The following is a 112,855-nucleotide window of genomic DNA, read 5'->3' on the forward strand; positions in this document are numbered from 1 at the left end:
GGGTGCACCGCCTTTCGGGGCCAGGTCAGAAATGAAGGCCTATCGAGCGACCATGATGTCTAGGCGCAGGCACCCCCCGCAGGCATCGACCCTCGCCGCAGGGCGCATTGAAAAAGTCGCCGCCGCTCGCTGAAAGGAATTTGCGGCAGCGGCGGTTTGGCCCTTAAATTTCGAAACGAATGCCTTGCGCCAGCGGCAGGCTGGCCCCGTAGTTGACCGTGTTGGTGGCGCGGCGCATGTAGGCCTTCCAGGCGTCCGAACCCGACTCGCGGCCGCCACCGGTTTCCTTTTCACCGCCGAAAGCACCGCCGATTTCCGCGCCGCTGGTGCCGATGTTGACATTGGCGATGCCGCAGTCGGAGCCGCGCGCCGAGGTAAAGCGTTCGGCCTCGCGCAAGTCCTGGGTGAAGACAGCGGAAGACAAGCCATGCACCACCGCATTGTTCATGGCGATGGCATCGTCGAAGTCGTCATAAGGCACGACGTAGAGGATGGGTGCGAAGGTTTCATGCAGCATGGGCCCGGCTTGCTCGGCCAGCTCCACGATGGCGGGCCGCACATAGTGGGCCGAGCCGGCGCCTTGCTCGCGCTGGCCAAAATGCACCTTGGCACCCAGGCCCTTCGCACCTGTCAGCGCGCCTTGCATGGCCTCAAACGCGCGGCCATCAATCAGCGGGCCGACCAGCGTTCCTTCGGTCAGCGGATTGCCCACCGGCAGGCGCGCGAATACTGCCACCAGGCGTTCCACCAGCGCCGGGTAGATGGAGCGGTGCACGATCAGGCGGCGCAGACTGGTGCAGCGCTGGCCGGCCGTGCCGGCGGCGGCAAAGGCCGCGCCGCGCACCACCAGCTCCAGGTTGGCCGAGGGGCAGACGATGGCGGCATTGTTGCCGCCCAGCTCCAGCAGCGAGCGCTTGAACTGCGCTGCGCAGGCCATCGCCACATTCTTGCCCATGGCGGTGGAGCCGGTCGCGCTGACCAGCTTCACATGGGGGTGGTTCACCAGTGCCTCGCCGATGGCGCGCTCGCCGATCAACAGTTCGCTCAGGCCGTCAGCATCCAGCCCCAGTTCCTTGGCGCTGCGCAGCAGCAGGCCGTTCAGTGCGATGGCCGACAGCGGTGTCTTCTCGGAAGGCTTCCAGGCCAGGGTGTTGCCGCAGACCAGGGCCAGCGCGGCGTTCCAGGCGAACACTGCCATCGGGAAATTGAAGGCCGAGATGATGCCGACCACGCCCACCGGATGCCAGGTCTCCAGCAGCTTGTGATCGGGCCGCTCGCTGGCAATCGTCAGGCCGTAGAGCTGGCGCGACAGGCCGACCGCGAATTCGCAAATGTCTATCACCTCCTGCACCTCGCCCAGGCCCTCCTGCAGGATCTTGCCGGTTTCCAGCGAGATCAGCCGCCCGAGCTCGGGCTTGTGGCGCCGCACGGTTTCACCGAAGGCGCGCACCAGCTCGCCGCGCTTGGGGGCGGGCACATCGCGCCAGCTCAGAAAGCGCTGGTGCGACCGGTTGAGAGCCGCATCGAGTTCGGTAGGGCTTGTCGCCGCGATGCGCGCGAGGCGGCTGCCGTCAATGGGGGTGTGAACATCGATGGCCGCGGTCGCCTTGCTGTCGGTGTCGGCGTTGATGCCCAGTGCCTGGAAAATGGACGAAACGTCGTTGGCATGACTCATGATGAAGTCCTTTCGTAGGGAGCGTGAAATGAATTGTTGGCGGGATAAAGAGCAGTTTATGCCTGCAGGCTGCGCAATCCCCGGCCCAGGCGCAGCGCGCCCTCCCGGAGATCTTCCACAGAGGGATTGGCGAAACTCAGCCGCAGCCGGGCTTGCGCCCTGTTGTGCAGGCTGAATGCCGCGCCCGGCACGGCCAGCACGCGGTGCTTCAGCCCGAAGTCCGTCCAGGCCTGCGTTGACATGAGCGGAAGTTCGCTGCCGAGTTGGGCCCAGACGAACATGCCGCCCCGGGGTTCGCTGAATTCGATCAGCCCATCGCAGTGGCTGTGCAGGGCACCGGCCAGCGCGCTGGCTTTCAAGGCGTAGGCCTGGCGCAGCATGCCCAGGTGGGCAGCAAGGCGGCCCGAGGCCAGCATGGCCGTCAGGGTCAGTTGTTCCAGCGAGCCGCTGTGTACATCGGCCGCCTGCTTGGCCAGCACGATGGCGCGGGCGATGTCGGGCGGTGCGAGCAGCATGCCCAGGCGCAGGGCCGGGGCCACCACCTTGGAATAACTCGTCGTGTAGGCGACCTGCGCCGGCGATCCGGCCTGCTGGTTGAGCTGCGCCAGCGAGGGCGGCGGCGGCTCGCCAAACCAGAGCTCGCCATAAGGGTCGTCTTCGACCAGCGTGACGCCGTGCCGCACGGCAAGTTCCAGCAGCCGCAGGCGCCGCGCCAGCGGCATCACCGCGCCGGTGGGGTTGGCAAAATTGGGCACGATATAAAGGACCTTGGGGCGGGCGGCTGTCAGCACGGCCTCCAGCCGGTCCACATTCATCCCCTGGGCGTCGGCAGGCACTTGCACCAGCTGTGCACCCGCAAAGCGAAAGGCCTGCAGGGCGGCCGGGTAGTTGAAGGGCTCGACGGCGATGCCGGCGCCGGGCTCCATCAGGACGCGCGCCAGTAAATCGATGGCCTGCTGCGAGCCGGTGGTGATCAGCACTTCTTCCATCTGGGCCTGCAGGCCGCGCTGCCGCAGCAGTTCCGCGCTGGCCGCTCGCAGCGCGGGCAGGCCTTCGGTCGCACCGTATTGAAGGCTGCGCCCCTGCACGCCGGAGGCCACTTCCAGCAGGCATTCGCGCAGCCAGTCGGCCGGCAACAGCGCGGGATCGGGGTGCCCGCCGGCCAGCGAAATCATGCCTTCCTGCCCGGCCAGCGCCAGCATGGCGCGAATCGGCGAGCCGCTGGCTTGGGCGTAGAGCGGGCGGATTGGTCCGCTTGCGGCCGTCATGCGGCCATCCCATAGCGCGCGCGGCTGAAGCCGCCGCGTGGCGCCAGTACGTCGACCAGGCGCTGCGCCAGCGCGGCCTGCGAGGGCGGCGTGTAGCGGTCATAAAGGGCCTGCACATGCGGCCCCACGCCATGCTCGGCGGAAAAGCAGCCACCATGTTCTTCGACCGCCAGGCGGTACATCGCGGCACGCGCCTCGTCAAAAGCGCGCGGGTTGAACGCGCAGCCGTGCGGCCACACCAGGTTGAAATGCACGCCGCCGTCGCCCAGGTGGCCAAAATCGGCGATCTCGACCTGCGGCAGGTGCTGCGCCAGCCAGGTGCGCGCACTCGCCACAAAAGGCCAGTACTGTGCGCGGGCAAATGAAAGGTCCAGCCCCAGCACATGGCCGTGCGCACGCAGGCCTTCGCCAATGCCATGGCGGATGCGCCACAGCGCTTCATCGCGGCCGACCACCGCGTCGGCGACCAGGCCGGCTTCCATCTGCGCCTGCAGGAAATTCTCCAGCACCTGCGGCAGGTCCAGCTCGCTGGCGGCCAGCGGGCTCGACAGCTCCAGCAGCACCGCATAGTCGGGTGCGTCGCTGCCAAAAGGCAGCGGGCCCGCAGCGCCATGGGCCACGGCCAGCTGCAGTGCGCGGCGCGAGATGCCTTCGAATGCGGAGACGGTATCGCCCAGCCGCGCACCGGCCGCCGCATAGAGCGGCCACACGGCTTCCTGCGATGCGGGCGCCACCAGGGCGGCCACCCGCTGCGCCGGCAGCGGGTGCAGCTTGATCACGGCCTCGGTGACCACGCCCAAGGCGCCGTTGCTGCCGATGAACAGGTGCTTGAAATCCAGGCCCGCATTGTTCTTCATCCAGGCCGGCTCCAGCTGCAGCACTTCTCCGGCCGGCTCGCCCAGCACCACCGTGAGGCCGAGCGTGTTGGCACGCACGTCGCCATAACGCAGCATGCGCGTGCCGCCCGTGTTGGCGGCCAGCATGCCGCCCATGCTCGGGTCGGCCGAGAGGTCGATGGGAAAGCTCAGGCCTGCATCGTGCAGGCGTTCATTGATTTCCGACAGGCGAAAGCCGGCGCTCACGCGCAGCACCCGGTCCAGCGGGTCCAGCTCAAAGCGCTGGCGCAGCCGGTCGGTGCTCAGCACCACATGGCGCGCGGCATCGCAGGGCGTGGCGCCCAGCACCAGGCCGGTGTGGGCGCCCTGGGTGATCAGGTCAATGCCGCACGCTTGCGCCAGTGCGGCCAGGGCAGACACTTCTTCGGTCGTCGCGGGCTTGACCACCGCCAGCGCCTGCCCCGCGCCATAGCGTGCAGGCTGCAGGTAACGCGGCTCAATGGCGGCGCCGGTGCTGACATATTGGGTGCCTATCAGTGCTGCGGCCTGAGCGGTGAAGCCAGGCGCGTGCGATGCTCCAGTCCCGCTCATTTCGCGGCGGCGGTCATGCCAAAAATGCCGGTGGCGTTGCCGGCATCAAAAGCCAGGTCAAGGCGCGGACCTTGTACCGGGTCGTTGGCTGCGGTGCCCACCGCCAGTTCGGCGCGGGTGATGAATTCATAAAACGAGCCCGGCACCGCACGCGTGACCCGGCCTGCAGGCGTGAGGAATTCGCGCTGCACGGTCGCCGCGCGAAACGCGGTCTGGCGCACGCGGCCGCTGGCCGACACCTCCACTTTGTCCTTGATGGGACGGCCCAGTTCGCGCTGGCGCTCGGCGACCGCATCGACGTCGCTGACGCGGTCGGTGGCGTGGTTGAAGGCATTGCCTTCGGTGGCGATCCAGGCCATTTCAGCGGATTCGGCCAGCAGCAGCTCGTAGTCTTCCAGCGCAAACACGCCATGCTGGCGGGCAAAGCATTGGAGCATCGTCGGCAGCAGCCGCAAGGCCTGTTGCAGTGGCAACTTACCGTCGCGCGCCAGTTGCTCCAGGTCGGCCACGTCCTGTGGGCCCAGCGGGTCGCGCGATGTGGACAGCACCCGCGTGACGGCGCTCTGGAAGGGGGCCGAGAACTGCTCCGGATGCAGTTCCGACACAAAGAATTGCGCAATCTCCTGTGGAAAATCCTCGTGGCAGTAGGCGCGGCCGGTCATCTTCAGGCGTGGCAGGGGGTAGGTGCCTTCCAGCGTGAAACCCAGCGGGCGCAGCAATCGGGTGAACGCCGCTTCGCCGGCCGGCAGCGCGCCGCCGGGCCAGCGCACCGTGCGCAGCGCGCCATGATCGAAGACCACTTGCCGTTGCTGCCCGACCACATCGCTGGCCATGTAGTCCTGCGCCGCGGGTACCCGCTGCAACAAGCCATGGAACAAGGCCATGTTCAGGGCCTGGGCCAGCTCGGCGCGCGTCACCGTGCCGGGCACACCGGACTGCAGAGCGGGATGGACGTACATCTGCTCATGGATTTGTTGTACCGCTTCGGGGGGCAGGCAGCTTTCAAGGAGAGTCTGAAGGTTGGTCATTTGTCAGGGGAGTTTTGGCTTGCAGAAGTGGAATTCTCGGGAAATTCAGGGGCCTGCGCAAAGGATGTATTTCGATGAATGCATGAGATACATTCATGTGATGCGGAGAAAAATTCCTTCCACCCAAGCCTTGTTGGCCTTTGAAGCGGCGGCACATCGCGGCAGTTTCACCTTGGCGGCGCAAGACTTGTCGGTGAGTCAGAGCGCTATCAGTCACCAGATCCTGGGCCTGGAGCAGGACCTCGATGTGAGCCTCTTTCTGCGCCTGCCGCGCCAGCTGGTGTTGACCGACGCCGGGCGCTCGCTGCTGTCGCGCGTCAGTCCCGCGCTGGATGCATTGGAAGCGGCGATTCTGGACCTGGCCTCGTCCAAGGGCGAGGGCGGCACGCTGGAGCTCGGCGTGGTGCCCACCTTTGCGACCAAGTGGCTGATTCCCCGCATGCCCTCCTTCCTCAAGGCGCATCCGCATGTGACGCTGAACCTGTCCACCCGCCTGCTGCCTTTTGACTTTTCGCTGACTGGCCTGGATGCGGCGATTCACTACGGCCGGCCCGACTGGCCCGGCACCGAGTCGGAGTACCTGATGGGCGAGGACAGCGTGGTGGTGTGCAGCCCGTCGCTGATGAAAAAGCGCCAGCTGCGGCGGCCGGCCGACGTGCTGAAGTTCACGCTGATCCACCAGAGCACGCGCCCGCACGCCTGGCGCGACTGGCTGCGCCTGGCCGGCATCGATGACGCGCAAGGTGCCAGTGTTGGCCCGAAGTACGAGTTGTTTTCCATGATCGCCCAGGCCGTCAAGGCGGGGCTGGGGCTGGCCGTGTTGCCGCGCTTTCTGGTGGCCGACGAGATTGCCGACGGTACCCTGGCCGTGCCGTTTGAGCTGTCATTGACGTCCGACTTTGCCTATTACCTGGTCTGGCCCACACAAAAGGCCAATTGGCGCCCCCTGCTGAAACTGCGCCACTGGCTGCGCGAGCAGGCGGCCGCACCGGCGTAAGTGCAGCCGTGCGCAGTCTCAGTCGCTGTCCTGCGGCGCCAGGCTTTGCGCCGGCCGGCGCAGGGTGGTGTCAAAAGGATTGAGCTGCGCGCCAATGGCCGTGGCCTCGCGCTTGAGCAGTTCCACCACCGTCGGCAGGCGGTCGGGGCTGAGCCGTGAGGAAATCGTGCCGACACTGAGCGCGGCCACGGCGCGGCCTTCGCGGTCCAGCACCGGCACGCCGACGCCGGCCATGCCGTCGAGCAGATTGGTGTTGCGCCCGGCATAACCCAGCTCGCGCACGCGTTCGATTTCCGTGCGCAGGTAGACCTCGTCATAGACGCCGTATTCGCGCACCCGCGGCAGGTTGTAGCGGATCACCTCCTCGCGTTCGCGCTCCGGCAGGAATGCCAGGATGGCCAGGCTGCCCTGGCCCATGCCCAGCGCCACCCGGCCGCCGATGTCGCCGGTGAATGAGCGGATCGGAAACGGCCCTTCGCTGCGGTCCAGGCATACCGCATCGAAGCCGCTGCGCACCAGCAGGAAGATGGTGTCGCCCAGGCTGGCGCACAGCCGCAGCATGGACGGGCGGCACAGCGCGCGCAAGTCCATGGAATTGCCGGCCTGCGCGGCCAGCGCAAAAAAATCAATGCTCAGGCGGTAGAGCTTGGAGGGGGCGTCCTGCTCCACGACATGCTCGGCCACCAGGCTTTGCAGCAGGCGGTGGGTGGTGGCCTGCGTCAGGCCGGTGGCCTTTGCAATATGGGTGATGCGCCCGCCCTTGGCCTGGGTGCTGGCCAGCGCCCGGAGGATGGCAAAAGCCCGCTGCACGCTGCTGGAGGCGCTGTCTTCGTCTTTCATGGCATTTCTTTCATCGGAATGAAGTTTGAAGTAATTTTATAGAAATTCCGTTGGTCAGAATAAATTAAAAAAATATCTCTATATACGGAATAACCTGTTGACGATTTTTTCTATCATGCCCTAGCATAAGCGTCATCAAAGTGTCATCGCGTTGCATGTCGCGGCGCTGATCGCACCCTGTTTTCGGAGCTTGCCGATGTCTTTCCTGACCCTGACGAATGTGAACAAGGCCTATGGCGCCACGCGCGCCGTGATCGACATGAACCTGTCGGTGGAAAAAGGCGAATTTGTCTCGCTGCTCGGGCCCTCGGGCTGCGGCAAGACCACAACGCTGCAAATGATTGCGGGTTTTGCCGACGTCACCGCCGGCCGCATCACGCTGGATGGCCGCAACATCACCCATGCCAAACCGAATACCCGCGGCCTGGGCATCGTGTTCCAGAGCTACGCGCTGTTTCCGCACATGAGCGTGCACGACAACGTGAGCTTTGGCCTGGAAATGCTGCGCGTGCCCAAAAGCGAGCGCGCTGAACGTGTGAAGGCCGCGCTGGCGCTGGTGCACCTGGAGGCGCATGCCACGCGCTACCCGCGCGAGCTCTCCGGCGGCCAGCGCCAGCGGGTTGCCCTGGCCCGGGCCCTGGTGATCGAGCCGCCGGTGCTGCTGCTTGACGAGCCGTTGTCCAACCTGGACGCCAAGCTGCGCGAGGAAATGCAGTTCGAGCTGCGGCAGATCCAGCGCAAGGTGGGCACCACCACGGTGATGGTGACGCACGACCAGACCGAGGCCATGTCCATCAGCGACCGCGTGGTGGTGATGGAAGCCGGCCGTGTCACGCAAATCGACCAGCCGCACCGCCTCTACGAGCATCCGCAAACGCGCTTCATCTCCAGCTTTGTCGGCAAGGCCAACCTGCTGGAAGGCCGGGTCACGGCCATCGGCGCGTGGGCCACGGTGAACCTGGGCACGGTGTCGCTGGAGGTCGAGGCGCCGGGGGCCGCCGCGGGCGACGCCGTGGTGCTGAGCCTGCGGCCCGAAAAAATCCGGCTTGTGCCCCAGGGCCAGGGATGTCTTGCCGGTACGGTGCGCGAGCGCTTTTTCCTGGGCAGCCAGTGGCTTTACCAGGTGGCAACGGCCGCCGGTGAGCTGGTGGTGGTCTGCCCCAATGACGGCGCAGTGCCTGCCGAAGAGGGCCAGGGCATAGGCCTGGACTGGCCGGTGCAGCAGGTGCGCCTGTTGCCCGGAGCCAGGCATTTGGCGCATGAGCCGCAGCGTGCGCTGGAGGCGGTGGCATGAGCGCTGCATCCATAGCCGCGCCGCTACCTGCCGTTTCGATGTCCGGGACCTCGCGCGCACCGTGGCTGTTGTCGGCGCCGGCCTTCGTGCTGTTTGCCTGCCTGCTGCTGGTGCCGCTGGCGCTCACGGCCGTGCTGTCCTTTCAGATGTTCGACCATGCCACCGGCGTCAAGAACAGTTTCACGCTGGCGCATTACGCCGCGGTGCTGACGGACGATTACTACCATGCCATCTTCTGGCGCACCTTGTGGATATCGGCGCTCACCACGCTGATCTGCGTGCTGGTCGGCGCGCCAGAGGCCTATGTGCTGAGCCGCATGCGCAGCCCGTGGCGCTCCATCTTGTTGCTGGTGGTGCTGGCGCCGCTGCTGGTCTCGGTGGTGGTGCGCGCCTTCGGCTGGAGCATGCTGCTGGGCCCCGAGGGCCTGGTGAACCAGGTGGTGCGCGCCGTGGGCCTGCCGCCCATGCGCATTCTCTACACCGAAGCCGCGGTCGTCATCGCGCTGGTGCATGTGATGCTGCCCTTCATGGTGATCCCGGTGTGGACCTCGCTGCAAAAGCTCGATCCCGGCGTGGAAGACGCCGCGCTGTCGCTCAGGGCTTCGCATTTCACCACGGTGCGGCGCGTGATTTTTCCGCAGGTGTTGCCCGGTGTGCTGTCCGGCAGCCTGATCGTGTTCGGCCTCTCCGCCAGCGCCTTTGCCATTCCCGGCCTGCTGGGCGGGCGGCGCCTGAAGATGGTGGCCACGGTGGTGTACGACGAATACCTGCACGAACTCAACTGGCCTTTGGGCGCGGCGATTGCGCTGACGCTGCTGCTGGCCAACCTGGCCTTGATGCTCAGCTACAACCGCGTGCTTGAGCGCTCCTACAAAAAGGCGATGGGGTAATCATGTCAAAAAACGGTCCCATCGCGCTGCTCTTCAACGCCCTCGTCATCGCCTTCATGATGGCGCCCCTCGTCATCGTCTGCGTGGTGGCCTTCACGCCCGGCAACACGCTCAGCATTCCCACGACGCAGTTTTCGCTGCGCTGGTTCAAGGCGGTGTTTGCCCATTCCGACTTTGTGCAGTCCTTCAAGAACAGCCTGTGGCTCGCCTTCCTGTCGGCCACGCTGGCCACCGCTATTGCCGTTCCTGCCGGGCTGGCCATCGCGCGCCACAGCTTCCCGGGCCGCAATTTCCTTAACGGCCTGTTTCTGTCGCCGCTGATCATTCCGCACCTGGTGCTGGGCGTGGCGCTGCTGCGCACCTTTTCGCTGATAGGCGCGACCGGCAGCTTCTTCTGGCTGGCCCTGGCGCATGTGGTCATCATCACGCCCTATGCGCTGCGGCTGGTGCTGGCTTCCGTGGAAGGGAGCGACCGCAGCGCTGAGCAGGCCGCCCTGTCGCTGGGCGCCAGCCAGGCCACGGTGTTCCGGCGCATCACCTTGCCGATGATTTTGCCCGGCGTGACCGGCGGCTGGCTGCTCGCCTTCATCAACAGCTTTGACGAAGTGACCATGTCCATCTTTGTCACGGCGCCGTCCACCGTGACGCTGCCGGTACGCATGTACATGTATGCCACCGAATCGATTGACCCGCTGATGGCGGCCGTCTCGGCGCTCATGGTGGCGCTCACCGCCGTCGCCATGCTGGTGCTGGACCGCGTCTACGGCCTCGACAAGATTCTGGTGGGGCACAAATGACCCCGTTCACCAAGGAAAGACCCGTGGCACTTCTTCAACGCGTGGCCGAAACCGACCGCAGGCCGGTGGGCTTTGTGCTCAACGGCCAGGCGCTCACCGCGCTGGTCGGTGACACCGTGCTGACCGCGGTACTGACGCACAGCGCGCAGTTGCGCCGCAGCGAGTTCAGCGGCGAGCCGCGCGCCGGTTTTTGCATGATGGGCGCCTGCCAGGACTGCTGGATCAGCACCGAATCGGGCCAGCGCCTGCGCGCTTGCGCCACCTTTATTGAAGAGGGCATGCGTCTGGTCACGGGCGTGGAGGGGCTCGAATGACGAAAACCCTGCAAGCCGTCATTGTGGGTGCCGGGCCGGCGGGTGTGCGCGCGGCCCAGACGCTGGTGGCGCACGGCGTGCGGCCGGTGGTGGTGGATGAAGCGCCACGCTGGGGTGGGCAGATTTATCGCCAGCCGCCCGTCGGTTTCAACCGGTCCAAGCAAACGCTGTACGGTTTTGAGGCCAAGCGTGCCGACGCGCTGCACGGCGCCATGGCCGGCATCCTGGGCCGTATTGACTACCGGCCCGACACCCTGGTCTGGAGCGCCGAAGGCGGCCGGCTTGATCTGCTCAGCCGCGGGCGCATGGGCACGCTGCCCTACAGCCAGCTCATTGTGGCCACCGGCGCAACCGATCGCGTCTTGCCGTTTCCGGGCTGGACGCTGCCCGGCGTCTATACGCTGGGCGCTGCGCAGGTGGCGCTGAAGTACCAGGGCTGCGCCATCGGCTCGCGCGTGGTTATCGCCGGCACCGGGCCTCTGCTCTACCTGGTCGCCTACCAGTATGCGAAAGCCGGCGCGAAGGTGGTCGCGGTGCTGGACACCGCCGGTTTCAAGGACAAGGCGGCAGCCGTGCCCGCCATGCTGCGCCAGCCGGCGGTGTTCGCCAAAGGCCTGTATTACCTGGGCTGGCTGCTGGCGCACGGCGTGCCGGTGCACCAGGGCGTGCGGCTGCTGCGCGCCACGGGTGACATGCAGGTTGCGGCCATGCGCTGGCGAGACGGGGCCAACGAGCGCGAAGTGGCCTGCGATGCCGTGGCCTTCGGCTATGCGCTGCGCTCCGAAACCCAGCTGGCCGACCTGCTGGGCTGCCGTTTCAGCTACAACGCCTTGCAGCGCGCCGCGCTGCCCGAGCGCGATGCGGCAGGGCGATCCAGCGTGCCGGGCGTGTACCTGGCGGGCGATGGGGCCGGCATCATGGGCGCCGACGCCGCCGAGTGGGCGGGCGAGCGCGCGGCGCTGGCGCTGCTGGCGGATGCCGGCAAGGCCGTGGATGCTGTGCGGGCCTCTGAACTGGAAGCCCGGCTGGCGCGCACGGCAGCCTTTCGCATCGGGCTGGAGCGCGCCTTTCCCTTCCCGCAGGACTGGGCCGCCAGCGCACCCGACGAGCTGGTGATTTGCCGCTGCGAGGAAATCACGGCGGGCCAATTGCGGCAATGCGCGAGTGACACCGGTGCGCGCGAAATGAACCGGCTCAAGGCGTTGACGCGCGTGGGCATGGGCCGCTGCCAGGGCCGCACCTGTGGCGTGGCTGCGGCAGAAATCCTGGCGCAGGCCTGTGCGGTGGCGCCCGATGCCGTGGGCCGGCTGCGCGGCCAGGCACCCATCAAGCCCTTGCCCTTTGCGGTGATGGCGCGGGTGGACGGGGAGACCGCATGATGGAACGCATTTCTGCCGACGTGGCCATTATTGGCGGCGGCATCATGGGCTCGTCGGCCGCCTTGTTCCTGCGCCGCATGGGCCTGTCGGTGGTCTTGCTGGAGCGCGACCTTTGCGGCTCGCGTTCCAGCGGCGTGAACTATGGCGGCGTGCGGCGCCAGGGCCGGCCGCTCAGCCAATTGCCGCTGTCGCAGCGCGCCCAGGGCATCTGGTCCCAGCTGCCGGAACTCATAGGCATTGACGGCGAATACCTGCGCTCCGGTCACCTGAAAATTGCGCGCAGCGAGGCCGATCTGGCCGCGCTGGAAAGCTACCGGGAGCACACGCGGGACTTCGGCATGGCGCTCGAAATGCTGTCCGCGCGCGCCTTGCGCGAGCGCTGCCCCTGGCTGGGAAAAGCCGCCGTGGGTGCGTCCCTGTGCCCGGAGGACGGACAGGCCAATCCGCGTCTGGTGTCGCCGGCCTTTGCCTTGGCCGCGCGGCGGCTGGGCGCGGATGTGCGCGAGCAGACGCGCATCGACGAAGCGGCGCACGACGGTTCGGCGTTTGTAATGCGCTCGGGCGATGCGCTGGAAGTCCGCGCCAGGCATTTACTCAACTGTGCGGGCGCTTGGGCCGGCACCATTGCGGCGCAGTTTGGTGATGCCGTGCCCATGGAGTCCGGCCATCCCGAAATGGCGGTGACCGAACCCCTGCCGGTGTTCCTGAATTTCAGCCTGGGCGTGGAAGGCGGCGGCGTTTACGCGCGGCAGGTGGCGCGCGGCAATTGCGTCATCGGTGGCGGCCGGGGCTATGCGCTGGACGACCAGCGCGCCCGGGTGCAGCGCAGCGGCCTGGCCACGCTGATGCAGCAGACTGTTGAACTGCTGCCGACGCTGCGCAATGCCCACATCATCCGCACCTGGAGCGGCACCGAAGGCTATTTACCGGACCGCCAGCCGGTGCTGGGCCCCAGCGCCACCACACCGGGCCTGATTCATGCATTCGGTTTTGCCGGCGGCGGTTTCCAGCTTGGTCCCGCCGTCGGTGCGGTGCTGGCCGACCTGGTGCGTGATGGTCAAACCGCCACACCGCTGGCCGCATTTTCTGTTTCACGTTTTACTTCAAACCCGCGTGTGGCAACCACCGGACTTGTCCCGTCAGCTGTTGTCTAGCCCTCGATGTTTAACCTTGTTTCCAGGAGAAGCTCATGAACCTGTCCTCACGTTTCTTGTCCGCCCGCATCACTGCGGTGTCTTTCGCCGTTGCCGTGGCCGGCATGTCCGCCAGCGTGGCCATGGCCCAAACCAAAACCCTGTATATCGGCATGAATGGCGGGGTGATGGAAAAAACCTGGACCGAACATGTTTTCCCGGCATTCGAAAAAGCCAACAACGTGAAAGTGGTGGTGGTGCCCGGCACCTCATCCGACATTCTGGCCAAGGCCCAGGCTAACAAGGACAAGCCGCAAATGCACGTCATGTTTCTGGACGACGGCATCATGGTGCGCGCCATTGGCATGGGCTTGTGCGAAAAGATGAAGCCCAGCGCGGCGCTCAATGAAGTGTATCCCGCCGCCCGCTTCAAGGGCGACATGGCGACCGGCGTGACCATGGGCATGACGGGCCTGGTCTACAACAAGAAAATGTTTGCCGAAAAAGGCTGGCCCGCGCCCACCTCGTGGATGGACCTGGCCGACCCGAAATTCAAGGGCAAGGTCGTGTTCCAGTCGCTGTCGTCTTCGACCTTTGGCCTGCATGGCTTCCTGATGTTCAACCGCATCAAGGGCGGCACCGACAAAAACGTCGAGCCCGGATTCAACGCCTGGAAGACCAGCATAGGCAGCAATGTGCTCGAATACATCCCCAGTTCGGCCAAGTTGTCAGAAATGATGCAGACCGGCGAAGCCGCCATTGCGCCACTGACCCCCACCGCCGTAGCCGGCCTTCAGGAAAAAGGCATCGCGGTCGAATACGCACAGCCCAAGGAGGGCTCGGTGGTGCTGATGTCGGCCGAGTGCGTTCTTGCCAACAACAGCGAACCGGTGCTGGCGCAAAAGCTGGCCGAATACCTGCTCACTGCCGAGGCACAGGCTGCCGGCTTGCAGCACGGCAACCAGATTCCGTCCAACCCCAAATCGCAGGCCGTGGGCGACGATGCCAAGCGCAAACTCAAACAGTTTGGCGACTACATGAAGACGGCCGTCACCGTCGACTGGGACGTGATCAACGAAAACCGCCCGGCCTGGAATGCGCGCTGGAACAAGACGGTCGAGCGCTGATTCGCTGACCGCGTGGCTGGCTGGCAGATGAGGGCGGGAGCCCGCCCCTGCCAGCCAGGCGCGTTAGGTGTGCTTTGGGCATGAACTGGTGCTACGCCCTTTTATGATGGGCTTGGTGTGCTATAAAAAGCAGAGCAGAGAAACCATCACATTCCCCACGCTTTAGCAGGAGAGCTTCAGCGGAAAGTAGCGTCAATATGTACTTATCGATAGTCAGCATTGACCTATGGTTCGATAAAGTTGTTACCCTGCCGCACATCCCTCCAAAAGTAAATCAAAGAAGCAGTTACTTTGTTGAAGTCACAAAACCCGGGTTAAAAGCGCACGCTCTAGACACAACACATTTGTTGTGTAAAATACCTTGGTGTCCTCCATTCCACTTGTCTCCACTGACCGTCAGGCTCGCGATCTCGAAGCCGAGATCGATAAGATTTCTTTGGCTTTATCGTCTGATCAAACGCTTAAGTCCATCATCGAAGGCTTACCCGAACTAGCTATCGAAGGCATTCGCCGTTCGCTGACCACCGAAAAACGCGAACTGACCGAGAAGCTCGAAGCCTTCCGTCTTGCTCAAGAAGGCAATACGGCGCTAATGCAAGAACAGGTAGGCAACGATTTGGGCGACCTCCTGATCGTTGCTCGGCTTGCTCAAAACTGGAAGCAGAAGGATCTAGCAAGGAAGCTAGGCAGGCAGGAGCAGTCAATACAGCGTTGGGAATCCGAGCGGTATCGCAGTATTAGTCTTGGAAACTTTATGAAAGTGGCCCGCGCTCTTTCTGTCGAGTTCTCTGCTCAGTTCCAGCCGTCCCACATGGCGAAGTGGCTGCCACCTCCGGATTTAAGCCAGGCTGAGGTCCAAAAAGTGCTGAAGCATGCCCGAACTCATAACTGGTTCGAGGACCAAGATTCGGATCAAGAGGATCGCAGCAAGCGACTAATTCGTTATGTGTCGGAGCACGTCACAAGATATGGAACACCCTCGTTACTGAGAACTGGCATTAACGTCAAGGATCATTCTGAAGATTGGGTACTACTTTCCTGGAAAGCGCAGGTTACTCGTTGTGCAGAGCGCATCATTGACAGTGAGCAACTCTCATATCGGCCATTGGATGTGTCTTGGCTGAGGCAGTTGGCCAAGCTTAGTGCGAACGCGGAAGGGCCGTTGCAAGCACAGACACTGCTAAAAAAGCATGGGATCGTGCTCATCATCGAGAGAAACATTCCAGGCATGGAAGTCGATGGTGCAGCTTTTCTGGTCGAAAGCATTCCGGTCATCGGATTGACTCTACGGCGCGATGCACTAGACAACTTCTGGTTCACGTTAATGCATGAGGTCGCTCACGTCATCCTGCACTACAAGACTGGCCTAGCATCCGGATTTTTTGACGATGTCGAGCACGCGGAAGTAGATGAGTTCGAGCAGGAGGCCAACAAGTTCGCATCGGACCTGCTGGTGCCCGAGGAACTATGGTCGCGCACGCCCGCGCGAATTGCCAAGACGTCCGCGCCGATTGAAAATCTGGCTAAGCAACTGAATATTGCGCCCGCCATCATTTTTGGCCGAATTCGCTTCGAGCGTAAAAACTACACGATCTTTTCGGACAAGATCGGTCGGGGTACAGTCCGCAAACTTTTCCTACCTGAGGTTAAAGATGAATAGTCGCAAGCGGTTTATCTACATGTCAACACTTCGCATGAAGATGGGAGAGATGGAAGGACTGTCCTGGTTGCGCAGCGATGTCGCCGATTGCGTCATCCCCAATTTGATCGTGCCGCCTGCCAAAGAGCGCAGCAGCTCAAGCCAGGAATCGCTCTTTGCCGGAGGCAAGTCCATTCCCGATGTGGGCGGTGTGTTGGCAAAGTACTGGGTTCATCGGCCCGCCTTCGTTGACCCTCGGGTGCTTTTCAAGGAGTACGGCACGGAGAATGCGGTGAGCTGGCTCCCTGCACTTTTCAGCCGCGCACGCAACTTGAGCGTGATCGCCATCCCCGTCGCCAGCTTGGTCACACTGGAGACGATGGGCGTCGCCGCCTTCAAGGCTGCGATTTCACGCGGCGATGGCATGAAGTTCGGCTTGTCTATCCTGTCGGGCGACATGACTGATCCCAATGTGGGAACTCGCGTCCAGGCGGTACTGGCGGGTTTGAGCTTAAGACCCTCGGAGTGCGCCGTGATTGCCGACTTCACGGATGCGGACCTTTCTGAGCCCTCATTTGTTGCTCCCATCATTCGCGGCGCACTGGAGCAACTGCAAAGTCTCGGCCAGTGGCAAATGATCGTCTTCCGGGGCACGCACTATCCAGAAAAGAATCCGGCCAAGCCTGGGCAAACTTTTATTCAACCCCGCAACGAGTGGCACGCCTGGACGGAAGCCGTCAAGTTCGACCCGTCAACGGCACACCAGATGGTGTTCGGGGATTTTGCGGCGGACAATGCCAAGATCGACTTCAAGGCGGGTCGTGCGCAGGCGATCCGACATTGCCGTTACACCACCGCATCGGACTGGCTCGTGACGCGAGGAAATGGCGAGGGCTCTGACTACGAGGTCATGAAGGATGTCTTTGAGCGGATCGTGGACAGCGGGGAGTTCTCCGGCCCGACCTTTTCCAATGCAGATGCGTACATCTACGATGTGGCCCGCAACAACTCATCGAAGGCCGGCAATGCAACGACTTGGCGCCAGGTGAACACGACGCACCACATTACCCGAGTGGTTGCGGATATAGCTACAGTTCGCAAGATTCCTATCTCGACGTTGCCCAACGCTCCAGCCGGAGCGCAGCAATCTTTGGAACTAACTCGATAGTCACCGTTCAGCCGGTAGGGGTTTAGCCGAGTGTGAGGCACCAGAGCCATGGATCATGACTTAGACGCCATCATCGGCGTGCATCGTCGAGGGGTGCTCATACTGGCACGCTGTTACTGCACTGAGTGCTGCTAGCTATCGATAACTGCCTATGGTCGATGCCTGGGCGACTTGACGATTCTTTGCAGAAGCAGGATATGCAACATTTTCACAAAGCAATTGATTGCTAAAAATATCGTCTTTTGCTAAGGTCTGTCCCCATGGACAAACCCGCTGCGCGCGCCCGCCCTGCCGCTCGCGTTCCCACTGAGCCTCAGAGCGCGCCCGCTGCTTCAGGAAAGCGGCCGCGCGGCCGCCCCCGCAAAACCCTGGACGAACGAGACGACGGTAACCGGCGGGTGGAACTGGTCAATGCCGCGGCCCGGCTGTTTCACAAGAAGGGTTTTGACGCCACCAGCACGCGCGACATCGCCGCGGCGGTGGGCATGCACAGCGGCTCGCCCTTTTATCACTTCAAAAGCAAGGGCGCGCTGCTCTACGCCGTGGTGGACGAGGGCATGCGCTCCGCCATTGCGCGGCAGACGGCGGTCCTGCAAGCCGCCGCGCAGGCAGCGCCCGACCCGTCCGCCCTGCTTCGCGTGCTGGTCCACAATCATTTCGATGTATTGCTGGGTCCGGGCAGTGATTTCATTCCCGTCATGCTTTACGAATCGCGGGCGCTCACGGCGAGGCAACGGGCATCGCTGGCCAAACTGCGCAGCGACTACGAGGCCGTCTGGGTGCCCGTATTGGAGGCCCTGACCCGCACGGGCCGACTCAAGGCCCCCCTCAAGCTGGCGCGCCTGCTGATCTTTGGCGCACTCAACTGGTCGGTGCAATGGTTTGATGCCCGCAAGGATGCTTCCCTGGATGACCTGGCGGACGCGGCCATGGCGCTTTTTTTGCAGGCCCCCTGCTCGTCATGAAGCGCTTGATCGCCGTGAGGCAGGGGCGGTGGGCTGCGCCGCGCACGGGCTGCTCGGGCTGGCATGTTGAAAAATTTTGAAGGACTGCGCCGAATGACAACCAGAACGATGAGCAAAGCACTGACCGCCCCCGCTGTTCCCGACATTGAATTTGAAGAAGAGTTCGTCACGGGCCTCAAAAACATCTTTGAAGAAAAGATAGTTTTCAACAAATTGCTGGGCCTGAAGATCAGCTCGCTCAGGGCCGACCGGGTGATGGCCCGCATCGACATGCGCAACGAGCTGATAGGCCACTATGCCCACAACCGCATTCACGGCGGCGTGATCAGCGCCGGGCTGGACGCCATGGGCGGGCTGGCGGTGATGGCGGCCATTGGTGCGCGCCACATGGACGAAACGCCCCTGCAGCGGCTGCACCGTTTTGCCAAGCTCGGCACGATTGACCTGCGGGTGGACTATTTGCGTCCCGGCATAGGCGATCACTTTGAGCTGCGCGCCGAGGTGCTGCGCCTGGGCTCGCGGGTGGCGAGCACGCGCATGGAGTTTCTGGGGGCCGACGGCAAGCTTTTTTCCACGGCGGCTGCGGCTTATATCGTCTCGTAGTTTTCCGCGCCTAAGGCCGGCACCGGATTTTCTGGAAGCCGCCGCAAGCTATCCGTTGCAGGCGTTCCCGAGCATGTCCAGAAAGCGCTGGCGCCACCAGTGCACATCCTGCTCCCGGATATTTTTAAGCAGCCTCTGGTGCCGCGCCTGCCGCTCTTGCAACGGCATCTGAAGCGCCCGCTGCATGGTGTCCGCCGTGCCGTCTGTGTCGTAGGGGTTGACCAGCAAGGCCTCTTTCAGCTGCTCCGCAGCCCCCGCAAAGCGGGACAGCACCAGCACCCCGGGATCTGCCGGGTCCTGCGCGGCAATGAATTCCTTGGCCACCAGATTCATGCCGTCGCGCAGCGGCGTGACCAGCGCCACCCGTGCCGCGCGGTAAAGCCCGGGCAGGCGCTTGCGCGCCACATTGCGGTGGATGAAGCGGACGGGCATCCAGTCCAGCTCGCCAAAGTTGCCATTGGTGGCGCCGCACAGACTCTCCAGTTCCTGGAGCAGGTCGGTGTAGGTCCCCATGTCTTCCCGGCTTGGCGAGGCAATCTGGATCAGCGTGGCGCTGCGAATGTTTTCCGGGTATTTTTTTAGCAGGGCCTCAAACGCGCGCAAGCGTTGCGGCAGGCCTTTGGAATAGTCCAGACGCTCCACGCCCAGCAGCAGTTTGCGGCGCGAATACTCCTCTTTCATGCGGTCATACATGTCGCTCGCTTCCTTGCCATGCGTGAGCGCTGCGAATTCATCCACGTCAATGCCAATCGGGAAGGCTCCTGCCTGCACGGTGCGGTGAAAGGCCCGAAAACGATGCTCACCCAGGTCCACGGCACCGGCCTCGGCCTGCACATAGCGCGAAAAGTTTTGCAGGTCGGCCTCGCTCTGAAAGCCCAACAGGTCGTAGTCAAACATGGCACGCATCAGCCATTCGTGCTGGGGGATGGCCGCCAGCACCTGCTGCGGCGGCAGCGGAATGTGCAGGAAAAACCCGATGCGTTGGGTAGCGCCCAAGGCGCGCAATTCGGCGGCCAGCGGAATCAGGTGGTAGTCGTGCACCCAGAGGATGTCGTCGGGTTTGAGTTGCGTCATCAGCTTGCGTGCAAACAGCTGGTTCACGCGGCGGTAGGCGCCGATGAAACCCGCGTCAAAACGCGCCAGATCCAGCCGGTAATGAAACACCGGCCAGAGCACGCCGTTGCTGTAGCCCAGGTAATAGCCGGCGTGGTCTTCGGCGGACAGGTCCACGGTGGCCAGTGTGACGTTGCCGGCTTGCTGCACATGCAGCTCGCCTTCGCCGGGGGCCCCGCCCTCAACCACGGTGCCGCTCCAGCCGAACCAGAGTCCACCGGTGGCGTTGAGCGCATCGCCCAGCGCCACGGCCAGGCCGCCAGCCGCCGCCGCCTTGCGCGGATCGGCCACGCGGTTGGAGACAACAACCAAGCGACTCATCCCGTGCGACCGAATATGGAGAGTTGGCTGCTGACACCAGCAGGGGCCGCGGAACCGGCTTTGCCGGGCCGCAGGCGCCAGCCCCCTGCAAGGGGGGGAGGTGCTACACGAAGTGAGCATCCGGCGGGGGTGTTCATACCTGACTATCCCAGGGCGCGGAAAGGCGGACCGCCGCGTTGATGATGCCCACCATGGAATAGGTCTGCGGGAAGTTGCCCCACATCTCGCCGGTGACCGGGTGCGTGTCTTCCGACAGCAGGCCCAGATGGTTGCGTGCGGCCAGCATGGTTTCAAAAATTTCACGCGCCTGCGCCTTGCGGCCAATGCGCGCCAGGGCATCGATGCGCCAGAACGTGCAGATATTGAAGGCGGTTTCCGGCTTGCCGAAATCGTCGGAGGCCTCGTAGCGGCGCATGTAGGGGCCGTCGCACAAATGGGTCTCCAGCGCGTCCACGGTGGTGATGAAGCGCGGATCTTTCGGGTCGATAAAGCCCACCTCAATCATCAGCAGCACGCTGGCATCCAGGTCCCGCCCGCCAAAACTTTCGGCAAAGGCCTGGCGCTCTTCGCACCAGGACTCATGCAAAATGCGCGCCTGCATTTGCTGGGCATGGCCTTGCCAGTAGGCGGCACGCTCGGGCAGTTGGAGCACCCGCGCAATTTTGGCCAGGCGGTCGCACGCCGCCCAGCACATCAGGGCCGAGGAAGTGTGCACGCGGGCACGCGTGCGCAACTCCCACATGCCGGCGTCGGGTTGGTCGTAATTTTTTGCCGCCTGCTCGCCGACGGCTTCGAGCCGCTTGAACTCGGCCGGCCCTGCGCGGTGCAGCAGCCGGAGGTCATGAAAAGCCTGCGCCGCACCCAGCACCACATTGCCATAGACGTCATGCTGAAAATGCTCTTGTGCCTGGTTGCCCACGCGCACCGGCCCCATGCCACGGTAGCCGCCCAGATGCGCCACGACGGATTCGGGCAGTTCGCGCTCCAGGCCAATGCCGTACAGCGGCTGGATGTGGCCGCCGTTGGCCTGCACCACCACGTTGCTCAGCCAGCGCAGGTAGTCTTCCATGGTGCCCACTTCCGAGAGGCTGTTGAGTGCACGCACGACAAAAAAGGCATCGCGCAGCCAGCAGTAGCGGTAATCCCAGTTGCGCTGGCTGCCCGGCGCCTCCGGGATGCTGGTGGTCATGGCGGCGACGATGGCGCCGGTGTCTTCAAACAGGGACAGCTTGAGCGTGATGGCCGCGCGGATCACCGCTTCCTGCCACTCCTGCGGAATGGCCAGGCGCTGGCTCCACCGGCGCCAGTAAGTCACGGTTTCCTGTTCAAACAGCCGCGCCGTATCGGCAATGCCGTCGGCCAGCGACTCGTCGGCGCCCAGCAGAAAATTGTGCTCGCGCGTCAGCACGAAAGGCTGTTTGGACAGCAGGTGAGACAGCGGGGCGTCGGTGGTCAGCCGCAGCGTCAGTGCATCACCTACATAGCGCAGGTGGTTGCTGCCTCGTGTAATCAGGGGTTTGCGCCGGCCCCAGTCAAAACGGACGTCCAGCGACACGCGGATGCGCGGCGCGCCATGGAGGGGACGCACGCGCCGCACCAGCGTCATGGGGCGAAAGAAGCGCGAGCGGCTGAAAAAACGCGGCGCAAAGTCGGTGATTTCTATGCCCTGGCCGTTTTTGTCAAACAGCTGGGTGCGCAGCACGGCGGTATTGGGCTCGTACCACTGCCGCGACTCGGCGAAGTCCTCAATCTCGATGGAAAAAGCGCTGGGCTGGACGTTGCCATCGTCTGTTTGGGCTGTGCCCGGTTGCAGCAGCGCGTTGAACACCGGGTCGCCATCAAAGCGCGGCAGGCAGCACCAGACGATACGCCCGCGTGCATCAATCAGCGCACTGAACGCGCAGTTGCCGACCACTCCCAGTGAGAGCGAAGGTGCCGCGGGTGGTGCAAAGCGCACGGAGTCTTCGGCAACGGTCATGGGCGGATACTCCCCGTGGTGTTTTCATCGCAGGCTGCCCGCAGCCACTGGCGCAGTGCCTTCGGCGTTGCGCAGCGGTAGCGGGCCAGCGTTGCGCCTTCGCCGACCTTGATGCCCTGGCCGCCCAAACCCTGAACGGCCGAAAACCCGGCCTCATCGGTGGTGTCGTCGCCAGCGAACAGGGGCAGGCGGCCGGCGAAGGGCGATTCCCTCATGAAGGCTTCGATGGCGCTGCCCTTGCTGATGCCCGCCGGCTTGACTTCAAAGACAGATTTGCCGTGCAGCAATTCGACGCCTGAGGTATGGTCGGCTGCCTCCGCCATAAATTGCCGGCAAAGCGCTTCCAGCTCGGGGGCCTGGCGGTAGTGCAACGCCAGGCTTGCGGGCTTGATTTCCACGTGCAGGCCGGGGTGGCTTTCCGCCAGCGCCGTGGTCTGCCGAATGAGCTCCCGCAGGTCGGGCGATGCCAGGCGAAGAAGCTTTCCGCCGGGCCAGCGCTGGTGCGCACCATGCTCGGCGGCCGTGGTGAGCTGCAAAGGCCCCAGAAAGCCATCCAGGTCCGCGAGCTGGCGTCCTGACACGACGGCCAGCGCGCCTTTCAGCCGTCGTTCAAGCTGCCTCAGGAGCGGCACCAGGTCGGCGGGCACCTGCACGGCCTCGGGCTGCGGCGCGATGTCGACCAGCGTGCCGTCAAAGTCCAGGAAAAGTGCGGTCTGCGGGCCAATGCCAGGCAGGGGCATTGAAGAAGGGGCGGGTGAAAGCTGCATCGCTGCCAACCTTAGCAAAACCGGCCTTCAATGGCTGTAGGCCGGTTTCGCTTTTGCAGCACTTTCCCCTGTGACTCAGGGGCTCTTTCCCGCCAGGAAGCCGCAGCGCTGGTCTACCGCGGCCACCCGCGCCTGGTGAATCAGCTCGCCTACCTGCTTGCCGTTCTGGCCGGCCGCCTGCGCCTCGGCGGCCACCAGGTGGGTTGCCACGGATTGGGCCGCAGCCAGTGCCTCCAGCAGCCGTGGGCGCTGAGGGTAGGGGGCCTGTTCAAATCCGAGGCGCCCGCGGGCGTCGCATTCGCAGGCCAGCAGGACGTCGGCAAAGCGCCTGGGCTTGCGAAAGGCGTCGCAGCGCTCCAGCAGCCGCACCACGGCGGCGGCGCCGAATTCGGCACTGCGGTGGATGTTGCCGTGCTCGCGCGCCACCACGTCGGCCAGTTCGCGGCAGTCGGTCGGTACCCGCAGGCGCTCGCAGACGCCCAGGAGCTGCTGCGCGCTGCGCTCTTCGTGGCCGGTATGCCGGGGCAGAATATCGGCCGGCGTCGTGCCCTTGCCCAGGTCGTGGCACAGGCAGGCAAAGCGCACCGGCAAGGAGGCGTCCAGCTGCGCCGCCATGTCCAGCACCATCATCAGGTGGATGCCGGTGTCCACCTCGGGGTGGTAGTCGGCGCGCTGCGGCACGCCCCAGAGCCTGGCAACTTCAGGCAGCAGCTTTTGCAGCGCCCCGCATTCGCGCAGCACCTCAAACAGACGTGACGGCTTGTCCTCCATCAGGCCGCGGGCCAGTTCCTGCCACACCCGTTCGGGCACCAGCGCATCGACTTCGCCGTCTGCCACCATGTCCTGCATCAGCGCCAGGGTTTCGGACGCCACGGAAAAGTCCGGAAACCGGGCGGAAAAACGGGCCAGCCGCAGGATGCGCACCGGGTCTTCGCGGAAGGCTTCGGTCACGTGGCGCAAGACCTTGTCCCGCAGATCCCGTTGCCCGCCGTAAGGATCGATCAGGGCCTCGAAGTCGGCATCAAATACGGCTCCAGCCCCCGAAGATCGGGCGGGAGCAGCTATTGAATTGATAGTGAGGTCGCGCCGCGCCAGATCCTGCTCCAGCGTCACGTCGGGCTTGGCGTGGACCACAAAACCGCGGTAGCCGCGTGCTGTCTTGCGCTCGGTGCGCGCCAGCGCGTATTCCTCCCGGGTTTGCGGATGCAGGAACACCGGAAAGTCCTTGCCCACCGGCAGGTAGCCCTGGGCCACCAGTTCTTCGGGCGTGGCCCCCACCACCACCCAGTCGTGGTCCTGTACGGCCAGACCGAGCAAGGTATCGCGCACCGCGCCACCAACCATGTAAATCTGCATGGCGGCAGTTTAGCGGCTCAAGAGATTGAATTACAGCCGGGGCCGGCATGACGCCGCCCGGGTGCTGGTCAGGAAAACACGGGGCGGAAAAAACTGCGCTCGTAGCTGATGATGCAGCGGGTGTCTTCCGCGTACTTAAAGGCGGCCTGGCAGTCCGAATCTTCGAAGGAACGCTGGCGGTAGCTTTCGTAGGCCGCCAGGCTGCCAAAGGTGAACAGCGCCAGCGCAATGTTATTCGCCCCTTCGCCGGGCATGAAGTAGCCGTGGTGCTTGCCACCGAATTTTTCGACCAGCGGAATCCACAGTTTGCCGTAATGCTCAAATTCCTTGAGCTTGCTGGCATCAAGTACGTAGCGCAGGTAAATGGTGACCATGAGGCGGCTTGCTTTCTGCGGTTCAGCGCTTGATGCGGTAGGGCTCTTCAAAATCGCGGAAATCGTTTTCGGCCAGCGCGTCGTCCACCCAGGCTTTGACGCCGGGCAGGGCATTCAGGCGCTGGATGTAGGCGGTGATCTCGGCCGGCACCGGCAGGGCATAGCTTTTCAGGCGCATGCAGACCGGCGCAAAAAATGCATCGGCAATGCTGAAGTCGCCGAACAGGAAGCGAGCCCCCCCGGTCGACTTCGTCTCCCTGTCCCCCGAGGGGGCGTCCGCGGCGGTGCGGGGTCCCTGGTGTTCGGCCAGCAGCTCGCTCCACATGGCGACCAGGCGCTGCACATCGGCACGCACCGCGGGCTTGTCGCGCCAGATCAGCTGACCGGCCTCCTGCAGGTCGGCTTCAATATTCATCGGGCAGGCCGAGCGCAGGGCGCCAAAGCCGCTGTGCATTTCGGCGCAAACGCTGCGCGCCCGGGCGCGTGCCGGCACGCTTTGGGGCCAGAGGTTTTTACCGGGGAAGCGCTCGGCCAGGTACTCGGCAATGGCCAGCGAGTCCCACACCACAAAGCCGCCGTCGTCCAGCGCCGGCACCTTGCCTGCCGGGCTCACGCGGCCGATTTTTTCCTTGAAGCTGGAGTTGGCGTCAAACGAATCAAAACGCAGCTTGACCTCCTCGAAGGGAATGCCGGCCTGCTTGAGCAGCACCCAGGGCCGCATGGACCAGGAGGAGTAGTTTTTATTGCCGATGTAGAGCTTGAGCATGGGATTCCTGTCTGCTGAGAATGGAGGCTGAAATGCAATGACTTGCGATCCTACCGCCGCGCCAGCGCGCCATTGATGCAAAAAAACCGCGAAATTGATGCTACACCGCCCCGAACGAACAGGAGGGCCGAGGCTTCCTCTCTACGCCAGCCGGGGCCGCGGGACTGGCTTTGCCAGACCGCAGGCGCAGCGGCCCCCTCGGGGGGCAGCGCATTACACGAAGTGAAAAGCGTGGGGGCTAAATCCTTCCGGCCGCTTTGCGCTTCGCCGTGAGGCCGCCGCGCAGTCCCTGCAGGCCCAAATAAGTGGGCGCGATGGCCTCCAGTGCCGCCGGCGCAATGCCCAGTGCCTGCAGGCCAGGCAGCTTGCCGCTGGCGACGTTGTCGGTTTCCATGGCGTCGAGATTGTCCTGGCTCAGCAGCGGCTCGCCCGGCGCCAGCGCCATCAGCCGGGCCTGCAAACGCGCCAGCGGCGCAGGCAGCCCGATCACGGGACGGCCCTTGCCGCCCTTGATGCCGGCGTAATGGCCTGCCAGCTTCACCAATTGCCGTAGCGTGAAGACTTCGGGCCCGCAAACTTCATAGATCTGGTCTATCGTGCCCCTGTCCTGCAGGCAGTGCAGCACCGCGCTGGCAACGTCCTCGACCCACACGGGCTGAAAGCGTGCCTCGCTGGCGGCCAGCGGCACCACTGGAGCCAGTCGCTGCAGCCGGGCAAAGGTGTTGAGGAATTTGTCTTCCGGGCCAAAAATCACGCTGGGGCGCAGCACCGTCACATCCAGCCCGCTGCTGAGCAGCACCGTTTCGCCGCGCGCCTTGCTGCGCTGGTATTTTGATGCCGCGCTGAGCGAAGCGCCCAGCGCGCTGACATGCACGATGCGCCGCAGGCCGCTGGCCTCGCAGGCACGCGCCAGCTCCAGCGGCAACTGGACATGCGCCTTTTCAAAGTCGGCTTCCGAGCCGTGCAAAATGCCCACCAGGTTGACCACCGCCTCGTGCCCGGCCAGCAAGGGCGCGAGCGAGGCACTGTCATGCACATCGACCTCGACCACGTCGACCAACGGCAGCACCTGCAGGTGCCGGGCCTTGTCGCTGCGACGCGTGGCCACGGTCACGCGGCATTGCTGGCGGACCAGTTTTTCGCACACATGACCGCCGATAAAACCGGTACCACCCAGGAGAAGAACTTTTTCCATAAACCCTAATTTAGCGTGTTTGTGGGGGTCTTACGTGAAAAGTTGACATCTCTTCCGCCCTCGGCCCTGCGGCTGCCGCTGGCGGTCAATCCCGGACGATTTTGCGCGGTCTGCCGGAGTCGTCAATCGCCACATAGGTCAGGCTGGCTTCCGTGACCTTGATGTAGCGGCCCTGGGACCTAAAGCGCTCGGCATACACCTCGACCTGCACCGTGACGGAGGTCGTGCCGATGCGGCTGACGCTGGAAAAGAACGACAGGATGTCGCCCACCCGGACCGGCTGCTTGAAGACGAACTGGTTGACGGCCACGGTGGCCATGCGGCCGTTGGCGTAGCGGGCAGGCAGGACCGAGCCCGCCAGGTCGACCTGGGCCATGACCCAGCCGCCAAAGATGTCGCCGTTGGCATTGCAGTCGCCGGGCATGGGGATCACCTTGAGCACCAGCTCCTTGTCGGTGGGCAGGTGGACGTTGAGGGGGTGTGCGTCGGCGTGAGCGCCGGCTTCGGCGGTAATGCCCGTGGGCGCGCTGGATTCGGAAGACATAGGCACAATCTGAATAGAAATTAATACAAACCAGAAACGATTGTCCCTCATGCGTTCCCGAGCTTCTACGGCCGATTCTTCCCTTCCTGTGCCTTCCGTGACGGCGGCAGGCTCCCGCACGGCGGCTACCCCTGCGCGCTCGGATCTCGGCACGCTGAAGCGGCTGTTTCCCTATTTGTGGGAGTACAAATGGCGTGTTTTTGCCGCGCTGAGCTTCATGGTGGGCGCCAAACTGGCCAATGTGGGCGTGCCGCTGCTGCTGAAAAACCTGGTCGACGCCATGAGTTTCAAGCCGGGCGACGTGCAGGCGGTGCTGGTGGTGCCGGCGGCCTTGCTGCTGGCCTACGGCCTGCTGCGCCTGTCGACCACGCTCTTTACCGAACTGCGCGAGCTGGTGTTTGCCAAGGCTACCGAAGGCGCGGCGCGGCGCATTTCGCTGGAGGTGTTCCGCCATCTGCATGCGCTCAGCCTGCGCTTTCACCTGGAGCGGCAAACCGGCGGCATGACGCGCGACATCGAGCGCGGCACGCGCGGCGTGCATTCGCTGATCTCCTATTCGCTGTACAGCATCATCCCGACCCTGATCGAGGTCAGCCTGGTGCTGAGCCTGCTGGCCGTCAAGTTCGACGTCTGGTTTGCCGGCATCACCGGCATCGCGCTGGTGTTCTACATCTTTTTCACGGTCACCGTGACCGAATGGCGCACGAAATTCCGCAAGACCATGAACGAGCTGGATTCGTCGGCCCACAGCCGCGCCATCGACTCGCTGCTGAACTACGAGACCGTCAAATACTTCAACAATGAGGAATTCGAGGCCGCCCGCTACGACGAAAGCCTCAAGCGCTACCGCAAGGCCGCCATCAAGAGCCAGAACACGCTGAGCCTGCTCAACACCGGGCAGCAGCTGATCATCGCGCTCGGGCTGGTGGCCATGCTGTGGCGCGCCACGCAGGGCGTGGTCGATGGCCGCATGACGCTGGGCGACCTGGTCATGGTCAACGCCTTCATGATCCAGCTCTACATTCCGCTGGGCTTCCTGGGGGTGATTTACCGGGAAATCAAGCAGAGCCTGACCGACCTGGAAAAGATGTTCGCGCTGATGGAGCGGGAGCGCGAAATCGCCGACGAGCCGGGTGCGCAGCCGATCCGCATTGAGGCCTCGCCTGCCGTGCGCTTTGAAAACGTCGGCTTTGCCTACGACCCGGCGCGCCCCATCCTGCACAACGTCAGCTTTGACATACCGCCGGGCAAGACGGTGGCGGTGGTGGGTTCGTCGGGGGCCGGCAAGTCCACCCTGGCGCGCCTCTTGTACCGCTTCTACGACGTGCAGCAGGGCCGCATCACCATTGCCGGGCAGGACATCAAGCATGTCACGCAGGCCAGTGTGCGCCAGGCCATTGGCATCGTGCCGCAGGACACCGTGCTGTTCAATGACACGGTGGAATACAACATTGCTTATGGCAAGCCCGGCGCCAGCCACTCCGAAGTCGAAGAAGCCGCCCGTGCGGCGCACATCCACGGCTTTATTGCCTCGACGCCGCTGGGGTATCAGACCATGGTGGGCGAGCGTGGCCTGAAATTGTCGGGCGGTGAAAAGCAGCGCGTGGCGATTGCCCGCACCCTGCTGAAAAACCCGCCGGTGGTGATTTTTGACGAAGCCACCTCGGCGCTGGATTCGGCCAACGAGCGCGCCATCCAGGGCGAACTGCGCGCCGCCGCGCAAAACAAGACGACGCTGGTGATTGCGCACCGCCTCTCCACCGTGGTCGATGCGCACGAAATCCTGGTGATGGACGCCGGGCAAATAGTGGAGCGCGGCACGCACGCGCAACTGCTGGACAGGCAAGGCGCTTATGCGCGGATGTGGGCGCTGCAGCAGAGTTCCGGCGAAATTTAAGAGGTAAATAGTGCTCCAGCCCTTGTTGTGAGGGCGCGGTAAGCTACTTATTTGATAGCGATTGGGGCTGTGAGGCGGCCGCAGCATTCCTTCGGCGTTTGCCGGCCATGGGTGTTCCCCCAAGGTCAGGCGCCCGCCAAGCTCGCATAATCCCCTCCATGGAAACCAAATGGCTGGAAGATTTCGTCAGTCTGGCTGAAACGCGCAGTTTCAGCCGCTCTGCCCAACTGCGTCACGTCACACAGCCCGCGTTTTCGCGGCGCATCCAGGCGCTGGAAGCCTGGGCCGGCACCGACCTGGTGGACCGCAGTTCCTACCCGACGCGCCTGACGCCGGCCGGCCAGACGCTGTACAGCCAGTCGCTGGAAATGCTGCAGGGCCTGCAGTCCACGCGCGCCATGCTGCGCGGCCACACCGCGGCCGGCCAGGACGTCATCGAGTTTGCGGTGCCGCACACGCTGGCCTTCACGTTCTTCCCGGCCTGGGTCAGCAGCCTGCGCGAGAAGTTCGGCCCCATCAAAAGCCGCCTGATCGCGCTCAACGTGCACGACGCCGTGTTGCGCCTGGTCGAAGGCAGCTGCGACCTGCTGATCGCCTACCATCATGATTCCCAGCCCTTCCAGCTGGACCCCGACCGCTATGAAATGGTCTCGCTGGGCAAGGAGGTGCTGGCGCCCTTTTCGCGGGCCAACGCCGCGGGCGAGCCCGAGTTCAGCCTGCCGGGCCGGGCCGGGCAACCGCTGCCCTACCTGGGCTACGCGCCCGGCGCCTACCTGGGCCGGGTGGTGGACCTGATCCTCAAGCAGTCCAGCACCGCCATCCACCTGGACCGGGTCTATGAAACCGACATGGCCGAGGGCCTGAAAGCCATGGCGCTGGAGGGGCACGGCATTGCCTTTTTGCCGCTGAGCGCCGTCAAGAAAGAGCTCAAGGCCAAAAAGCTGGTCAGTGCCGGCCCTGATCTGGAGATGACCATGGACGTGCGCGTTTACCGCGAGCGGCCTACGTCGCAGGAGGCTGCCAAAACCCATGCCCAGGCGCTGTGGAACTATTTGCAGTCCCAGGCCAGCCAGGCCGGCGGCAAGGACAAGGCGGCAGGCCGGGGCGGCGCTCAGGCGGCGACTAGGTAGCAACCCTTAGTCCTTATAAATAAAACGCATAGCTGGGCGCGCAAACAGCATTGGTGTTTTCAAGGCCGCAAACTTACAGTGCCACACGTTCAAGGCAGGCCGCAACCGGCGGTCCATCCGGCTGACAGGCATGGATTGAAAGGCCGGGACGAAAACTGGCACAAAGACTGCTTACATTAACGTTATAGTTCCGGGTTTTTATGCGCGCACCATTTTGGAAGCTCCAGCACCGTGTTTTTTTACTGCGTTCCATGCCTGTCCGTTTGACCGCTCGTTTTCGGGCGCGTGCTTTGCTGGCAGCCCAGGCTGTGCCGCTCTGAAGAGCCCGGGTAAACCTGGGCTTGGCCTGGTGGCCAGCTCTCTAAAATAGTTCGATAACCGTTTCATTTCTATAGGAGACTCCATGAAACTCAAGCTAATCGCTTTGTCCGTCGCCCTGCTCGCTGGCGGCGGCGCATTTGCGCAAGGCGCCGACACGCTTGCCAAAGTCAAGGCCTCGGGCGTTGTGACCATGGGTGTTCGCGACTCCTCTGGCGCACTGTCCTATACGCTGGGCGACGGCAAGTACACCGGTTACCACGTTGAAATCTGTGAGCGCATCGTCGCCAACCTGGAAAAAGCGGCCGGCCGCAAGCTCGAAGTGAAATACCAGCCGGTGACCTCGCAAAACCGCATTCCGCTCGTGCAAAACGGCACGGTGGACATTGAGTGCGGCTCCACCACCAACAACCTGGCGCGTCAGAAGGACGTGGCTTTTGTGGACACCACTTTCGTGGAAGAAGTCCGCATCGCCGTGAAGGCCAGCTCCGGCATCACCTCGGTCTCCCAGCTCAACGGCAAGACCGTGGCCACCACCACCGGAACGACGTCGGTGCAGACGCTGCGCAGGAACAAGCGCGCCGCCGGCGTTGACTTCAAGGAAGTTTTCGGCAAGGACCACTCCGACAGCTTCCTGCTGCTCGAGTCGGGTCGCGCCGATGCGTTTGTCATGGACGGCTCCATCCTGGCCGGCAACATCGCGACGGCCAAGAAGCCATCCGACTTCAAGATCGTCGGTGAGGTGCTGAGCGTTGAGCCCATCGCCATCATGATCCGCAAGGACGATCCCTGGTTCAAGCGCATGGCTGACGACACGGTCAAGAGCATGATCAAGTCGGGCGAGATGAACAAGCTGTGGACCAAATGGTTCCTGCAGCCGATTCCGCCGAAGAACACCAAGGTCGGCCTGGCGCTGAGCGTCAGCACCAAGGCCGCCTGGGACAACCCGAATGACAAGCCCATGGAAGAATACGTCCAGAAGTAAACCGGGCTGCCGACGTGAAAACCCCGCCGGTCGTCTTGCCCGGGCGGGGTTTCTCGTTTACTGTCGCTAAAAATTACACAACAACCATTTGCGGGAGCCGTGATGACTTGGGATTGGCAGGTATTCTTAAACGACGACGGTAGCGGTCGTACCTATCTGCGGTGGATGTTCGACGCCTGGGGCTGGACACTGTCTGTCGCAGGCTGTGCATGGGTGGTGTCCATGGTGCTGGGGGCCTTGATGGGGACCTTTCGGACTCTGCCCAACAGCCCCTGGCTGGTGCGGCTGAGCAATGCGTGGGTGGAGCTGTTCCGCAACATCCCGCTGCTGGTCCAGATCTTTGTCTGGTATTTCGTCGTGCCAAAGGTGATCCCGCCCATGAGGGACGTCCCCGGCTTCGTTCTGGTGGTCCTGGCGCTGGGATTTTTTACCTCGGCCCGTATTGCCGAGCAGGTGCGCGCCGGGGTGCAGGCCTTGCCGCGCGGCCAGCGTTATGCCGGCATGGCGCTGGGCTTTACCACCTTTCAGACCTATCGCTATGTGATATTGCCCATGGCTTTTCGCATCATCATTCCACCGCTCACCAGCGAGTCGATGAACCTGCTGAAGAACTCTTCGGTGGCGTTTGCCGTGTCGATTGCCGAACTCACCATGTTTGCCATGCAGGCGCAGGAAGAGACCTCGCGCGGTATCGAGATTTATATCGCCGTGACGGGGCTGTACGCCATTTCAGCGTTTGCAGTGAACCGCGTCATGGCCCTGGTCGAGAAAAAAATGCGGATTCCCGGCTACATCGTGGCCGGCACTGCGGGCGGAGGGCACTGACATGCTGGGACTCGACCTGAGCTTTCTGAACTGGGAGATCATCTCCAAGTTCGTCATGAACGGATTCATCTTCAGCATTCAGCTGACGGTGATTGCCACCCTGGGCGGCATTGTGCTGGGGACCCTGCTGGCCCTGATGCGCCTGTCGGGCCGGCAGGTGCTGATGGTTCCCGCGACCATTTACGTCAACGGCATGCGCTCCATTCCGCTGGTGATGGTGATCCTGTGGTTCTTCCTGCTGGTGCCCACCATCATAGGCAAGCCGATTGGCGCCGAACTCTCGGCCACGATCACCTTTGTGGCCTTTGAAGCGGCTTATTTCAGCGAAATCATGCGGGCCGGCATCCAGTCGATTTCGCGCGGGCAGGTCAATGCCGGGCGCGCCCTGGGCATGACTTACGGCCAGAACATGCGGCTGGTCATCCTGCCGCAGGCATTTCGCAACATGGTGCCGGTGCTGCTCACGCAGACCATCATCCTGTTTCAGGACACCTCGCTGGTGTATGCCATTGGTGCTTACGACCTGCTCAAGGGCTTTACCACCGCGGGCAAGATCTATGGCCGGCCCGAGGAGGCCTATCTGCTGGCCGCCGTGGTTTATTTTGTGATGTGCTACAGCTTGTCCTATATGGTCAAGCAGCTGAACCGCAGAATCGCCATCATTCGCTGAGAAGCAGTGTCAAGACATAGCTCTCAAAGAGCACTCTGGAGAATAAGATGATTGAGTTAAAAGAAGTTTCCAAATGGTACGGTGACGTGCAGGTTCTCAACAACTGCACCACCAGCATCAAAAAAGGCGAAGTGGTTGTGGTCTGCGGACCCTCCGGTTCGGGCAAGTCGACGCTGATCAAGGCCATCAATGCGCTGGAACCCTTCCAGAAGGGCCAGATCTTTGTTGACGGCCAGGCCGTGCACGACCCGAAAACCGACTTGCCCAAGCTGCGCAGCCGCGTGGGCATGGTGTTCCAGAATTTCGAGTTGTTTCCCCACCTGAGCGTCACTGAAAACCTGACGCTGGCTCAGGTCAAGGTGCTGGGCCGCAAGGCGGATGAGGCCAAAACCCATGGCCTGAAATACCTGGACCGCGTCGGCCTGATGGCCCACAAGGACAAATTTCCCGGCCAGCTTTCCGGTGGCCAGCAGCAGCGCGTGGCGATTGCCCGGGCGCTCAGCATGGACCCGATTGCCATGCTGTTTGACGAGCCGACCTCCGCGCTCGACCCCGAGATGGTGGGCGAGGTGCTGGACTGCATGATGGGCCTGGCCCTGGAGGGCATGACCATGATGGTGGTCACGCACGAAATGGGCTTTGCCAAAAAAGTCGGCAGCCGCGTGATCTTCATGGACGTGGGCGGCCGCATTCTGGAAGACTGCTCCAAAGATGAGTTTTTCAGCCACCCGGAAAACCGCCAGGCGCGCACCAAGGACTTCCTGAACAAGATCCTTCAGCACTGAGCGGTAAGGCTGACCGGTAAAGGCCAGGCCGAAACCGGGTCAGCACTGCCGATGCCAGTATTGAAACCTCATGCGAACCACTTTGACTGCCACCCCGTATGCCCAGGCGTACCCGCTTGCTGCCTGCGCGGCAGCGATGGGCTGCGCCTGCGCAGGGTGCCGCGTCCAGTGGCCGCATCAGCCGGTTGCACATTCCTGAGCCCGGCGATCCACTCCCCATCCTTTATTCTTTAGCGCTACTTCTGGATCACCGGGCCCCCGCCTTCAGCGCGGCTTGCCCGTCAGCCTTTCCGGGCATTTTGATTCAGGAGTTCCCCATGTCCATTTCAACCCCGTCGGCACGTTTGCTGACCGAGCTCGACCACATCCGCATCAGCAAGCTGCTGCAGCGCCCCGCCTTGGCTTCAACAGAACTGGCTGCGGCGATTGAGGAGGTCATCGACGGCGCCGAGCTGATTTCTTCCTACGACGCACCGCCCACTCTGGTGACCATGTACTCGCAGGTTCTGATTGCCGATACGCAAACCGGCGAGCAGCGAAAGTTGACGCTGTGCTACCCTGATGATGCCGAACCGGCGACGGGATTTGTTTCCGTACTGTCCCCGGTGGGCAGCAGTTTGCTGGGCCTGTCGGCGGGCCAGCTGGCCACCTGGCGCATGCCCCATGGCAGCACGGCATCGGCGCAAATACTGGAGATTCTTTTTCAGCCCGAAGAAAGCGGCGACTATCTTCTGTAGCCACCGGGGCCCGCGAGGCAGGCCTGCTCGGCGCCGGCAATGCGACAATTCAAGGCATGACTTCCGCCACTCCGACCCCTGCCGCTACCCTGACCATCACCCGCCCGGACGACTGGCACTTGCACGTGCGTGACGGCGAGGCCCTGCAAACCGTGGTCCCGCACACGGCCGCGCAATTTGGCCGCGCCATCATCATGCCCAACCTGCGCCCGCCCGTGACCACCGCCGCGCAGGCCCTCGCCTACCGCGAACGCATACAGGCCGCGGTGCCGGCAGGCGTGGCCTTCGAGCCCTTGATGACGCTGTACCTCACCGACAACCTGCCGCCCGATGAAATCAAGCGCGCCCGGGACGCCGGCGTGGTGGCGACCAAGCTCTACCCGGCCGGCGCCACCACCAACAGCGATGCCGGCGTGACCGACTTGCGCAAGACCTACAAGACGCTGGAAGCCATGCAGCGCGAAGGCCTGCTGCTGCTGGTGCACGGCGAAGTGACCTCGCCCGACATCGACCTGTTTGACCGCGAGGCCGTCTTCATCGACACCCAGCTGATTCCGCTGCGCCGTGATTTCCCCGAACTCAAGATCGTGTTCGAGCACATCACCACGAAAGAGGCCGCGCATTACGTGCGCGACGCCGACCAGTTCACCGGGGCCACCATCACCGCCCATCACCTGCTGTACAACCGCAACGCGATCTTTACCGGCGGCATTCGCCCGCATTACTACTGCCTGCCGGTGCTCAAACGCGAAACGCACCGCGTCGCGCTGGTTGAGGCCGCCACCAGCGGCAATGCCAGGTTTTTCCTCGGTACCGACAGCGCACCGCATCCGGCCCACCTCAAGGAGCATGCCTCGGGCTGCGCCGGCTGCTACACCGCGCATGCGGCGATCGAGATGTATGCCGAAGCCTTTGATGCGGCTGGCGCACTCGACAAGCTCGAAGGCTTTGCCAGCTTCAACGGCGCCGACTTTTACGGCCTGCCGCGCAACCAGGGCAGCATCACCCTGCGGCGCGAATCCTGGTTGCCGCCGGAAAGCTTTGCCTTCGGTGCGGGGGAACTCAAGCCGCTGCGCAGCGGTGAGGCGCTGCCCTGGAAACTGGTCGGCTCACACTAAAGAGGCTCCCCATGGACCGCAAGCCCCGCGTTGCCCTGCTGATCGATGCCGACAATTCGCCGGCCGCCAAGATAGACCTGATTCTCAATGAGCTGTCCACGTTTGGCGAGACCAACATCCGCCGCGCCTACGGCAACTGGAAAAAGAACGAACTCAAGGGCTGGGAGGAGGTCTTGCACGAGCACGCCATCCGCCCCATGCAGCAGTTTGACTACACCAAGGGCAAGAACGCCAGCGACATGGCCATGGTGATTGACGCGCTGGAGCTGCTCTACACCGACCGGCCCGACGCCTTCGGCATTGTCTCGTCGGACGCCGACTTCACCCCGCTGGTGATGCACCTGCGCGCCAAGGGTGCCGCCGTGTACGGCTTTGGCGCGCAGAAAACGCCCGAGCCCTTTGTCAACGCCTGCTCGCGCTTTTTGTTTCTCGACAAGCTGCGGCCCATCGCCGCCAGCGATGCGACTGCGGGCAGCCGGGACGATGCCAATGAGGCCGACGAGGCGGGCGCGGTGGCCGCAGCGCCCTTGCGTGCCACGCCGGCGCAGCTCAAACAGGATGCCAGGCTGGTCCAGCTGCTGCGCAACGCGGTGCAGGCGGCGGCCGATGACGAGGGCTGGGCGCGGGTGGGCGCCGTGGGCACCCAGATCGCCAACCAAGCCTCGTTTGACCACCGTAACTACGGTTACGCCACCTTGACCAAGCTGCTGGTGGCGACCCAGCTCTTCGACATTGCGGACGAAGGCAAATCCACCGTGATGGTGCGCGACAAGCGGCAGGCCAGGCCCGCGCGCAATTGATGAGGCCGGCCATGCCCAGCGGCCCCGAGGTGCTGCAGGCCATCGATTGGCGCCAGCCCTGGCTGGCTGGCTGGCGCGAGTGGGGCGAGCCGGTCGCCCAGGCGGTGGCCGATGGCCTGCCTCTGCACGAGGCACTCAATCACCGCTCGGCGGCACCCGTGCGCTTTGTGCCGCAAGCAGCGCTGCCGCCGGGCGAAGCCTACGAACGCTATATCTTCAATAGCGGACTGTGCCCGACCCGTGAGGGCTTGCACGACTTTTTCAATGGATTGTGCTGGATGCGCTTCCCGCGCATCAAAACCCGGCTCAACCAGCTGCAGGCGGCCGAAATTGCCGCTGCCGGCGTGGCGCCGCTGCGCGGGCCGGTGCGCGATGCCTTGACGGTGTTTGATGAAAATGCCGCTTTTTTGCTGGCGCCACCGCCCCTGTGGGAGGCCCTGATGGGCAAGGACTGGCAGGCGCTGTTTGTGGCGCTGCGCCCGCTCTGGCCGCAAGCCCGGCTGGTGCTGTTTGGCCATGCCCTGCTGGAAAAGCTGGTTTACCCAAGAAAACCGATCACGGCCCACGTCTACCTTGCGCCACCAGCTATTGATACGATAGCGAATCTGGACGCCTGGCTGGCGGCCGACCTGGGCGCGGACAAGCTGGCTGGCAAGCCTTTTGTGCCCTTGCCGGTGCTGGGCGTGCCCGGCTGGTGGCCGGAAAACGAGAACTTTTCCTTTTATGATGACTCCCTTGTCTTCCGCCCGCGCAGATAAAGAATAACCAGCAAAATCCTGCGCCGGTGGCCGATACGAACGGCTTGATTTGGGCTGAATCCCCCTCATTTGTCCGGAAAGCAACTCTCACGGCAGCATTCACTGCCGCCTTTGGTCCCCGACCTCCACGGAGAATTCATGAAACGTATTTTTTTGTTCCTGCTCACCAACATTGCCGTCGTGGCCGTGCTGGGCATTGTGGCCAGCCTGCTGGGCGTCAACCGCTTTCTCACGGCCAATGGCCTGAACCTGTCGGCGCTGCTGGGCTTCGCCCTGATCATGGGCTTTGGCGGCGCCATCATCTCGCTGCTGATCAGCAAGCCCGTGGCCAAGTGGAGCGCCGGCGTGCGCGTGATCAACAACCCCCAGAACGCGGACGAAGCCTGGATTGTCGAGACGGTGCGCCAGCTGGCCGACAGGGCGCAGATCGGCATGCCCGAGGTCGGCATTTTCGAAGGCGAGCCCAATGCCTTTGCCACCGGCGCGTTCAGGAATTCGGCGCTGGTGGCCGTGTCCACCGGACTGCTGCAAGGCATGACCAAGGAAGAAATCGAGGCCGTGATTGGCCACGAAATTGCGCACGTCGCCAATGGCGACATGGTCACCATGACGCTGATCCAGGGCGTGATGAACACCTTTGTGGTGTTCCTGTCGCGGGTGATTGGCTATGCGGTGGATAGCTTTTTGCGCCGCGGCAGCGACAACAACTCCGGCCCCGGCATTGGTTACTACGTCAGCACCGTCGTGCTCGACATCGTGCTGGGTTTTGCGGCCGCCATCGTGGTGGCGTGGTTCTCGCGCCATCGCGAGTTTCGGGCCGACGCCGGCTCGGCCCAGCTGCTGGGGCGCAAGCAGCCGATGATGAATGCGCTGGCCCGCCTGGGCGGCATGCAGCCCGGCGAGCTGCCCAAGAGCGTGCAGGCCATGGGCATCACCGGCGGCATAGGCCAGCTGTTTGCCACCCACCCACCGATTGAAGAGCGCATCGCCGCCTTGCAAAACGCGCCGCGTTGAAGCTTGCCGTGAGGGCATCAAAAAAGCCGGCGCATGCGCCGGCTTTTTTGCTGGTGGGAAGGGATTTAAACGGCCGCCTGGGGGCCGGCCTGATCCAGCATCCTGGCGACTTCCGCGGGGTCCATGCCGTACATGTCGGCGAACTCGGCCGCCGTCTTGCCGCTGGCCCGAAAGGCCCTGAGCAGCGCCTCGCGCTTGGCGGCCTTTTCCGCAAGTTCGGAAAAGGCCGTGTCCAGCAACTCGTTGGAGGTCTCGCCCTGGGTCCTGATTTGCAGCAGGTAGTCTTCCCGGCTCAGGCCGGAGGCTTCAATGGCCGCCATCAGTTGCGCCACCACATAGGGCCGCAGGTCTTGGTTCGAGCGGGCTTGGCGGCGGCGGAACACCTCCATGATGGCGTAGTGCACATGCTCGGGCGCGACCGGCTCCACGGGCTGACCCTGCAGGTCGTGACGCGGCAGGCCGGCGGCCACGCTGTCGAGGTAGCGCGTGGAGCGGGCATGCAGACCCAGCGCAATCTTCAGTTCGTCGCGCTTGAACAGCTCGGGGTGCAGGGCCAGCAGGTCCTGAAAGACACCCAGCTTGAGCGGCCGGAACTGGGCGCCAAACATGTTGGGGTAGAGCGTGAAAAGCTGCTCCAGGACCGGGTGAACCTGGTTTTTGGCGCGCGGTGCATTTTGCGGCTTCTTGCGGCGGCGCGGCGCCGCGCCTTCTTGTGCATCGGCGGGGGTTGGGGAGGCGGTGTCAGTCATCAATCAGTGGTGTCAGTTTGAGGTTCGGGGCGGGCAGGGCGCACCCGCAAGCGTTTTTTAGCCGAGGGCGAAGTATCCACTATCCATGGCTCGCGTGGGTTGATGGAGGCGTTGCTGGCGGCCTGATGGCAGCGGCGTTGCGGCGAGTGAACGGCATCAGGCGGCTGGCGTCCGCAGGTGTTCGGCATCCTGCAGCAGGCTGCGCGCCACCGCCTCGGCCACCTTGATGCCATCGACGCCGGCCGACAAAATGCCGCCCGCATAGCTGGCGCCTTCACCCGCGGGGTACAGGCCACGTACATTGAGGCTTTGCAGGTCCTCGCCACGGCTGATCTTGATGGGGGACGAGGTACGCGTTTCCACGCCCGTCAGCACCGCATCGTGGGTGTCAAAACCCTTGATCTTGCGGCCAAAGGCCGGGAAGGCCTCCCGCATGGCGGCAATGGCGTAATCGGGCAGGGCGGACGACAAATCACCGATCACCACCCCCGGTTTGTACGAGGGCAGGATGCTGCCCAGCGCCCTGGAGGGGCGCCCGGCCACAAAGTCGCCCACCAGCTGGCCGGGGGCCTCGTAGTTGCCGCCGCCCAGCACAAAGGCATGGGATTCGAGCCGGCGCTGCAGGTCTATGCCCGCCAGGGCATGGCCCGGGTAGTCGCGCGGGTCTATGCCGACCACGATGCCGGCATTGGCATTGCGTTCGTTGCGCGAGTACTGGCTCATGCCGTTGGTCACCACGCGGCCGGGCTCCGACGTGGCGGCAACCACCGTGCCGCCCGGGCACATGCAGAAGCTGTAGACCGAGCGGCCGTTGCTGGCGTGGTGCACCAGCTTGTATTCGGCCGCGCCCAGCGACGGGTGCCCGGCATGGCGGCCCCAGCGTGCGCGGTCGATGATGCCTTGCGGGTGTTCGACGCGAAAGCCGATGGAAAAAGGCTTGGCCTCGATGTAGACGCCGCGTTCATGCAGCATGGCAAAGGTGTCGCGCGAGCTGTGGCCCAGCGCCATGATCACCTGGTCGGCGCGAAGTTCGTGGCTTTGGCCCGTGGCCTGGTCCAGCACCGTCAGGCCGCGCAGGTGTTTGCCGTCCGGGCCGTTTTCAATCAGCACGTCCGTCACGCGCTGCTCAAAGCGGATCTCGCCGCCCAGCGCAATGATTTGCTCACGCATGTTTTCCACCACCTTCACCAGCTTGAAGGTGCCGATGTGGGGATGCGCTTCGTAAAGGATATCGGCCGGTGCGCCGGCCTTGACAAACTCGTTCATCACCTTGCGGCCCAGGTGGCGCGGGTCCTTGATCTGGCTGTAGAGCTTGCCGTCGGAAAACGTGCCGGCGCCGCCCTCGCCAAACTGCACGTTGGACTCGGGGTTGAGCACATTCTTGCGCCACAGGCCCCAGGTGTCCTTGGTGCGCTGGCGCACGGTCTTGCCGCGCTCCAGCACGATGGGCTTGAAGCCCATTTGCGCCAGCAGCAGGGCGGCAAAGATGCCACAGGGGCCGAAACCGACCACTACGGGGCGCAGCGGCAGGCCGGCCGGTGCCTGGCCCACCGGGTGGTAGCTCATGTCGGGCGTGGGCAGGATGTGCGGGTTGCCGGCGTGGCGCGCCAGGAGTGGGGCTTCCTGGCTGGCATCGGCCAGCCTGACATCGACGATGTAGACCTGCAGCAGCTCGGCCTTGCGGGCATCGAAGCTGCGCTTGTGCACATCAAGGGTTTGCAGGCCGGTGGCCGCGATGCCCAGGGTTTTGGCCACGAGGGCGGGCAGGGCATCTTCCGCGTGGTCCAGCGGAAGTTTGAGTTCAGTCAGTCGAATCATGAGGGGCTCGTGTTGATCAAGCAGCCCTGTATTTTAAGTGGCCCAGGCCTGGGGGTTGAGTCTCGGGGGATAATAGCCCCCGTGAAGCCTGCCAGACCGCCGCTGGTGCAATTGTGGAAACACAGCACTGGAGGAACGTCCGGACTGCACAGGACAGCGTAGGAGGTAACACCTCTCCACCGTGAGGTGAGGATCAGAGCAACAGAGACGAGCCGATTCAGTTCGGGTGAAACGGGCAATCTCTACGCGCAGCAATACCAAGTAGGCCAGCGTTGATGTAGCTCCGCAGAGCTGGCGGGTAGGTAGCACCGAGCCGGGTGGGCGACCCCCGGCCCAGATTAATGGCGGTCACGCCGGGCCAACTTGCTTTAGGGCAAGTTGGCCGGGTGCACAGAATCCGGCTTATCGGCAGGCTTCACACTTTATTTTGACGCGGCGGCGGCGGGCGCTGCGGCAACCGGCGCGGCGCCGAAATACTTGGTGTAAATCTGCTTGTAAGTGCCGTCTGCCCTGACGTCGGCCAGGCCCTTGTTGATTTTTTGCAGCAATTCGGCATTGCCTTTCTTGACGGCGATGCCGTACTGTTCGGTGGCAAAGCTGCTGTCGCTGACGGTCTTGAATTTCGACTCGCTGTTGTTGTTCACATAGTTCACCACCACGCCGTTGTCGGCCACCACGGCGTCGACGCCGCCGGCCTCCAGCTCCTTGAGGGCGAGCGGGGTGGACTCAAAGCGCTTGATGTTGGCGCTTTCCTTGCCTTGCAGCTTGGCAACGACCTCGTCGCCCGTGGTGCCGTTCTGCACGCCGACCTTGAGCTTTTTCAGGTCGTTGAAGGTGCTTATCTTTGAATCCTTCTTCACGGCAATCAGTTGCTGGGCGTCGAAGTAGGGCTCCGAAAAGTCCAGCGTCTGCTTGCGCTCGCTCGTGATCGTGATGGCGGACACCAGCAGGTCGCGGTCACCCTGCGCAACCGAATTGAAGATGCCTTCCCAGGGCGTGTTGAGAAACTTCACTTCCATGCCGGCCTTTTGCGCGACGGCTTTGACCACCTCAATGTCAAACCCGACGATGTCGCCTTTTTCATTTTGCGACTCGAAGGGGGCATAGGCGGCGTCGGTGCCGACCACATACACCTTGGCGGCCGGCGCCGGGGCAGCGGCTGGTGCAGGCGCGCTGGCGGCTGGCGCCGGGGGTTCCTGCTTGCTGCAGGCTGCCAGCATCAGGCCGATCATCAGCGTAGCGGCTGACTGTAGAAAGTGTCGTGTTGTCATCGATGGCATTGAGAACTCCGCAAAAAAGTTGAAGTGAAGGTGTCAGGCCAGGCCCACACAGCCAGGCCCTGAACGGGTAAGAAAAGTATAAGCCTCGGTGCATGCAAATGACCGGAAGCGGCCAAGGGCAGCCATTAGCACGCTTTGATTGAATTTCAGTAGAGCGCGTGCATAAACTGTCATTCAAATATTGCCCAAATACCACGCAAAGTGCAGGCATCCGCCAGCCACTCGGTTGCCCCATGTGGATGGCTCTGCCCGGGGACTACACGGCCATCTGGCATGCCAGTGGTGGTGTCTATGAAAACGTCACCGATGAGCCGGCAGTAGTCCCCCATGCGATTTCGCTTTGGCAATCAGCTGGCTGGCTTTTTGGGCAACTTTTTTTCCAATACAGGGACGATGTATTGGTTAACTTGAGCAAACATTTGCTCGTATACCTCCATGGGCTTTCCCCAGGCGTCAGCGATATCCTTGGATTCTCCGGTGACGTATTCGGACATGGTGAAGGTCTTGGTCTTGGCCTCCGGAAAGAGCTCAACCAGTTTGTTCTTGTGTTTGCCGGTCATCGTCAGGATGACGTCGGCATGGTGAACGTCGTTGCTTGTCAGCTGGACGGCACGATGCGCGGAGACGTCCAGGCCGTGCTTTTTCAGCAGCGTGGCTGCATTGGTTTCCGGCATGACGTCAAACGGGTCCATGTCGACGGCACGGGAAATGACGGCAATATGCAGCTTCTTTTCTCCGATGACCGAGTTCGCCAGTGCCTCGGCGGTAACACTTCGTCCCGTATTGCCGGTATCAACAAACGCTATTTTTGTGGGTTCGTCCGCACTTGCAGAGACGCTGAGCGCCAGCAGCACGCCAGAAGCTACAAAAGAAAACCAATTTTTTTTCATGTCTCCACTTTCAAGGTCAATTTAAAAAGTTGATAAGCGAGCCCCTGCTCAAGGCAGTGATGCCACCACCAGATTCCCGGTGGAGGCGATCAATTTCCTGCTTCCGCAAGTGTTTTTTTTGTGCCCCATGCCAGACGTTTGTGGTACCCATCCAGCGAAGCCATGCTAACTGAGGAGCGCCGAAATTTGCTTTCGTAGTTCAATCAGGTGCGGCGCTTTCGTGAAACTAAATTATGAAAACATTGGAAAAATTGATCAAAGTTTCAATACAAGCTGGATTCATGGAAATATTTTTGATTTTTCCAGCCGCAAGGCCCGAATGGGCCGTATGCATCTCACAGGGCAAGTCCCCGGCTGGCAGCACAACACCTGTGTCGCAGGGGGCGGAGCCAGGGTCCGCGCAGCCTTGGCTCCGTACAGGCCTTCAGGTCGCGTGCCGTGAGGCCAGAATCCGCTCGACGTGGGCCTGCAGCGACCGCAGCGCGATGGGCCACAAGCGCGGGTCGGTGTCGTCATAGGCTAGCGCGACCCAGTCTTGCGGGGTGCCATCGGGCCTGGCCTGCATGGCCGCCAGCACCTTGGCTTCACGCTTGAGGCGGTGTGCCTTGAGTTGGGCAATGGCCTGCTTTGCCGCGCCGAGTACGTAACCATGGGCGGGCAGGATGAACTCGATCTGGTGCTCGTCGCAGGCCGTACTTAGCAAGTCCAGAGAGTCGAGGTAGGCCGTCATCTCGCCGTCGGGCGGGTTGATGATGGTGGTGCTGCCGTTGAGGATGTGGTCGCCCGAAAACAGCAGGCCGTCTTCAAGCAGCACCAGGCACACATGGTTGGCCGCATGGCCGGGCGTGAAAATCACCTTCAAGGTATGCGTCAGCCCTTGGTGGAAAAGCACCAGCAGCTCTCCATTTGATAGCGCCCGGTCGGGTGTGAATTGCGAATCGGCGCGCGCGGTGGATGCCGAAGGCAGGCCCAGAATCGGGGGCGCGCCGGTACACAGCGCCTGCAGCGGCCTGGCCGCGGGTGAATGGTCGGGGTGGGAGTGTGTGCAGACAATGGCCTGAATGCGGCCAAGCGTGGCTTCATGGAGGCGCTGGATATGCCCGGCATCGTTGGGGCCCGGATCGATCACGATGTAGCCGCTGTCCGCATCCCCCACGATATAGCTGTTGGTGCCCGGCCCGGTCATCATGCCGGGGTTGGGCGCGGTCAGGCGCCTGACGTTCTTCAGCAGCGCCACCGGCCGCCCGGTCTGCCAGTCCAGCGGGTGCACGATCTGCCCGTCGGGGCAGGTCAGCGCCAGCTCGCCGTAGGGCGCGTCAGACTCCATGTAGCGGGCTTCCTTGCCGTTCAGCAGGCCGGCACGCGGGCAGGAGGTCCACAGCGGCTCTTCGGAAGAGCAAGCCTTCAGCACGGCCTCCACATCGGGATAGTGCTGCAGGCGCTCCAGCGTGCGAATCGTCGGAAAAATCATGAAGAAGCCACCGGCCTGGTGCCGTGCCAGCGCCTCGGCCGGCCGCACCCAGACCGGCTCGAACTGCTCGGCCTCATCCGCCACCGGACTCTGGCCCTCCGGCATGCGGGCGATCAGAAAGGGCACGTCAAAGCGGCGCGGCAAGTCGCGGTCGGTGACCCAGTGCGCCAGCACAAACACCTCGCTACCGGCCAGCGTGAGGCCGCGTGCCCGACACTGCGCGGCGAACGGTGCCTTGCGGTCCAGCGCCGCGATGTCGGCGGTCGTGGCGTAGCTGCCGTCGGCATGGCGCGCCAGCAGCACGCCCAATTCTTCAAAGCTTTCGCGAATGGCCGCAATCGCCTGCGTCAGGTGCAGGTCGCTCTGCGTCGTGCGCCGGCTGGACTGGTCATGCGCCGCCGCATCCGCAGCATCAATGCCGCCGCCCGGGAACACATAGGCCCCGGGGGCGAAGCTGGCCGTCATGGAGCGCCGCGTCATCAGCACTTCAATGCCTTGCGGCGTGTCGCGCAGCAGCAGCACGGTGGCTGCGGAGCGTAGGGGCGCGGGTTCGCGTTGGGGGTAGAGGAGCTGGGAAGGTCTGGCCATGAACGATTATGGCCCCCACGCTTGTGGCTACGCCGCTCTTCGAGAACACTGCGTGTACTGCGCTGCCCCCCGAGGGTGCTGATTTTCCTTGGGGCGGCCCGGCGGGAAATTGCACTGTCTCGCGGAACTTTGCCAGAGCTATGCAACGAGGATAATCATCACATGCGAATCCGATTTACAAAAATGCAGGGCGCGGGCAACGACTTCGTGATGCTCGACGAGACCCGCGCGCCGCTGGGCCTGACAACGGCGCAGTACCGCTTTCTGGCCGACCGGCACTTTGGCGTGGGCGCCGACCAGATTCTCTCGGTGCGGCCTTCGCCGGGGGAAGGCATCGACTTTGAATACGTGATCCATAACGCCGACGGCGGCGAGGTCGAGCAGTGCGGCAATGGGGCGCGCTGCTTTGTGCGTTTTGTGCGCGAACAGGGGCTCACCACCAAGGACGTGGTAAAGGTCAAAACCCTGAGCGGCGTGATAGAGCCGCGCATGCAGGCCGACGGCCGGGTCACGGTGGACATGGGGGCACCGGTGTTTGAGCCGGCGCGCATTCCCTTTGATGCGTCGGGTTTGACGCCGGAACCCCATGGTTCATGGCAGAAATGGCCTCTGGCCCTTGATGGATGGTCGTCATCAGCTCCACTTTTCATAGCGGCTCTGTCAATGGGCAACCCCCATGCGGTGCAGTTGGTGGATGACGTGGACACCGCGCCGGTGCTGGAAACCGGCCCGCTGATTGAAAACCACCCGCGTTTTCCCAAGCGCGTGAATGCCGGCTTCATGCAACTCGTCTCGCGCGGCCAGATCCGCCTGCGGGTCTACGAGCGCGGCGCCGGCGAAACGCTGGCCTGCGGCACGGGCGCCTGTGCGGCGGTGGTGGCCGGCATACGCTGGGGCCTGCTCGACACGCGGGTCGATGTGCTCACGCGCGGCGGCCAACTCACGATCGAGTGGGCTGGCCAGCTGGATGCGCCGGTCATGATGACCGGCCCGGCGACCACGGTGTTTGCGTCCGAGATCGACATTCCCGATGCGCCTTGACGCATCACCCTGCAACAGCCGATGACGTGCAGCCCGTGGCGCGGGCCCTTGCGACGCCTTTAAAACTGGTGACAATGCCGACATGAATCCAACTGAACACCCCATCACCGAAGACGACATCGCGAACTTTCTGGCCAACACGCCCGACTTCTTCGAGCGTCATGCCGAGTTGCTGGCCTCGGTGCAGCTCTCCAGCGGCCATGGCGGTCGCGCCGTCAGCCTGCAGGAGCGCCAGGCCGGCATGCTGCGCGAAAAGATCAAGGGCCTGGAGACGCGGGTGGTCGACATGATCCGCCACGGTCAGGAAAATGTGGCCATTGCCGACAAGATGCAGCGCTGGACGCGCAAGCTGCTGCAGGCCGCGCAGGCGCGCGACCTGCCCGGCCTCATCGTTGACGGGCTGAGCACCGAGTTCGAGATACCGCAGTCCGCCATCAAGGTCTGGAACGTCAACGGCATTTTTTCCGATGAACGTTTTGCCACGGGGGTGAGCGAGGATGCGCGAACCTTTGCCGCCTCGCTGAGCACGCCGTACTGCGGCGTCAACTCCGGCTTCGAGGCCGTCGACTGGCTGCCGGATCCCGGCGTGGCGATGTCGCTGGCCCTGATCCCCCTGCGCGCCGCCGCTGACGCGCCGGTCGCGGGCCTGCTGGTGCTGGCCTCCCCCGATCCCGAGCGCTTTCACAGCGGCATGGGCACCGATTTCCTGGAGCGCCTGGGCGAGCTGGCGGGCGCGGCACTGTCGCGTCTGCGGGCGCAGACCAGCCGCTGATCCAGCGCCTCATGACGCGGTCTTCGCCCCACGCGCCCGCGCCTTCCGGGGCGGTGGCCGAGCCTGCCGCCGAGCCGCATCCGCTGATAGGGCGCTACCTGGCGCATGTGCGCGTGGAAAAGCGCCTGGCGCAACGCACCGTGGAGCTCTACACGCTGGACTTGCAAAAGCTGCAGGCCAACGCCCGCCAGGCCGGCGTGGCGCTGACGGCGGTGCAGAACAGCCACATCCGTCGCTGGGTGGCGCAGATGCATGGCGCCGGGCGCAGTGGCCGCGGGATCGCGCTGATCCTGTCGGGCTGGCGCGGTTTTTACACCTGGCTGGGCCGCGAAGGCCTGGTGAGCGGCAACCCGGTGCAGGATGTGCGTGCGCCCAAGGCCGCCAAGCCGCTGCCCAAGGCCCTGAGCGTGGACGAGGCGGTGCAGCTGGCCAGCTACCAGGCGGAAACCGCCGCGGGCGACCCCGGTCTGGAGGCCAGGGACCGGTGCATCACGGAACTGCTGTACGGCTGCGGGCTGCGCATTGGCGAGCTGGTGGGGCTGGATGTGCGGGCCAGCGGGCAGGCCCGCGGCTGGATCGACATGGCGGCCGCCGAGGCCCATGTGCTTGGCAAGGGCGAGAAGCGGCGCAGCGTGCCGGTGGGCCGCGCGGCCCTGCAATCCCTGCGGCAGTGGCTGGAGGTCCGCGGCCGCTGGGCCGGTGACGGCGTGCCGCCAGGCGCTGCGGATGCCCCCGGGCAGGCCCTTTTCATCAACCAGCGCGGCGCGCGGCTCACCCCCCAGCATATCCGCGTGCGGCTGAAGCAGCGTTCGCAGCAGGCCGGCCTGGCGACGCCGGTGCACCCGCACATGCTGCGCCATTCGTTTGCCAGCCATGTGCTGCAGTCCAGCGGGGACTTGCGCGCGGTGCAGGAGTTGCTGGGCCACGCCAACATCACCACCACCCAAGTCTATACACGGCTTGATTTCCAGCACCTGGCCAAGGTGTATGACGCGGCCCATCCGCGGGCCATGTCGCCCAACCCCGGTTCGGGTGCTGTCCGGCCGCCCGGCAAGGTCACCGGCAAGGTGAAAGCCTGAAAGGCTGCCCCCGGGTTCAGGCTCTTTTGCGGAGGTAAGAGCGCAGCAAGGCCTCCGGTGGCGGTGCTTCGCCGAGCATGAACACCGCGCGCCGGCTGTCCCCGGGCACCATGGCCAGACGTTCTTCGAGCTGCATCAGCAGGCCCTGCGCGTTGGAGCCCTGGCGAGGCACCAGCGCATACGCCACGTGCACCTGCGCCACGCAGTCCACGTGCAGGCCCTTGTACGGCATGAGGCAGCGCGCCACGATGCGCGGCCCGAGGGTGCCGGCATCTTCCGCACTGAAGGGGCCCTCCACCAGCATGCCGAAACGGCGCTCCGACAGCCTGGCAGCGCTGTCGATTTCGCGCGCGGTGGACAGCAGCCGCTCCGCCACGCGCAGCGGTAGTTCGTCGGCCGCCTTGCGCCCGAAGTCGCGCTGGACCTGCTCGGCATTGACCAGGTCGACGAGCATCACGGCGCTCTGGTGGCGCAGCCGCTGGGAGCGCGCAATCATGCGCGTCAGGCGTTCGGTGAACACATGGCCGTTGATCAGGCCGGTGCTTGGATCGACCCGGTCCAGCCCCTGGATGCGCCTGGTGTTTTCGCGCCGGTGCTGGCTGCGCAGCATCAGCACCACCATGACGATGGGCAGATGCAGCGCCACGCCCAGCTGCATCCCATGCTGGGTCAGAAAGCCCGCGGGCACCAGCCGGGCGCTGTTGGCCAGCATCCAGCCGGCGCTGGCGAGCACCGGCAGGTAGGCGAGCATCAGCCAGGGCGCAAACCGGTCGCCGCGGCGCCAGGCCCAGCCCATCACCAGCATGCCGCTGAACTCCAGCAGCAGGACAATCGGCACGAAAACGTCCATGCGCGATGCGGCGGGCACCAGCGCCATGGCGGCGGCGGCCAGAATGCCCAGCCCCGCCTGTCCGGCCGTCAGCCGTTGCAGGCGCAGGGAACGCTCGGGCAGGGCCACGGCGGCCGAGATGAACAGCAGCGTGGCGGACGCCGTCAGCAGGGGCAGCACGGAGGTGGAAATATCGTTCCACCAGGGCCAGTCCGGCCACAGGTGCAGGCCGGCGATGCCGGTCACGGTGGCCTGGGTCAGTCCCATCAGCGTCACGCAAAGGGCGTAAAAACCATAGGCGCTGTCCCGCAGCGAGAGGGCGCCCAGCGCGGAAACCACGGCCGCCAGCCCGGTCAGCCCGAAGAAGATGCCCAGGATCAGCGACACCCGCTGCTCCCGATAGCTCAGGCGTCCTTCGCTGATGAATTGCAGCTGGCTGCTGAAGGCCTGGCCGTTCTCCAGGCGCAGCAGGTATTTGGTCGGCACCTCGGCGGACAGGGCAATCGGCAGCAGGGGATGGCGGTGTGGCACCGGCCATTTACTCACGGCGATCAGGTCGCCCGCCCGCTGCTCGTTCCACTGGCCGGCGCTGTCCAGCGTGTAAAGCGAGGCGCGGTTGATGGCCGGGTTGGGCACTTCCAGGTACCAGCGCTCGCCATCGGGGGCCGGCGGCACGCTGAAGCGCACCCACATGGAATGGCCGCTCGTCACCGGGTAGATCGCATCGGGGCGCGTGGGCTTCCAGGCAAGGGTGCTGGTGCGGCTGACCTGGTCTGGCGTGAACTGGCCTGTCGTGTCTATCCAGTAGTCGCCCCAGTCCTGCAGGGCCACCGGCTGGGTGTGGGTGTCCAGGTCCAGCACCGTGCGCGAGCGCGCGGGCGGGCTGTTCAGCCCCAGCAGCGTGACCAGCAGCAGGCTCATGGCCAGCGTCCGCAGCCGGCGCAGCGCCGGGGCAAAGCGTTTGCCCGCGATGCCGGCCGCCGGCTGGCGGCGTCCCCACGGCGCAAAAAAGTTCTTGAAAATCATCTGCCAGCGATTGTGGCAGCGTTTACAAAAATTGATGTCAAGAGTTCTTGCCGCGCTGCGCGGGATTCGAGCCACGACAATAGGCTCATGAAAATAATTCGACTGAAAGAAGGCAAGGAGCGCTCCTTGCTGCGCCGCCATCCCTGGATTTTTGACGGGGCCATTGCCAAGGGCGGTGGCGATGCCGGTGAAACCGTGCGGGTGGAAAGCCACGGCGGCCAGTTTCTGGGCTGGGCCGCTTTCAGCCCCAGTTCCAAGATCCGCGCCCGGGTCTGGAGCTTTGACGAAGCGCAGCGCATTGATGCTTCATTTTTTGTAGCGCGTATCGCCCAGGCCATAAGCGCCAGACGCCTTTTTGATGTGAAAAGTGACGGCATGCGCCTGGTCCACGGGGAATCCGACGGCCTGCCCGGCCTGGTGGTAGACCGTTATGCCGACACCCTGGTGGCGCAGTTTTCAAGCTGCGGCGCCGAGCGCTGGAAAAGCGTGATTGTCGACGCCCTGCTGGCGCAAACCGGCTTGACGCGGCTTTATGAGCGCTCCGACGCCAGCGTGCGCTCGCTGGAAGGCCTGCCGGAAGCCACCGGCTGGCTGGCCGGCTCGGGCGATACCGGCATCACCATCACCGAGCACGACTGGAAACTGAGCCTGGACGTGGCCGAGGGCCACAAAACCGGCTTTTACCTGGACCAGCGCGACAGCCGCCAGAAGTTTGCCGCCTACGCGCGCCGCCTGAAGTTTGAGCGCGTGCTCAACTGCTACTGCTACACCGGCGGCTTTACCGTGGCCGCGCTGGCGGGCGGTGCGGCGCATGTCACCTCGATTGACTCCTCGGGCCCGGCCATTGAGCGCGCCAGGGCCAATGTGGCGCTGAATGGCTTTGCTGCCGGCCGCACCACCATGCTGGATGCCGACGTCAACGCCATGCTGCGCCAGTACCAGAAAGAGGGCGCCAGCTTTGACGCCATCGTGCTCGATCCGCCCAAGTTTGCACCCACCGTCACGCACGCCGAGCGGGCCGCCCGCGCCTACAAGGACATCAACCGGCTGGCCCTGTCCATACTGGCGCCGGGCGGGGTGCTGTTTACCTACTCCTGCTCCGGCGGCATCAGCGCCGACCTGTTCCACAAGATCGTGGCCTCGGCAGGCACCGATGCCGGGGTGGATGCCTTTATTTCCGAACGCATGGGCGGCGCGCCCGACCACCCCATGACGGTGGCCTTCCCGGAGGGCGAGTACCTCAAGGGGCTGGTTCTGGTCAAACGCCCGGCGGGCTAGCCCTTTATCGATGAAATTGGCATCCAGCCCAGCTGAGTCGGGCGTAAGATGCTATTGAAAGGGGAGCGAGCGGCGGCCGGTCGGCACTGAGGGCGGGATGCGGACCCGCCACATCCTTGCCAAGACGCCTTTGGCCGTGGTGGTATTGCGCAAAGCCGTCATGGACTTGAAGGGCTCGCTAAACTCCCCAGCTTGGTTCCTTGCCCGCCTGCGTATTTTTTGCGTATTTCTTTGTATTTCCCCTGTTTTTTAGGTAGACACCATGAGTTTGATCCCCGTCACCATCCTCACCGGCTTTCTCGGCTCGGGCAAGACCACGCTGCTCAAGCGCGTGCTGACCGAGGCCCATGGCCAGAAGATTGCCGTCATCGAGAACGAATTTGGCGAGGAAAACATCGACAACGAAATCCTCGTCAACGACACCACGGAAAACATCATCCAGATGAATAACGGCTGTATTTGCTGCTCGATCCGCGAGGATTTGCGCGAAACGCTGCAATTGCTGGCCGCCAAGAAGCGCAAGGGCCTGCTCGACTTCGAGCGCGTGGTAATTGAGACCACCGGCCTGGCCGATCCCGGGCCGGTGGCGCAGACCTTTTTCATGGACGAGGAAATTGCCGAGCAATACCTGCTGGATTCCATCCTGACCCTGGTGGATGCCAAGCATGCGCCGCAGCAGCTCAACGATCGCCAGGAAGCGCGCCGCCAGGTCGGTTTTGCCGACCAGATCTTCATCAGCAAGGCCGACCTGGTGGCCGAGGACGAGGTCGAGGCGCTGATGCACCGGCTCAAGCACATGAATCCGCGCGCGCCCCAGCAGGCGGTGCATTTCGGTGAGGTGGCGATTGCCGATGTGTTTGACCTGCGCGGCTTCAACCTCAATGCCAAGCTCGACATCGACCCCGATTTCCTCCAGGCCGATGAACACGACCATGACCACGCGCACGGCGAGCACTGCGACCACCCGTCCCACGCGCACGACCGTGATGACGGCAACCACCATCACCATGATGACGACGTGAAAAGCTTTGTGTTCCGCTCGGACAAGCCCTTCAGCCCGGCCAAGCTCGAGGACTTTCTGGGCGCGGTGGTGAATATCTATGGCCCGCGCATGCTGCGCTACAAGGGGGTGCTGAATATGGAGGGCACCGACCGCAAGGTGATCTTCCAGGGCGTGCACCAGCTCATGGGCAGCGACCTGGGCCCCGCCTGGGCCGAGAGCGAGAAAAAAACGAGCAAGATGGTTTTCATAGGCATCGATTTGCCCAAAGATATTTTTGTGCAGGGCCTGGAGCAATGTCTGGTTTAAGGTAGGCTGTCCGCCTAAAGCCATTAAAGGCGGGGAGGGCTTCATGTTTGTCTCGATTCTCCAACGGTTTGTTTTTTGCCTGTTACGCTGCGCTGGCCAGCCGCTACAATCGCGCGCCGACCAAAATACCCGGAAAGCCGAATCGGGAGGCCAGCCTGGCGGAAATCTGCCTGAACGCCGCGTCAAAGTGGCCGAGGCTGGCAGGCGGCATACAAACCAGGAAATCTGGCAACAGCTGAAGCCGGGCTGCCTGACCGCAGTTTGGCCAGGAGTCGGCTTGGGGGCCATCCCCAGGCTGCTTCCCCGAGGAGAGACATTGTGAAAGCCCAAGCGAAGAAGACCCTAACGTCCGCCAAGGCCGCTGCCAAGTCAGCCGGCAAGGTGGCCGTGAAGGGCAAGCCAGCGCCCAAAGCCGCAGCCAGGACCGCGGTCCCGGTCACGAAAAAAGCAGTCAAGCCCGTTCAGCCCGTTGCCAAAGCCAGGTCGGCGCCCAAACCCGTCGCCTCCAAGGCCGTCGCCAAAAAAGCCGCCAAGCCGTCAAGCCAGGCGGCTTCCCAGAAAAAGCCGATTCCGGCCCCCAGCAAGAAAGCAGTGGCCACACCAGCCAAACCCGTGACTAAACCATTGCCGAAACCTGCCGCGAAAGCGCCTGCCAAGCCCGCCAAAGACAGCCATGCCGCCGGCAGCGCCAAAGTGGCGCCGCCGGCGCCTGTCCCGGCCCCGGTGCTCATGGCGCCCAAGCCCTTGAAGCCGGGACGACGCAGTTCAGCCCGAACCGCAGTCCAATCCCCTCCGCCCGCACCCATGGTGCCAACCCATGCGCCTGACGCAGCCAAAGCCAGTTACTCCACCATGACCGAACGCGTGATTGCGCCGCCCTTCCAGGCGGCCGCCCCCAAAGACCCCAAGCTTGCCAACAACTGGAAGACCAAGCCTGCCGACCAGCTGACCGACGAGGAAGTCAAGGCCATGCCCGACTCCGAGTACATGAACGAAAAGCAGCTGGCCTTCTTTCGCCACAAGCTGTCGGTGCTCAAGCAGGAGATTCACAACAGCGCCGGCGAAACCACCGAACACCTGCGCGAAGACACCGTCGTGGTGCCCGATCCGGCCGATCGCGCCACCATTGAAGAAGAGCATGCGCTCGAATTGCGCACCCGCGACCGCGAACGCAAGCTGCTCAAGAAGATCGAGCAGTCGATTGCCCGCATTGATTCCGGTGACTACGGCTACTGCGACGAGACTGGCGAACCCATTGGCGTCGGCCGCCTGATTGCCCGTCCCACGGCCAATTTGTCGCTGGAAGCACAGCAACGCCGTGAGCTCAAGCAAAAAATGTTTGGCGATTAACCGCCGCAGGCCGGCAGAACGCTCTTAATCGCATCCCATGTCCAAAGAAGATACCGCACCAGGCTTGCTTTCCAAGATGGTGAAGTTCGTCCGGAATCCGGCCACGAACTGGTCGGAGCTGGACACATTGCAAGCCGATCGCGACGACGCCATCAGCAAGCAGTTGCTCAAGGAGATGATTGAGCGCAAGCGGCAGAACGACTTTGTACGCAAGCGCGAATTCGACATGTTGCGCAAGATGCGCAAGCGTGAGGCCATGGTGGGTCTGGGGCCGGATGGGGGCGGCAAGCCCTCGTTCTTTCAAAGCAGCATCCCTTCCAGGCCGGATGACCGGGCGTCCACGATCAAGAAGATCGATGAGATCGAAGCCCAGATGGCCATGCAGTGGTGGAAGACCAAGAGCGCCAATGCGCCGGACAACTCGGTTCATGTGCCACTGATGTCTCAAGACAAGGGGCCTGTCACGCAGGGGCCTTTAGACAGCGCGCTGCCCACCGCCTACCGGGCGACGGCGCCGGCAGGGCTGCCGCCCAGGGCCGCGGACGCTGCAACGGCGCAAGATGCGCCGCCAACCCGGCCGGACGCGCTGCCCAATATGCCTGCGTCTGCAAGCGCCGCCGGTCGCCCCGGTAATACGATAGGCACGATAGGCGCTTTGTCGGGCATGGGCGCTGGCAACGACCAGGCATCGGGTTTTACGCCTTCCAAATTCACGGCGGTGGAGGTGGAAGAAGCCATGGCGCACGATGCGGAACTTGAAGAGGCGGCGATCCGTTTTGCCAATGGCGATGATGCCGGGGCCGAGGCGGGGCTGCTGGAAATTCTCGGGCCGGGCGGCTTGCGCGCGGGGCATGCCGAAACCTGGTTGACGCTGTTTGACCTGTACCGCGCCACGGCCCAGCAGGGCAAATTCGAGTCGGCGGCGATCGGCTTTGCCGAGCGTTTTGACCGTTCGGCACCGCAGTGGTTTTCAATGCCGGACATGGTGAAAAAGCTCAAACCAGCGGGCAAGACCAGCAACGGGCCTGCCGCCGACTGGGTCTGCCCCTCGGTGGTGGGCATCCAGACGGTCGCGGCGCTGAAAGCGGCCATGGCCAAGGCGCCCATGCCGTGGCGCCTCGACTGGCACAACCTCAAAACCCTTGAAGCGGCCGCCGTCGAGCCCTTGCACCAGGTGTTCCGCACCTGGGCGGCGCAGCCGGTGCAACTGCGCTTCATTGGCGACGCCCAGCTGAGGAAGGTGCTGAAAGACGCCACGCCTTCGGGTGGCCGCGATGTCGCTCAAAGCTGGTGGCAGCTCCGCATGGAAGCGCTGCGTGTGACGCGCCAGCCCGATGACTTTGAACTCGCCGCGCTCGATTTCTGTGTCACCTACGAGGTCTCTCCGCCATCATGGGAGCGTGCGCGCGGTGATTACAAATCGCTGGATGCGCAAGGGGGCGTCATGGGCGGGAACGCCTTCATCGGCGAGGTTTACCGTGACTCGGTACCCTCGGGCCTCAGCGCGATGGACGCCGACAGCCAGCTCGATGGCCAGAGTTCCGAAATGAGCAATCTTATGTCGGTGGAACTCTCGGGGCAAATCCAGGGTGACGCGATTGCCGTATTGGACAAGCTGGAAGCCAAGCTCATGGGGGCTGACATGATGCTGATTTCCTGTGCCAAGCTGATACGTGTCGATTTTTCCGCCGCGGGGACGCTGCTGAACTGGGTGTCTGCCCGCGCAGCCGAAAACCGCGCTATTCAGTTTTCAGACGTCAATCGCCTGGTCGCCGCTTTTTTCAATGTGATCGGGATCTCGGAGCAGGCCAGCGTGGTGGTTCGGATCGACTGAACTCGAGCAATGGCCGGCCTGTTGAGGCTGGCCCATTTTGCGCGCTGGGCTTTTCGCTGCGGCAGCCTCGGCAGGGGTAAACTCACAAGCACTTCTCCAGATCAGGGCCGTGATGCGCCGCAGGCCGCACGGGGCTTCCAATCCTCGATGGCTGCTATCTTTTTGGTAGCTTTCGTCACCCGTTCCTGCTGGGTCTTGGGTGTTTTCCATATAAAAACCGCTCAAGCTGCGCGGTTTCCCCGCCTTCTCTGGCGGCGTGATACTTTCCAGTAAACGGAAGTTGCTGCAAGCCTTTGCGGTTCTTGTGGCCTGCGCCACGGCGCTTAAGGAAACACCTTCATTGCTTGTGCTAAGTGCTTAATCTAGAACATTTTTTTATTCAAAATACATTTCGGAAACGACTCCCTAAGTGCTTGATTTCATTGAAAAAAATTGTTGCGAATCCCTTGCTTCCAGAAGGTTTCCTGATAAAGTGGGAAAAAGTGCAGTTTAGTGGTGAAAAGTGTTGTTTAAGGGTTTTTAACGGTGTTTCAAGGCGCGTCATCTCTAGCTCTCGATGCCAAAGGTCGGCTGTCCGTGCCGACCCGGTATCGCGACGTGCTGAGCGCGACGGCTTCGGGCCAGCTCACCATGACCAAACACCCGCACGGCTGTCTCATGATTTTCCCACGCAACGAATGGGAAAAATTCCGCGAGCGTATCGCGTCGCTGCCCATGGATGCGCAGTGGTGGAAACGGATTTTTTTGGGTAACGCCATGGATGTGGACATGGATGCGACCGGTCGCATCCTGGTCTCGCCGGAGTTGCGCGCAGGCGCCGGCATCAGCAAAGACACGGTGCTGCTGGGCATGGGCAGCCACTTCGAGCTCTGGGATGCTGCGACCTACGCCGCCCAGGAGGCGGAGCAGATGAAGGCCCAAATGCCCGATGTCTTCAGAGATTTTTCTTTTTGAAAGAAGACGGTGCAAGCTACATGGACACATCGCACCGTCTTGTTGAACGAAGCCATAGCGGCGCTTCAAGTCAACCCGGACGGCCACTACATCGATGCGACTTTCGGCCGCGGCGGACACTCGCGCCTGCTGCTGTCAAAGCTCTCCGCGCTCGGGCGCCTGACAGCCTTCGACAAGGACCTGGATGCCATTGCGGAGGCGAAAACCATTGTCGATCCGCGTTTTTCCATCCGTCACGAAGGCTTCATGCACCTGGGCCAGCTGCCTGCGGCGAGTGCGGCGGGGGTGCTGATGGACCTGGGCGTGAGCTCGCCCCAGATCGACAACCCGGTGCGGGGCTTTTCTTTTCGGCAGGAAGGGCCCCTGGACATGCGCATGGACACCACGCGTGGTCAAAGCGTCGCGGAGTGGCTGGCCGATGCATCCATAGAAAGCATGGCGGAGGTGATTCGTGACTATGGCGAAGAACGGTTTGCTGGGCAGATCGCAAAGGCGATTGATCGTCGCCGACAGGAACGGGGGCCTCTTGGAACCACCGCTGAACTGGCCGAAGTCGTGGCTGGCGCGGTCAAAACCCGCGAGCCGGGCAAGGACCCTGCAACGCGCACATTTCAGGCTCTTCGGATTTTCATCAATGCCGAGCTTGAAGAGCTGCAACAGGCGCTAGAAGCGTCACTGAAAGTGCTCCAACCGGGAGGCCGTCTGGTGGTGATCAGTTTTCATTCGCTCGAGGACCGCATCGTCAAGCAGTTTATCGCCACGCATTCGCGCGAGGTGTTCGACCGGCGCGCCCCGTTTGCGGCACCCAAAGCCATGAAGCTCAATGCGCTGGGTCGCACCAAGCCCAGTGAAGAGGAAGTGGCCAGCAATCCGCGTTCGCGCAGCGCCGTGATGCGGGTGGCCGAGCGTACCGGGGTGCTTGAGTGATGACCCGGCGCTCATTGGCAAGCAGTGTGCGGGGCAGGCCATGGCCCGTCTGAACCTCGTGCTCCTGCTGGCCGTGCTGGTCAGTGCGCTGTACCTGGTGCACACGCAGTACGAGTCACGCCGGCTCTATGTCGAGCTGGAAAAGGCTGCCGCCCAGAGCCGGAAAATTGAAACGGACAGCGAGCGCCTGCAGGTGGAAAAGCGTGCCCAGGCCACGCCCCTGAAGGTGGAAAAACTCGCCAGGGATCGCCTGCTGATGCGCACGACAACGCCTGCCATCACGCAGTACGTGAGCTACAAGGATGCCGTGACGGCAGAGGCAGGGGCGCATGAGTAAGAGCGTGCGCTACACCTCCAGTCCTTTGCTGGCGAGCAAGACGCCGGTCTGGCGCAGCAAGTTCATTGTGGCCGGCATTGCGCTGGCCTTCGCCGGGCTGGCCGGCAGGGCGGCCTACATCCAGATTTTTGGCAATGACTTTTTCCAGCGCCAGGGCGAGGTTCGCTTTGCACGGACCCTGGAGCTGCCTGCCAACCGGGGCCGCATTCTGGACCGCAATGGCCTGATTCTGGCCTCCAGCGTGCCGGCGCCCAGTATCTGGGCCATTCCGGAAGACGTGGATGCGAGCAAGGCCCAGCTGGCAGAACTGGCCGGGCTGCTGGAAATGCCGCTGGCTGAACTGAATAAAAAACTCGCCGATGAGGACAAGACCTTTGTCTGGGTCAAGCGCCAGGTGGACGAGCCGGTGGCCCAGAAAATCCAGGCCCTGGGCATCAAGGGCATTTATCAGCGCAAGGAGTACAAGCGCAAATACCCCGAGGGCGAAACCCTTGCGCATGTGGTCGGGTTTACCAATGTGGAAGACCGCGGGCAGGAAGGCGTTGAGCTGACCTTCAACAAGGAACTCGCCGGCAAGGCGGGTTCCCGGCGCGTGATCAAGGACCGCCTGGGCCGTGTGGTCGAGGGTGTGGGCGAGCAGGTGCCGCCGGCCGAAGGCAAGGACATCCAGCTGAGCGTCGACAGCAAGGTGCAGTTTTTCGCTTACCAGAAGCTGCGCGACGCTGTGGTCGCGCACAAGGCCAAGGCCGGCAGTGTGGTCGTGCTCGACGCGATCACCGGCGAGGTGCTGGCGCTCGCCAACTACCCAAGCTATGTGCCCGACAAGCGCCAGAACCTCACGGGCGAACAGCTGCGCAACCGCGCCCTGACCGACACTTTCGAGCCCGGCTCGACGATGAAGCCGATCACGGTGGCGATGGCGCTCGAGGCGGGCAGAGTGACGCCGCAGACCATCATAGAAACCGGGCCCGGCCGCTTCAGCATCGGCGGCTTCACCATCAGTGACACCCACAACTACGGCACGCTGACCGTCGAAGGCGTGATCCAGAAGTCCAGCAACGTCGGTGCTCTGAAGATTGCGCAAAGGATGAGTCCCCACGAGATGTGGGATACCTATGTCGCCCTCGGCTACGGCCAGAAGCCGCAGATCCAGTTTCCCGGTGCAGTGACGGGCAGGCTCCGGCCCTGGAAAACCTGGCGTCCCGTCGAGCAGGCGACCATGTCCTATGGCTACGGGCTCTCCGCTTCGCTGTTCCAGATGGCGCACTCCTACACCGCTTTCGCGCACGACGGGCAAATCATTCCGGTCACCATGCTCAAGAGCCGCGAACCCGCCGTCGGCGTCAAGGTGTTTTCTGCCGAGAACGCGTACGCGGTGCGCCGGATGCTCCAGATGGCAGCCGCCCCGGGCGGCACCGGCCAACTGGCGCAGACGGTGGGCTATTCGGTCGGCGGCAAGTCGGGCACAGCGCACAAGCAGGTCGGCAAGGGCTATGCCAGCAATAAATACCGTGCCTGGTTTACCGGCATGGCGCCCATAGAGTCGCCGCGCATCATCGTCGCGGTGATGATCGATGAGCCGAGCGACGGCAAGTATTTTGGCGGTGTCGTGGCCGCGCCGGTTTTCAGCGAGGTGGTGCAGCAGACGCTGCGCATGATGGGGGTGCAGCCCGACGTGAATGTCAAGCCGCAGATCGTGACGCAGGCCGTCGAGGAGTCGTTTTGACTACGCAACTCCACAGCCCTGAGCAGGCCGCATGCTGGTTGCGCGAACGCGTGACCGCCAGCCTCTGCACGGACAGCCGCCAGGTCGGTAGCGGCGATGGATTCATTGCCTGGCCCGGCGCGGCAACTGATGGCCGAAAGTATGTGGGCGACGCACTCGCTGCGGGTGCACAGGCTTGCCTGGTCGAGCAGGAGGGCGCTGCGGCATACGCTTTCAAGGATGAACGCGTTGCGACTTATGCGGGACTCAAGGCGGCGACCGGGCCGATAGCCGCGGCTTATTTTGAGGCGCCCAGCCAGCAGTTGCAGGTCGTGGCGGTCACTGGCACCAATGGCAAGACCTCGACCACATGGTGGCTGGCGCAGGCGCTGGGCCGCCTGGGCCGCAAATGCGGTGTGGTCGGAACCCTGGGTATAGGTGAGCCTGGGGCCCTGGTTTCCACTGGCCTCACCACCCCTGATCCGGTGCTGCTGCAGCGGCAGTTGCGGCGTTTTGTGGATGAAGGCTTTGCGGCCTGCGCGCTGGAGGCCTCATCGATCGGCATCGTGGAGCGGCGCCTGGATGCGACGGCCATACAGGTCGCGATCTTCACCAACTTCACGCAGGACCATCTCGATTACCACGCCTCCATGCCGGCCTATTGGGAGGCCAAGGCGTTGCTGTTCGACTGGCCCGGGCTGAAGGCGGCCGTCATCAATGTTGACGATCCCCAAGGGGTTGAGTTGAACGCCTCTCTGGCCGATTCAACGACGGGGCGGGACCTGGATATCTGGACATTTTCATGCGACGGGCCCGCACGGCTGCAAGCGCTCGATATTCATCACGGGACCCAGGCTTTGCGCTTTGACGTCGTTGAAGGCGCCGAACGCCACAGGATTTCAACCCGCCTGGTGGGGCAGTACAACGTGTCCAACCTGCTGGGCGTGATGGCGGCCCTGCGTGCGATGGGCCTGCCGCTGGCCGATGCGGTGGGCGCCTGCGCTGATTTGCTGCCGGTGCCTGGCCGCACGGAGACCCTGGCCATGGAGGGCCTGCCGCTGGCCGTCATTGATTACGCGCATACGCCGGACGCGCTGGAGAAGGTGCTCAGGGCGCTCAGGCCGGTCGCGGCAAGCCGCGGCGGCCAGCTCTGGTGTGTCTTTGGCTGTGGGGGCGACCGTGACAGCAGCAAGCGCCCGCTGATGGCGGCGGTGGCGGAAAAGGAAGCCGATCAGGTGGTGGTGACCAGTGACAATCCGCGCAGTGAAAATCCGCTGGCCATTATTTGCCAGATATTGCTGGGCTTGAGCCATAGCGATGTCGTGCATGTGCAGGCAGACCGGGGCGCCGCGATTGCCTATGCGCTGAGCCTGGCGCAGCCTCAGGATGTGGTGCTGCTGGCCGGCAAGGGCCATGAGGAGTTTCAGGAGACTGATGGCGTCAAGCGGCCTTTCTCCGACCGGGCGCATGCCCAGGCCGCCCTGAACGCCGTGCTGGCTGGACGCCGGGCGGGGGGAGACGTCGCATGATGAGCTTGCAGCAAGCCTTGGGCTGGTTGCCGGCGGCGCGTCTGGTCGGCGATGGCCGTGTAGCGCCGCTGCGCGTGCACACCGATACGCGCAGCTTGCAGGCGGGGGACCTGTTCGTGGCACTCAAGGGCGAGCGTTTTGATGCCCATGAGTTTCTGGCGCAAGCCAAAGCGCAGGGTGCTGTTGCGGCGATTGCCCACCAGGGCCTGGCCGAGGCGGGGATGCCCGGCCTTGAAGTGGCCGACACCAAGCGGGCGCTGGGCCAGCTGGCTGCCGGCTGGCGTTCGCAATTCAGCCTGCCCCTGATTGCGGTGACGGGCAGCAACGGGAAAACCACGGTCACGCAGATGATCGCGTCGATTCTTCGCGCCTGGAAGCCGGCCGGGGCTTTTGCGACGGAAGGCAATCTCAACAATGACATCGGCGTGCCGCTGACATTGCTGCGTCTTCGTGCTTCGCACCAGGTGGGCGTGGTGGAGCTGGGCATGAACCACCCGGGAGAAATCGCCTGTCTGGCCGAAATGGCCCGGCCCACCGTGGCGCTGGTCAACAATGCCCAGCGCGAGCACCTGGAATTCATGGCCACGGTGGACGCGGTGGCGCAGGAAAATGGCTCGGTGCTGTCCTCTTTGGGCGCGGGTGGCACCGCGGTTTTCCCCGCCGACGATGACTACAGCGCCGTCTGGCGCGACTTGGCGGGCGCATGCAAGGTGTTGACCTTTGCACTGTCTGGCGCCGCCGACGTCACGGGCCAGGCGCGCTGGAGCGGCGAGCGCTGGTGGGTGACGGCGCACACACCAGCAGGGCCGCTGGATTTTTCCCTGCAGGTCGCCGGCCGGCACAACATCAAGAACGCCCTGGCGGCCACCGCCTGTGCACTGGCGGCGGGCGTGCCCTTGCCCTTCATTGCGGCGGGGCTGTCCGCGTTTGCGCCAGTCAAGGGGCGTTCGCGCGCCATTCCTGTCCCCGTGCAGGGACGCGTGCTCACCCTGATTGACGACAGCTACAACGCCAATCCGGACTCCATGCGTGCCGCCATCGACGTTTTGGCCGAGTTGCCCGGGCCGCGCTTGCTGGTCATGGGCGACATGGGGGAGGTCGGCGATCAGGGGCCGCAGTTCCACCGCGAAGCCGGTCAGTACGCACTGGGCCGGGGTATCGAAAAGCTCTACACGCTGGGCGTGCAGTCTGAACAGGCGGCTATCGCCTTTGGGCAGGGGCGCCACTTCGATGACATGGCGGGGCTGGTCACCGCCGTGGTGGCCGAGCTGACTGGTTCCGGCAGCGTGCTGGTGAAGGGCTCACGGTTCATGAAGATGGAGCGGGTGGTGCAGGCCATAGCGGCAGCCACCGCCGATCACACACAACAATCCAAGGAAGAGCCTCATGCTGCTTAGTCTGGCCCAGTGGCTCCAGTCAATTTCCCCTGAATTTGGTTATTTCAGGGTGGTTCAGTACCTGACGTTTCGCGCGGTCATGGCCGCACTCACGGCCTTGCTGATAGGCCTGCTGGCCGGCCCCTTCGTGATTCGCCGGCTGATAGCGCTCAAGATTGGCCAGCCGATTCGCGAATACGCCATGCAGACGCATCTGAGCAAAAGCGGCACGCCCACCATGGGCGGCGTGCTTATCTTGTTGTCGATTGGCATTTCGACCCTGCTGTGGTTCGACCTGTCGAATCGCTTTGTCTGGATTGTGCTGATCGTCACCCTGGGTTTTGGCGCCATCGGCTGGGCGGATGACTGGCGCAAGGTCGTGCTCAAGGACCCGGAAGGCATGCGCTCGCGCGAGAAATACCTCTGGCAATCATTGATAGGGCTGATCGCTGCGCTGTACCTGGTGTTCAGCATCTCGGAGAGTTCCAACCTGCGGGTGCTCGAACTGTTCTTCAGCTGGGTGCAGTCGGGCTTTGATGTGAACCTGCCGCCCAAGGCCGGCCTGCTGGTGCCTTTCGCCAAGGAAGTGAGCTACCCGCTGGGCGTCTTCGGGTTTGTGATCCTGACTTACCTGGTGATTGTGGGCTCCAGCAACGCCGTCAACCTGACCGACGGCCTGGATGGACTGGCCATCATGCCGGTGGTCATGGTGGGCTCTGCGCTGGGCGTGTTCGCCTATGTGACCGGCAGCTCCGTGTATTCCAAATACCTTCTCTTTCCGCACATTCCCGGCTCGGGCGAGCTGCTGATCTTTTGCTCGGCCATGGCCGGTGCCGGGCTGGCCTTTCTGTGGTTCAACACGCATCCGGCCCAGGTTTTCATGGGCGACGTTGGTGCCTTGGCACTGGGCGCCGCGCTGGGCACCATTGCCGTGATCGTGCGCCAGGAAATTGTGCTGGCCATCATGGGCGGCATCTTTGTCGTCGAAGCCCTTTCCGTGATGCTGCAGGTGACCTGGTTCAAGTACACCAAAAAGCGCTACGGCGAGGGGCGGCGCCTGCTCAAGATGGCGCCGCTGCACCACCACTTCGAGAAAAGTGGCTGGAAGGAAACGCAGGTGGTCGTTCGTTTCTGGATCATCACCATGCTGTTGTGTCTCGTTGGTCTTTCAACCTTGAAGCTCAGGTAAGGCATGAGGCATTTACAAGACCAAACCGTGTTGATCCTGGGCCTGGGTGCGTCCGGCCTGGCCATGGCGCGCTGGTGCGCCCGCCATGGGGCATTGGTGACGGTCGCCGATACGCGCGAAGCGCCTTCATTGCTCGCAACGCTGAGGCAAGAACTTCCTGGTGTGAAGTTTGTGAGCGGCGCCTTTACGCCGGATCTGGTGCAGGGCACGGCCGTGCGTGCGGTCTATCGGTCACCGGGATTGACGCCCGCGACCATTGCACCCGTGGTGGATGCGGCGCGTGCCATGGGTCTGCCTGTGGGTGGGGAGCTTGACCTTTTCTCGCGGGCCCTGGTTGACCTCCGCGAGCTGCCGGCAACAGAGGCAGGGGAAGGAAATTCCGGGCCTCTTGCATCCCCTGAGGCTGTGATCGAAGGGCCGCTGCCCGACGTGTCTGGCGTGGTCGATGCAGTCGATGTGCCGGATGCGGCCGGTTCGCTGAAGGGCGACGCCGCTTTGATGGCCGACGCTTGCGGCGACATGGACGAGGGGCCCACGCCAGAGGCGGCGGAAAGCGCGCCCGCACTGGAAGAGGCCGGCGAAGACGCAGCGTTACCCGCTCTGCTTGCCCCTGTGCCGGCTGAACAGCCTACCGGCTACAGGCCGGTGGTATTGGCCGTCACGGGAACGAACGGCAAAACCACGGTGACGTCCCTGGTCGGCCAGCTGGTGCAGCGGGCCGGAAAAACCGTTGCCGTTGCGGGCAATATCGGCCCGACGCTGCTCGACACGCTGTCTGCGCACCTTGACGCGCAAACCCTGCCGCAGGTTTGGGTGCTGGAGCTGTCCAGCTTCCAGCTCGCGGATGTGCAGGACTTTGAGCCGACGGCTGCCGTGGTGCTGAACATTACCCAGGACCACCTGGACTGGCATGGCGACATGGATGCCTACGTCGCGGCGAAGGCCCGGATATTCGGCGGCAGCACCTTCATGCTGTTGAACCGTGACGATGCCCGGGTGATGGCCATGCTTCCGCCGCCTGTCAAGGTTCGCCTGCGGCCTGCGCAGGTTCGCCCCCACGCGACGTTTGGCGCCGGGGAGCCGCAGCGCCCCGGGGACTACGGCATTGAAACCGTCAACGGCATGGCCTGGCTGGTGCGCGCGGCAGAGGCCGATGAGACGATCAAGCGCCGCAAGGACGAGGAAGTGGCGCTGCACATCCAGCGCCTGATGCCGATTGATGCATTGCGGATTCGCGGTCGACACAACGCCACCAATGCCCTGGCGGCGCTGGGCCTTGCCGTTGCCGCGGGTTGCAATCTTGCCCCCATGCTGCACGGCCTGCGTGAATACCGCGGTGAGCCGCACCGTGTGGAGTCCGTGGCGGTCGTCAACGATGTCGAGTACTTCGACGATAGCAAGGGCACCAATGTCGGGGCTACGGCCGCGGCGCTCACAGGTCTGGGGGCCGAGCGCAAGCTGGTGGTCATCCTGGGCGGCGAAGGCAAGGGCCAGGATTTTTCGCCGCTGGCCGAGCCCGTGGCGCGCCATGCCCGGGCGGTGGTGCTGATAGGGCGCGACGCGCCTCTCATCCGATCCGCCCTGCAGGACAGCCATGTGCCGCTGCTGGATGCCATCTCCATGCCGGAAGCGGTGGCCATTGCCGCCCGGCAGGCCGAGGGCGGCGATGCGGTGCTGATGTCGCCGGCCTGCGCCAGTTTTGACATGTTTGACAACTATGAGCACCGCGCACGGGTTTTTTGTGAGGCGGTGCAGGTGCTGGCCGGTGACCAGGGGGCCGTGCTGTGACGCTGTCCACACGTCTTTTTGGCTGGTTCTCCGGCGTGGGGAAGGCCGCCTCGGAGGTGTTGCCGGTCCGCCTGGGCGGGCAGACCTTGTCGCGCACTCTGGCCACGCCGCCTGCGCGCATGGCCGGCTTTGACCAGGCGCTGGTCTGGGTCACCGTGGCTTTGCTCATGTGGGGCCTGATCATGGTGTATTCGGCATCGGTTGCGATGCCTGACAACCCCAGATTCTCACGCTACGCACATACCCATTTCCTGCTGCGCCATGTCCTCTCGCTGTTCGTGGCTTTCGTCGTGGCGGCGCTGGCGTTTCAGGTGCCCATGGCCACCTGGGAAAAAGTGGCGCCATGGCTGTTTGTCGTGTCGTTGCTGCTGCTGATATTGGTGCTCCTGCCTTTCATTGGCAAGGGTGTCAATGGCGCGCGCCGATGGATTTCGCTGGGCTTCATGAACTTTCAGCCCTCGGAGCTCGCGAAGTTCGCAGTGCTGCTGTATGCGGCGGATTACATGGTGCGGAAAATGGAAGTGAAAGAGCGCTTCTTTCGCGCCGTGATGCCCATGGCCATTGCGATCGCCGTCGTCGGCGTGTTGCTGCTGGCCGAACCCGACATGGGGGCCTTCATGGTGATCTCGGTGATCGCCATGGGCATTCTCTTTCTGGGTGGCGTCAATGCCCGCATGTTCTTTCTGATTGCGGCCGTGGTGGTGGTGGCCTTTGGACTCATGGTGATGCTCAGCGAGTGGCGCCGCGAGCGGATTTTTGCCTATCTGGACCCCTGGAGCGACAAATACTCCATGGGCAAGGGCTACCAGCTTTCCCACTCGCTGATTGCCTTCGGGCGTGGCGAGATCTTTGGCGTCGGCCTGGGCGGCAGCATTGAAAAACTGCATTGGCTGCCCGAGGCGCACACCGACTTCCTGATGGCCGTGATTGGCGAGGAATTCGGCCTGATGGGCGTGCTGGCCGTCATCGGCCTGTTCATGTGGATGACCCGCCGCATCATGCACATAGGCCGTCAGTCGATTGCGCTGGACCGCCTGTTTGCCGGCCTGGTGGCCCAGGGTGTCGGGATCTGGATGGGCTTCCAGACCTTTATCAATATCGGCGTGAACCTGGGCGCCCTGCCGACCAAGGGTTTGACCTTGCCCCTGATGAGCTACGGCGGCTCGGCGATTTTGATGAACCTGATTGCCCTGGCGGTGGTTCTGAGAATTGACTATGAAAATCGGGTTCTCATGCGCGGGGGCCGCGTATGAGAACCGATTTCATCAAAACCGGGTTGAGTGCGAAACACTGCAACGCCTTTGCGTTGTTAATGCGCGGGGGCCGCGTATGAGCCGCCAGCGTTGCGCCCTCGTGATGGCCGGTGGTACCGGCGGGCATATCTTCCCGGGCTTGGCCGTCGCCGAGGCCCTGCGCGAGCGCGGCTGGCGTGTGCACTGGCTGGGCGGCAAGGGCGGCGCCGCTCACCCGAGCATGGAAAGTCAGCTGGTGCCGCCGCGTGGCTTTGCCTTCGAATCGATTGATTTTTCCGGGGTGCGCGGCAAAGGTCCGGCCACTGTGGTGTTGCTGCCGCTGCGGCTGCTCAAGGCTTTTTGGCAAAGCATCCAGGTGGTCAGGCGCGTGAAGCCCGATGTGGTGGTGGGCCTGGGCGGCTATATCAGCTTTCCGGCCGGCATGATGAGTGTGCTGCTGGGCAAGCCGCTGGTGCTGCACGAGCAAAACTCCGTGGCGGGCATGGTCAACAAGGTGCTGGCCGGCGTGGCCGATCGGGTCTTTACCGCCTTTCCCGGCGTGTTCAGGAAGGCCGAGTGGGTGGGCAACCCCTTGCGTCCCGCTTTCACCCGCCAGCCGGCTCCCGCCGAGCGTTTTGCCGGCCGCAGCGGACCGCTGAAGTTGCTGGTGGTCGGGGGCAGCCTGGGCGCCAGGGCGCTCAATGAAGTTGTGCCCAAAGCCCTGGCCTTGATCCCGGTCGATGAGCGTCCGCAGGTCAGGCATCAAAGCGGCGCGCGGCAGATCGATGCGCTGCGGGCCCACTATGAGGCGGCCGGCGTGCAGGCGGAACTCACGCCTTTCATTGAAGACACGGCCCAGGCGTTTGCCGACGCCGACCTGATCATCTGCCGTTCGGGCGCCAGCACGGTGACCGAGATTGCGGCCGTGGGCGCTGCGGCGCTGTTCGTACCCTTTCCCGCGGCGGTGGATGACCACCAGACCCTCAATGCCCAGTTTCTGGTGGCGCAAGGCGGCGGCTGGCTGCTTCAGCAGCGCGACCTGAACGCAGAGAAACTGGCGTTGATGCTACAAAAAACAGAGCGTACTGCGCTTGTCCAGTGCGCGCTAAAGGCTAAAAACATGCAAAAAATTGAAGCCACCGCCCGGGTGGTGGCCGCTTGCGAGGAGCTTGTCCCATGAAGCACGCCATCAGGCACATCCACTTTATCGGGCTGGGCGGTTCGGGCATGTCAGGCATTGCCGAAGTCCTGCACAACTTGGGCTACACCATTTCGGGGTCCGACCTCTCGGACAGCCCGACGCTGCAACGCCTGGCCGGCCTGGGTATCCAGACCTTTGTGGGGCATGCCGCCACCAATCTGGCCACGGTCGATGCGGTGGTCACCTCAACCGCCGTACAGGCCGACAACCCCGAAGTGCTCGCGGCGCGTGAAAGACACATACCCGTGGTGCCGCGAGCCCTGATGCTGGCCGAGCTGATGCGCCTGAAGCAGGGCATTGCGATTGCCGGCACGCATGGAAAAACCACGACCACCAGCCTGGTGGCCAGTGTGCTGGCCGAAGCGGGCCTGGACCCGACCTTTGTGATCGGTGGCCGGCTCAACAGCGCCGGCGCCAACGCCAAGCTGGGTTCGGGCGACTACATCGTTGTCGAGGCCGACGAATCGGACGCTTCCTTCCTGAACCTGTTGCCGGTGATGGCGGTGGTCACCAATATCGATGCCGACCACATGGAGACCTATGGTCATGACTTTGGCAAGCTCAAGCAGGCCTTTGTCAATTTCCTGAACCGCATGCCTTTTTATGGCACGGCCATCCTGTGCACCGACGATGCGGCCATACGGGACATCGTGCCCGAGGTTTCCCGCCCCATCACGAGTTATGGCTTTGGCGAAGAAGCGCAAGTGCGCGCTATCCATGTGCGGCCCGTGGGCGCGCAAATGCACTTCACCGTGCAGCGGCGCAACGGTGTCACCTTGCCGGACCTGGAGGTGGTGCTCAACCTGGCGGGCGAGCACAACGTGCTCAATGCCTTGTCAGCCATTGCTGTCGCGGCCGAACTCAACGTGCCCGATGCTGCCGTGCAGAAGGCCCTGGCCGAATTCCGGGGCGTGGGCCGGCGCTTCCAGAATTATGGCGATCTGCCTGCGAAAGACGGTGGGCTGTTCACGGTGATCGAGGACTATGGCCACCATCCCGTCGAGATGGCGGCCACGCTGGCGGCGGCGCGCGGTGCTTTCCCTGGCCGCCGGCTGGTGCTGGCCTTCCAGCCGCACCGCTATACACGTACGCGCGACTGCTTTGAGGACTTCGTCAAGGTCATCAGCACCCATGCCGATGCGGTGTTGCTGGCCGAGGTCTATGCCGCTGGCGAGGCGCCTATTGTGGCGGCCGACGGCCGCTCGCTCGCGCGCGCCTTGCGCGTGGCGGGCAAGGTGGAACCGGTCTTTGTGGACGGGATTGAGGCCATGCCCCAGGCGATTCTTGACAACGCATTGAGCGGCGATGTCGTGATGTGCATGGGCGCAGGGTCCATAGGCCTGGTGCCCGCAAAAGTCGTTGACATGCTGAACACAACTGGGCGCACGGCGCCTGCAGGACATTGATGATGGACCAGAGTCTCCCCAATTTTGGCAAGGTCGCTGTTCTCATGGGCGGCTTGTCGTCCGAGCGCGAAGTCTCGCTGATGTCGGGTCGTGGCGTGCTGGAGGCGCTGCGCTCGCGCGGCGTCGATGCCCACGCGTTTGACCCCGCCCAGCGCGATCTCGGCGAACTGAAAGCCGAAGGGTTTGCGCGCTGCTTTATCGCGCTGCATGGCCGTTTCGGCGAAGACGGTACGGTGCAGGGCGCGCTGGAGCTCCTGGGAATTCCCTACACGGGCTCAGGCGTCATGGCCTCCAGCATGGCCATTGACAAGGTCATGACCAAACGCGTGCTGCTCTCCGAGGGTTTACCCACGCCAAACTATGTGTTGCTGCGCCGTGAGGCTTACAGCGATGCCGACATCGCAGCCATTCCCGATACGCTGGGCCTGCCGCTGATCGTCAAGCCCGCGCGCGAGGGGTCTTCCCTTGGCTTGACCAAGGTGACGGCGCGCGCCGGCATGGCCGAGGCCATCGCCTTGGCCGCCGGGCTGGACGCCGACATTCTGTGCGAGCAGTTCATCAGTGGCGACGAAGTGACTTGCCCGGTGCTGGGCACCGGTGCCGAAGCAAAGGCCCTGCCGGTCATTCGCATCGTCGCGCCCGATGGCAACTACGACTACCAGAACAAATACTTCACCGACACCACGCAGTACCTGGTGCCCTGCGGTTTGCCCGAAGGGGAAGAGGCGGCGATCCAGCAACTGGTTCTGCAGGCCTTTCGCACGCTCAACTGCCGCGGCTGGGCGCGTGCCGATGTGATGATAGACAGGCTCACGCGCAAGCCCTACCTGCTTGAAATCAATACCTCGCCGGGCATGACCGGGCATTCCCTGGTGCCGATGTCCGCAAGGGCCGCCGGCATCTCTTATGAAGACCTCTGCCTCGGGGTGTTGAGGTCCGCCTCGCTCGACCACCAGAAACCAAGGGGAGCCGCCACTTGAGTCGTTCCCTGCCACTGCCAACACCCTTGCCGCTGGACGTCAAGCTCATGAACACCTTGTCGGTGATTCTGGGCCTGGTGTTTGCCGCCATGGTGCTGGCGCTGGCCGTGACCTGGCTGATGCGTCAGTCGCTGTTCAATCTGAATGCCATCCGCGTGCAGGGGGATCTGGCGCACAACAATGCCGTCACCCTGCGCGCCAATGTGGCGCCGAAACTGGCCGGCAATTTCTTCACCGTGGATCTGGATCGCACACGCATGGCCTTCGAGGCGGTGCCCTGGGTGCGCCGGGCCATGGTGCAGCGCGAGTTTCCCAATCGCTTGAAGGTGGTGCTGCAGGAGCACAAGGCCGTCGCCTACTGGGGTCCCGAGAGCGATGCCCGGCTGGTCAACGCCTTTGGCGAGGTGTTTGAAGTCAACCAGGGTGATGTGGACACGGAAGACTTGCCGCTGCTCAATGGGCCGCCGGGGCAGGCGCCGCTGGTGCTGCAGGCTTACCAGCGGCTCGCCCCTATGTTTGAAGGGATCGATGCCGTGCTGGAGCAATTGCAGCTGACCGGCCATGGCAACTGGCACGCCCAGCTGGACAGTGGCGCGGTGATTGAACTGGGGCACGGTTCGCCCGAAGAGATTCAGGCACGGGTGCGCCGCTTCACCGCGACGCTGACGCAGGTCTCCTCCAAGTATGGGCGGGATCTGGAGTCCGCCGATCTGCGTTATGGCAATGGGTATGCCATCAAGCTTAGAGGGGTCACCACAGTCAGCCCTGCTGACACGGATGACGGAAAAAAGAAAAGGTAAAAGTATGGCCAAAGAATACAAAGATCTCGTCGTCGGGCTGGACATCGGTACCAGCAAGGTGATGGCCGTGGTGGCCGAGATCATGCCGGGGGGGGAACTCAAGCTGGCGGGCCTGGGCATTGCGTCGAGCAACGGCCTCAAGCGCGGCGTGGTGGTGAATATTGACGCCACCGTGCAGAGCATCCAGCAGGCGCTCAAGGAGGCCGAGCTGATGGCCGACTGCAAGATCGCCCGCGTCTACACCGGCATCACCGGCAGCCACATCCGCGGCATCAACTCCAGCGGCATGGTGGCGGTGAAGGACAAGGAGGTCACGCAGGCCGATGTGGCCCGTGTGATCGAAACCGCCAAGGCCATCAACATCTCCACCGACCAGCGCCTGCTGCTGGTCGAGCCCCAGGAGTTCGTGATCGACGGCCAGGATGTGCGCGAGCCGATCGGCATGAGCGGTATCCGCCTGGAGGCCAAGGTGCATATCGTGACCGGCGCGCAAAGTGCGGCGGAGAACATCATCAAGTGCGTTCGGCGCTGCGGCCTGGAAGTGGATCAGCTGATGCTGAACCCCTTGGCTTCCAGCCTGTCGGTGCTGACGCAGGACGAGCAGGAGCTTGGCGTGGCGCTGGTGGACATCGGCGCCGGCACCACCGATGTGGCCATCTTCACCGGCGGCGCGATCCGGCACACCGCGGTGATTCCGATTGCCGGCGACCTGATCACCAGCGACATCGCCATGGCGCTGCGCACCCCCACCAAGGACGCCGAGGACATCAAGGTGGAAAGCGGTTATGCCAAGCAGCTGCTGGCCGATCCCGACACGCAGGTGGAAGTGCCCGGCCTGGGTGACCGCGGTCCCCGCATGTTGAGCAAGCAGGCCTTGGCAGGCGTCATTGAGCCGCGTGTTGAGGAAATTTTCTCGCTGGTCCAGCAGGTGATCCGTGAGTCGGGCTACGAAGAGGTGCTGTCCTCAGGCATCGTGATCACCGGCGGCAGCGCGGTGATGCCGGGCATGGTCGAGCTCGGCGAGGACATTTTTCTGAAGCCCGTGCGACGCGGCATACCGCGCTATTCCAGCGCCTTGTCCGACATGGTGGCCCAGGCCAGGGCCGCCACGGTGATGGGGCTGCTTGAAGAGGCCAGGCTGGCCCGCATGCGCGGCTACAAGGTGGCGCAAAAAGCCGGTAGCGTGCACAACGCATTGGGTCGTGTGAAAGATTGGTTTGTGGGGAATTTTTGATGAATAAATATTCCTTCTTCATGGTTTTCAGCTTCATCGGCCGGCCTTCGCGGCGTACCCATTCCGGAGGCGCAGACCCGCCTGCGTGACAGGTCTCATGTCAAGCATAAAAACTTTCTAATAATTTTTGGCAACTGCAGTTTATTGATAGGAGGCTCCCAATGAGCATCGAAATGATTGAAATCGAGGAATTCAACCAAGGCACACAAATCAAGGTCATCGGTGTCGGCGGCGGCGGCGGTAACGCCGTCGGGCACATGATTGACTGCGGCGTGCAGGGCGTCGAGTTCATCTGCGCCAACACCGACGCGCAGGCCCTCGCCCGTGGCAGTGCGCACAAGATCATCCAGCTGGGCAGCAGCGGATTGGGAGCCGGCAGCAAGCCGGACAAGGGTCGCGATGCGGCCGAGCTGGCGATTGACGACATTCGCAGCGCCATCGACGGCGCGCACATGCTGTTCATCACGGCCGGCATGGGCGGCGGCACAGGTACCGGCGCCGCACCCGTGATCGCTCGCGTGGCCAAGGAGATGGGCATTCTGACGGTCGGCGTGGTGACCAAGCCTTTCGACTTCGAAGGCGGACGCCGCATGACCAACGCCGATCTCGGCCTGGCCGAGCTGGAGGCGAATGTGGATTCGCTGATCGTCGTGCTCAACGAAAAGCTGCTGGAAGTGCTGGGCGATGACGTGACGCAGGACGAAGCCTTTGCCCACGCCAACGATGTGCTGAAAAACGCCGTCGGCGGGATTGCCGAAATCATCAATGTGCCGGGTCATGTCAACGTCGACTTTGAAGACGTGCGCACCGTGATGGGCGAGCCTGGCAAGGCCATGATGGGCACGGCCAAGGCCAGCGGCCCTGACCGCGCGCGCCTCGCCGCCGAACAGGCCGTGGCCTGCCCGCTGCTGGAGGGCATCGATTTGTCGGGTGCCAAGGGCGTGCTGGTGCTGATCACCGCGGCCAAGGGCTCGCTCAAATTGAGCGAATCCAAGCTGGCGATGAACACCATCCGCGCTTACGCCTCGCCCGATGCGCATGTCATCTATGGCACGGCTTATGACGACGAGCTGGGTGAGGACATCCGCGTGACGGTGGTGGCCACCGGCCTGAGCCGCCAGGGGGTGCGCCGCCATGCACCGCCGCTGCAGGTGCTGCGCACCGGAACCGACAACGTGCCCTTCAACGTGCCCACCCTCAATGCCATGACGGGCACTGCAGGCGTGGCGCAGGTGAGCATGGGATCGGCGCAGCCCGACTACGGCAACATGTCGGTGCCCAGCGTGTGGCGCACCAACCGTACCCAGGCTGCGGCCAAGGTGGATGCGCTGGCATCGGGGGGCATGGACGATTTCGAGATTCCGGCCTTCCTTCGCAAGCAAGCGGATTAATAGGGCCCCCACGCTTGTGGCTACGCCGCTCTTCGAGAACGCTTCGCGTACTGCGCTGCCCCCCGAGGGGGCTGCCCCGCCTTGGGGCGGCCCAGCGGTGGGGAGGGTGTAAAGCTGCTGCGCGGCCCGGTCTTGAGCCTGTGGTGCGCGCCGTACTGTCGTAGGCTGTGCTCCTCGGCTCAACTTCGGCCCGCTCGCTACGCTTTCCATCCCACTAATCACCGCGCAATGAGGCAGGGCCGTCATGCGGCTATGTCGTCGATAGTTTTTCGCTGCATTGCAATAGAACCGGGCGGCTCAATATGCGGGATATGAGGGCCTTTGCCCCTTAATCCTTACTTGGCGCGTTGATGCGTGCACAAATTAAAATAAAGCCATGCTTGCCCAAAGAACCCTCAAATCCCTGACCAAGGCTGTCGGCGTGGGTCTGCACAGCGGCCAGCGGGTGGAGTTGACCCTGCGGCCGGCAGCGCCTGATACGGGGATCGTGTTCAGGCGCGTCGATTTGCCGCAACCGGTGGACATCGTCATCTCGGCGCAGGCCGTGACCGACACCCGGCTGGCCTCCACCATCTCCAGCGGCAGTGCCAAGGTGCACACCGTGGAGCACCTGATGTCGGCCTGTGCCGGCCTGGGCATAGACAACCTCTACATCGACATCACCGCCGAAGAGGTGCCCATCCTTGACGGTTCCGCCTCTTCCTTTGTCTTTTTGCTGCAGTCGGCCGGCATTGAACTGCAGGCAGCCCCCAAGCGCTTTGTCCGCGTGATCAAGCCGGTGGAAGTGCGTGAGGGCGAGGGGGCCTCCGCCAAGTGGGCGCGCCTGAGTCCCTACGAGGGCTACAAGCTGAGTTTTGAAATTGACTTTGACCACCCGGCCGTGGATTCCACCGGCCAGCGCGTGGAATTCGACATGGGGTCGGGCACCTACAGCCGCGACATTGCCCGGGCCCGTACCTTTGGCTTTACCAAAGACGTGGAAATGATGCGCGCCAACGGCCTGGCACTCGGGGGCGGGCTGGACAATGCCATCGTCATGGACGACTACAAGGTCCTCAACAGCGATGGCCTGCGCTACAACGATGAGTTCGTGAAGCACAAGATACTCGACGCCATGGGCGATCTGTACCTGCTGGGCAAACCATTGCTGGCGGCGTACAGCGCCTTCCGCTCCGGCCACGCCATGAACAACAAGCTGCTGCGCGAACTGCTCTTGCACCCGGAGGCTTACGAAACCGTTACCTTCGATGACGAAAACCGCGCGCCCCAGGGTTTTGCCACCCTGGCGCGCGCCTGGTAGCGGGCCCCAGGGTTTTAGTTTCAAGCCATGCTGCTTTTCCGCTGGCTCATCCTGCTGTTGCTGCTGGTGGCCGCGGTGTCGTTCATGTTTTATGCCGGGACCGGGCAATTCCGGTTCAGGCGATTCGGCCTGCTCATCCTCAAGTGGACGCTGGTCGCCGCCTTCGGTTTTTTTGCGGTGTTGATTCTGGAACGCATAGCCTGAGCGGCGATACCCTTGCGGGCCTCGGGCTGGCCCGCATCACCGGCTTCGCCCATCCTTGTATTTCCCATCCATGCTGGCGCCCAAGCCACTGGCTTGTGCCAGACGCGCCATCGCGCCACCCGCATGGGCATGGGTGATCGCCAGCCCCAAGGCATCGGCGGCATCGGGGCCGGGCAGGCCGGGCAGGCCCAAGAGGCGCTGCACCATGGATTGAATCTGGGTTTTGTCGGCACGGCCATAGCCAGTCACGGCCTGCTTCATCTGCAGCGCGGTGTACTCGGCTACCGCCAAATCACTGGAAACAAGTGCCGTGATGCAGGCGCCGCGTGCCTGGCCCAGCAGCAGGGTGGACTGCGGGTTGACGTTGACGAACACAATTTCCACCGAGGCCGCATCCGGCTGGTAACGCTCCATGACTTCGCGCACGCCGTCAAACAGCACCTTGAGCCGTGCGGGCAACTGGCCCTTGCCGAGGTGGACGGTGCTGATGGTGCCGCTCGCCACATAACGCAGTGTTGGGCCTTCGGCGTCAATCACGCCAAAACCGGTGGTGCGCAAGCCAGGGTCTATGCCTAAAATCCGCATGTGCTATACATTTTGTAGCTAATTGTGCCCGATGGAGTTGGGCTAGAGGCCAAAATACCATCTGACCGAGTGGAAGAATACCGGCGCGGCAAAGCACAGCGCATCGACACGGTCCAGCAGGCCGCTGGCGCCGGTGATGGACCGTCCTTCAGCCCCCCAGTTGGTGATGCCGCGATCGCGCTTGAGGGCCTTCATGACCAGATGCCCGAGCGAGCCCGACACGCAGGCGATAAACGCCATCGCCACCGCCTGCGCCGGCTTGAAGGGCGTGAGGCCTGCCATCAGGCCGCCGACCAGGCTGGCCACGATGACGGCGATCAACCAGCTGCTCCAGTTAAAGCTCTTGCTGATGTGGGGCGCGCTGGGCTGGCGTTGCAGCTTGCGGCTGACCAGGTGCTGCACGATCATGCCGCCCTGCACCACAAACACCAGAAAAAAGACCAGAAAGGCATTTTTGCCCTCGTTGCCCACGTACTGGGGAAATTTCAGCAGCAGCAGGGCCGGCACGTGGCTCATGCCATAGACGCAGACCATGATGCCCCACTGCAGCTTGGCGTTGCGCTCCAGGAAGCGGTGCGGATCATCCGCCAGTGCGCTGACCACCGGAATCGCCAGGAACACATAGACCGGAATGAACACGGTCACCAGGTCGAAATGCCGCGTGATCACCAGCGCAAACTGCAGCGGCAGCACCACAAAAAAGGCCAGCACCAGGCTGCGGTGATCGCCCTGGCGCGTGGGCGAGAGGGTGATGAATTCGCGCAAGGCAAAAAAGGCGACCAGGCCAAACAGCACCGTCGCCACGGTCTCACCCAGCGTCCAGCCTATCCAGAACACCGTGCACATCAGCCAGGAGGTCCTCAGCAGCCCGTTGAGCTCCTTCAGGTTTTGCGAATGCAGATCGTCCTCATGCCGGTCGCGCAGCGACATCACCAGCGCTGCCGTGCTGAGAATGGCCAGCAGGCCAAACACCAGCACGAACAGCAGGCCGACCTGCTGGGGCGCAGAGAGGTTGCGCAAAAAGGTGTTCATCAGGACGCTCTCAAGTCCAGCACCGCCTGCCGCGCGCGCGCCAGAAAGTGACCCCGGTCTTCATCGGCGCCCAGGGCGATGGGCGCGCCGAAGGTGACCGAGCACAGAATGGGCACGGGCACGACTTCCCCCTTGGGCATGACGCGCTGCACGTTGTTGATCCAGGCCGGCACCAGCACGACATGGGGGAATTTCTGCGCCAGGTTGTAAAGGCCGGACTTGAATTTCTGCGGCTCTTCCTGGCAGCCCCGCGTGCCCTCGGGAAACAGGATGATGGAGTCGCCATTGCTGAGCGCCTCCATCAGCGGCTCCAGCGGGTCCTGCTCGCCGGTTTTGGCCCGGTCCACATAGATGGCGTTGAAAACCGCCGTGGTGATCCATTGCTTGAACGCCGTTTGGGTCCAGTAGTCCTTGGCCGCGATGGGCCGCGTGATGCTGCGCAGCTCTTCGGGCAGCGCCGCCCACATCAGCACCAGGTCGGCATGGCTTTGGTGGTTGGCGAAATAAATCCGCTGCTCGGCCTTGGGCGGGCAACCCTGCCAGCGCGCCTGGGCACCGGTCAGCAGACGGACCAGGCCCAGCAGAAAGAGGCGCATCAGTTTGGCGCGCATCGTTTCAGGGCGGTTCCACGCCGCCCATGCGGGCCGTGATGGTGCTGGCGCGCGAGGCCAGGTAGCCCGAGCCGGGCCGGGTTTCAAAATACTTGGGCCGCGGCAGCATCACCGCCAGGCGCGCGGCTTCGTAGGCGCTGAGCCCGGCGGCGGGCTTGCGGTAGTAATGCCGGGCGGCGGCCTCGGCACCAAAAATGCCTTCGCCCCATTCCACGTTGTTGAGGTAAATCTCCAGAATGCGCTGCTTGTTCAGCAAGGCCTCCAGCAGCAGCGTGAGCAGCAGCTCCTGGCCCTTGCGCAGCAGGGTGCGCTCACCCGACAGCAAAAGGTTTTTGGCCAGTTGCTGCGTGATGGTGGAGCCGCCCACAATTTTGGGCGGCCTGGCAAGGGCCGCATTTTTGGCGGACCTGCCGGTCTTGTCGGCTTTGGCCGGGGCCGAGCGGGCGCTCAGCTGCGCCGCGCGCTGTTCGGCCCTGGCGTTTTTCTCCCAGGCTTTTTCCAGCGCCTCCATGTCCACGCCTTCGTGCTCTATGAAGCTGGCGTCTTCGGAGGCGATGACGGCGCGTTTCAGGTGGCTGGAGATCTCCGCATAGGGCACCCACTGCTGGCGCCACTTCAGTGCGCCGGTGTTTCTGGCGATGAGGTAGGCCTCCGAGCGCTGGAAGGCGGTGGACTCGGGGCTGAGCACCGCCATCAGGGCGATGCGCCCCACAAAATAAAGCTGCAAGGCCAGCCCGGCCAGCACTGCCAGCCCGAGCAGCCTGAGCAGCGCCTTCATGGCCGCAGGACCTTCATGCCAGCTGCGCCCGCATTTCCTGCAGCACCTGTTGCGACGGTGGGCGCACCTGGCGCCACAGCGCAAACGATTCGGCGGCCTGCTCCACCAGCATGCCCAGTCCATCGCGAGGGGTGGCGCCGCCTTCGCTGGCCCAGGCCATGAAACCCGCCGCCGCGGGGCCGTACATCATGTCGTAGGCCAGCGCACCGGGTTTGAGAACGCGGCTGTCCACCGGCACGCCGGCACCCGCCAGGCTGCTCGCGCTGGCGTTGATGATGATGTCGAAATTGCCCTCCAGCCCTTGCAGGTCAAGCGCAATCAGCTCTGTTTTTTGTAGCAAATCCTGCAGCGAAGGGTGCGCCTGGTGGCGCGCCGCCAGGGCCTCGGCCCTGGCCTTGGTGCGATTGACCAGCACCAGGCGGCGCGGCAGGGCTGCCAGCAGCGGTGCCAGGACACCCGCGGCGGCGCCGCCGGCACCGATCAGCAGCACATCCCGCCCGGCGAGTGAAACACCGGCGTTGTTCTGGATGTCATTGACCAGGCCCACGCCATCGGTGTTGTCGGCATGCAGGCTGTGGCCGCCAGGGCCGGGCTGGATGAGTAGGGTGTTGACGGCCTGCGCCAGCTGGGCCCGGTCGGTCCGCGACGTGGAGGCCTGAAAGGCCTCGAGCTTGAAGGGCACGGTGACGTTGCAGCCGCGCACGCCATCCTGCGCCAGCTGCGCCAGCGTGGCCGCAAAACCATCCAGCGGGACCAGCAGGCGCTCATAGCGCAGGGCCTGGCCCGTCAGTTCGGCAAAGCGCGCGTGAATCAGCGGTGATTTGCTGTGGGCTACCGGGTTGCCCAGTACGAAGTACTTGTCCATGAGTTCAGTATGTATCCATGATTGAACGCCTTGTCCATGGGGGCGGCCGGCGTTCAGCGGCTCGTGAGCCGGGTTTCAAGGGTGTCGTCCCGCGTGAACTTGAAGCGCGACACCACCACGATCTGGTCGGCCTTGCGGCGCATGCTCTCGCTGAACCTGCCGAAGGGGCCGGTGCCGCGAACAATGGTCTGCGCCCGCCGGTCCAGCGTCAGGTTGCCCGAGGTCTGGACCACTTCGGTGTCCAGCACGCGGCCATCAAAATTCACCGTGACGACCATGGTGAGCTCGCCATACAGCTTCTTGCCGGCCTGCTCGGGGAAGTTGACGGTGCCCCGGTCTTCGACCTTGCGGCGCAGCGCGTCGTAATACACCGCATACACCTCTTCGCGCGTGGCCGGGCTGATATAGCGTTTTTTGGGGCGCGCATTTTCTTCATTGATGCGCTTTTCAATTTCGGCCAGGATCTTGACGAGCTGCTTGCGCTTTTCCTCGCGCTCGGCCCGTGCCGGGTTGTTGGCCGGCAGCGTCATGTCCGGCGGCGGCATGGTGGCCAGCTGCTTCTTGAGTTGCGCCAGCAACTGGGTTTGCTGCTCCTGCAGCGACTCGACCTGGCGCTGCGCGTCTTCCGTCGCGTCGCCCAGCTCCATCAGGGCCGAGGGCGGCAGCGGCGAGGTGGCGCGCCCTTTTTCGAGTTGGCCGCCGCCGGCGAGCGAGGCCTGCGCAATGGCTTTGGCAAAGTCCGGTTTCTCGCTGGACCTGGCATTGACCAGAATCACTTCCAGCGGCGTGTCCTGAAACACGCGGTTGAAGCGCTCCGGGTCGACAAAGCGCACGGTCAGCAGCAGCGCATGGAAGGCCAGCGAGGCGCCCAGGGCAATTTGCAGAGTGCTAGGTGTCTTCACAGGCGGAAATTATCGGTGTTTATCGGCCGCTCTTTGAGCGTTGATCGGGTGTTAGTCGGCGCTCTTGCTGGCGTTGGCGGCGTCCGCCGCCGGCTCGTTGACATCCACCGCAATCGAGATCGGGCCGGCCGCCATGTCGGACTCGCCGTCGTCGTCTTCCTCTTCATTCTCCATGGCGGCTTCCCCATCCGGGGCCACATCCAGACGCTCGATCACCGTGGACGAAATGTCCAGCGTGATCTCGTCAATCGCCCCCAGCCGGATGCGCACCTTGGCGCCGCGCGGCAGTCCTTGCGCGCCCAGTGCCGGCAGCACCAGCGGCAGCTCGTCGGCGCGCACCAGGTTGTCCTTGAAGGCCGTGGCCGTCAGCTCGGTGATGCCGTTTTGCTGCAGGTATTTGAGCGTCCAGTAGCGCTCCATGCCGGCCTGAAAACCGTGGTAGGCGCTATGGGCGGCGTCAAAACCCGAGATGATGGAAAAGAGTTCCGCGTCCTTGGGCTTGAAAGGCGCGGCCAGCGCGGCGGTGCGGCCATGGCGCGCGCAGGCAATGATTTGCCACTGGTTGACCAGGTCGGTGTAGCGGCGCAGCGGCGAGGTGCTCCAGGCATAGCTGGGCACGCCAATGCCCGCATGCGGCAAGGCCTTGGTGCCCATGCGCACCTTCACGCCCGGCGCCAGGCTGGCCTGGCTGCGGTAGATGCCGGGCACGCCATGCTCGGCCAGCCATTGGCCCCAGGTGCTGTTGGCCAGGATCATGGCCTCGGCCACGATCAGGTCCAGCGGCGCGCCACGCTGGCGCACGCTGATGCTGACCGTTTCTTCGCCCTGGGGCTCCTGGCCGGAGGGGTTGTCCAGCTTGAAGTTGTAGTCGGGCCGGTGGAAGGTCTCGGGCTTGCCGCGCACGACTTCGCGCTGGGCCTTGAGGTGCCTGGCCAGGCGGTGCAAATAGGACAGCTCCACGCTCCACTGGACTTCGGTGGGCGGCGTGGCCTGGGCGGCCTCAAAAAAGGCCTCGGTGAAGAGGCTGTCCAGCTTGTCGTGGCGCAGATTGCTGACGATGGGCACCTGCTCCAGCCGGGTGACACGCTGCTTGATCTCGAAGCTGGCTTCGTCCAGCGTCAGGTACAGGGAGAGGGCCGGGCAATTGCGGCCTTCCAGCAAGGTGTAGGTCTGCACGATGTCATCGGGCAGCATGGTCACCTTGTAGCCCGGCATGTACACCGTGGACAGGCGCGCGCGGCCGACCGCATCGATGGCGCTGCCCGGCAGCACGACCAGGCCCGGCGCCGCAATGTGGATGCCCAGGGTGACGGTGCCGCTGCCCAGGCCTTGTAGCGACAGGGCATCATCGATTTCCGTGGTGCTGGAGTCGTCGATGGAAAACGCCTTCACGTCGGCCAGCGGCAGGTCGTCCTTGATTTCGGGCGCCTGCAGCGCCGGAAAGCCCGTGCCCTTGGGGAAGTTTTCAAACAGGAAGCGCTTCCAGTGGAACTGGTAGGGCGAGGCGATGGCGCCGGCTTTTTGCAGCAGCTCCAGCGGCGCACTGTGGGTGGCGCGCGAGGCCTCGACCACGGCCTTGTATTCGGGGCTGTTTTTGTCGGGCTTGAACAGGATTTTGTAGAGCTGCTCGCGCACCGGTGCCGGGCATTGGCCCTGCGCCAGTTCTTCGGCCCAGGCGCTGATCTGCGCGACGAGCTGCTTCTTTTTTTCGATGGCGGCCAGGGCCTGCTGCAGGATCTCCGCCGGTGCCTTTTTGAAGCGGCCCTTGCCGGCGCGCCGGAAATAGTGGGGCGCCTCATAGAGGCGGAACAGGGCTGCCGCCTGCTGCGTCAGCGTGGCGTTGTCGGAAAAGTAGTCGCGGGCCAGGTCGGCAAAGCCGAACTCTTCTTCGCTGGCGAACTCCCAGGCCAGATCCAGCTCGATTTCTTCGCTCACTTTTTGCCCGGCGGCCACCAGTTCGGCGGGCGCGGGTTTTTCAAACTTGAGCAGGGCGTTGGCGCCCTTGACCTTGACGCGCTTGCCCGAGTCGAGCTCGACCTGCAGCGAGGCGTCGCTCTCCGACATGATCCGGCCGGCCAGAAATTTGCCAGCGTCTTCAAACAATACAAACAAAACGGAATCCCTCTAACGTCTTTGATGACTTGCGGCTAGTGTAATCAGGCAGCCTTCCTGCAGGCTTCTTCAGTCGTCAGGCCAGCGCCAGAAAGTCCAGGATCGCCGGCACATGCAGTTCGAAATCGCTCAGGGCGTGGTCGCCGCCTTCGAGCAGGCGCAGCTGCGCGCCGGCATAGCGGGCCGTCATTTCGCGCCAGTCCAGCACTTCATCGCCCTTGGCAATGACGGCCAGGTAGTTGTGCGGGGCCTTGAGCGGCCCGGCCTGCAGGGCGCGCAGCTCGTCGACAAAGCGAGGTTCAAAGAAAAAGTGCTCGTCAGGATTGTGCCAGGCGGTCTGTTCGCCGATGTGGCGGCTCAGGTCGCGCGCCGGGTCGACGGCCGGGTTGAGCAATACGGCCTTGCAGCCCAGGCGCTCGGCCACGGCGGTGGCGTAAAAGCCGCCCAGCGAGGAGCCCATCACGGCCAGGCTTTCAAAGCCGGCTTCCCGCGGCCAATGGGCGACGCCGTCCATGATCTGCCGCATAGCAAGGCGCGGCGAGGGCGGCAGTGGCGGGCACCACCAGCGCACCGCGGGGTGGCGCTGCTGCACGAGGGCGGCCATTTTTTGCGCCTTGGCGGACAGCGGCGAGGAACGAAATCCGTGCAGGTAGAGCAGGTGAGTGGTGCGCATGCCGCCATCATACGAACGGGAGGACGTAAAAAAGCCCCGCAGGCCGGAAGGCCTGCGGGGCTTTGAGAGTTCGGCAGTGTTCTATCGTCTGGACAAGCCTTATCGCCTTAAGCCTGTGAAGGTCCCGGCGGGGGTTGTGTAAGTAGCCGCCACTTGACTGGTCAGGAAGTCTAACGTTCCGGTGGTGCTGCCATTTATGCCTGCTAAAGTGAAGGCACCGGTTGCCAGGTTGGTAAAGCTCAAAGTGCAAGCTGTCGCCGCACCACCTTGGGTACAAGTGCCGAGGCCGTTGGCGCCAACGTTCAGCGTAGCCGATTGGGACAACACAGAGCTTGTCAAGTCCCATGTACTTTGATACGAAGCTGCAGTGAGCGTCAATGGCACATTCACATCAACGGTGGGCAGCCCCAGTTGAGTTAACAGCGCATTGGTTGCCGGCAGATTAAGCCTTGCAGAGTTGGTGGTGCCAAGGTTGTTTTTATATCCAAGGTGAATCTTGCCGCCACGTTCCACGAACACGCGCTGGTAACCCAGCCCAGTTGCGATCAGCGGCGGATTGCTCAGCGTCATGACGCGTGCGTCGCCCTGGGTGGTGATGGTGTACGAACCCGTGCCGATCGCGGTGCAGTTGCGCGGCGAGCCGCTGTTAATAAAGCGCTCCTTGCACGAGTAGTAAGTGACCGGGTTGGTGCCGGTGCCCTTGAAGGCCACGCGAAGTCTGGTGTTGCCGCTGTAGTAGCCCGGAGCCGTCGCGCCTGTGCCGACTGGAGCCGTTCCAAGCGTGCCGATGCCCACGGTGCTGTTGCTCCATGCCTCGTCGACCGGGTCGGGGCTGGTGTACAGCTGGGTGTTGTACGTGAAACTGCCTTGGGGAAAAATGCAGGGCGTACCCGTCATGGCCGCGATCATGCTCTCCAGCGTGACGCTGGCAGTGCCGTTGGTGTTGTTGAATTCGGTGGAGTTACAACCCACGCCAGCTGGCTGCGAGCTGGCAACACCACCGGCAGAGACTGCGGCGCTGTACTGGTTTAGCAGGTTACCGCTTCCGGGGTAGTAGGCGAGCGCCGTGCTCTGGCTTGTGCTTGATTGGTAGAACAGTTTGGAGCCGGTCGGGAACGTGGCTGTACCCAGTGCAGTGCTAGGGTTGCTGATAGTAAGATTTTGGTAACCGGCCGCATTGACTTGGTTATAGACTTCCAGCATGGTACGGCCAGCAATGTCGAACGAGGCGCGGTTTGATGTGCCCGTTTCATTGTTGTCGCAATCGTTGTACGTGGAGTTGCCCTGGGCATTGCGCACAGTGTTTAAGTTTTCGAAGTTCAAGGCGCAGCCAACCCAGGCCGAACCATTGAAGTGCAGATCGGACTGGCGGGCGGGGTTGCCGCCAATGTTCGTCCAGGCGGCTGTTTGACCGTTTTGGGTACTGTAGCGGCGTTGTACTGACCGCTGGAAGCCGGATGCATCTGGCGTAGCCTGGGCCAAGGTCGATACGAAGACGCGGCTAACCCAGTTATTGACATCAGTAAAGTTAAGCAATCTCAGATTGGCCCCGGCCGTTGGAACATCGGCTACAACGGTGGCCGTCGGGGCGGTCTGGTTATTGATCGCGACCAGCGTGGCGACCGATGCAGTCGTCAGACCCGTGCTTGGGCTGGCCACCAGCGCATTTGCCTGGGCCAATAAGGCAGCTTCCTTGGCTGCCGGCGTGGTGGCGGCCTGAACGCTGGGGTCGGCCAGGGCGGTCAGCAGCGCCGGCAGAATTTCAAGAAGCTTGTTCTGGATGATCTTGTCCAGATCGGCCTGCTTGATCACCGCGCCATCAATGGCGGTGGTGCCAACGGTACTGCTCAGCGTGCTGGCTTGTTGCTGGGTGGTTACGACCACCATGCGCGCCACCGTGCCGGCGGCCTGGCTGTCGGCGGTGGTGCCCTTGCTGTAGTCTTCAAACAGCGAAACGTTGATGCCGGTTTGCGCTTTGACAGACGCTTCAGCTTGGGCACTGGTGGCCCCGGTGCTGGCGATCTGGCTTTGAACCAGGGTGGTGAGCGGACTGACCACGGCGGGTTTGTCGGCCGGGGCCTGCATGGTGAAGCGGGTCGTGACGGGGCCGTATTTGGCATCGACCGCGTCTGTACCAACCACCGCGAGAATGGGGTATTTACCCACATCTTCCGTGGGCACCTGGAGGGTGACATTGCCCGCGGCGTCTGTCTTGCCGGAGGGTTCGCCGGCATCGCAAATACCATTGAGGTTTTTGTCTAGGCAGACTGTTGCGTTTCCGATCGCGTCGTCGACTACGGTAACGGGCACGCCGGTAGTACCCGCCGTTGGTGTGCCGCCACCAGAACCACCACCGCCACACCCGGCCAATGCCAGCATGGCGGCACTTGCCAAGGCAAGTGCCAGCTTTCGAGGTTGCAAAGTCATACGCATGTGAAGCTCCCAAAGAGATGAAGTGAAACGGCCCGGAAATCGATCTGGTTTTCCTGTAACAACAATAGTGACACATGTGACAAATTGCATCCCATAAATAGGGGAGGTAAAGGATGCCGGAGCCTGTTGTGGTAAAAATCACACGAAATCCCGGAGAGCCCATTTTTTGAAACTCCCATGTTCATGGGATCAGGGCGGCTGCTTTTTGGCGCCAACTGCCGATATGCTTGCCTCACGCCAGTTAAGGCCTTTTGACTGACGCAAGAACAGGGGGGGCTGTGTGGCGTGTATTGATTGTTGAAGACGATGCGCAGATGCGTGAGTTTTTTGCGGCGAGCGTGTCGCGCTGCGATCGGCTGGAGCTGGCGGCCAGCGTGGGCACGCTGGCCGAGGCGCGGGCCTGGCTGGACGACCCGGCCAACGCCGTCGATGTGCTGCTGACCGATCTGGGTTTGCCCGATGGCAGCGGGCTGGACGTGATCCGCCACGCCACCGGTCTGCATCCGGCTTGCGAGCCGCTGGTGATCTCGATGTTTGGCGACGAAGATAACGTGCTGGCCAGCATTGAAGCCGGTGCGCTGGGCTACATCCACAAGGATTCAACACCCGACGATATTGCCCTCACCATTCTGGAGATGAAGGGCGGCGCCTCGCCGATTTCCCCCATGATCGCGCGGCGGGTTTTGTCCAAGTACCGTTCTGATCGCCGACAGCAAGGCAGGGATCGTACAGCCATGGAACAAGCACCGATAGCCATCAAGAGCGAAGCGGTCGAAAATATTGACATCGTGACGCGGCGCGGCTTGTTATCGCCACGCGAGCAGGAAGTTCTGGCCTTGATCGCCCGCGGCTTTTCCTACGCGGAAATCGCGCGCTTGCAGGGGCTGAGCGTGCACACCGTGCAGACGCATATCAAAAACCTCTATGGGAAACTGTCCGTGCATTCCAAGAGCGAGGCGGTGTTTGAAGCCACGCGCATGGGTTTTCTGTCCCGACATGACTGATAAAGGCATTCGACCGGGCGTTCGATGCACGGCGTAGGGCTTCGCTAAGATGCGCTTCTCCCTGAAGCATTGCTGTCTTTTAAAATGTCTGTTTCTTTGCTGTTGCGCGCTGATGTTTGCCGGTCTGGCCGTGTCGGCGCAAGCGTGGGTGACGGTTCAGGGCCAGACCACGCGCGAGACGGTCAGCCTGCCCTACCATTGAGAACGCCATTGCGCGGGCCTGGCTGGTGAGGCGACTTTTGAGCAGCCGTTCGAGCTGGCAGAGGCGCCGACGGCGCCCTTAAGTAGGTATAAGCAGGTATCCTCGCCCCATGCATTGGCTGACCCTGCGATTTTTGGATCCCGGCCTGGAACGCGCGTTCGCAGAGTCGTTCTTGCCACGGGTACTGCGTCAGGGCCAGATCGCGGTGTGGATGGGCATGTTGGTCTATGTGACGCATGGCCTCTTGTTGGACTGGCAATCGCCCGCGCTGGCGTCCGCACAGCCGCTCGGTGGTTTGTGGGGCATGCGATGGACTGCCATGCTGGTTCCCGTGCTGGTGTTGGTGGTGTGTCGCACGCGGTGGTTCGCCCCGCACTGCCACCTGTGGCTGTCGTCGGTCGGGTTTGCGGCCGGCTGGGGCCTCACTGCCATGCAAACCCAGGTGACGGAGCAGCATGCAGTGGCGTTTTACCCGCTGATGGTGGAAGTGGCGTTTTACACCTACAACTTTGTCGGGGCTCGCTTCATCTACGCACTCGGTGTCGACCTGACGCTTCTGGCGGTGTACAACGTGGTTTTCGGCTTCCTGTTTCCCTACCCGGCGCGGGAACTCCTGGGGCACGATTTCTTTCTCTTCTCAGCCAATCTGATCGGTGGCACGGCAGGCTATCTGGCGGAGCGCCAACGGCGGCGGCTTTTTTTGCAGACGCAAGAGCTCGCGCGCACGCAGGCCCGCATGCGCGAAAGCGAGGCGGCGCAGGCCCGCGCCCGCATCTTGCGTGACATGCACGACGGCGTGGGTTCGCACATCAGCACGGCTATCCGGCAGCTGGAATCCGGACGGGCGACCCAGGACGACGTACTGCACACCCTGCGCGATTCGCTGGACCAGCTCAAGCTGTCGATCGATGCCATGAATCTGCCGCAGGGCGACATCACGGCCCTGCTGGCCAATCTTCGCTATCGGCTGGAGCCGCGCCTGGCTGCATCCGACATCGAGCTGCAGTGGGGCGTGGACCTGCTGGAGCCGATAGAGCGCCTGGATGCACAGGCCATGAGGCAGCTGCAATTCATGGTGTTGGAGGCGCTGTCCAATGTATTGCAGCATGCCCAGGCCAGCGTGCTGCGCATCGAGGCGGCGATGACACCCCGGGGCATCCGGCTGCGCCTGGTGGACAATGGCCATGGCTTTGATGTGATGGTCCCGCTGCGCAAGGGCCTGCAGTCAATGCGCGAGCGGGCCCAGGCGATTGGCGCCACGCTGTCGCTGCACAGCGCGCCGGGGCGCACGGTGGTCGAAATCCTGATTCCCTGAGGCTCCGGCCCCGGCGCAGCGCGCGGGATAATAGCGCATGACCGCCGTTTTCGACAAACCTTCGCTGTATCGGCGAACCCTTCCCCTGCTGCAAGGCTTTGATGGCCTGCTGGCTTTTGCGGTGTTTCTGCTGGCCTGCGCCGGCCTGTTGATCATGTATTCGTCGGGCTACGACCATGGCACCCGGTTTTACGACCATGGCCGCAACATGCTGATCGCGGGGGCCATCATGTTTGTGGTGGCGCAGATCCCGCCGCAGCGCCTGATGACCCTTGCCGTGCCCTTGTACGTGGTGGGGGTGACCCTGCTGGTGGCGGTGGCCGTTTTTGGCATCACCAAGAAGGGGGCCAAGCGCTGGCTCAACGTCGGGGTGGTGATCCAGCCCAGTGAAATCCTCAAAATCGCGATGCCGCTGATGCTGGCCTGGTGGTTCCAGAGGCGCGAAGGCCAGTTGCGGCCGCTGGATTTTCTGGCCGCGCTGATGTTGCTGGTGGTGCCTGTCGGGCTGATCATGAAGCAACCCGATCTGGGCACCTCCTTGCTGGTGCTGGCGGCGGGCCTGGCGGTCATTTTCTTTGCCGGCCTGAGCTGGCGGCTGATTGTGCCGCCCGTGCTGCTGGGCCTGGTGGGCGTTTTTCTGGTAGTGTGGTTTGAGCCGCAGCTGTGTGCCGACGGCATGCGCTGGCCCATCCTGCACGACTACCAGCAGCAGCGCATCTGTACCTTGCTGGATCCGTCACGCGACCCGCTGGGCAAGGGCTTTCACATCATTCAGGGCATGATTGCGATCGGCTCGGGCGGTGTCTTCGGCAAGGGATTCATGGCCGGCACGCAAACGCATCTGGAGTTCATTCCCGAGCGCACGACCGACTTTATTTTTGCGGCCTTCTCCGAGGAGTTTGGCCTGATCGGCAACCTGCTGCTGATTGTCGGTTTCATCTTCCTCATCCTGCGCGGGCTGGCCATTGCGCTGGAGGCGGCGACGCTGTTTTCACGGCTGCTGGCCGGTGCGCTGACGTTGATTTTTTTCACCTACGCCTTCGTCAACATGGGCATGGTCAGCGGCATCCTGCCGGTGGTCGGTGTTCCGCTGCCCTTCATCAGCTACGGCGGAACGGCCATGGTGACGCTGGGGCTGGCCATCGGCATGCTGATGTCGATTGCCAAGGCCAGGCGCCTGGTGCAGACCTGAGGCCTTGCCGTGCGGCAAGCCACGGGGTAAAAGCGGTCTGGTCACTTGTTCAACGCTGAGTCCTGCCTTCAAGGAGCATCTTCATAGCTGGTAAATTTGAGCTCAAGAAATCCAGGAACGACAAGTATTACTTCAGCCTGCTGGCGGGCAACGGGCAGGCGATAGGCCAAAGCCGGATGTACTCCAGCGAAACGGCGCGCGACGGCGGCATCGAGTCGTGCAAAACCAATGGGCCGGGGGCTGCCGTCGTTGATTTGACGAGCTGAGCGGCTTTTCAGCGAAAAATCCTTTCGCATCGCGGCCCTGCCTGGATGGGTCGGGTGGCCTTGCCGCCGCAAGCCCAAGTCAGACTGCCTACAATCGGCGGATGACCTCACTCAAATCCGCTGTCGCGTCCGCTCGTCAAACCACCGTGGGAGCGAAGCCGCTGGCACGCCCCACCCATGAGTCCACCTCGCAGCGTCTGGTCATCGCGCAAAAACTCCTGCTGGAACCGTTTGGCCTCAATGATGCCGCCCTGAGCCGCGCCCTGGGCGAAATCACCTCCTACGGCGTGGATGACGCCGATCTGTATTTCCAGTACACCCGCAGCGAAGGCTGGAGCCTGGAAGAGGGCATCGTCAAGACCGGCTCCTTCAGCATCGACCAGGGGGTGGGCGTGCGCGCCGTCAGCGGCGAAAAAACCGCATTCGCCTATTCCGACGATATTTCCGAAGCCTCGCTGCTCGATGCCGCACGCACCGTGCGCAGCATCTCGGGGGCTGGCAAGGCCGGCCGGGTGAAAACGCCGGGCCGCAAAATTGCCAGCAGCCGCTCGCTCTACCAGGAGCTGGACCCGATTGCCACCCTGGGCAGCACGGCCAAGGTCAAGCTGCTTGAAAAAGTGGAAAAACTCGCCAAGGCCAGGGACCCGCGCATCGTGCAGGTGATGGCAGGTCTCGCCAGCGAGTACGACGTGGTGATGGTGGCGCGCGCCGACGGCACGCTGGCCGCCGATGTGCGTCCGCTGGTGCGCCTGAGCGTGACCGTGATTGCCGAGCAGAACGGCCGGCGCGAAGTCGGCTCCGGCGGTGGCGGCGGCCGTTTGGGCCTGGCGTATTTCGACGAAGCCCAGATCTCGCAGTATGTGGACGACGCGGTGAACGCGGCGCTGACCAATCTGGATGCCCGCCCGGCACCGGCCGGCGAAATGACCGTGGTGCTCGGCCCCGGCTGGCCCGGCATCCTGCTGCACGAGGCCATCGGTCACGGGCTGGAAGGCGATTTCAACCGCAAGGGCTCCAGCGCGTTTTCCGGCCGCATCGGCCAGCGCGTGGCCGCCAAGGGCGTGACGGTGCTGGACGACGGCACGATTGCCGACCGCCGCGGCTCGCTCAATGTGGACGACGAGGGCAACGCCAGCCAGCGCAATGTGCTGATTGAGGACGGCATCCTGAAGGGCTACATCCAGGATTCGCTCAATGCGCGCCTGATGAAGGTCAAACCCACCGGCAACGGCCGGCGCGAGAGCTATGCCCATGTGCCCATGCCGCGCATGACCAACACCTATATGCTGGGTGGCGACAAGGCGCCCGAGGAAATCGTGGCCAGCATGAAAAAAGGCCTGTATGCCACCAACTTTGGTGGCGGGCAGGTGGATATCACCTCGGGCAAGTTTGTGTTCTCGGCCAGCGAAGCTTTCTGGGTCGAAAACGGCAAGATCCAGTACCCCGTGAAGGGCGCCACGATTGTCGGCAATGGCCCGGATGTGCTGACCCGCATCACCATGATGGGCAATGACATGCAGCTGGACAGCGGTGTCGGCACCTGCGGCAAGGAAGGCCAGAGCGTGCCCGTAGGCGTCGGCCAGCCGACCTTGCGCATCGACGGCCTCACCGTGGGCGGCACCGCGTAAACCGGTGTTGAAAGCGGGGTGTTAAGGCCTCTTTTTGGACCTGTGCTACATTGCAACGTATGACTTCAGCGAAATTTTATTTCGGTTACTTTTGGTTCTCAAGCGCCACCGGCGGTAGAGAGATACTCGCGTAACCTGAAGAAACGCAACAAATCTCCAAAAACCGCCGGCGACCCGGCGGTTTTTTTTTGCCTCTTTGAATCCTGTTTGAGCCTGTATTGATTCCCTGAAATCTGAAATTTAAAAAGGAAACCTGCGATGAATGCCAAAGTGACCTCCTCCAGCCCTTCCAGCGACAGCTGGTATGCGAACGTTGAAAAGACCAGCCAGACCGACGACGAACGCATCAAGGACATCACCGTGTTACCCCCACCCGAGCATCTCATCCGTTTCTTCCCGATTCGCGGCACCGCCGTCGAGTCGCTGATTACCCACACCCGCAAGGGCATTCACAACATCATGGCTGGCAAGGATGACCGCCTGCTGGTGGTGATAGGCCCCTGTTCCATTCACGACCCCGCCGCCGCGCTGGAGTACGCACGCCGGCTGGTCGAGCAACGCAAGAAGTACGCCGGCACGCTGGAAATCGTGATGCGCGTCTACTTTGAAAAGCCGCGCACCACCGTCGGCTGGAAAGGGCTGATCAACGACCCTTACCTCGATGAAACCTTTCGCATCGATGAAGGCCTGCGCATCGCGCGCCAGTTGCTGATCGACATCAACCGCCTGGGCCTGCCGGCCGGCAGCGAGTTCCTGGATGTGATTTCGCCGCAGTACATCGGCGACCTGATCGCCTGGGGCGCGATTGGCGCCAGGACCACGGAAAGCCAGGTGCACCGCGAGCTGGCTTCCGGCCTCTCGGCCCCCATCGGCTTCAAGAACGGCACCGATGGCAACATCCGCATTGCCACCGATGCGATCCAGGCGGCGGCGCGCGGCCACCACTTCCTGTCGGTGCATAAAAACGGCCAGGTCGCGATTGTGCAGACCAACGGCAACAAGGACTGCCACGTGATTCTGCGCGGCGGCAAAACCCCCAATTACGATGCCGCCAGCGTCACCGCGGCCTGCAAGGAGCTCGAAGCGTCCAAGCTGCCGGCGACCCTGATGGTTGACTGCAGCCACGCCAACAGCTCCAAGCAGCATGAAAAGCAGGTCGACGTGGCGCGCGACATTGCCGGCCAGATTGCCGGCGGCTCGCGCCATGTGTTCGGCCTGATGGTGGAAAGCCATTTGCATGCGGGTGCGCAAAAATTCACGCCGGGCAAGGATGATGCCAAGGCGCTGGAATACGGCAAGAGCATCACCGATGCCTGTCTGGGCTGGGGTGATTCGCTGGCGGTGCTGGAGTCGCTGTCGGCCGCGGTGCTGGCGCGCCGGGCTAAAAAATAAAGCGCGCGGTGCTTGCGGGTTTGTGCGAATTGCCGCCAGGCCTGCCGGTCGCCGACCATGGGCTTCTCACCAGGAGCAGATCATGCGCAGCGAAGTCAGCGTGACATTCAAGGACCATCCGCCCGTGCGGCTGGATCTCAATGAAGTGCAGCCCATGCCGCACGACGTGGCAAGGGGCTGGCTCGATGAGGAGTTCACCCGTATGGGTTGCGAGCCGCTGAGGCCGACGGGCAAGCTGCTGATAGCCGACAAGGTGCTGGTGGTGGCCCAGGCCGCCGGACCCGCCAGGTTTGCCGATGCCCGCTGGGCCCAGGAGTTTGCCCGGGCCGCCAGCGCCGCGCTGGCCAAGCCGCTGGTGCATATCGATGTGGCGACGCTGAGCATCAGCTACTGATCCATCAGCGCGCCAGGATGGCGGCCTCAACGCCGGGTGGGGAGCGTGGCCGGCAAGTTATCGGGCGAGCTGGTTGAGCTGGATGATGGGCAGCAGCACGGCCAGCACGATCAGCATCACGATCAGACCCATCGCCACGATGAGCAGCGGCTCCAGCAGGGTGGCCAGTTGCATGGCGCGGCGCTGGACTTCCATGCCGAGCTGGCGTGCCGCACGGTCCAGCATCACCGGCAACTGGCCGGTTTGTTCGCCCAGACGGGCAAACATGCTGAGCAATCCGGGAAAGCGTTTCTTTTGTGCCAGTGCCGTGGCCAGGGGCGCACCTTCGCGCACCAGTACCAGGGCATCCAGCGCATCGGTGCGCATGGCACGGTTGGACAGAGTGTCGGCGGCGGCCTGCAAGGCCTTGAGAATCGGCACGCCGGCCGCGGCCAGCATGGCCAGGGTGCCGGCAAAGCGGGCCGCGTTGTAGCCGCGTGCGAGCTTGCCCAGCACCGGCAGGGTTAGCCATGTGGCATCAAATTTTTCACGAAATGTGGCGCTAGCCCAAGCCAGACGTGCACCACCAGCTATCAAAATAATAGTTAAAAGAATCAGCCAGCCCTGGTTGCGGACAAAGCTGGCCAGTCCCAGCATGATGACCGTGAGCAGGGGCAAGGCCCGCTTGCTGCCGGCAAACACCTCGGCTACCTGGGGCACCACATAACCGAGCAGAAACATCACGATGACAATAGCCACCAGCGTGACGATGGCGGGATAGAGCGCGGCACCCACTAGCTGGGCCTTGAGGGCCTGGCTCTGCTCCAGATCGTCGGCCAGGCGCTCCAGCACCAGTCCCAGGTTGCCGCTGTGCTCGCCCGCGCCCACGACGGCGCAGTAGGTGCTTGAGAACTCGCGTGGATGCTGGGCCAGCGCCGTGGCAAAGGCCGTGCCGCCATTGACTTCGGCGCGCAGGGCGGCTACCAGGTTGCGCAGGGGTTCGTTGTCGGCCTCGTCGGCCAGGGCGGTGAGTGCGCGTTCCAGGGGCAGGCCGGAGGACACCAGCCCGGCGATCTGGCGCGTCCAGATGGCCAGTGCGGTGGCGCTGAACACGCGCTGGCTCCACACATTGGTGTGCCAGCCGATGGCTGGGATGGATGAGGCGCCAGCGTTGCCCGCGCCCACGGCTTCCACCGTCAGCGGCACCAGGGCCTGCGCCCGCAACATGCTGCGCGCGGTTCGCGCGGTGTCGGCCTCGACGATGCCCCTGCGGGTGGCGCCTTCGGCGGTCAGTGCTTCAAATGAATAGGCGGGCATGGTTGTCTCGTTATGCGGCCTGTTTTCCGACGGCCATCGGCCGCAGCGCCGGGCCGCCCCAAGCAAGGCCAGCCCCCTCGGGGGGCAGCGCAGTACACGAAGTGACAAGCGTGGGGGTCATGTCTAGTCGCGCGTCACCCGCACCAGTTCTTCGCGCGAAGTGATGCCGCTTCGCACCAGCCGTTCGCCGTCGTCCCGCATCAGCGTCATGCCGTTTTGCAGGGCCGCGGCGCGCAGCTCGGCTTCGGGCGCCTGGTGGTGAATTTGCGCCCGGATGGTGTCGTTGGTGGCCAGCAGTTCAAACACGCCGGTGCGGCCCTGGTAGCCGGTTTGCCCGCAGGTGGCGCAACCGGCGCCGGCGCAATGCACACACAGCTTGCGCACCAGGCGCTGCGCCAGCACGCCCAGCAGCGATGAGCTGAGCAAAAACGGCTCAATGCCCATGTCGGTGAGGCGTGTCACGGCGCTGGCCGCGTCGTTGGTGTGCAGCGTGGCCAGCACCAGGTGGCCGGTGAGCGAGGCCTGGATGGCGATCTGTGCGGTCTCGAAGTCGCGGATTTCGCCGATCATGATCACGTCCGGGTCCTGGCGCAGGATGGCGCGCAAGGCCTTGGCGAAGTTCAGGTCGATCTTGGCGTTGACCTGGGTCTGGCCGACGCCGGCCAGTTCGTACTCGATCGGGTCTTCCACCGTCATGATGTTCTGGCGCCGGGTGTCCAGCCGTTCCATCGCCGCATACAGCGTGGTGGTCTTGCCGGAGCCCGTGGGGCCGGTCACCAGAATGATGCCGTGGGGCTGCGCCACCAGATGCTCGAAGCGGGCGAGCACATCGCCCTGCATGCCGACGGCCTCCAGGCTCAGGCGGTCACCGCTCTTGTCGAGCAGGCGCAGCACGGCGCGCTCGCCATGGGCGCTGGGCAGGGTGCTGACGCGCACATCCACCGCCCGGGTGCCGATGCGCAGGGAAATGCGGCCGTCCTGCGGCAGGCGCTTCTCGGCGATGTCGAGTTCGGCCATGATCTTCAGGCGCGAAATCAGCGCGGCGTGCAGCGCGCGGTTGGGCTGCACCACATTGCGCAGGGAGCCATCGACCCGGAAACGCACGCTGGAGTGGCGCTCGTAGGGCTCGATGTGGATGTCGCTGGCGCCGTCGCGCGCGGCCTGGGTCAGCAGGGCGTTGAGCATGCGGATGATGGGGGCATCATCCGAGGTCTCGAGCAAGTCCTCGATGGCCGGCAGCGCCTGCATCATGCGCGACAGGTCCACATCGCTTTCGACTTCGCTGATCACCGTGGCGGCGCTGGATTCGCTTTGTGCATAGGCGGCGCTGATGCGCTGCTGCAGCAGCTCGGACGCTTCGGTCATGACCTGATGGACCTCGAACTTGCGCAGCACTTCGCTCACGGCGCCACTGCCGCCCAGGGTATGGAGCCACAAGGTGAGTTCGCCGCCGCGCTCTTCGAGCAGCAACTGCTGGCTGCGCGCAAACGCATAGGGCAGCGGGTAGCGTGCGGGCTGTTGCATGTTCATCGGCCGGTGTCGGATCCGTTCGTCGCGCGGTTGACGGGTTGTTCCGGCTGGACGGGGTTGACGACGGCCTCCGGTGGCTGGGGCGTCAGGTTCATGGTGTTGCCCGCGGCCGGCATGACCGGCGATCCATTGACCGGCACCAGGGTGCTGGGCGGTGGCTGCCCCTGCTGCTGCTGGGTGCGCATGGACTCATAACGGTCCAGAGACAGGGCGTTGGTGGCGGCCGCATCCCGCACCACGACCGGACGCAGGAACACCATCAGATTGGATTTTTTTCGGCTGCGGCTCTCGGACTTGAAGAGGTTGCCAAACAGCGGCACATCGCCCAGTCCCGGCACCTTGTCCTCATTGCCCGCGTACTCGTCCCGCAGCAGACCGCCCAGCACAATGATAGAGCCGTCCTCCACCAGCACGTTGGACTCGATGGAGCGTTTGTTGGTGATCAGGCCGCTGGCCGAATTCACGGAGGCCGGATCCACGCTGGAGACCTCCTGGAAGATGGCCATCTTGACCGTGCCGTTTTCGCTGATCTGTGGCTTGACCCGCAAGGTCAGGCCGACGTCCTTGCGCTCAATGGTCTGGAAGGGATTCACGCTGCCACTGCTGGAGCCGCTGCCGGTATTGGTGAACTGTCCGGTCACGAAGGGCACATTCTGGCCGATGACGATTTTCGCCTCTTCGTTGTCCAGCGTCAGCAGGTTGGGGGTGGACAGGATGTTGCCGGCGCCCGAGGTTTGCAGGAAGTTCGCCAGAAAGCCGAGGAAGTACACGCCGTTGCTGCGCGCGGCCACGCCGAGGTTGATACCCGCGCCAGGCAGGACCTTGCCACCGGCCTGCGTCGACAACTGCAGGAGGTTTTTGCCGTTGCTGCCAAAGTTGGTACCCAGCAGGCCGATGAGGGCATCGCCCTTGCCGCCGATCGGGCCTTGCCACTGGATACCGAACTCGGCTGCCTTGTCCATGTTGACTTCGGCAATCAGGCTTTCCACATAGACCTGGGCACGTCGGGAATCAAGTTTTTCAATGACGGCGCGCAGTTGCCGGTACTGCGGCTCGGAGGCGGTGATGATGAGCGAGTTGGTGGCGGGGTCCGCCTGTATTTGCCCACCCGTAGAGGGCCCGGCGCTGGGCGTGATGGGGGCGGTCGCCGCATAGCTGGCGGGCGTGCCGCCCATGCCACCCGAAGTGGATGGCGGCGTGCCGGGACTGAAGGCGGCGCCGCTCGGGCTGCCGGCGGAGGTCCCGGTCAGCGCGGCGCGCAGCACGGTGGCCAGTTTGGTGGCATCGGCGTTTTTCAGGTAGACCACATAGATGTTGCCGGCGGCGCCGTTGGGCCCGTTGAGCGAGGGTTGGTCCAGGTTGTTGATCAGCGTCTTCACCTGGTTCAGCCGCGTCGGATTGCCGGCCCGCACGATCAGCGCGTTGCTGCGGGGCTCGGCGATGACCGTGGTTTTGTAGCTGGCTTCGGCCGCCGGGGTGGCGCTTGCGTTGTTGTCGAGCAGTCGCATCACCAGCGGCGCCAGGTCGGTGACGGCGACGTGCCGCACCGGGATGATTTCCACATCGGTGGCATTGGCCACGTCCAGGGCGGCAATGATGCGGCCCAGGCGATTCAGGTTGTCGGCGTAGTCGGTGATCACCAGCGAGTTGTTGCCGGGATTGACGTTGATGGTGTTGTTGGGGCTGATCAGCGGCCGCAGTATGGGCAGCAGATTGTTGGCATTTTCGAAGTTCAGCTTGAAGATGGTGGTGGCAATTTGCCCGCCGGTGGCCGGCTCACCCGCGGTGACGGCGCCGCCTTGCAGCTTGGCATCGGCCTCCGGAATGATCTTGTCGAGGCCCGCTGCGTTCACGGCCGTGTAGCCCTGCAGGCGAAGGACGGCCAGAAACTGCTTGTAGGCCGTGGCCGGCGACACCGCTTGCTCCGTGGTCAGGGTGATCGTGCCTTTCACGCGCGGATCGACCACCACATTGCGTCCGGTGAGGGTGGCCATGGTGCGCGCCACGGACTCAATGTCGGCGTTGACAAAATTCAGGGTGATGGCTTCGCCCCGCTTGGGGGCGTGAGCGGTTGTCTGGGCCTTCAGATTCAAGGGAAAAAGGCCTGTTGCCCCCATCATTAAAGCGCATCCAGCTATTAAAGTGATAGTGGATTGCCTGGGTTTGGAGAGCTGAAGTTGCATGCGAAATTAACCCACTTTGATGATGGCGCGCGCGCCATTGCGCCGTCCGATGATGTTCAGGAGATTGGAGAGCGCTTCGATACTTTCGGGCGTGGCGCTGGCCGCGCCGTCAAAGCGCAGCCGCTGGCCGACCCATTGGCCCTGGCCTGTGAGTTGCAGGCGGCCTTCCAGCGTCTCCAGCTTCAGGGTCGAGGTGGCTCCGCCCAGCAAGGTGAAGCGGTAACTGCCCAAGGGCTGCAGCGTCGACAGCCGCGATGACATCTGCGTGGCATCGAGCTGCATCCGGCCTGACAGGCTGAGCCGCCCCTGGACCCATTCGGCTTGAAAACCTTGAGTCGAGGCGACGAGTTGCCCCTTGGGCTGGATAGTGTTCCAGGGCGTGCCCAGGCCGGCGAGCAGGTCCGCGGGCCACTCGGACTGGCCATTGGACAGCGCCAGCCGCAGGCCACCCCAGCCCGCCGGCATGAACTGGAGGTTCAGCGCTTTCGGTGTGCAGCAGTCGGCCATGACCTCTGCCGTCACGCCGCGCCAGGTGGGGTGAATGCGCCATGCCAGCTGGCTGGGCAGGGTCATGGCGTCGTGGCTGCCCTCACCGCCCGACAGCACCAGTTGCGCCGAGCCTTGCCAGACGCTGCCGCGGGGCGCCAGCAGGCGGACCCTGTCATCCGTGACCTGTTGCACCGCAGCGGCCAGCCAGCGCGCCGGGGCAAACACCACCACGGCCAGCACCAGCCCGACCATGCTCCCCGCCATGGCCGAACCCCAGGGGATGGCCGAAGTGTGGACGGGACGGTGACGGGTGGCTTGCATGGGGTGAATCGGTTCTGGTCAGCGCGCGGGCAGGCTCATAAACAGCACGCCGCTCCAGGTGGCAGGGTCGGCGGCGCTGCGTGTCAACCGGGCTTCCAGCGGCACCGACCGGGCATTGAGCCGTCCCTGCGCTAGCCACTGGGCCAACGCATCCGCCGGCACGCCTTGCACCGTGATGCTGGCGCGTTCTCCCGCCACACTGACTTGTGCCGCAGTCCCCAGTGTTTGTTTGGTGGCGGTAGTCAGCGCCCGCAGCGTGTCGTCAAAGCCCAGCACGGGCTGCTTCTGCAAGGCTTGCGCCTGGGCTTGCATGGCCTGCATTTGCGCGAGCTGGGTATCGAGTGCTTTTGCCTGTGCATCGGCCGTGCGCAGGGTGACCAGCGCGGGGGCTAGCAGCCATTGCCAGACCAGCGCGCCCAGCACCAGCACGGTGGCCAGCCGCAGCAGGTTTTTCTCCCGGCTGGCGAGCCGGTCCCAGCGTCGCTGCAGGGCTGGCAAGGTGGTGGACACATTCATGGCCGGCGCGTCTCCTCTTTCAGGATGAGGGTGTCGCCTTCCAGCCGGGCGGCGTAGCCCCGCGCCTGCAAACGGGCCGGGACGTCGGTCATTCCCGTGGCGGCCATTTCCAGGCCTTTGAGCCGGAGTTCGCCGGCGGCGAATTCAATCGCGGAGGGCGCGCGGGCGTTGGGTGCGGCTTCCTGGTATTTGCCCAGCATGGTTTCCAGGTCGGCGGTCGAAGCGGTGCCGCTGCGGCGTTGCAGCTCGGCCAGTGAGCGGGCCATTTGCAGCGGGGCGTCCACCACCACGCGGACCTCGGGGAAGGTGGCGGTCAGGGTGTTGCGCAGGGCGGCACGGCGGGCCGTCAGCCCGGACAGTTCTTTCCAGGCCCAGGCCTGCAGGCCTATGACGTTGATGAGCACCAGGGCCAGCACGGCCCAGCGTGCCGCCCGCCATTGCGGCGCCCTCAGCAGTGTGGCGGCGATGGCGCCCACGCGTTTGCGGGTGCGCGCGCCGCGGGTCGACAGCAGATCAAACTGCGCCAGATCCCAGTCGGATTGGGCCGCCGCGAGCCAGCGCTGGGCAGGTGTCAGCAAGGTGGCTGGGCGCAGGAAGAATTGTTCAGCCAACGCTGCCACGGCGGGTTCGGCGACCACCTTGGCGCCGTCGGGCCAGGCGACCAGCGCCGCCGTGCTGGCCGACAGGGGCAGCACGATGACGCCTTCCGGGCTGGCCCGCATGAGCCGGGCGGCCTCGGGCGTGCCCGTCAGCTGCAGCGAGGCGCTGTCTGCCTGGTCTGCGGCGGTGGGGGCCAGTTCCGGCACGATGCGCGCGGCGGGGCGGCCGGCCTGTTCCAGGGCGGCGAGCCAGGCGCGCAGCCAGTCCCGGCTGCAGGCGGCCACCCAGACCGGGGCAGCCGAGCGGGCCTTGGGCTCGATCGCAAAATGCAATAGCGACGGCTCATCCAGCAGCCGGTCTTCCAGCAGCCCTTCAAGCACGGCCCGCAGGCGCAGCGCGCCGCCTTCCTGAAAGAATTTTTTATCGAGCGTGCCGCGGGGCAGCTCCAGCCGGTGCCAGGAAAGCCGGGACGCGGGAACCACGGCCACGGTTTCCACGCCTGGTGGCGCCGACAGCAGGGCCAGCGATGCGTCTATGCGCTGCGTGACCGTTCGCCCATCCTCCGTCAACACACCTTCACAGGGCGTGGTCGCTGTGGGGAGCGCCTCGGGAAGGGTGATGATCAGGGTGGTCATGTCCGTTGAGCGTCATTGTAAGGAAGGGTTATGGCGTTCCGGTGGGCCATGATCACGCCATAGGGTTTTCACTTCCAGGCCGTTGCGCTGCAGCACGGAACGCTCTTCCACCACGGCCTGCTCCTGCCGGAGCCGGCCGCGCACTTCAAAGAAATGGGTATCCACGCTGTGCTGGGCCGGGTTCAGCGGCTCGGCGGCATCGGTCACCAGTCTGGCGGCGTCGGTGAGGGTCTTGAAGTGACTGGTTTGCCGTGTGCTCACCATTCGCTGGGCCTGCGCCATGTCCAGCGAAGGGATGCAGGCAAAGAGCACGGTGGCGCTGGCGGTGTTGAGGTTCACCGTGGTGCGCGCCGGCAGCAGGGTGATATGAGGGCGCAGCGCTTGCAGCGTGGCGGGAGACAGGCCGAGCCAGACCAGCTGGTCGACCCGTTGCGGCAGCAATGGCGTCCGCGGGTCGGCCGTACCGCTGACGCTGCTGGCGGCCAGGGCGAGGCGCAGGTTTTCGGCCAGCGCGGTGAGTTCACCCGGCGGCAGGCCGAGCAGGTCGAACAGTTTGGCAAAGGCGTGCATGGCGGGCTCGGACACCTTGCCGTTGTCCACCAGATTGAACACGTTCAGGCGCGCCTGCAGGTCGCTGATCCAGCCCGACAAAAAAGCCTGCGGCAGGGTGTTGTCGCTGTCCGCGTTGTTGTTCTTGTCGGCGGCCAGAAAGGTGGACAGCCGGGCTTCTTCCAGGGGCACGGCCCAGGGTTCGGCCAGATGGTCGGCGCCGCCCGAGCGGGCATCCTCGCGCAGTATCAGGCGCGCCCAGTCGAGCGCACCCGTCAGCACCCAGAGTGCCTGCGCCCGCGAGCGCTCGGCGGCCTCGACCTCGGCACTGCGCCACTGCTGCCAGAGTGTCGCCGCGGCCAGACTGGCCACCAGAGCGACGGTCAGCATGGCCGTCAGCAGGGCGGCGCCCGCTTGGCCGGCGCAGAGAAAATCTCGCTTCATGAGCGTCCGCCCCCCAGGTTGGGTCGCATCCAGTCCTTGGTGAGGGTGCCGTGAATGGCTTCGCTCGCCGGCAGGGTGAGCACCAGGCGCACGCCGTCAGGCAGTGACAGGTCCGTGGCGGCTAATGGGCTCGGGGTGCTGCCGTCGCTGGAGAGGGGGTGCGTCCAGGCATTACCGCGAAAGTAAAACACCTGCCATTGGTCCAGCGTCGTGATGCGGACTTCATGGCGCTTGTCTTCGTCGCCGGGGTTTTGCGCCCATTGGGCGGCCCGGGCCCAGGCCGACTGCAATTCGCCCCGGGTGAAGGCCGGCGGCGACTGCCAGCGCAGCCACTGGCCGGTGCCGTCGATGTTGCGGCGCGCCCAGGCCACCACCAGCAGGCCGTTGCCCGGTGTTCCCGTGCTGCGCCGGGTGATGCGCAGGCCGCGTCCGTCCCAGTCGAGTGCCGGTGTGCCGGGCAATTGCACCAGGGCATCCAGGTCTGTACTCCATTGCGCCAGCCCGGCCTGCAGGGTCAGTACACCGTCGGCACGCTGCCGGGTTTGCGTCTGCGCCCGCACCATGCCGTCCAGACCGCGCCAGCTCAAGCCAGCCATCAGCGCCATCGCGGCAAGGGCTACCAGCAACTCGATGAGGGTGAAGCCCTGGTTTGCGTGCCAGGAAGATTTTTTTCCCATGAGCGCAGGCTTCTCCGCGGGAAAGGAGGCATGTGAGAGGGACGGCGTGGACCTCATGCCTCAGTACCGTCCCATCACTGTCGACAAGCCCAGCAGGCGCGCATCGCCATCCAGTACCTGCGCTTCGATCCGCAGGAAGTTGGGGTTGGGCGTGGGCTGCACCGACAGCCTGACTGCCAAATTGCGGCCGGCTTGTTCGCAGGGGGCGGTGTTGTCTCCCACCGCCGGCATTTGCTGGGACAGGCGCAGGTTGACCAGTGCATTTTCGGCGCATAGCTGGGCCAGCAGGATATCGGACTGACGCTCCGCGTTGCCGGTGAGCGCCGCCGTGGCCCGCATGCCGGCGGCCAGCGCCACCGCCACGATGCCGAGCGCCACCAGCACTTCGACCAGCGTGAAGCCCCGCGCCCCTGGGATTCGCCAGTTCGCGGTGTGCCTTTTCATTGCAGGGTTCATGGTGTGCCGGCCACCACCGAGAAGGGCCGCACCCCGTCGGTGGCGATCGTCAAACTGCGTGAGGGTTGCGAAATCGAGACAAGCCGGATCTGTTGCGGGCCAATGATGGGCTCAGGGCCCAGCACCACGGCCTCAGCGGTGGCTGCCTGCACATCAGCATCGAGCCATTTCAAAGGCGGTGTGGTGCCGTTCAGGCCGTCAAATGCAAAGCCCGTGGCCGTGGCTCGCCAGCGCACCGGACTGGCACTCATGCGCGACTGCGCACGGGCCGATTCCAGCAAGGCGGCCAGCCGTTGCGCCTCCCGTTCCAGCGAAGTCGCCGGCGCATCGCGCAGCGCCAATCCGACGCCGGCCGTGGCGATCGCCATGATGGCCACCACGATCAGCAATTCCAGCAGCGTGAAGCCGGCGCTGCGACGTGCCGGGAGCTGAGCGGAAGGCGTGGGGACTGATTTATTCCCAGCTGCCAATATCCGCATTTTTACCCTCGCCGCCAGCTTGCCCATCGGCACCGAAGGACAGCACATCGATTTCGCCCTTGACGCCGGGGTTCATGTATTGGTAGGGACGGCCCCAGGGATCGTTGGGCAATTTTTCCAGGTAGGGCTTCCAGTTGGAGGGAATGGGGCCGGTGGTGGGTTTGACCTTGAGGGCCTGCAGGCCCTGCTCGGCCGTGGGATAGCGCTGGTTGTCCAGTTTGTAGAGCTTGAGCGCCTGCATCAGGTTGTTGATGTCGGTGCGGGCGGCCGTGACACGGGCGTCGTCGGCGCGGTCCAGCACATTGGGCACGATCAACGCGGCCAGCACACCGATGATGACCAGCACCACCATCAACTCGATCAGGGTGAATCCGGCCAGGAGGCGACGCTGGAGGGATTGGCGTGCGGCGTGGTGTGGTGTGTTCATGGTCGCTTCAATGATAATCCAGCCATGATGACAACTGCTTACAGTCGCTGGCCAAGCCGCGTGGTGACGTTTGCCCTGTCCGCGCTGGTTGCCGTCAGTGCGGTGTATTGGGGGCTCAAGGGCTGGCGCACGGCGGCGCCCGCAGCCTTGCCGGTCGCGCTGGCCAGCACGCCGCCCCTCAATTCCCAGGCGGTGGCGCGTGCCTTGGGCGGGGGGCTGGCCTTGGCGCCCGTGGCCATAGGGGCACCGGCTGCCGGCACACGCTACGTGCTGACCGGCGTGGTGGCCGACCGTTCCCAGGGCGGCGCGGCCCTGATCTCGATCGACGGTAAAACGGCCAAGCCGTTTCGGGTCGGCGCTTTTGTGGATGGCCGGCTGTTGCTGCAATCGGTGGCAGGGCGCCGTGCGGTGCTGGCCACCGACCTGAACGCGCCCGCGGAAGTCACGCTGGAATTGCCAACCCTCGGCAAGTGATCCGGCGAGGTCTTCAAATTGCTATTTAAATGATAGCATTCGGTGCTTTATCAGAAAGGGCTTCAAGGTGTTTTATGCCAAGCAGCGTGCGCAAAACCGGTCTGGGTTGATTTTGCGCCGGCAGCGGGAATCAGACCGTTGCCCCCCCATGGTCGCGGAGCACTTCCAGCAGCCTGGCGTGAATGCCGCCAAACCCCCCGTTGCTCATGCACAGTAAATGATCGCCCGGCCGCGCGGCGGCCTTGACCTGCTCCAGCAGCTGCTCGATGTTGTCCGCCACCTGGGCACGGTCGCCCATGGGCACCAGGGCGGCGCGGGCATCCCAGTCCAGCCCGCCGGCGTGGCAGAAGGCCAGGTCGGCCTGCTCCAGGCTCCAGGGCAGTTGCGCCGTCATGGTGCCCAGCTTCATGGTGTTGCTGCGCGGCTCGAAGATGGCCAGGATGCGTTCACCGCCTTTCCCCCCGCCTTCGAGCTGGCGGCGCAGGCCGTCCACCGTGGTGTGGATGGCGGTCGGGTGGTGGGCAAAGTCGTCATACACCGTGATGTCGCCGCCTGGGCGATGAATCACGCCGCGCACTTCCATGCGGCGCTTGACGTTCTGGAAGTCGGCCAGCGCCCGGGCGGCGACCTCGGGTGCCACGCCCACATGTTCGGCCGCGGCGATGGCGGCCAGCGCATTGAGCTGGTTGTGCATGCCGCTGATGCCCCACTGAACGTGCGCCACGGTCTGGCCGGCCTTGAGTACCTTGAAGTCGTGCGGCTCACCCTGGGCCGTGAAGCCGCTTTGATTGACCGGGCTGCTGCCGAAGAGCACACGCTCACTCCAGTAGCCTTGGGCCAGCACGCGCTGCAGGCTGTCTTCAGTGGCGTTGACGACCACGCGGCCTTGCGAGGGGATGGTGCGCACGAGGTGATGAAACTGCCGCTCGATCGCCGCCAGGTCGTCAAAAATGTCGGCGTGGTCGAACTCCAGGTTGTTCAGGATGGCCGTGCGCGGACGGTAGTGCACAAACTTGCTGCGCTTGTCGAAGAAGGCGGTGTCGTATTCGTCGGCTTCGATCACAAAGGTGTTGCCCTTGCCCAGGCGCGCCGACACGCCGAAGTTGAGCGGCACGCCGCCGACCAGAAAACCGGGCTGCAGCCCGGCCTGCTCCAGAATCCAGGCCAGCATGGCGGTAGTGGTGGTCTTGCCGTGCGTGCCGGCCACCGCCAGCACATGGCGCGGGCCGGTGGCGTGGTGGGTGGGGTGGTGCAGCACATGGCCGGAGAGCCATTGCGGGCCGCTGGTATAGGGCAGGCCGCTGTTCAGGATGGCTTCCATGAGCGGGTATTTGGGGCTGCCATCGGCCAGGCGCGCCCGCGAAACCACATTGCCGACCACAAACACATCGGGCGCAAAAGCCAGCTGGTCGGCGCCATAGCCTTCAATCAAGTCAATGCCCAGGCCGCGCAACTGGTCACTCATGGGCGGATAGACGCCGCTGTCGCAACCCGTCACCTTGTGCCCCGCCTCGCGCGCCAGGGCGGCCAGGCCGCCCATGAAGGTCCCGCAAATTCCCAGAATATGTATGTGCATGGGACTGTATTCTAGGGAGGCTTTCAAGATGGCCCCAGGCCGCAGGGATTCGCTGTTTTCCTGAATGCCCGAGAGAAAAATGCTTGTAGCGCAATAGATGCGGGCGTATCAAGCTATATATTTAATAGCAAATGCGCTGACCGTGAACTTTAGGCGCTGGCCGGCCCCTAACCCGGGCACAATCATTGGCCCCCACCTGTCCCTAACCTGCCAATTCCCTGGCCTCTGAGCCGGCCGACCTTGAACTTGCAAACCCTCAAATCCGAAATTGCCGCCACCGCCGCTGCGCTGGTGGTGGAAGAAGGCCTCGAATACGGCCCGGCCAAACGCCGCGCGGTCAAGCAGATGACGCTGCCTGCGCGCACCGAATTGCCCGACAACGACGAACTGGAAGACGCGGTGCGTGAGTACATTGCGCTGTTTTGCGCCGACACCCAGCCCGCTGAACTTTTCGCCCTGCGCGAGTTGGCCCTGGTCTGGATGGAGCGTTTGAGCCAGTTCCGACCGTATCTGGGCGGCGCCGTCTGGCACGGCACGGCGACGCGCCTGTCAGATATCTATATCCAGCTGTTTTGCGACGACCCCAAATCGGCTGAAATTGCCCTGATTGAGCACAACGTGGACTACGAGCCGCGCACGGTGACGGGGTTTACCGGCGGCAGTGTGGAGGCGCTCAGCCTGCGCAGTGTCTGCAAGCCCCTGAATGAAACGGTGGGTGTGCACCTGATGGTCTATGACCACGACGACCTGCGCGGTGCCTTGCGGCCGGACGCCAAAGGCCGTACACCGCGCGGCGATCTGGCCGCCGTGCAAAAATTGTTGTCTACCCCTTTGGAGTTTGAAAAGTGAATCGCAGAAATATGCTTTATGGCAGTGTCGCCGCTGTGGCGGGCCTGGCCGGGGCCGGGGCGGCCTGGTGGAAATTCCAGCCGCATGCGCCTGCGCCTGTGCCGGCGCCGGCTGCCGGCGGGGCGAACGAGGTGGGTCAGGCGGTCGAGGCCTTCTGGCGCCTGAGCTTTGACACGCCCGATGGCCAGCGTCTGGCCATGAGCAGCTTTCGCGGCAAGCCCTTGCTGGTGAATTTTTGGGCCACCTGGTGCCCGCCTTGCGTGGAAGAGCTGCCCCTGCTGGACTACTTCTACCAGGAAAACAAGGACAAAAACTGGCAAACGGTGGGCCTGGCCGTTGACCAGCCGAGCGCCGTGCGGACCTGGCTCCAGACCCGGCCGCTGAATTTTCCGGTGGGCATGGCCGGCTTGAGCGGGACCGATCTGAGCAAGTCGCTCGGCAACCTGGCGGGCAGCCTGCCTTTTTCGGCGGTGTTTGGCGCTTCCGGTGAGCTGCTTCACCGCAAGATTGGCAAAATTCTTCCTGAAGAACTCGCGCTCTGGGCCAAGCTGAAGTAGTTCACCCGGCGCTGAAGGATGGGCCGGGTATTTTTTGTTGATCAACGCAGAAATTGTTCCAAAAGCGCTGGATTTGCATCTAACTGCGTTTTCCTGCTGAGATCTGACGGGTCGCTTGCCGACCCTCACGCACCCGCCCGGGGTCGGTCTGTCCCGGTCCTGGCATGATGTACACTCTGCGCTTTCCCGGGATTCCCCTTGGTAACTCCGTGTAATAATTGCCTGATAGGCGCTTTAGAGCGTAAAAGCGGAGAGTAAGCGAGAAAAGGCCGAGGATCGGCGCTCGCATCAGCTCCGTGTCAATACAAGCTGTGTGCCGAAATTCCTGCGCCAGCATCTACCGTCGTTGGAGAGAATCTATGGATTTAAGAAAACTCAAGACCCTGATCGACCTCGTTTCAGAGTCCAATGTGTCTGAGCTTGAGATTACCGAAGCCGAAGGCAAGGTACGCATCGTCAAATCCAGCGGCGCTCCGGTCGTGATGCAGCAACCCGCTGTTGCCATGGTAGCAGCACCCGTTCCCGTCAGCGCACCCGCAGCACCTGCGGCCGATGCCGCACCCGCGGCCCCGGCAGGCCATGCCGTCAAATCGCCAATGGTCGGCACTTTCTACCGCTCCTCCAGCCCCGGGGCCAAGCCCTTTGTGGAAGTCGGCAGCGCGGTCAAGGAAGGCGAAACGATCTGCATCATTGAGGCCATGAAGATCCTCAACGAGATCGAGGCCGACAAATCGGGCACCATCACCCAGATCCTTTCGGAAAATGGTCAGGCCGTGGAATACGGTCAGCCCCTCTTCATCATTGAGTAAGCGGGCGCATGCCTCCTTTTAAAACCAGGCTGACCGACGCATGTTCAAGAAAATACTGATCGCCAACAGGGGGGAGATTGCCCTGAGAATCCAGCGCGCCTGCCGGGAACTCGGCGTCAAGGCCGTGATGGTTTACTCCGAAGCGGACCGCGAGGCGAAATACATCAAGCTGGCTGACGAGTCGGTGTGCATCGGGCCCGCACCTTCGGCCCATAGCTACCTCAACATGCCCGCCATCATTTCGGCCGCCGAGGTCACCGACGCCGAGGCCATTCACCCGGGCTACGGTTTCCTGAGCGAGAACGCCGACTTTGCCGAGCGGGTTGAAAAAAGCGGCTTCAAGTTCATCGGCCCCACGCCGGAGTCCATCCGCATCATGGGTGACAAGGTTTCGGCCAAGCAGACCATGATCAAGGCCGGCGTGCCCTGCGTGCCCGGCTCCGAGGGCGCCTTGCCCGACGACGCGGTGGTGATCAAGCGCATCGCCAAGCAGATCGGCTACCCGGTCATCATCAAGGCCGCCGGCGGCGGCGGCGGCCGCGGCATGCGCGTGGTACACACCGAGGCGGCCCTGCTGCATGCGGTGCAGACCACCAAGGCCGAGGCCGGCGCGGCCTTCGGCAACCCCGAGGTCTACATGGAGAAATTCCTGCAGAACCCGCGGCACATTGAAATCCAGATCCTGGCCGACCAGTATAAAAATGCGGTCTGGCTCGGCGAGCGGGACTGCTCCATGCAGCGCCGCCACCAGAAAGTCATTGAAGAAGCGCCGGCGCCTGGCATTCCGCGCAAATTGATCGACAAAATCGGCGAGCGCTGCGTGGCGGCCGTCAAGAAAATTGGCTACCGCGGTGCCGGTACCTTCGAGTTTCTCTACGAGAACGGCGAGTTCTACTTCATTGAGATGAATACCCGCGTGCAGGTGGAGCACCCGGTCACGGAGTGGATCACGGGCGTTGACATTGTGAGAACCCAGATCATGGTGGCGGCCGGTGAAAGGCTGCCCTTTGTTCAGCGCGACATCCAGCTCAAGGGCCATTCGATCGAATGCCGCATCAATGCGGAAGACCCTTACAAGTTCGTCCCCTCGCCAGGCCGCATCACGAACTGGCACACGCCGGGTGGTCCGGGCGTGCGGGTGGATTCGCATATTTATGCCAACTATTTCGTGCCACCCAACTACGACTCGATGATAGGCAAGATCATCGTGCATGGCGATACGCGCGAGCAGGCGCTGGCGCGCATGAGCACGGCGCTGGCCGAAACCGTGGTGGAAGGCATCAACACCAACATTCCGCTGCACCGCGAACTCATGGTGGACGCCAAGTTCATGGACGGCGGCACCAATATCCACTACCTTGAAGAGTGGCTGTCCAAGCGAGAACGTTAGCCCCCACGGTCGCTCACTTCGTGTAGCTCCCTGCCCCCCGAGGGGGCTGCTGCGCCTGCGGCCCGGCAAAGCCGGTTCCGCGGCCCCGGCTTGAATGGAATGCCTGCACCCCTCGGCATACAACTGGCGATAAATAATGTTTGAACTGATCCTGCTGGCTCCCGTCGACGAAGTCGAAACACTCAGCGAGGCGCTGGATGCGCTGGATGCGCTCAGCGTGTCGGTGGAGGACGCCGATGCCCAGACGCCGGCCGAGCAGGCGCTGTTCGGCGAGCCCGGCATGCCGCCGCCCAAAGCGGGCTGGGAGCGTTCGCGCATGGTGTCGCTGTTCGCCACCGAGGCGCTGGCGCGCGACGCCGCGTCGGTGCTGGCTGCGCAGGATTTTTTCGCCGGCTGCCAGGTCGTGGCGATTCAGGCCGTGCCCGAGCAGGACTGGGTGCGGCTGACGCAATCGCAGTTCACACCGGTGGAGATCACCCCCGAGTTCTGGATCGTGCCGACCTGGCATGAGCCCCCCGCGCAGGCAAAGCAGGTGATCCGGCTGGATCCGGGCCTGGCTTTTGGTACCGGCACGCATCCGACCACGCGCATGTGCTTGCGCTGGATAGCAGCACACGGTACCCCCACTCTCGGCACTGACGTGTCCTCGCTGCCCCCCGAGGGGGCTGAACTTGCTCGGGGCGGCCCTTCGCTGCGTTCGGGCGCTCCGGGAAAATCACTGGGACGGGTTCTTGACTACGGCTGCGGCTCAGGCATCCTGGCCATCGGTGCCGCCAAGTTTGGAGCGGCGGACATCGATGCCGTCGATATCGACGAAGCGGCGGTCGAGTCCACGCACGCCAATGCAGAGGCCAATCATGTGCGCCTCAACGCGGGCTTGCCCGACAAGGCCGTCGGCGCCTACCAGACCGTGCTGGCCAATATTCTGGCGACGCCGCTGAAGGTGCTGGCGCCGCTGCTGTGCGCGCATGTAGCAGAAGGCGGGCATCTGGTGCTGGCCGGCATTCTGGAGCGACAGGCCGACGAGCTCAAGGCCGCCTACGCACCCTACTGCCAGCTCCAGGTGCATGACAGTGAAGACGGATGGATACTGATGACCGCGGGGCTTTGAGCTCGCCTCAGACCCGCGCCCTTCAGCGCTTTCCCGCCATGGCTTTGGGGCTACGGCCCCTACAATACAGCGCTAAATGAGCCTGATTACGCGCTGCCCCGCCTGCGGCACGATGTTCAAAGTCGTGACCGATCAACTCAAAGTCTCCCAGGGCTGGGTGCGATGCGGGCATTGCGCCGAGGTGTTTGATGCCTCCCTGCATCTGCAGCCGCGCGACACGACCGGGCTGGAGCCTTCGGCCCTGGCGCCCGAACGCATGCCGGAAATTCAGCCGCCCCCCCAGCAGCCGGCAGAGGACCCGGTGGCGCCCGCGAGCGTGCCGCCGCAAGCGGCATGGGCGCCGGCGAGGTCCTTCGCCGACAACCTGACGCCGGCATGGTCCAGGCCGGACGAGATGATGCAGGAGGCGCAGGACAGCGCCGCCGATTTTGACCCCATCCGCTGGAAACTGGCGCAACAGGAGCGCCAGCCGCAGGAAGGCGAGGCGCCGCCGCGACGGCCGGAACTGGTGCGCACCGCGACCGTGGATGAAGCCACTGCGTCGGACTTCGAGCCGTCCGGCGTGGTCGACTCAACGGTGGCCCACGATGTCGCCGAGGTTTCTTTCGTGCGTGACGCGCGGCGCAAGGCCTTTTGGAAAAAGCCGCTGGCACGCGGGTCGCTGGGTATTTTGTCGCTGCTGCTGCTGGCCCTGCTGGCATTGCAGTGGGTCATGCAGCAAAAAGACAGCCTGGCGGCGCTGGAGCCGCGATTCCTTCCCGTGCTTCAGGCGCTTTGCGGCCCGCTGCGCTGTGAGATCCGGCCGCCGCGTCACATCGAGTCGCTGGTGATTGACAGCTCCAACTTCAACAAAATCGGCCCGGACGGGTATCGCCTCAGCTTCGCGCTCAAGAACACCAGTGCGATGGCGCTGGAAATGCCTTCTTTGGAGGTGACCCTGACCGACACCCGGGACCAGGCGGTGCTGCGGCGCGTTCTGGCGCCTGCGCAGTATGGCGCCAGCACCGCCACGCTGGCGGCGCAGTCCGAGCTGGCCGGCGTCGTGCTCATGACAGTTTCAGGCGATGAGGGCCGCGCTGCCTCGCCGTCGCCGTCTTCTTCCGCCCCGGCCGCGCCTTGGCGTGTGGCCGGTTACCGTGTCCTGGCTTTTTACCCTTGATTGAATAGAGAACTGAATGTCTGCTGTAATTTGTGGCTCCCTCGCGTTTGACACCATCATGACTTTTGAGGGGCGCTTCTCGGAGCAGATCCTGCCCGACCAGTTGCACATCCTCAATGTGTCTTTCCTGGTACCGGCCCTGCGCCGCGAATTCGGCGGCTGCGCCGGCAACATCGCCTACGGCCTCAGGCAGCTTGGCGGCACGCCGCTGCCCATGGCCACGGTGGGCAGCGACGGCGCCGACTATGTGGCGCGCATGAAAACCCAGGGCATCAGCACCGAGTTTGTCCGCCAGGTCGGCGATACCTATACCGCGCAGGCCATGATCATGACCGACCGCGACAACAACCAGATCACGGCCTTTCATCCGGGCGCGATGATGCAGGCCCACAGCACCCGCATCGAGGCCCGCAGCGATATCAAGCTGGGCATTATTTCGCCTGATGGGCGCGATGCCATGCTGCAGCACGCCGAACAGTTCAAGGCGGCCGGTATTCCCTTTGTGTTTGATCCGGGGCAGGGCCTGCCCATGTTTGACGGCAAGGAGCTGGCGCATTTCGTCGACCTGGCCACCTGGGTGACGGTCAATGACTACGAAGCCAGAATGCTCAGCGACCGTACGGCGCTGTCCTGTGCCGACATTTCCCGTCGGGTGCAGGGCCTGGTGGTGACACTGGGGGACCAAGGCAGCGAGGTCTGGATTGACGGGGAGAAAACCGTGATTGCCCCGGTCAAGGCCGAAGCGGTGGTCGATCCGACGGGTTGCGGTGATGCGTTCCGCGGCGCGCTGCTTTATGGTCTGGAGCAGGGCTGGTCGCTGGCGCGCTGCGCCGCGCTGGGGAACCGGGTGGGTGCGCTCAAGATCGCCAGCCGTGGGGGTCAGAATTACACCCTGGATGCGATTGAAATCGAGTCCTAGCCCAATCAGGGTGGGTGGTGGCAGCTATTGAATTTGTAGCGATCACTTTTCGGGCGGGTGCGCCGTCATGAGCAGCACATTCCAGGCGGCCTGAGCTGCGGCCTGGGCGCTCAGCCGCGGCTGCCTGCGTTTTGAGGTTTCTTCATGCACCAGCGCAATCGCGCTTGGCGGGACTTCCAGGCAAGCGGCCAGCCACTCGACCAGCGCCTGGTTGGCTTTGCCGTCTACCGGCGGGGCGTGCAGCCGGTGGCGTAGCGCCAGGTGACCGGCTTCACCGTGCAGGCCCATCGGCTGGGTTTTGGCGGCGTTGGGGACGACGTGCACGTCAATCAGCGCATCCCCATTTTTTTCCACCCGCAAAAAGGCGCGCCGGGTGCAGTGGCGGGTCTTGTCATGGGTTGGAGTCAAAAAAGCCCGACATCTTGCGACATCGGGCTCCAAGCAGAACGACCGGACTGCTTACGGCTTGCTGGCTGTTGGAAACGGCCAGGCAGCTTGCGGATTCAGAGTCGTCTGAGCCGCAGGGGTGACTGCTACAACGGGGGCAGCAGCGGGCTTCTTCGCGGCTTTCTTCGCAGCGGGTTTTTTCGCAGCTTTTTTGGCGGCAGGCTTTTTCGCAGCGGGTTTCTTCGCTGCAGCTTTTTTTGCTACCTTTTTGGCGGCTGGCTTTTTAACGGCCGCTTTTTTCGCCGCTGGCTTCTTGGCCGCTACTTTTTTAGCTGCGACTTTTTTAGCCGGTGCTTTTTTTGCGACTACTTTTTTCGCCGCTGGCTTCTTGGCCGCTACTTTTTTAGCCGGCGCCTTTTTGGCGGCTACTTTTTTAGCGGCGACTTTTTTGGCCGGTGCTTTTTTCGCGACTACTTTTTTCGCTGGTGCTTTTTTGGCCGCTACTTTTTTAGCCGGCGCTTTCTTGGGTGCAGCTTTTTTAGCCGCAGGTTTTTTCGCAGTTGCCATCATTTTCTCCTTGATCACGTTGCAAAGAGCACTTCGCGCTTGGAGTACGCGAAGCGATTCGCGGCGTTGGGCCTGCGGATAACCGGGCCCAGCGCTGCGAACACAGGAGCAAAGACCAGTGCGTACTCTTCGGTAGCGTCACTGGCCAATGCAATTCTAGAAATCATTATTGTTGTTACCGTGAGCGACTTTTCGTCAATCAATCCCAG

The 112,855-nt window shown here is 63.6% G+C and carries 107 protein-coding genes and 1 other RNA gene (2 of these 108 running past the window's edge); 64 read left to right on the forward strand and 44 right to left on the reverse strand.

The window, feature by feature from the left end; genetic code table 11:
• Positions 1-35 carry the 3' portion of a bifunctional DedA family/phosphatase PAP2 family protein gene (locus PJE01S_RS01265; RefSeq protein WP_068831319.1) on the forward strand. 1,345 nt of this gene lie to the left of the window's left edge, so 35 of the gene's 1,380 nt are visible here — the last part of the coding sequence; its start codon lies beyond the left edge, outside the window; the stop codon is at positions 33-35.
• 128 nt (positions 36-163) lie between these two features.
• Here the strand turns inward: PJE01S_RS01265 and amaB are convergent, their stop codons facing one another.
• The 4 genes from amaB to PJE01S_RS01285 are packed head-to-tail and all read right to left on the reverse strand — an operon-like array spanning position 164 to position 5,398.
• Positions 164-1,675 carry an L-piperidine-6-carboxylate dehydrogenase gene (amaB, locus tag PJE01S_RS01270; protein WP_068831320.1) on the reverse strand — a complete coding sequence of 504 codons (1,512 nt, stop codon included), beginning with the start codon at positions 1,673-1,675 and terminating at the stop codon, positions 164-166.
• Between the two features lie 56 nt (positions 1,676-1,731).
• Entirely contained in the window at positions 1,732-2,943 is a 1,212-nt protein-coding gene (locus tag PJE01S_RS01275) for an aminotransferase-like domain-containing protein (RefSeq protein ID WP_068831321.1), read from the reverse strand.
• On the reverse strand, positions 2,940-4,370 hold the full coding sequence (locus PJE01S_RS01280; RefSeq protein WP_068831322.1) for an FAD-binding oxidoreductase: 1,431 nt from the start codon (positions 4,368-4,370) through the stop codon (positions 2,940-2,942). Before PJE01S_RS01280 ends, PJE01S_RS01275 begins: the two co-directional genes overlap by 4 nt.
• On the reverse strand, positions 4,367-5,398 hold the full coding sequence (locus PJE01S_RS01285; RefSeq protein ID WP_084389290.1) for a DUF1338 domain-containing protein: 1,032 nt from the start codon (positions 5,396-5,398) through the stop codon (positions 4,367-4,369). Before PJE01S_RS01285 ends, PJE01S_RS01280 begins: the two co-directional genes overlap by 4 nt.
• A gap of 82 nt (positions 5,399-5,480) precedes the next feature.
• Here PJE01S_RS01285 and PJE01S_RS01290 point away from each other — a divergent pair, with 82 nt between their 5' ends.
• Positions 5,481-6,395: a LysR family transcriptional regulator gene (locus tag PJE01S_RS01290; RefSeq protein WP_245660524.1), complete on the forward strand. Its 915-nt coding sequence runs from the start codon at positions 5,481-5,483 to the stop codon at positions 6,393-6,395.
• A gap of 18 nt (positions 6,396-6,413) precedes the next feature.
• Here the strand turns inward: PJE01S_RS01290 and PJE01S_RS01295 are convergent, their stop codons facing one another.
• Positions 6,414-7,235: an IclR family transcriptional regulator gene (locus PJE01S_RS01295; protein WP_068831324.1), complete on the reverse strand. Its 822-nt coding sequence runs from the start codon at positions 7,233-7,235 to the stop codon at positions 6,414-6,416.
• A 196-nt stretch (positions 7,236-7,431) separates the two neighbouring features.
• On the opposite strand from PJE01S_RS01295, the gene PJE01S_RS01300 reads away from it, so the two are divergent.
• The 11 genes from PJE01S_RS01300 (at position 7,432) to PJE01S_RS01350 (ending at position 18,544) form a co-directional block, all read left to right on the forward strand.
• A complete protein-coding gene (locus tag PJE01S_RS01300) occupies positions 7,432-8,529 on the forward strand; it encodes an ABC transporter ATP-binding protein (RefSeq protein WP_068831325.1) in 1,098 nt (365 codons plus the stop codon).
• Positions 8,530-8,567: 38 nt separating this feature from the next.
• Complete coding sequence (locus PJE01S_RS01305) at positions 8,568-9,419, forward strand: ABC transporter permease (RefSeq protein ID WP_157090200.1); 852 nt, start codon at positions 8,568-8,570, stop codon at positions 9,417-9,419.
• Positions 9,420-9,421: 2 nt separating this feature from the next.
• A complete protein-coding gene (locus tag PJE01S_RS01310) occupies positions 9,422-10,216 on the forward strand; it encodes an ABC transporter permease (RefSeq protein WP_068831327.1) in 795 nt (264 codons plus the stop codon).
• Entirely contained in the window at positions 10,213-10,530 is a 318-nt protein-coding gene (locus PJE01S_RS01315; protein WP_068831328.1) for a (2Fe-2S)-binding protein, read from the forward strand. The genes PJE01S_RS01310 and PJE01S_RS01315 overlap by 4 nt, the downstream gene beginning before the upstream one ends.
• Complete coding sequence (locus tag PJE01S_RS01320) at positions 10,527-11,909, forward strand: NAD(P)/FAD-dependent oxidoreductase (protein ID WP_068831329.1); 1,383 nt, start codon at positions 10,527-10,529, stop codon at positions 11,907-11,909. Before PJE01S_RS01315 ends, PJE01S_RS01320 begins: the two co-directional genes overlap by 4 nt.
• Positions 11,906-13,063 (forward strand): NAD(P)/FAD-dependent oxidoreductase, encoded by a 1,158-nt coding sequence (locus PJE01S_RS01325; protein ID WP_068831330.1) that lies wholly within the window; start codon positions 11,906-11,908, stop codon positions 13,061-13,063. Before PJE01S_RS01320 ends, PJE01S_RS01325 begins: the two co-directional genes overlap by 4 nt.
• Before the next feature lie 35 nt (positions 13,064-13,098).
• A complete protein-coding gene (locus PJE01S_RS01330; protein WP_084389291.1) occupies positions 13,099-14,169 on the forward strand; it encodes an ABC transporter substrate-binding protein in 1,071 nt (356 codons plus the stop codon).
• Positions 14,170-14,533: 364 nt separating this feature from the next.
• Positions 14,534-15,829, forward strand: coding sequence for an XRE family transcriptional regulator (locus tag PJE01S_RS01335; protein ID WP_157090186.1), 1,296 nt, complete (start codon positions 14,534-14,536; stop codon positions 15,827-15,829).
• Entirely contained in the window at positions 15,822-16,976 is a 1,155-nt protein-coding gene (locus PJE01S_RS01340) for a beta family protein (RefSeq protein ID WP_068831332.1), read from the forward strand. The genes PJE01S_RS01335 and PJE01S_RS01340 overlap by 8 nt, the downstream gene beginning before the upstream one ends.
• 260 nt (positions 16,977-17,236) lie before the next feature.
• Positions 17,237-17,941 (forward strand): TetR/AcrR family transcriptional regulator, encoded by a 705-nt coding sequence (locus PJE01S_RS01345; RefSeq protein WP_068831333.1) that lies wholly within the window; start codon positions 17,237-17,239, stop codon positions 17,939-17,941.
• Positions 17,942-18,049: 108 nt separating this feature from the next.
• Complete coding sequence (locus tag PJE01S_RS01350; RefSeq protein WP_068831334.1) at positions 18,050-18,544, forward strand: thioesterase family protein; 495 nt, start codon at positions 18,050-18,052, stop codon at positions 18,542-18,544.
• 48 nt (positions 18,545-18,592) lie between these two features.
• Here PJE01S_RS01350 and otsA read toward each other — a convergent pair whose 3' ends face one another.
• The 8 genes from otsA to PJE01S_RS01390 all read right to left on the reverse strand — a co-directional run bounded on the left by otsA (position 18,593) and on the right by PJE01S_RS01390 (position 26,958).
• Complete coding sequence (otsA, locus tag PJE01S_RS01355) at positions 18,593-19,978, reverse strand: alpha,alpha-trehalose-phosphate synthase (UDP-forming) (RefSeq protein WP_068831335.1); 1,386 nt, start codon at positions 19,976-19,978, stop codon at positions 18,593-18,595.
• A 133-nt stretch (positions 19,979-20,111) separates the two neighbouring features.
• Positions 20,112-21,956 (reverse strand): glycoside hydrolase family 15 protein, encoded by a 1,845-nt coding sequence (locus PJE01S_RS01360; RefSeq protein ID WP_068831336.1) that lies wholly within the window; start codon positions 21,954-21,956, stop codon positions 20,112-20,114.
• Positions 21,953-22,696: a trehalose-phosphatase gene (gene otsB, locus PJE01S_RS01365; RefSeq protein WP_068831337.1), complete on the reverse strand. Its 744-nt coding sequence runs from the start codon at positions 22,694-22,696 to the stop codon at positions 21,953-21,955. The genes PJE01S_RS01360 and otsB overlap by 4 nt, the downstream gene beginning before the upstream one ends.
• Positions 22,697-22,798: 102 nt before the next feature.
• The gene (locus PJE01S_RS01370; RefSeq protein WP_068831338.1) at positions 22,799-24,079 is read right to left on the reverse strand and encodes a multifunctional CCA addition/repair protein; all 1,281 of its coding nucleotides are present in this window, start codon (positions 24,077-24,079) and stop codon (positions 22,799-22,801) included.
• A 68-nt stretch (positions 24,080-24,147) separates the two neighbouring features.
• Positions 24,148-24,453, reverse strand: a complete 306-nt coding sequence (locus tag PJE01S_RS01375) for an NIPSNAP family protein (RefSeq protein ID WP_068831339.1) — start codon at positions 24,451-24,453, stop codon at positions 24,148-24,150.
• 22 nt (positions 24,454-24,475) lie between these two features.
• Positions 24,476-25,219, reverse strand: a complete 744-nt coding sequence (locus PJE01S_RS01380; RefSeq protein WP_068831340.1) for a glutathione S-transferase family protein — start codon at positions 25,217-25,219, stop codon at positions 24,476-24,478.
• Positions 25,220-25,457: 238 nt separating this feature from the next.
• Positions 25,458-26,414 (reverse strand): complex I NDUFA9 subunit family protein, encoded by a 957-nt coding sequence (locus tag PJE01S_RS01385; RefSeq protein ID WP_068831341.1) that lies wholly within the window; start codon positions 26,412-26,414, stop codon positions 25,458-25,460.
• An 85-nt stretch (positions 26,415-26,499) separates the two neighbouring features.
• Entirely contained in the window at positions 26,500-26,958 is a 459-nt protein-coding gene (locus PJE01S_RS01390; protein ID WP_084389293.1) for an acyl-CoA thioesterase, read from the reverse strand.
• A 49-nt stretch (positions 26,959-27,007) separates the two neighbouring features.
• Between PJE01S_RS01390 and PJE01S_RS01395 the strand changes: the two genes are divergently transcribed.
• The 11 genes from PJE01S_RS01395 (at position 27,008) to htpX (ending at position 37,995) form a co-directional block, all read left to right on the forward strand.
• Positions 27,008-28,855, forward strand: a complete 1,848-nt coding sequence (locus PJE01S_RS01395) for an ABCB family ABC transporter ATP-binding protein/permease (protein ID WP_068831342.1) — start codon at positions 27,008-27,010, stop codon at positions 28,853-28,855.
• A 158-nt stretch (positions 28,856-29,013) separates the two neighbouring features.
• Entirely contained in the window at positions 29,014-29,985 is a 972-nt protein-coding gene (locus tag PJE01S_RS01400; RefSeq protein ID WP_068831343.1) for a LysR substrate-binding domain-containing protein, read from the forward strand.
• Positions 29,986-30,388: 403 nt separating this feature from the next.
• Entirely contained in the window at positions 30,389-31,288 is a 900-nt protein-coding gene (locus PJE01S_RS01405) for a transporter substrate-binding domain-containing protein (protein ID WP_068831344.1), read from the forward strand.
• A 102-nt stretch (positions 31,289-31,390) separates the two neighbouring features.
• Positions 31,391-32,113 carry an amino acid ABC transporter permease gene (locus tag PJE01S_RS01410; RefSeq protein ID WP_068831345.1) on the forward strand — a complete coding sequence of 241 codons (723 nt, stop codon included), beginning with the start codon at positions 31,391-31,393 and terminating at the stop codon, positions 32,111-32,113.
• Between the two features lies 1 nt (position 32,114).
• Complete coding sequence (locus PJE01S_RS01415; protein WP_174548491.1) at positions 32,115-32,783, forward strand: amino acid ABC transporter permease; 669 nt, start codon at positions 32,115-32,117, stop codon at positions 32,781-32,783.
• A gap of 47 nt (positions 32,784-32,830) precedes the next feature.
• Complete coding sequence (locus PJE01S_RS01420) at positions 32,831-33,568, forward strand: amino acid ABC transporter ATP-binding protein (RefSeq protein WP_068831346.1); 738 nt, start codon at positions 32,831-32,833, stop codon at positions 33,566-33,568.
• 317 nt (positions 33,569-33,885) lie between these two features.
• Positions 33,886-34,305 (forward strand): nucleoside diphosphate kinase regulator, encoded by a 420-nt coding sequence (gene rnk / locus PJE01S_RS01425; protein WP_068831347.1) that lies wholly within the window; start codon positions 33,886-33,888, stop codon positions 34,303-34,305.
• A 56-nt stretch (positions 34,306-34,361) separates the two neighbouring features.
• Positions 34,362-35,423: a dihydroorotase gene (gene pyrC, locus PJE01S_RS01430; RefSeq protein WP_068831348.1), complete on the forward strand. Its 1,062-nt coding sequence runs from the start codon at positions 34,362-34,364 to the stop codon at positions 35,421-35,423.
• Between the two features lie 11 nt (positions 35,424-35,434).
• Positions 35,435-36,223 (forward strand): NYN domain-containing protein, encoded by a 789-nt coding sequence (locus tag PJE01S_RS01435; protein WP_068831349.1) that lies wholly within the window; start codon positions 35,435-35,437, stop codon positions 36,221-36,223.
• A gap of 11 nt (positions 36,224-36,234) precedes the next feature.
• Positions 36,235-36,981 carry a DUF3025 domain-containing protein gene (locus PJE01S_RS01440; RefSeq protein ID WP_068831553.1) on the forward strand — a complete coding sequence of 249 codons (747 nt, stop codon included), beginning with the start codon at positions 36,235-36,237 and terminating at the stop codon, positions 36,979-36,981.
• A gap of 138 nt (positions 36,982-37,119) precedes the next feature.
• Entirely contained in the window at positions 37,120-37,995 is an 876-nt protein-coding gene (htpX, locus tag PJE01S_RS01445) for a protease HtpX (RefSeq protein ID WP_068831350.1), read from the forward strand.
• Between the two features lie 65 nt (positions 37,996-38,060).
• Here the strand turns inward: htpX and PJE01S_RS01450 are convergent, their stop codons facing one another.
• Both PJE01S_RS01450 and PJE01S_RS01455 read right to left on the reverse strand, forming a co-directional pair.
• Positions 38,061-38,744, reverse strand: a complete 684-nt coding sequence (locus PJE01S_RS01450; protein ID WP_068831351.1) for a ProQ/FINO family protein — start codon at positions 38,742-38,744, stop codon at positions 38,061-38,063.
• A 156-nt stretch (positions 38,745-38,900) separates the two neighbouring features.
• On the reverse strand, positions 38,901-40,562 hold the full coding sequence (locus tag PJE01S_RS01455) for an NAD(P)/FAD-dependent oxidoreductase (RefSeq protein WP_068831352.1): 1,662 nt from the start codon (positions 40,560-40,562) through the stop codon (positions 38,901-38,903).
• An 83-nt stretch (positions 40,563-40,645) separates the two neighbouring features.
• On the opposite strand from PJE01S_RS01455, the gene rnpB reads away from it, so the two are divergent.
• Positions 40,646-40,983, forward strand: an RNA gene (gene rnpB, locus PJE01S_RS01460) — RNase P RNA component class A.
• Position 40,984: 1 nt separating this feature from the next.
• Here the strand turns inward: rnpB and PJE01S_RS01465 are convergent.
• The 3 genes from PJE01S_RS01465 to PJE01S_RS01475 all read right to left on the reverse strand — a co-directional run bounded on the left by PJE01S_RS01465 (position 40,985) and on the right by PJE01S_RS01475 (position 44,791).
• Complete coding sequence (locus tag PJE01S_RS01465) at positions 40,985-41,842, reverse strand: basic amino acid ABC transporter substrate-binding protein (RefSeq protein ID WP_068831353.1); 858 nt, start codon at positions 41,840-41,842, stop codon at positions 40,985-40,987.
• Positions 41,843-42,189: 347 nt separating this feature from the next.
• Complete coding sequence (locus PJE01S_RS01470) at positions 42,190-42,732, reverse strand: arsenate reductase/protein-tyrosine-phosphatase family protein (RefSeq protein WP_068831354.1); 543 nt, start codon at positions 42,730-42,732, stop codon at positions 42,190-42,192.
• Positions 42,733-43,156: 424 nt separating this feature from the next.
• The gene (locus tag PJE01S_RS01475; RefSeq protein WP_068831355.1) at positions 43,157-44,791 is read right to left on the reverse strand and encodes an MBL fold metallo-hydrolase; all 1,635 of its coding nucleotides are present in this window, start codon (positions 44,789-44,791) and stop codon (positions 43,157-43,159) included.
• A 162-nt stretch (positions 44,792-44,953) separates the two neighbouring features.
• On the opposite strand from PJE01S_RS01475, the gene dapF reads away from it, so the two are divergent.
• From dapF to PJE01S_RS01490, 3 genes are all read left to right on the forward strand, one after another.
• Positions 44,954-45,832: a diaminopimelate epimerase gene (gene dapF, locus PJE01S_RS01480; protein ID WP_068831356.1), complete on the forward strand. Its 879-nt coding sequence runs from the start codon at positions 44,954-44,956 to the stop codon at positions 45,830-45,832.
• 82 nt (positions 45,833-45,914) lie between these two features.
• Complete coding sequence (locus PJE01S_RS01485) at positions 45,915-46,604, forward strand: DUF484 family protein (protein WP_068831357.1); 690 nt, start codon at positions 45,915-45,917, stop codon at positions 46,602-46,604.
• An 11-nt stretch (positions 46,605-46,615) separates the two neighbouring features.
• A complete protein-coding gene (locus PJE01S_RS01490; protein ID WP_084389294.1) occupies positions 46,616-47,683 on the forward strand; it encodes a tyrosine recombinase XerC in 1,068 nt (355 codons plus the stop codon).
• A 16-nt stretch (positions 47,684-47,699) separates the two neighbouring features.
• Here PJE01S_RS01490 and PJE01S_RS01495 read toward each other — a convergent pair whose 3' ends face one another.
• A complete protein-coding gene (locus tag PJE01S_RS01495; RefSeq protein WP_068831358.1) occupies positions 47,700-49,538 on the reverse strand; it encodes a sensor domain-containing diguanylate cyclase in 1,839 nt (612 codons plus the stop codon).
• A gap of 87 nt (positions 49,539-49,625) precedes the next feature.
• On the opposite strand from PJE01S_RS01495, the gene PJE01S_RS01500 reads away from it, so the two are divergent.
• From PJE01S_RS01500 to PJE01S_RS25465, 21 genes are all read left to right on the forward strand, one after another.
• Complete coding sequence (locus tag PJE01S_RS01500) at positions 49,626-50,816, forward strand: class I SAM-dependent rRNA methyltransferase (RefSeq protein ID WP_068831359.1); 1,191 nt, start codon at positions 49,626-49,628, stop codon at positions 50,814-50,816.
• Between the two features lie 262 nt (positions 50,817-51,078).
• The gene (locus PJE01S_RS01505; protein ID WP_068831360.1) at positions 51,079-52,125 is read left to right on the forward strand and encodes a CobW family GTP-binding protein; all 1,047 of its coding nucleotides are present in this window, start codon (positions 51,079-51,081) and stop codon (positions 52,123-52,125) included.
• 318 nt (positions 52,126-52,443) lie between these two features.
• The gene (gene dksA / locus PJE01S_RS24225; RefSeq protein WP_084389295.1) at positions 52,444-53,475 is read left to right on the forward strand and encodes an RNA polymerase-binding protein DksA; all 1,032 of its coding nucleotides are present in this window, start codon (positions 52,444-52,446) and stop codon (positions 53,473-53,475) included.
• 37 nt (positions 53,476-53,512) lie between these two features.
• Positions 53,513-55,309: an STAS domain-containing protein gene (locus PJE01S_RS01515; RefSeq protein WP_068831361.1), complete on the forward strand. Its 1,797-nt coding sequence runs from the start codon at positions 53,513-53,515 to the stop codon at positions 55,307-55,309.
• A gap of 525 nt (positions 55,310-55,834) precedes the next feature.
• Complete coding sequence (mraZ, locus tag PJE01S_RS01520) at positions 55,835-56,263, forward strand: division/cell wall cluster transcriptional repressor MraZ (protein ID WP_068831362.1); 429 nt, start codon at positions 55,835-55,837, stop codon at positions 56,261-56,263.
• Between the two features lie 9 nt (positions 56,264-56,272).
• Complete coding sequence (rsmH, locus tag PJE01S_RS01525) at positions 56,273-57,190, forward strand: 16S rRNA (cytosine(1402)-N(4))-methyltransferase RsmH (protein ID WP_068831363.1); 918 nt, start codon at positions 56,273-56,275, stop codon at positions 57,188-57,190.
• A gap of 40 nt (positions 57,191-57,230) precedes the next feature.
• The gene (gene ftsL / locus PJE01S_RS01530; RefSeq protein WP_068831556.1) at positions 57,231-57,527 is read left to right on the forward strand and encodes a cell division protein FtsL; all 297 of its coding nucleotides are present in this window, start codon (positions 57,231-57,233) and stop codon (positions 57,525-57,527) included.
• The gene (locus tag PJE01S_RS01535; RefSeq protein ID WP_068831364.1) at positions 57,520-59,253 is read left to right on the forward strand and encodes a peptidoglycan D,D-transpeptidase FtsI family protein; all 1,734 of its coding nucleotides are present in this window, start codon (positions 57,520-57,522) and stop codon (positions 59,251-59,253) included. Before ftsL ends, PJE01S_RS01535 begins: the two co-directional genes overlap by 8 nt.
• Complete coding sequence (locus PJE01S_RS01540) at positions 59,250-60,761, forward strand: UDP-N-acetylmuramoyl-L-alanyl-D-glutamate--2,6-diaminopimelate ligase (protein ID WP_068831365.1); 1,512 nt, start codon at positions 59,250-59,252, stop codon at positions 60,759-60,761. Before PJE01S_RS01535 ends, PJE01S_RS01540 begins: the two co-directional genes overlap by 4 nt.
• Entirely contained in the window at positions 60,758-62,158 is a 1,401-nt protein-coding gene (locus PJE01S_RS01545; RefSeq protein WP_068831366.1) for a UDP-N-acetylmuramoyl-tripeptide--D-alanyl-D-alanine ligase, read from the forward strand. The genes PJE01S_RS01540 and PJE01S_RS01545 overlap by 4 nt, the downstream gene beginning before the upstream one ends.
• A complete protein-coding gene (gene mraY / locus PJE01S_RS01550; RefSeq protein ID WP_068831367.1) occupies positions 62,148-63,326 on the forward strand; it encodes a phospho-N-acetylmuramoyl-pentapeptide-transferase in 1,179 nt (392 codons plus the stop codon). Before PJE01S_RS01545 ends, mraY begins: the two co-directional genes overlap by 11 nt.
• A gap of 3 nt (positions 63,327-63,329) precedes the next feature.
• Complete coding sequence (gene murD / locus PJE01S_RS01555) at positions 63,330-65,114, forward strand: UDP-N-acetylmuramoyl-L-alanine--D-glutamate ligase (RefSeq protein WP_068831368.1); 1,785 nt, start codon at positions 63,330-63,332, stop codon at positions 65,112-65,114.
• A complete protein-coding gene (gene ftsW / locus PJE01S_RS01560; protein ID WP_157090187.1) occupies positions 65,111-66,367 on the forward strand; it encodes a putative lipid II flippase FtsW in 1,257 nt (418 codons plus the stop codon). The genes murD and ftsW overlap by 4 nt, the downstream gene beginning before the upstream one ends.
• A 76-nt stretch (positions 66,368-66,443) precedes the next feature.
• Positions 66,444-67,526, forward strand: coding sequence for an undecaprenyldiphospho-muramoylpentapeptide beta-N-acetylglucosaminyltransferase (murG, locus tag PJE01S_RS01565; protein WP_068831369.1), 1,083 nt, complete (start codon positions 66,444-66,446; stop codon positions 67,524-67,526).
• Positions 67,523-68,953, forward strand: a complete 1,431-nt coding sequence (gene murC / locus PJE01S_RS01570; protein WP_068831370.1) for a UDP-N-acetylmuramate--L-alanine ligase — start codon at positions 67,523-67,525, stop codon at positions 68,951-68,953. Before murG ends, murC begins: the two co-directional genes overlap by 4 nt.
• 2 nt (positions 68,954-68,955) lie before the next feature.
• Complete coding sequence (locus PJE01S_RS01575) at positions 68,956-69,933, forward strand: D-alanine--D-alanine ligase (RefSeq protein WP_068831371.1); 978 nt, start codon at positions 68,956-68,958, stop codon at positions 69,931-69,933.
• Positions 69,930-70,733, forward strand: coding sequence for a cell division protein FtsQ/DivIB (locus PJE01S_RS01580; RefSeq protein WP_245660526.1), 804 nt, complete (start codon positions 69,930-69,932; stop codon positions 70,731-70,733). The genes PJE01S_RS01575 and PJE01S_RS01580 overlap by 4 nt, the downstream gene beginning before the upstream one ends.
• A 4-nt stretch (positions 70,734-70,737) precedes the next feature.
• Positions 70,738-71,967, forward strand: a complete 1,230-nt coding sequence (gene ftsA / locus PJE01S_RS01585; RefSeq protein ID WP_068831372.1) for a cell division protein FtsA — start codon at positions 70,738-70,740, stop codon at positions 71,965-71,967.
• Positions 71,968-72,128: 161 nt separating this feature from the next.
• Positions 72,129-73,358, forward strand: coding sequence for a cell division protein FtsZ (gene ftsZ / locus PJE01S_RS01590; RefSeq protein ID WP_068831373.1), 1,230 nt, complete (start codon positions 72,129-72,131; stop codon positions 73,356-73,358).
• A 376-nt stretch (positions 73,359-73,734) separates the two neighbouring features.
• Entirely contained in the window at positions 73,735-74,658 is a 924-nt protein-coding gene (lpxC, locus tag PJE01S_RS01595; RefSeq protein ID WP_068831374.1) for a UDP-3-O-acyl-N-acetylglucosamine deacetylase, read from the forward strand.
• A 27-nt stretch (positions 74,659-74,685) separates the two neighbouring features.
• Positions 74,686-74,862: a hypothetical protein gene (locus tag PJE01S_RS25465; protein ID WP_169804351.1), complete on the forward strand. Its 177-nt coding sequence runs from the start codon at positions 74,686-74,688 to the stop codon at positions 74,860-74,862.
• 36 nt (positions 74,863-74,898) lie between these two features.
• Here the strand turns inward: PJE01S_RS25465 and ruvC are convergent, their stop codons facing one another.
• The 9 genes from ruvC to PJE01S_RS01640 all read right to left on the reverse strand — a co-directional run bounded on the left by ruvC (position 74,899) and on the right by PJE01S_RS01640 (position 84,943).
• Positions 74,899-75,447, reverse strand: coding sequence for a crossover junction endodeoxyribonuclease RuvC (ruvC, locus tag PJE01S_RS01600; protein WP_068831375.1), 549 nt, complete (start codon positions 75,445-75,447; stop codon positions 74,899-74,901).
• Positions 75,448-75,489: 42 nt separating this feature from the next.
• Complete coding sequence (locus tag PJE01S_RS01605; RefSeq protein WP_068831376.1) at positions 75,490-76,479, reverse strand: phosphatidate cytidylyltransferase; 990 nt, start codon at positions 76,477-76,479, stop codon at positions 75,490-75,492.
• A complete protein-coding gene (locus tag PJE01S_RS01610; RefSeq protein WP_068831377.1) occupies positions 76,479-77,090 on the reverse strand; it encodes a lysophospholipid acyltransferase family protein in 612 nt (203 codons plus the stop codon). The genes PJE01S_RS01605 and PJE01S_RS01610 overlap by 1 nt, the downstream gene beginning before the upstream one ends.
• A 4-nt stretch (positions 77,091-77,094) precedes the next feature.
• Positions 77,095-77,868 carry a transglycosylase domain-containing protein gene (locus PJE01S_RS01615; RefSeq protein ID WP_068831378.1) on the reverse strand — a complete coding sequence of 258 codons (774 nt, stop codon included), beginning with the start codon at positions 77,866-77,868 and terminating at the stop codon, positions 77,095-77,097.
• A 13-nt stretch (positions 77,869-77,881) separates the two neighbouring features.
• Complete coding sequence (gene aroE, locus PJE01S_RS01620; RefSeq protein ID WP_068831379.1) at positions 77,882-78,733, reverse strand: shikimate dehydrogenase; 852 nt, start codon at positions 78,731-78,733, stop codon at positions 77,882-77,884.
• 53 nt (positions 78,734-78,786) lie between these two features.
• Positions 78,787-79,635, reverse strand: coding sequence for an energy transducer TonB (locus PJE01S_RS01625; RefSeq protein WP_068831380.1), 849 nt, complete (start codon positions 79,633-79,635; stop codon positions 78,787-78,789).
• A gap of 51 nt (positions 79,636-79,686) precedes the next feature.
• Complete coding sequence (locus tag PJE01S_RS01630) at positions 79,687-81,747, reverse strand: ribonuclease catalytic domain-containing protein (RefSeq protein ID WP_157090188.1); 2,061 nt, start codon at positions 81,745-81,747, stop codon at positions 79,687-79,689.
• Positions 81,748-81,823: 76 nt separating this feature from the next.
• Complete coding sequence (locus PJE01S_RS01635) at positions 81,824-82,420, reverse strand: YqiA/YcfP family alpha/beta fold hydrolase (protein ID WP_068831381.1); 597 nt, start codon at positions 82,418-82,420, stop codon at positions 81,824-81,826.
• A gap of 99 nt (positions 82,421-82,519) precedes the next feature.
• On the reverse strand, positions 82,520-84,943 hold the full coding sequence (locus PJE01S_RS01640) for a hypothetical protein (RefSeq protein ID WP_157090189.1): 2,424 nt from the start codon (positions 84,941-84,943) through the stop codon (positions 82,520-82,522).
• Positions 84,944-85,167: 224 nt separating this feature from the next.
• Here PJE01S_RS01640 and PJE01S_RS01645 point away from each other — a divergent pair, with 224 nt between their 5' ends.
• The 5 genes from PJE01S_RS01645 (at position 85,168) to tldD (ending at position 90,460) form a co-directional block, all read left to right on the forward strand.
• Positions 85,168-85,857, forward strand: a complete 690-nt coding sequence (locus PJE01S_RS01645; protein ID WP_245660528.1) for a LuxR C-terminal-related transcriptional regulator — start codon at positions 85,168-85,170, stop codon at positions 85,855-85,857.
• Positions 85,858-86,168: 311 nt separating this feature from the next.
• Positions 86,169-87,374 (forward strand): sensor histidine kinase, encoded by a 1,206-nt coding sequence (locus tag PJE01S_RS01650; protein WP_068831384.1) that lies wholly within the window; start codon positions 86,169-86,171, stop codon positions 87,372-87,374.
• A gap of 37 nt (positions 87,375-87,411) precedes the next feature.
• Entirely contained in the window at positions 87,412-88,566 is a 1,155-nt protein-coding gene (gene rodA / locus PJE01S_RS01655) for a rod shape-determining protein RodA (RefSeq protein WP_068831385.1), read from the forward strand.
• 161 nt (positions 88,567-88,727) lie between these two features.
• Positions 88,728-88,832, forward strand: a complete 105-nt coding sequence (locus tag PJE01S_RS25820) for a YegP family protein (RefSeq protein ID WP_245660551.1) — start codon at positions 88,728-88,730, stop codon at positions 88,830-88,832.
• A gap of 101 nt (positions 88,833-88,933) precedes the next feature.
• Entirely contained in the window at positions 88,934-90,460 is a 1,527-nt protein-coding gene (gene tldD, locus PJE01S_RS01660) for a metalloprotease TldD (RefSeq protein ID WP_245660530.1), read from the forward strand.
• A 98-nt stretch (positions 90,461-90,558) separates the two neighbouring features.
• On the opposite strand, the gene PJE01S_RS24950 is transcribed toward tldD, so the two are convergent.
• Complete coding sequence (locus PJE01S_RS24950) at positions 90,559-90,729, reverse strand: hypothetical protein (protein ID WP_157090191.1); 171 nt, start codon at positions 90,727-90,729, stop codon at positions 90,559-90,561.
• Here PJE01S_RS24950 and PJE01S_RS01665 point away from each other — a divergent pair.
• Both PJE01S_RS01665 and PJE01S_RS01670 read left to right on the forward strand, forming a co-directional pair.
• Entirely contained in the window at positions 90,719-91,852 is a 1,134-nt protein-coding gene (locus PJE01S_RS01665; RefSeq protein ID WP_068831386.1) for a 3-deoxy-7-phosphoheptulonate synthase, read from the forward strand. The genes PJE01S_RS24950 and PJE01S_RS01665 overlap by 11 nt on opposite strands.
• A gap of 82 nt (positions 91,853-91,934) precedes the next feature.
• Complete coding sequence (locus PJE01S_RS01670; protein ID WP_068831387.1) at positions 91,935-92,246, forward strand: hypothetical protein; 312 nt, start codon at positions 91,935-91,937, stop codon at positions 92,244-92,246.
• A 57-nt stretch (positions 92,247-92,303) separates the two neighbouring features.
• On the opposite strand, the gene gspF is transcribed toward PJE01S_RS01670, so the two are convergent.
• From gspF to gspG, 11 genes are all read right to left on the reverse strand, one after another.
• Complete coding sequence (gene gspF / locus PJE01S_RS01675; protein ID WP_068831388.1) at positions 92,304-93,542, reverse strand: type II secretion system inner membrane protein GspF; 1,239 nt, start codon at positions 93,540-93,542, stop codon at positions 92,304-92,306.
• 123 nt (positions 93,543-93,665) lie between these two features.
• Complete coding sequence (locus PJE01S_RS01680) at positions 93,666-95,066, reverse strand: GspE/PulE family protein (protein ID WP_068831389.1); 1,401 nt, start codon at positions 95,064-95,066, stop codon at positions 93,666-93,668.
• 2 nt (positions 95,067-95,068) lie between these two features.
• Positions 95,069-97,255 (reverse strand): type II secretion system secretin GspD, encoded by a 2,187-nt coding sequence (gene gspD, locus PJE01S_RS01685; RefSeq protein ID WP_068831390.1) that lies wholly within the window; start codon positions 97,253-97,255, stop codon positions 95,069-95,071.
• Positions 97,256-97,261: 6 nt separating this feature from the next.
• Positions 97,262-98,065: a type II secretion system protein N gene (gene gspN, locus PJE01S_RS01690; protein ID WP_068831391.1), complete on the reverse strand. Its 804-nt coding sequence runs from the start codon at positions 98,063-98,065 to the stop codon at positions 97,262-97,264.
• An 18-nt stretch (positions 98,066-98,083) separates the two neighbouring features.
• Positions 98,084-98,581 (reverse strand): type II secretion system protein M, encoded by a 498-nt coding sequence (locus PJE01S_RS01695; RefSeq protein ID WP_068831392.1) that lies wholly within the window; start codon positions 98,579-98,581, stop codon positions 98,084-98,086.
• A complete protein-coding gene (gene gspL, locus PJE01S_RS01700; protein ID WP_068831393.1) occupies positions 98,578-99,816 on the reverse strand; it encodes a type II secretion system protein GspL in 1,239 nt (412 codons plus the stop codon). The genes PJE01S_RS01695 and gspL overlap by 4 nt, the downstream gene beginning before the upstream one ends.
• A 12-nt stretch (positions 99,817-99,828) precedes the next feature.
• Positions 99,829-100,809: a type II secretion system minor pseudopilin GspK gene (gene gspK, locus PJE01S_RS01705; protein WP_068831394.1), complete on the reverse strand. Its 981-nt coding sequence runs from the start codon at positions 100,807-100,809 to the stop codon at positions 99,829-99,831.
• Entirely contained in the window at positions 100,806-101,486 is a 681-nt protein-coding gene (locus tag PJE01S_RS01710) for a PulJ/GspJ family protein (protein ID WP_068831395.1), read from the reverse strand. The genes gspK and PJE01S_RS01710 overlap by 4 nt, the downstream gene beginning before the upstream one ends.
• A gap of 60 nt (positions 101,487-101,546) precedes the next feature.
• The gene (gspI, locus tag PJE01S_RS01715; RefSeq protein ID WP_068831396.1) at positions 101,547-101,930 is read right to left on the reverse strand and encodes a type II secretion system minor pseudopilin GspI; all 384 of its coding nucleotides are present in this window, start codon (positions 101,928-101,930) and stop codon (positions 101,547-101,549) included.
• Between the two features lie 8 nt (positions 101,931-101,938).
• Complete coding sequence (locus PJE01S_RS01720; RefSeq protein WP_084389297.1) at positions 101,939-102,421, reverse strand: prepilin-type N-terminal cleavage/methylation domain-containing protein; 483 nt, start codon at positions 102,419-102,421, stop codon at positions 101,939-101,941.
• Complete coding sequence (gene gspG / locus PJE01S_RS01725) at positions 102,396-102,848, reverse strand: type II secretion system major pseudopilin GspG (RefSeq protein ID WP_068831398.1); 453 nt, start codon at positions 102,846-102,848, stop codon at positions 102,396-102,398. The genes PJE01S_RS01720 and gspG overlap by 26 nt, the downstream gene beginning before the upstream one ends.
• A gap of 24 nt (positions 102,849-102,872) precedes the next feature.
• Here gspG and PJE01S_RS01730 point away from each other — a divergent pair, with 24 nt between their 5' ends.
• Positions 102,873-103,322: a hypothetical protein gene (locus PJE01S_RS01730; RefSeq protein ID WP_084389298.1), complete on the forward strand. Its 450-nt coding sequence runs from the start codon at positions 102,873-102,875 to the stop codon at positions 103,320-103,322.
• A 130-nt stretch (positions 103,323-103,452) separates the two neighbouring features.
• Here PJE01S_RS01730 and mpl read toward each other — a convergent pair whose 3' ends face one another.
• The gene (mpl, locus tag PJE01S_RS01735) at positions 103,453-104,898 is read right to left on the reverse strand and encodes a UDP-N-acetylmuramate:L-alanyl-gamma-D-glutamyl-meso-diaminopimelate ligase (protein ID WP_068831400.1); all 1,446 of its coding nucleotides are present in this window, start codon (positions 104,896-104,898) and stop codon (positions 103,453-103,455) included.
• 246 nt (positions 104,899-105,144) lie between these two features.
• On the opposite strand from mpl, the gene PJE01S_RS01740 reads away from it, so the two are divergent.
• The 7 genes from PJE01S_RS01740 (at position 105,145) to PJE01S_RS01770 (ending at position 111,692) form a co-directional block, all read left to right on the forward strand.
• The gene (locus tag PJE01S_RS01740) at positions 105,145-105,747 is read left to right on the forward strand and encodes a hypothetical protein (protein ID WP_068831401.1); all 603 of its coding nucleotides are present in this window, start codon (positions 105,145-105,147) and stop codon (positions 105,745-105,747) included.
• Positions 105,744-106,304, forward strand: a complete 561-nt coding sequence (locus PJE01S_RS01745) for a TlpA disulfide reductase family protein (RefSeq protein WP_245660532.1) — start codon at positions 105,744-105,746, stop codon at positions 106,302-106,304. Before PJE01S_RS01740 ends, PJE01S_RS01745 begins: the two co-directional genes overlap by 4 nt.
• A gap of 359 nt (positions 106,305-106,663) precedes the next feature.
• Complete coding sequence (gene accB / locus PJE01S_RS01750) at positions 106,664-107,113, forward strand: acetyl-CoA carboxylase biotin carboxyl carrier protein (RefSeq protein ID WP_068831403.1); 450 nt, start codon at positions 106,664-106,666, stop codon at positions 107,111-107,113.
• 40 nt (positions 107,114-107,153) lie between these two features.
• Positions 107,154-108,503 (forward strand): acetyl-CoA carboxylase biotin carboxylase subunit, encoded by a 1,350-nt coding sequence (gene accC, locus PJE01S_RS01755; RefSeq protein ID WP_068831404.1) that lies wholly within the window; start codon positions 107,154-107,156, stop codon positions 108,501-108,503.
• A gap of 136 nt (positions 108,504-108,639) precedes the next feature.
• A complete protein-coding gene (locus PJE01S_RS01760; RefSeq protein WP_068831405.1) occupies positions 108,640-109,614 on the forward strand; it encodes a 50S ribosomal protein L11 methyltransferase in 975 nt (324 codons plus the stop codon).
• Between the two features lie 76 nt (positions 109,615-109,690).
• Positions 109,691-110,773, forward strand: a complete 1,083-nt coding sequence (locus PJE01S_RS01765; protein WP_068831406.1) for a DUF3426 domain-containing protein — start codon at positions 109,691-109,693, stop codon at positions 110,771-110,773.
• A 16-nt stretch (positions 110,774-110,789) separates the two neighbouring features.
• The gene (locus PJE01S_RS01770) at positions 110,790-111,692 is read left to right on the forward strand and encodes a carbohydrate kinase family protein (protein WP_068831407.1); all 903 of its coding nucleotides are present in this window, start codon (positions 110,790-110,792) and stop codon (positions 111,690-111,692) included.
• Positions 111,693-111,734: 42 nt separating this feature from the next.
• Here PJE01S_RS01770 and PJE01S_RS01775 read toward each other — a convergent pair whose 3' ends face one another.
• From PJE01S_RS01775 to PJE01S_RS01785, 3 genes are all read right to left on the reverse strand, one after another.
• Complete coding sequence (locus PJE01S_RS01775) at positions 111,735-112,100, reverse strand: DUF167 domain-containing protein (protein ID WP_245660534.1); 366 nt, start codon at positions 112,098-112,100, stop codon at positions 111,735-111,737.
• 51 nt (positions 112,101-112,151) lie between these two features.
• Positions 112,152-112,646 carry a histone H1-like DNA-binding protein gene (locus PJE01S_RS24235; protein ID WP_084389299.1) on the reverse strand — a complete coding sequence of 165 codons (495 nt, stop codon included), beginning with the start codon at positions 112,644-112,646 and terminating at the stop codon, positions 112,152-112,154.
• A gap of 199 nt (positions 112,647-112,845) precedes the next feature.
• Positions 112,846-112,855, reverse strand: the final stretch of a protein-coding gene (locus tag PJE01S_RS01785) for a ribonucleotide-diphosphate reductase subunit beta (protein WP_068831409.1). It continues 1,226 nt past the right edge of the window; the window shows 10 of its 1,236 coding nt (coding positions 1,227-1,236); its start codon lies off the right edge, out of view; it ends in the stop codon at positions 112,846-112,848.

The sequence above is a fragment of the Polaromonas jejuensis NBRC 106434 genome, from assembly GCF_001598235.1.
Lineage (GTDB): Bacteria > Pseudomonadota > Gammaproteobacteria > Burkholderiales > Burkholderiaceae_C > Polaromonas > Polaromonas jejuensis.

Coding starts and splice junctions, on each gene's coding strand:
- amaB (WP_068831320.1), bottom strand. CDS start 1,675: ATGAGTCATGCCAACGACGTTTCGTCCATTTTCCAGGCACTGGGCATC.
- PJE01S_RS01275 (WP_068831321.1), bottom strand. CDS start 2,943: ATGACGGCCGCAAGCGGACCAATCCGCCCGCTCTACGCCCAAGCCAGC.
- PJE01S_RS01280 (WP_068831322.1), bottom strand. CDS start 4,370: ATGAGCGGGACTGGAGCATCGCACGCGCCTGGCTTCACCGCTCAGGCC.
- PJE01S_RS01285 (WP_084389290.1), bottom strand. CDS start 5,398: ATGACCAACCTTCAGACTCTCCTTGAAAGCTGCCTGCCCCCCGAAGCG.
- PJE01S_RS01290 (WP_245660524.1), top strand. CDS start 5,481: ATGAGATACATTCATGTGATGCGGAGAAAAATTCCTTCCACCCAAGCC.
- PJE01S_RS01295 (WP_068831324.1), bottom strand. CDS start 7,235: ATGAAAGACGAAGACAGCGCCTCCAGCAGCGTGCAGCGGGCTTTTGCC.
- PJE01S_RS01300 (WP_068831325.1), top strand. CDS start 7,432: ATGTCTTTCCTGACCCTGACGAATGTGAACAAGGCCTATGGCGCCACG.
- PJE01S_RS01305 (WP_157090200.1), top strand. CDS start 8,568: ATGTCCGGGACCTCGCGCGCACCGTGGCTGTTGTCGGCGCCGGCCTTC.
- PJE01S_RS01310 (WP_068831327.1), top strand. CDS start 9,422: ATGTCAAAAAACGGTCCCATCGCGCTGCTCTTCAACGCCCTCGTCATC.
- PJE01S_RS01315 (WP_068831328.1), top strand. CDS start 10,213: ATGACCCCGTTCACCAAGGAAAGACCCGTGGCACTTCTTCAACGCGTG.
- PJE01S_RS01320 (WP_068831329.1), top strand. CDS start 10,527: ATGACGAAAACCCTGCAAGCCGTCATTGTGGGTGCCGGGCCGGCGGGT.
- PJE01S_RS01325 (WP_068831330.1), top strand. CDS start 11,906: ATGATGGAACGCATTTCTGCCGACGTGGCCATTATTGGCGGCGGCATC.
- PJE01S_RS01330 (WP_084389291.1), top strand. CDS start 13,099: ATGAACCTGTCCTCACGTTTCTTGTCCGCCCGCATCACTGCGGTGTCT.
- PJE01S_RS01340 (WP_068831332.1), top strand. CDS start 15,822: ATGAATAGTCGCAAGCGGTTTATCTACATGTCAACACTTCGCATGAAG.
- PJE01S_RS01345 (WP_068831333.1), top strand. CDS start 17,237: ATGGACAAACCCGCTGCGCGCGCCCGCCCTGCCGCTCGCGTTCCCACT.
- PJE01S_RS01350 (WP_068831334.1), top strand. CDS start 18,050: ATGAGCAAAGCACTGACCGCCCCCGCTGTTCCCGACATTGAATTTGAA.
- otsA (WP_068831335.1), bottom strand. CDS start 19,978: ATGAGTCGCTTGGTTGTTGTCTCCAACCGCGTGGCCGATCCGCGCAAG.
- PJE01S_RS01360 (WP_068831336.1), bottom strand. CDS start 21,956: ATGACCGTTGCCGAAGACTCCGTGCGCTTTGCACCACCCGCGGCACCT.
- otsB (WP_068831337.1), bottom strand. CDS start 22,696: ATGCCCCTGCCTGGCATTGGCCCGCAGACCGCACTTTTCCTGGACTTT.
- PJE01S_RS01370 (WP_068831338.1), bottom strand. CDS start 24,079: ATGCAGATTTACATGGTTGGTGGCGCGGTGCGCGATACCTTGCTCGGT.
- PJE01S_RS01375 (WP_068831339.1), bottom strand. CDS start 24,453: ATGGTCACCATTTACCTGCGCTACGTACTTGATGCCAGCAAGCTCAAG.
- PJE01S_RS01380 (WP_068831340.1), bottom strand. CDS start 25,219: ATGCTCAAGCTCTACATCGGCAATAAAAACTACTCCTCCTGGTCCATG.
- PJE01S_RS01385 (WP_068831341.1), bottom strand. CDS start 26,414: ATGGAAAAAGTTCTTCTCCTGGGTGGTACCGGTTTTATCGGCGGTCAT.
- PJE01S_RS01390 (WP_084389293.1), bottom strand. CDS start 26,958: ATGTCTTCCGAATCCAGCGCGCCCACGGGCATTACCGCCGAAGCCGGC.
- PJE01S_RS01395 (WP_068831342.1), top strand. CDS start 27,008: ATGCGTTCCCGAGCTTCTACGGCCGATTCTTCCCTTCCTGTGCCTTCC.
- PJE01S_RS01400 (WP_068831343.1), top strand. CDS start 29,014: ATGGAAACCAAATGGCTGGAAGATTTCGTCAGTCTGGCTGAAACGCGC.
- PJE01S_RS01405 (WP_068831344.1), top strand. CDS start 30,389: ATGAAACTCAAGCTAATCGCTTTGTCCGTCGCCCTGCTCGCTGGCGGC.
- PJE01S_RS01410 (WP_068831345.1), top strand. CDS start 31,391: ATGACTTGGGATTGGCAGGTATTCTTAAACGACGACGGTAGCGGTCGT.
- PJE01S_RS01415 (WP_174548491.1), top strand. CDS start 32,115: ATGCTGGGACTCGACCTGAGCTTTCTGAACTGGGAGATCATCTCCAAG.
- PJE01S_RS01420 (WP_068831346.1), top strand. CDS start 32,831: ATGATTGAGTTAAAAGAAGTTTCCAAATGGTACGGTGACGTGCAGGTT.
- rnk (WP_068831347.1), top strand. CDS start 33,886: ATGTCCATTTCAACCCCGTCGGCACGTTTGCTGACCGAGCTCGACCAC.
- pyrC (WP_068831348.1), top strand. CDS start 34,362: ATGACTTCCGCCACTCCGACCCCTGCCGCTACCCTGACCATCACCCGC.
- PJE01S_RS01435 (WP_068831349.1), top strand. CDS start 35,435: ATGGACCGCAAGCCCCGCGTTGCCCTGCTGATCGATGCCGACAATTCG.
- PJE01S_RS01440 (WP_068831553.1), top strand. CDS start 36,235: ATGCCCAGCGGCCCCGAGGTGCTGCAGGCCATCGATTGGCGCCAGCCC.
- htpX (WP_068831350.1), top strand. CDS start 37,120: ATGAAACGTATTTTTTTGTTCCTGCTCACCAACATTGCCGTCGTGGCC.
- PJE01S_RS01450 (WP_068831351.1), bottom strand. CDS start 38,744: ATGACTGACACCGCCTCCCCAACCCCCGCCGATGCACAAGAAGGCGCG.
- PJE01S_RS01455 (WP_068831352.1), bottom strand. CDS start 40,562: ATGATTCGACTGACTGAACTCAAACTTCCGCTGGACCACGCGGAAGAT.
- PJE01S_RS01465 (WP_068831353.1), bottom strand. CDS start 41,842: ATGCCATCGATGACAACACGACACTTTCTACAGTCAGCCGCTACGCTG.
- PJE01S_RS01470 (WP_068831354.1), bottom strand. CDS start 42,732: ATGAAAAAAAATTGGTTTTCTTTTGTAGCTTCTGGCGTGCTGCTGGCG.
- PJE01S_RS01475 (WP_068831355.1), bottom strand. CDS start 44,791: ATGGCCAGACCTTCCCAGCTCCTCTACCCCCAACGCGAACCCGCGCCC.
- dapF (WP_068831356.1), top strand. CDS start 44,954: ATGCGAATCCGATTTACAAAAATGCAGGGCGCGGGCAACGACTTCGTG.
- PJE01S_RS01485 (WP_068831357.1), top strand. CDS start 45,915: ATGAATCCAACTGAACACCCCATCACCGAAGACGACATCGCGAACTTT.
- PJE01S_RS01490 (WP_084389294.1), top strand. CDS start 46,616: ATGACGCGGTCTTCGCCCCACGCGCCCGCGCCTTCCGGGGCGGTGGCC.
- PJE01S_RS01495 (WP_068831358.1), bottom strand. CDS start 49,538: ATGATTTTCAAGAACTTTTTTGCGCCGTGGGGACGCCGCCAGCCGGCG.
- PJE01S_RS01500 (WP_068831359.1), top strand. CDS start 49,626: ATGAAAATAATTCGACTGAAAGAAGGCAAGGAGCGCTCCTTGCTGCGC.
- PJE01S_RS01505 (WP_068831360.1), top strand. CDS start 51,079: ATGAGTTTGATCCCCGTCACCATCCTCACCGGCTTTCTCGGCTCGGGC.
- PJE01S_RS01515 (WP_068831361.1), top strand. CDS start 53,513: ATGTCCAAAGAAGATACCGCACCAGGCTTGCTTTCCAAGATGGTGAAG.
- ftsL (WP_068831556.1), top strand. CDS start 57,231: ATGGCCCGTCTGAACCTCGTGCTCCTGCTGGCCGTGCTGGTCAGTGCG.
- PJE01S_RS01535 (WP_068831364.1), top strand. CDS start 57,520: ATGAGTAAGAGCGTGCGCTACACCTCCAGTCCTTTGCTGGCGAGCAAG.
- PJE01S_RS01545 (WP_068831366.1), top strand. CDS start 60,758: ATGATGAGCTTGCAGCAAGCCTTGGGCTGGTTGCCGGCGGCGCGTCTG.
- mraY (WP_068831367.1), top strand. CDS start 62,148: ATGCTGCTTAGTCTGGCCCAGTGGCTCCAGTCAATTTCCCCTGAATTT.
- murD (WP_068831368.1), top strand. CDS start 63,330: ATGAGGCATTTACAAGACCAAACCGTGTTGATCCTGGGCCTGGGTGCG.
- murG (WP_068831369.1), top strand. CDS start 66,444: ATGAGCCGCCAGCGTTGCGCCCTCGTGATGGCCGGTGGTACCGGCGGG.
- murC (WP_068831370.1), top strand. CDS start 67,523: ATGAAGCACGCCATCAGGCACATCCACTTTATCGGGCTGGGCGGTTCG.
- PJE01S_RS01575 (WP_068831371.1), top strand. CDS start 68,956: ATGGACCAGAGTCTCCCCAATTTTGGCAAGGTCGCTGTTCTCATGGGC.
- ftsA (WP_068831372.1), top strand. CDS start 70,738: ATGGCCAAAGAATACAAAGATCTCGTCGTCGGGCTGGACATCGGTACC.
- ftsZ (WP_068831373.1), top strand. CDS start 72,129: ATGAGCATCGAAATGATTGAAATCGAGGAATTCAACCAAGGCACACAA.
- lpxC (WP_068831374.1), top strand. CDS start 73,735: ATGCTTGCCCAAAGAACCCTCAAATCCCTGACCAAGGCTGTCGGCGTG.
- PJE01S_RS25465 (WP_169804351.1), top strand. CDS start 74,686: ATGCTGCTTTTCCGCTGGCTCATCCTGCTGTTGCTGCTGGTGGCCGCG.
- ruvC (WP_068831375.1), bottom strand. CDS start 75,447: ATGCGGATTTTAGGCATAGACCCTGGCTTGCGCACCACCGGTTTTGGC.
- PJE01S_RS01605 (WP_068831376.1), bottom strand. CDS start 76,479: ATGAACACCTTTTTGCGCAACCTCTCTGCGCCCCAGCAGGTCGGCCTG.
- PJE01S_RS01610 (WP_068831377.1), bottom strand. CDS start 77,090: ATGCGCGCCAAACTGATGCGCCTCTTTCTGCTGGGCCTGGTCCGTCTG.
- PJE01S_RS01615 (WP_068831378.1), bottom strand. CDS start 77,868: ATGAAGGCGCTGCTCAGGCTGCTCGGGCTGGCAGTGCTGGCCGGGCTG.
- aroE (WP_068831379.1), bottom strand. CDS start 78,733: ATGGACAAGTACTTCGTACTGGGCAACCCGGTAGCCCACAGCAAATCA.
- PJE01S_RS01635 (WP_068831381.1), bottom strand. CDS start 82,420: ATGCGCACCACTCACCTGCTCTACCTGCACGGATTTCGTTCCTCGCCG.
- PJE01S_RS01640 (WP_157090189.1), bottom strand. CDS start 84,943: ATGCAATTTGTCACATGTGTCACTATTGTTGTTACAGGAAAACCAGAT.
- PJE01S_RS01645 (WP_245660528.1), top strand. CDS start 85,168: ATGCGTGAGTTTTTTGCGGCGAGCGTGTCGCGCTGCGATCGGCTGGAG.
- PJE01S_RS01650 (WP_068831384.1), top strand. CDS start 86,169: ATGCATTGGCTGACCCTGCGATTTTTGGATCCCGGCCTGGAACGCGCG.
- rodA (WP_068831385.1), top strand. CDS start 87,412: ATGACCGCCGTTTTCGACAAACCTTCGCTGTATCGGCGAACCCTTCCC.
- tldD (WP_245660530.1), top strand. CDS start 88,934: ATGACCTCACTCAAATCCGCTGTCGCGTCCGCTCGTCAAACCACCGTG.
- PJE01S_RS01665 (WP_068831386.1), top strand. CDS start 90,719: ATGAATGCCAAAGTGACCTCCTCCAGCCCTTCCAGCGACAGCTGGTAT.
- PJE01S_RS01670 (WP_068831387.1), top strand. CDS start 91,935: ATGCGCAGCGAAGTCAGCGTGACATTCAAGGACCATCCGCCCGTGCGG.
- gspF (WP_068831388.1), bottom strand. CDS start 93,542: ATGCCCGCCTATTCATTTGAAGCACTGACCGCCGAAGGCGCCACCCGC.
- PJE01S_RS01680 (WP_068831389.1), bottom strand. CDS start 95,066: ATGCAACAGCCCGCACGCTACCCGCTGCCCTATGCGTTTGCGCGCAGC.
- gspD (WP_068831390.1), bottom strand. CDS start 97,255: ATGCAACTTCAGCTCTCCAAACCCAGGCAATCCACTATCACTTTAATA.
- gspN (WP_068831391.1), bottom strand. CDS start 98,065: ATGCAAGCCACCCGTCACCGTCCCGTCCACACTTCGGCCATCCCCTGG.
- PJE01S_RS01695 (WP_068831392.1), bottom strand. CDS start 98,581: ATGAATGTGTCCACCACCTTGCCAGCCCTGCAGCGACGCTGGGACCGG.
- gspL (WP_068831393.1), bottom strand. CDS start 99,816: ATGACCACCCTGATCATCACCCTTCCCGAGGCGCTCCCCACAGCGACC.
- gspK (WP_068831394.1), bottom strand. CDS start 100,809: ATGAAGCGAGATTTTCTCTGCGCCGGCCAAGCGGGCGCCGCCCTGCTG.
- PJE01S_RS01710 (WP_068831395.1), bottom strand. CDS start 101,486: ATGGGAAAAAAATCTTCCTGGCACGCAAACCAGGGCTTCACCCTCATC.
- gspI (WP_068831396.1), bottom strand. CDS start 101,930: ATGAAAAGGCACACCGCGAACTGGCGAATCCCAGGGGCGCGGGGCTTC.
- PJE01S_RS01720 (WP_084389297.1), bottom strand. CDS start 102,421: ATGCGGATATTGGCAGCTGGGAATAAATCAGTCCCCACGCCTTCCGCT.
- gspG (WP_068831398.1), bottom strand. CDS start 102,848: ATGAACACACCACACCACGCCGCACGCCAATCCCTCCAGCGTCGCCTC.
- PJE01S_RS01730 (WP_084389298.1), top strand. CDS start 102,873: ATGATGACAACTGCTTACAGTCGCTGGCCAAGCCGCGTGGTGACGTTT.
- mpl (WP_068831400.1), bottom strand. CDS start 104,898: ATGCACATACATATTCTGGGAATTTGCGGGACCTTCATGGGCGGCCTG.
- accB (WP_068831403.1), top strand. CDS start 106,664: ATGGATTTAAGAAAACTCAAGACCCTGATCGACCTCGTTTCAGAGTCC.
- accC (WP_068831404.1), top strand. CDS start 107,154: ATGTTCAAGAAAATACTGATCGCCAACAGGGGGGAGATTGCCCTGAGA.
- PJE01S_RS01760 (WP_068831405.1), top strand. CDS start 108,640: ATGTTTGAACTGATCCTGCTGGCTCCCGTCGACGAAGTCGAAACACTC.
- PJE01S_RS01765 (WP_068831406.1), top strand. CDS start 109,691: ATGAGCCTGATTACGCGCTGCCCCGCCTGCGGCACGATGTTCAAAGTC.
- PJE01S_RS01770 (WP_068831407.1), top strand. CDS start 110,790: ATGTCTGCTGTAATTTGTGGCTCCCTCGCGTTTGACACCATCATGACT.
- PJE01S_RS24235 (WP_084389299.1), bottom strand. CDS start 112,646: ATGGCAACTGCGAAAAAACCTGCGGCTAAAAAAGCTGCACCCAAGAAA.